Genomic DNA, 114,974 nt, shown 5'->3' on the forward strand with positions numbered 1-114,974 from the left:
AAAGGTCGCCCTTGTCGCCTGCATGCGCAAACTGCTCATCACGCTTAACGCAATGGTTCGCTCCAACACTCCCTGGCAGTCGGACTTCCATGACGCGTGACATTGCTCGTCTCAAGATAGTTGCTGTTCTTATGGGCAACGGGTGCGGCGCTAGCGACGCTCGCCATTCAGGAACGCGTGCATGCCTTCCTTCGCGTCGTCGCCGCTTTGCATGAGCGCTGCGGTGACCGATTCGGTAAACAAGCCGTCGCTCATCGACATATCGTGAATGCGCGGTACCGCGTTGATCGCTGCCCAGTTCGACAGCGGCGCGTTCTGCGCGACGCGTGCTGCGAGTTCGGCAGCCATCCTGCGGCCCTCATCGGGTTCGGCGAGATAGTGCGCAAGGCCAAGACGATGTCCGTCCTGTGCGTCGTAACGACGGCCGGTCAGCATCATTTCAGTCATCCGGTCCGGACCGATCACCCGTGCGACCCGCACCGATGCACCTCCGCCGACGAAGATGCCACGCTGCGCTTCCGGCAACTGAAAGAACGTGTCGTTTGCGGCAATGCGCACATGCGCGGCGAGCGCGAGTTCGAGCCCCCCGCCGATCACTGCACCCTGCAGCACCGCGACGACCGGCCGGCTCGAAAACTGGATGCGATGAAAGACCTGATGCCAGCGCTGCGACGTGCGCAACACATCGACCGGCGCGCGCCGACTGTTTTCCGCGAGATCGAGGCCCGCGCAGAAGTGCGGGCCAGCCGCGCACAGCACGACTGCACGAATCTCGTCGCCCAGGCTTGCGAACGCAGTGTCGAGCGAATCGATCAGCGCGTCGTTGAGGGCGTTGCGTTTCGCGGAACGCATCAGTTCGAGATGCGCAACGGCGCCGTCAAGGCGTACATCGAGTAATGCGTCAGTCATGCCTTCATCCAGGTGGTCGATGAACATATCTTATAAGATATCTTTGATTGCGCAAGACAAATGCACGAATCTAGTGAAAACCCTGGAAATTCGCGTGACCTCAGATGAAAACTCTGCGGCATCTCGCTAGATCATCGCAAGGAAGATATTTTTTAGTATATTTACATGAATGCCCCAGCCCGACGCTCGCGTAAGATGCGGCTTTCCCGTCAAGAACTGAAATGGCGACCGATTCCCCCAACCGAATGTCATCACGCACCGCAAAGTCTGCGCAGGACACTCTGCTCACTAGCCTTGCGCGCCGCGTGCGCACGTTGCGTGCGCAGCGCGGCATGACGCGCAAGCAGCTCGCCATGCAGTCGGGTGTCTCCGTGCCGTATCTGGCCCGCGTCGAAGGCGGTGAAGGCAATGTATCGATTGCGCTGCTGCACAAGCTGTCCGTCGCACTCAATGTGCCGATGCAGGAGTTCCTGTCCGATGGCGCATCGCAGAACGCGGACCTCACGATGCTCGTGCAGTTCCTCAAGCAGCAGCCGCCCGCAGTGCTTGCACAACTGCGCCAGCAGTTGATTTCGACGCCGGGCGTTGCCGATGCACTCCACGGTCAGCGCGTGGCGCTGATCGGGCTGCGCGGCGCCGGCAAATCGACGCTCGGCGCATTGCTTGCCGCAGAACTCGATGCACCGTTCATCGAACTCGACAAGATGATTGAGCAGGAAGCCGGCATTGCCATTGGCGAAGTCATTACGCTGTACGGTCAGACGGGAATGCGCAGGCTCGAGAGGCGCTGCGTCGAACAGATCGTCGATACCTACCCGCGCGTTGTGCTCGCACCAGGTGGTGGTATCGTCGCGGAGGCGGCAACCTACGAACTGCTGCTGCGCACGTTCTACACCGTGTGGCTGAAAGCCCGGCCCGACGTACACTTTGCACGTGTGATGGCGCAGAACGATGCGCGCATCGCGACGGCGGCGCTACGGCGCGAAGCGCTCGAACACATTCACCGGATGCTCGATGCGCGCGAGAACCTTTATCAGCTCACGAATACAACGCTCGACACTTCCGATCTAAGTATTGACGTAGCGATACAACAATTGGTCGGGCAGATTCAGCACAGCGTTGCGTTTCACACCGCATCATGATGCCGGGCGATTTGATAGACGACCGGAATATTGGCCGACGAGCTATACAGATACCCGGTGATCGGGATGGCAAGCGCTTTCACGTCGCCGACATCTAGTCCATCCCCCTGAACGGCCACATCTGCTTGAGTCGCACCCCACTGCCATAGAGCGGCAGGATCCTCGACTCGAGCATCGCGAGTGACTGGATCGCGAGCTGCGACAGCGTGTGCTTGGTGCTGGTCGCAATCGCAAGGCGGCTGACGAGCGTAGGCTCCGTCATGCGGATCAAACGGAAGCGCCGCTTGAGCGCATCGCCGGCAGTCGCGTTCAGCGAGAGCACTGCATAGCCGATCCCCTCGCTGACGAGATCGAGAATCGACGCGACCGCGTCGACTTCCAGTTCGATGCGCAGTCTCACCCCCTGCTCCGCCGCAGCCGCCTCCACCATTCTTCTGATCGCGTGCATACGGCCGGGAATCACGAGCGGATAGCGCGCGATTTCCCGCAGTGGGATCGTCGTCACAGGCGCGTCGTCCGGTGGTTCGTCCGCACTCCCCTGGCCGATCAAAAACAGTTCTTCGGTGAAGACGGTTCGCTTGTCGATCAACGGCGTATCGAACGTGTCGTAGATCACGGCCGCATCCACGCGTCCCATCATCAGCCATTCGATCAGGTAAGTGGACAGGCCCTCGGCAACCGAAATGGTGGCGCCGGGAAACGAAGTCCGGAAGCTGCGCACGAGATCGTGAGTGGCGACCTTCGCAAAGCTCGGCGTGATGCCGATGCTGAAATGGCCGCCTACGCGACCATGCAACTCGTCGAGATCCTGCGACGCTCGTTGCACCTGCGAAAGAATGCCCTTCGCGTGTGCGAGCATCCGCTGCCCGGCCGGCGTGAGCGTGACGCCCCGGCCGTTGCGCTCGAGCAGCGTATGGCGCAGCTCGACCTCCAGATGCCGTACGAGCCGGCTTAACGCGGGCTGATTGGTGTCCAGTGTGATGGCAGCGCGCGTGAAGCTGCCGAGTTCGGCGACATGAACGAACGCCTCGAGTTGTTTCAGGTCCATCGGGCTATGTGAGATTTGTATATCAGCTAGTCAGGTATGGCAATTGTAGCCATGAGCATCGGCGACCACAATTCGTCCATCTACAGGGACCGCATACGGCGCGGCCCACCACCCAGAGACGACGTTCGATGACATCCAGCCTGAAATCCTGCCTGCCTCCCGATCCCCATCCCGTTCGACCCACGCATACACTGCCCGCCGATGCGTGCGATGCGCACTGTCACGTGTTCGGTCCTGCCGACCGTTTCCCGTATGCACCTGATCGCAGCTATACCCCGCCCGATGCGCCCTTCGAACGACTGACCGCGCTGCACGACTTTCTCGGCCTGAGCCGCGGCGTGATCGTTCAGGCCAGTTGCCACGGAACGGACAACACCGCGATGCTCGACGCGATCGCGCACGGCAACGGGCGCTATCGCGGCGTCGCGATCGTTGACGGCGACGTCACCGATGAACAGCTCGCCGACCTCGATGCGAACGGCGTGCGCGGCGTGCGCTTTAATTTCGTCGCGCATCTGGGCGGCGCGCCTGATCTCGACGTGTTCGACCGCGTGCTCGGGCGGATCGAGCAACTCGGCTGGCACGTGGTGCTGCATCTCGACGCGCAGGACATCCTGCAGTACGCGGACCGGATCGCACGCATCAAGGTGCCCTTCGTCATCGATCACATGGGCCGCGTGCGTGCCGAGGCGGGACTGGATCAGCAGCCGTTCACGCAACTACTCGAACTGATGCGCAATCCGCTCGCGTGGGTCAAGGTGTGCGGCGCGGAACGCGTGTCCGTAGGTCGCCGACCGTTCGACGACGCGATTCCGTTCGCGCGCACGCTGATCGAGGCCGCGCCCGATCGCGTGCTGTGGGGTACGGACTGGCCGCATCCGAACATCAGCAAGGACATGCCGAACGACGGCGAACTGGTCGATCTGCTCTATCGCTTCTGCCCGGACGCGGCGTTGCGCGAACAGTTGCTGGTCACGAACCCGGCGCGTCTCTACGGTTTCTGATCGACATCCACCGACGCAACGACGTCGACAAACTGCCGCATCAAGATGGCAGACATGCGAAAAGACGGTATAGACAGTCTTTTCGCTCACCACCCGAAGTCAGGAGACAACGATGATTCACGCGCACGTTGCGCCGCCCGTACAGGAGTGGCGTCATGAATGACAGTGCAGTCATGACGCCGCAGTCACGCCCCGCGAAGAAGCCCTTCTATCGCACGCTCTATTTTCATGTGCTCGTCGCGATCGTGCTCGGCGTAATGCTCGGGCATTTCGCGCCGTCGCTCGCCGTGAAGATGAAGCCGCTCGGCGACGCGTTCATCAAGCTGATCAAGATGGTGATCGGGCCGATCATCTTCTGCACCGTCGTCACCGGCATTGCCGGGATGGGCGACATGAAGAAGGTCGGGCGCGTCGGCGGCAAGGCACTGCTGTATTTCGAAGTGGTGTCGACGCTGTCGCTCGTGATCGGGCTCGTCGCTGGACATCTGTTCCGGCCAGGTGCCGGCTTCAACCTGAACGCCGCCACGATCGATGCCAGCGCGCTGACCGGCTACACGACGGCCGCACATCAGCAGAACACGGTCGAGTTCCTGATGCACATCATTCCGGACACGGTCACGAGCGCGTTCGCGACCGGCAACGTGCTGCAGATCCTGCTGATCTCGGTGCTGTTCGGTGCCGCGCTGGCGGCAACCGGCGAGCGAGGCCGTCAGCTCACGGCGATCATCGATCACTTCGCCCACACGTTTTTCGGCATCGTCCACATCATCATGAAGGTTGCGGCGATCGGCGCGTTCGGTTCGATCGCGTTCACGATCGGCACCTACGGCATCGGTGCAGTGCTGCCGCTGCTGAAGTTGATCGGCGCGTTCTACCTGACGCTCGTGGTCTTCGTGCTGGTGGTGCTGGGCGCGATTTCGCGGCTGCTCGGTTTCAGCATCCTGCGTTTCATGAGCTATATCCGCGAGGAAATCCTGATCGTGCTCGGCACGAGTTCGTCCGAGGCCGCGCTGCCGCAGATGCTCGAAAAACTCGAACGTCTCGGTTGCTCGAAATCGGTGGTCGGGCTCGTGATTCCGGCTGGGTATTCGTTCAATCTCGACGGCACCAACATCTATCTGACGATGGCCGTGCTGTTCATCGCGCAGGCGTTCAACATCGAACTCAGCCTGACGCAGCAGCTGACGCTGGTCGGTGTCGCGATGCTGACGTCGAAGGGGGCGAGCGGCGTAGCCGGCGCGGCGTTCGTGATGCTCACGTCGACGCTGCTGGTGTTTCCGCTGATTCCGGTGTCCGGCATGGTGCTGATCCTCGGCATTCATCGCTTCATGGGAACCGGGCTCGCGATCGTCAACACGATCGGCAACGGCGTCGCGACGCTGGTGGTCTCCGCGTGGGAACACGAACTCGACCGATCGAAACTGAACGCCGAAATGTCGCGACGCCGTTCCGGTTGATTTGTGCCGACTGACTAACCCGTCAGTCGAAAAAAAAGCCAAAGCGTCTCGAGGTCTGCGCGTGCGTGTGTGCGAAACACATGTACGCACGCGCGGCGGGGAACGCTCGCGCCAAAAAAATAACCTGTTTGGAGACGCACTTGAAACTCACACGACAAAACGGTTCACGACGCGGTTTCGGTTTTCACCGCGTCTGCCTCGCCACGACATGCCTGCTGACCGCAGGCGGGGCCGCGCACGCGGAAGACGCTGCGCAATCGTCCGCCAATGCCGCGATTGCATCGTCGTCGGTGCAGATGTATGGCCTGATCGGCATGTACGTCGACAGCTCGAAGCTCAGTACGACCCGTGCGAGCACCGTGCAGGAAGGCGGCGGCGGACTCACGACCTCGTACTGGGGCATGCGCGGTCGGGAAGACCTTGGCGGTGGCAATGCGGTGATCTTTGGGCTCGAAAGTTTTTTCCGGCCCAACACGGGGCAGCTCGGACGCAACACGACGGACGGTCTGTTTTCGCGCAATGCGTATGTCGGCCTCACCGGCCGCTACGGGACGTTCAAGTTCGGCGAGCAGACCAACCCGACCTATATCAACCAGCAGCTCGTGAATCCGTTTGGTTCGTCAGTGGTGTTTTCGCCGCTGATCGTGCAGTCGTACACGGCCACCTACAACAACACGGTGATCGGCGACACGGTATGGCAAAACGCAGTCGAGTACGTGACGCCGAACACGGGCGGCCTGACGGGCACGGTGATCTACAGCGTGAGCAGTACGACCGGTCATCAGGGCCGCGACAATCTCGGCCTGCATCTGACCTACAGGAACGGCCCGCTGACCGCAGTGTTTTCGGCGCAGCGCGACCGCACCGCAGCAGTCGCGCCTTCGACCGGACAGTACCTGTATCTGGCCGGCTTCGCGTACGACGCGAAATTCGCCAAGGTCTACGCCGCCGCGCAGATGACCAGCAACAACGACGTGGAGACGGGTTCGCATACCTACGAACTGGGCTTGTCCGTGCCGCTCACAGCGTCGACCGCGATTCTCGCGGAATGGGCGCGCACGAAACACAGCGCGCCGCTCGACCGGAGCAACGTGCGCAATACCGGCACCGTCGCGTACGACTACATCCTGTCGAAGCGCACGCAGGTGTACGTCGTCTACTCGTACGACAAGCTGACGGATAACCCGTCGGGCAGCACCTACGGGGTCGGCATACAGCACACGTTCTAGCTCTGGCGTCGTGCAGGACGGGGATGCAAAACGGGGATGCAAATCACGGGCCTCAGTCCGTGTTCGCCACCTGCGCCAGCACGGCCGGGATCCACGCCATGTCGCTGCCCGCGAGCGCATCCGGCCCATACAACGCGACCGACTGCCCCAGTATCTTGATGTCGATCGCGTCGCCCTGCATCGCACGCGCGGTCTTGAAGTCCGGATGATGCTGGGTCGCCGACCAGACGATGTAGCGCCCCAACTCGGTCACGCGCGCCGGCAGCGCGACGATCAGCATCGTGATGAAAGCGCCGCCGATAAACCACAGCAGCGTGTCCCGCTCATCCGCCGACAACGCGAGCCCGGTCGTTGCGCCAAGCGCTGTAAAGATCAACACCGCAAACGGCAGCATATTGATCAGATAGCTCGCCCACCAGCGCCGCGACCCGAACGCGCGCATATAGCCGATCGCGATCAGTTCGTCCCTGAAACCTCGGATCAAGCCGGCGCGCTTGAGGGCAGACCCCAGCCGGACCATCAGGTCCCTGAACACCGCGGGCTGCCGCGCGGTCGCCAGCACTTCTTTCTCGACCGCATCGAGCTCGTCGTGGGATGTGCCGTTTTCCATCAACACCCCGGCGACGCCCGGCACGAGAATCTTGCGCCCAAGCAGTCGCACAACGCCGGTTAGCGCGACCCGCGACACGCCGCCGCTCAGCAGCGCCATCTGGTACGCGGAGATTTTCGTGATCTGCATCGTCGAGCCTGCGCGCCAGATCCGCCGCGCTTTCCATAGGCGCCACACCAGCGTCATGTAGAGCGCCGCGGCAAACGCGAGGCCGACTGCGACGGTCACGACGATCGAATCGGGCATACGTGTGTCCATGACCTGCGTGCGTGTGCGGTGACGATGTGGAGCCACAGGCGCGCAAGTGATCGATGAGCGAACGGATGCGGTGACGACGATGCGATCCGGTCCGGACGGCGAGTTCGGTGAACATCGCTCGACGCATGATAGGCGATCGAAGGGCCGGGTTGAAACGGGAGCGTATTTTTTCTTCAACGGTTCGATTCACGCTCTGGATCGGAGAGCGTTACCGAACGCCGGCCCCAGGCTGGCGAGACAGGCGACGCCCGCTGGCCTCTCAATGGCTGATCATCCAGGGCCGGCCGCCGCTTGCCCCCTTCAGTTCGTTCGCCGTTGCGCCCGGGGTTTTCATCCCCGTTCCGCACCCACACGCGGGCCCGTGACGATGAGGGGATTCGCCCGAACGCCGTGGCGCATGCGCCGCCCGTTCGTTGATGATATGGCTCGCGCGCGCGTTGCCCGGCATCAGCGCCAGCGCGGGCAAGCTCAGCGTGCGCCGCGCGGCCAGGCCGCAGGTGGGGCACCCGCAGGCGGTGTCGCGTTCGGCGATCGGGCGAGTCGCGATGAAATCGCCGCAGCGGTCGCAGTGGTAGTCGTAGGTCGGCATCGGAAAGTCCTCGATGGATCAGGGCCGCCACACCCGGTCTATCGCAAGGTCGGGTGCAGCGACCGACGGGTTCGAACGGCCGTCGCTCAGACCAGGTCGGGAGAAAGCGGTAAATCGACACCGCCCTGGATATGCACGACGGGGCCCGCGGACGTCGGCCGGATGTCGAATTCGAAGATCTGGGTGGGCAACCAGAGCGTCGCGCATGCATTGGGTACATCGACTACACCACTGATGTGCCCTTGCACTGGCGCGGTACCGAGAATCGAGTAGGCCTGCGCGCGCGAATAACCGAACTTCGTCAGGTACTCGATTGCGTTCAGGCACGCCTGGCGGTACGCGATGTGCACGTCCAGATAATGCTGACGGCCCTGCTCGTCCACCGAGATGCCTTCGAAGATCAGGTAGTCGTTGTAGTTCGGCGTGATCGGGCTGGGTTTGAAAACCGGATTCTTGATCCCGTACTTCGCCATACCGCCCTTGATCAGTTCGACCTTCATATGCACCCAGCCGGCCATTTCGATCGCGCCGCAGAAGGTGATCTCGCCGTCGCCCTGGCTGAAGTGCAGATCGCCGACCGACAGGCCCGCGCCGTCGACATATACCGGGAAGTACACCTTCGAGCCGCGCGACAGGTCCTTGATGTCGCAGTTGCCGCCGTGCTCGCGCGGCGGCACCGTGCGTGCGCCTTCAGCCGCGGCCTTCGCATGCGCATCGCCCGCGAGCCGGCCCATATGGGCGGTCGCGGCGAACGGCGGATTGGCGAGCCCCGGTACGCGTTGCGGATCGGTCGCAATCAGCGCGGCCTCGCGCGTGTTCCAGGTCGCGAGCATGGCCGGGTCCGGCAGACAGCCAATCAAACCGGGATGGATCAGCCCTGCGAAATTCACGCCCGGAATGTGCCGCGAACTCGTATAAAGCCCGTGAAAATCCCAGATCGACTTCTGCGCCTGCGGAAAATGATCCGTGAGAAAACCACCCCCGTTCTGTTTCGAAAAGAAGCCGTTGAAGCCCCACTGACTCTCCTGCTTCGCGCCGATGTCGAGCAGGTCGACCACCAGCAGATCGCCCGGCTCCGCACCCTTGACGCCCACCGGCCCGGACAGGAAGTGCACGATCGACAGATCGATGTCGCGCACGTCGTCCGCGCTGTCGTTGTTCTTGATGAAGCCGCCGGTCCAGTCGTAGGTCTCGAGAATAAAATCGTCACCGGGGCTGACCCAGCACGCCATCGGGATGTCCGGATGCCAGCGGTTGTGGATGTTCTCGTTCTCGTACGCCGACTGGTTCAGGTCGACCTTGATCAGTGTTTCAGCCATGGCACATCCTCCTTGGGGAATTGGCAGGCAGTCGGCTCATACCGACAGGTACTCGCGGATCGTCGCCGCATCGGCCGCGCTACGCGTGCTCTCGTGCACGAAGCGTCCGCCTTCGATGACGAGCAGCCGGTCCGCGACGTCGAGCGCGAAACTCAGCACCTGTTCGGACACGACGATGGTGATCTCCCGCAACTTGCGGATTTCGTTCAGCGCACGCGCGATGTCCTTGATGATCGACGGCTGGATACCTTCGGTCGGCTCATCCAGAAGCAGCACTTTCGGCTGCGAGACGAGCGCCCGGGCGATCGCCAGCTGTTGCTGCTGGCCGCCGGACAGATTGCCGCCCTTGCGTGCACGCATCTCGTAGAGCACCGGAAAGAGCGCATAGATTTCGTCGGGAACGGTCTTGCCGCGGACGTTCTCGAGGCCGGTCCGGATGTTCTCCTCCACGGTCAGCGTCGCGAAGATCTGCCGCCCCTGCGGCACGTACGCAATGCCTTTGGCGACGCGCTGGAAGCTTTCGTCGCGCGACACGTCCGCGCCGTCTACCCGCACCGCGCCGGACTTCAGCGGCAGAATGCCGATCAGCGACTTGAACAGCGTGGTCTTGCCCATGCCGTTGCGCCCCATGACCGCCACGGTTTCGTTGCGGGCCGCCTCGAAACTGATGCCATGCAGCGCTTCGCTCTGGCCGTAACTCACGAATATGTCGTCGACATTCAACATGCTGGGTTCCTCGACAGCCAGATCAGTGGCCGAGATAGACATCGATCACGCGCGGATCGGTCTGCACCTGTTGCATCGGACCTTCGGCGAGGATCTTTCCCTGGTGCATCACGGTGACCTTGTGCGCGATCCGCGCAACGAAGGCCATGTCGTGTTCGATCACGATCATCGAGCGGTTCTGGCAGATACGCTCCAGCAGTTCCGCGGTCGTTTCGCGTTCGCGCACGCTCATTCCCGCGATCGGCTCGTCGAGCATCAGCAGTTCGGGTTCCTGCATCAGCAACATGCCGATTTCGAGCCACTGCTTCTGTCCGTGCGACAGCAGCCCTGCTTCCAGATCGAGCTGGCTCGCGAGGCCGATCTCGCCGGCCACGCTGCGCACGCGGTCGAGCACATCGCCGGTGCGGCGAAACGCGAGCGCGCCGAACACCCCGCGACCGCGCGGAAACGACACTTCGAGGTTTTGCCACACCGACAGGTTTTCGTAGATCGACGGCGTCTGGAACTTGCGTCCGATGCCTTTGCGCACGCGGCGAAATTCCGGCAGCCGTGTCATCTCCTCGTTGCGGAACTTGATGCTCCCCTCGCTCGCTCGCGTTTTGCCACAGATCAGATCGAGCAGCGTGGTCTTGCCGGCGCCATTCGGTCCAATGATCACGCGTAGTTCGCCGCGGTCGACGTACAGATTCAGCGAGTCGATCGCCTTGAAGCCATCGAACGACACGCTCAGGCCTTCGACGGCCAGCACGAAATCGGTATTGCTCATGTCGTGCTCCTTGTTGCGCTCTTTGCCGTACGGCGCAGCAGCCACGGCTTCACATGGCTCTCGTAGAGGCCGGCGAGCCCGTCCGGAAACGCCATCACCACGCCGATGAAGAGTGCCGCCATCAGGAACAGCCACAGGTTCGGAAAGGTCTCCGAGAACCAGCTCTTGCCGAGGTTGACCAGTACCGCACCGTAGACCGCGCCGACGAGCGACATGCGTCCGCCCACCGCCGCATAGATCACCATCTCGATCGACGGGACGATGCCGACGAAGGACGGCGACATGAAGCCGACCTGCAACGTGAACATCGCACCGCCGATCGCGGCGAGCACGGCGGCGATGCAGAATGCGAACACCTTGAACATCGCGACGTCGTAGCCGGAGAAGCGCACCCGGTCCTCCTTGTCGCGCATCGCCAGCAGCAGCGTGCCGAACCTGCTGCGCTGAACGTACCGGCAGCCAAGAATCACCGCGAGCAGCAGCACGGCGTTGACGAAATACAGCACGAGCTTCGCGCCGTCGCCGCGGATGTCCCAGCCGAGCAGCGTGCGCAGATCGGTGATGCCGTTCACGCCGCCGGTGTAGCCCTGCTGGCCGATGATCAGCACCGACAGGATCAGTGCGACCGCCTGCGTGATGATCGCGAAATAGACGCCGCCGACACGCCGCTTGAACATCGCGAAGCCCACGACGAACGCGAGCGCGCCGGGCACCGCCACGACCGCCGCGAGCGCAAACGGCAGCGAGTGAAACGGCTTCCACCAGAACGGCAGCGCGGTCAACTGGTTCCAGTCCATGAAATCCGGAATGCCGGGGGTCGACTGGATCTTCGTGCTGATCGGGTCCGATGCCTCGAGCTTCAGGAACATCGCCATGCAGTAGCCGCCCAGGCCGAAAAAAACACCCTGGCCGAGGCTCAGCACGCCGCCGTAGCCCCATGCCATGACGAGCCCGACGGCCACGAACGCATACGTCAGGTACTTGCCCATCAGATTCAGACGGAACGCATCGAGTGCGAGCGGAAACACGACGAGGAGCACCAGCGCGAGCACCGCGATGCTGCTGTAACCGTCGCCCGCCAGCCAGCGCCCGAGCGGCAGAAGGCCGCGAGCGGGCTGCGGCGAAGGCGCGTCCGGCTCACCTGCGGAAGGGTTCAACGGGTCCATACGGGTTTCTCCAGCCTGCATCGATTGAAGGGACGACGGGACAACACGCCGGGCCGCGCGCGGTGCAGATCAGGCACGACGTACCCGCGCGGCGAACAGCCCCTGAGGCCGCAGCATCAGCACGACGACGATCGTCAGCAGCGTGACCACGCGCGCCGACGATCCGGTCATGAAGAACTCGCTGATCGACTGCATCTGCGCGATGCCGAAGGCGGACGCGACGGTGCCGAGCAGGCTCGCCGCGCCACCGAACGTCACGACCAGAAACGAATCGACGATGTAGAGCGATCCGCTCGTCGGGCCGGTCGAGCCGATCGCCGTAAAAGCCGCGCCCGCGACGCCGGCTATCCCGCAGCCGATCGCGAAGGTCAGCCGGTCGGTACGGCGCGTGTCGATGCCGGTCGCGTTCGCCATCTGCCGGTTGGCGACCGTGGCCCGCACCCGCAGTCCCCAGCGCGAGCGGTACAGCGCCAGCAGCAACCCGCCCGTCATCAGCATGGCGAGGCTCATCACGAACAGCCCGTTGACCGGAATGTCGAGCCCCTGTGCCGGCGACCACGATCCCATCAGCCAGTCGGGCAACGCGGGACTCACCTCCTTCGGACCGAACACCGAGCGGAACACTTGCTGCATGCCAAGGCTCAGCCCCCACGTGGCGAGCAGCGTGTCTAGCGGACGCCGGTATAGATGGCGGATCAGCGCCCACTCCGCGAGCCAGCCCGCCGCGAACGCTAGCGCGAACGCCGCGCAGATCGCGAGCGGAAAGTAGACAGGCGTGAGCCCGTGCCAGGTGTTGTCGGCGATCTGCGAAAACATGTAGATCGTGTACGCACCGATCGTCATGAATTCGCCGTGCGCCATATTGATCACGCCCATCTGGCCGAAGATCACCGCCAGCCCGAGCCCCATCAGCAGCAGCACGCTGAACAGACTGAGGCCCGCGAATCCCTGCATCAGCGTGATGTTAAGAATGTCCGAAGCCGACATATGTCTCTCCTCGCGTAGCGTCGTGCCTACTTGTCATGCTTACTTGTCATGCTTACTCGCCGTGTTTACTGATAGCCCTTGGGGAACGGATTCGGCTCGATCAGATCGGGCGATTCGGCTACCACCTTGAACTGACCGTCGGCCTGCGCCTGGCCGATGCGTGTGCGGCTCCACAGGTGATGATTCGCGTGGATCTTCACGTAGCCTTCCGGCGCGGTTTTCATTTCGATGCCGGGCGAAGCGGCTACGACCTTGTCCACGTCGAAGCTGCCCGCTTTCTCGACGGCCGCCTTCCACAGCCATGGTCCGAGGTACGCCGCCTGGGTCACGTCGCCTATCACCGACTTCGGTCCGTACTTCGCCTTGAAGGCAGCGACGAATTTCCGGTTGTTGTCGTTGTCGAGCGATTCGAAGTACTTCATCGCCGAATAAAAGCCCGCGACGTTTTCGCCGCCGATGCCGAGCACTTCGTCCTCGGTCACCGAGATGGTCAGCAGGAACTGCTTGTCAGCCGTGATACCCGCGGCCTTCAACTGCTTGTAGAAGGCGACGTTCGAGCCGCCGACGATGATCGCGTAGATGCAGTCCGGCTTCGCGATCTTGATCTTGTTGATCAGCGAGTTGAAGTTGGTGGTGCCGAGCGGGTAATACTCTTCGCCCACGACCTTCGCGCCGACGAGATGTTGCTCGATGTGCTTGCGCGCGATCTTGTTCGACGTGCGCGGCCAGATGTAATCGGAACCGATCAGGAAGAAGCTCTTCGCCTTCTTCGTCTGCTGCGCCCAGTTGAGGCCCCAGAGAATCTGCTGGGTGGCTTCCTGCCCGGTGTAGAACACGTTCTTCGATTGCTCGAGGCCTTCGTAGAACGTCGGGTAGTACAGGAGGCCGTTGTCGCGCTCGAAGATCGGCAACACCGCCTTGCGCGACGCCGACGTCCAGCAACCGAACACCGCCGCGACGTGATCGTTTTCAAGCAGCTTCTTCGATTTTTCCGCGAACGTCGGCCAGTCGGATGCGCCGTCTTCCTGAATGATCTTGATCTTGCGGCCGAGGATGCCGCCCGCCGCGTTGATCTGTTCGATCGCGAGCCGCTCCGCCTGAATCGAACCGGTCTCCGAGATCGCCATCGTGCCGGTCGCCGAATGCAGCTGGCCGACCGTCACGTCGGTATCGGTCACGGCGAGATGGGTCGTATTGATTTTGGCGGTCGGATACTGGTCTGCCCGCGCGATGCCCGACAGCGCCAGCGCGGGCGCCGCTGCAAGGCCCATCAGCAGTTTGCGCCGCAGCGCCGAAGGCATGCCCTGCTCGTTCTGATCGTCGTGTGACATCGAATTCTCCTTGTGGTCGGGTCGGTCGAGCGCGGCGCAAACCGGCCGGCGGCATCGACGGAACGAAAGGTAGGTAGCCAATTTGTCCGGCTGAATACGTCAGTTGACGTAGGGCAACGCGAATTTGCGCTTCCTATAATCGCGTCGGCCCGTCGCGCAGGCGCATGCCGGCGGTTCATGCCGCGCTGCCACGCTGCCGCCCGCCACACGACCATCGCGAATGGAATGCAATTTGCATGGACGAGCCGGCCCACCCGGAACCCGCCGACTGAACGCATCGATGCACCAAACGGAACCACCCTCGCCGCCCGCCGCCCCCCAAGCTGGGGCATCGCGGCCGCCGTCGGGCGGCACGCAGCGCATCGTCAAGATCCGCCGCGACTACAACGCGTGGGTGGGCGACGAAACGCTGGAGGACTACGCGTTGCGCTTCACGCCGCGCACGTTCCGGCGCTGGTCCGAATTCCGCGTCGCGAACACGGCGATGGGCGCAGTCTCGTTTCTCGCGCTGGAAGCGATCGGCGGCTCGCTGGTGGTGAACTACGGGTTCACGAACGCGGTGTGCGCGATCCTCGCGGTCGCGCTGCTGATCTTCCTGACCGGCATGCCGATCAGCTACTACGCGGCCCGCTTCGGGGTCGACATGGATCTGCTCACGCGCGGCGCAGGCTTCGGCTATATCGGCTCGACGCTGACGTCGCTGATCTATGCGATCTTCACGTTCGTGTTCTTCGCACTCGAGGCGGCGATCATGTCGCTCGCGCTCGAGCTCTATCTGAAGGTCCCACTGTCGCTCGCGTACGTGATCAGCGCGCTGGTGATCATCCCGGTGGTCACGTTCGGCATCACGTTCATCAACCGGCTGCAGGGCTGGACCCAGCCGCTATGGATCGTGCTGTTGATCGCGCCGTATGCGGCGGTGCTGTGGCGCGAGCCGCACGCACTCGCCGAATGGGTAACGTTCCGTGGTCTGTCGGGCGGCGGCGGCGAGTTCAACCTGTTCGCCTTCGGCGCGGGCAGCACGGTGGCGTTCTCGCTGATCGTGCAGATTGGCGAGCAGGTCGACTATCTGCGTTTTCTGCCGCCGCGCACGCGCGCCAACCGCGTACGCTGGTGGGTCGCGCTGATCGCCGCCGGTCCTGGCTGGATCGTGCCGGGCGCACTGAAAATGCTCGGCGGCGCCTTTCTCGCGTTCCTCGCGATCCAGCACGAAATCGATCCGGTGCACGCGGTCGAGCCGACCCAGATGTACCTGACCGCCTATCGCTATCTGTTCCACTCGCCCGAGGGTGCACTCGCCGCGATGACGCTGTTCGTGATCGTGTCGCAGTTGAAGATCAACGTCACCAACGCCTATGCCGGCTCGCTCGCGTGGTCGAATTTCTTCGCGCGGCTCACGCACAGTCATCCGGGGCGGGTCGTATGGCTCGTGTTCAACGTGCTGATCGCGCTGCTGCTCGTCGAGATGGGTGTGTTCGAGGCGATCAGCAAGGTGCTCGCGCTGTACGCGAACGTGGCGATTGCGTGGATCGGCGCGCTCGTCGGCGACCTCGTGATCAACAAGCCGCTCGGGTATAGCCCGTCGCACGTCGAGTTCAAGCGAGCGCATCTGTACGATGTGAATCCGGTCGGCGTAGGCGCGATGCTGATCGCCTCCGCGGTCGCCGCGCTGTCGCATGCCGGTGTATTCGGCGAAACCGCCGAGGCACTGTCGTCGTTCATCGCGCTGCTGGTCGCATTCGTGTGCGCGCCGCTGCTGGCGATCGCCACGCGGGGGCGCTATTACCTCGCGCGCGACGACCGCGATCTGGAACAGGGCGCGGTGTTGCGCTGTGTGATCTGCGAGAACAGCTTCGAGCGCGAAGACATGGCGCACTGCCCTGCGTATGCCGGTTCGATCTGCTCGTTGTGCTGCTCGCTCGATTCGCGCTGCAACGACTCCTGCAAACCGCATGCGCGTTTGCCCGCGCAGTTCGGGCAAACGGTGCGCAAGGTGTTTCCGCGAATCCAGCTCGGGCCCGCGGGTCTGCGGCTCGCGCAATACGCGTGCGTGCTGGTCGTCGTGCTCGCGCTGTTTGGCGGCGTACTGTCGGTCCAGTGGTATCAGAGCATGCGCAGCCTTCCGCTGCTCGACGCCATCACGCACAAGGTACTGCTGCACGGCTATCTGGGGGCCTTTTTTGCGCTCGCGCTGGTCGGCTGCATCGCCGCCTGGTGGCTTGTGCTCGCCAACGAGAACCGCAAGGTCACGCAGGAGGAATCGCAGCGCCAGGCCGAGTTGCTGATGCAGGAAATCGAGGCGCACCGCAAGACAGACGCCGCGCTACAGCAGGCCAGCGCGGCGGCGGAATCGGCGAACCGCGCGAAGAGCCGCTATGTGACCGGTTTGAGCCACGAATTGCGCACGCCGCTGAACAGCATTCTCGGTTACGCGCAATTGCTGCTGCAGACCGCCGACGAGCTCACGCCGTCCCGGCGCGACGCGGCCGCCACCATTTACCGCAGTGGCGAGCACCTGCTCGCCCTGGTGGACGGCCTGCTCGACGTCGCACGTATCGAAGCGGGCAAACTGCAACTGGACGTCACCGAAGTCTCGCTGCCGGAATTCGTCGCCGAGCTGTCGGCGATGCTCGAACCGCAGGCGACCGACAAGGGTCTGCGCTTCGAGATGACGACCAGCACACGCATTCCGGACGTGGTGCGGATCGACGGAAAACGGGTCCGGCAGATTCTGATCAACCTGATCGGCAATGCGATCCGCTTCACGTCGAGCGGGTCGGTGACAGTGCGTGCCGGTTACGCATGGGAAACCCTCACGTTCGAGATCGTCGATACCGGTCCTGGCATGCCGGCTGCCGAACTGGAGCGTCTGTTCCTGCCGTTCGAACGTGGCGCCGCGGCGCGCGAGCACGATCACGGCGCGGGTCTCGGCCTGACGATCTGCCGCCTGCTGACCGAACTGATGGGCGGCAGTCTGCAGGTGGACAGCGAAGTCGGCAAGGGCACACGCTTCATCGTCAAGCTCTTCGCATCCGAGGTGCGCGCGCCGCAACGGCTCACGGGCGGCCCGCTCAAGTTGAAGGGCTATGACGGACCGCGCCGCACGGTGCTGGTGGTCGACGACCTCGCCGAGCAGCGGCGCATCGTTACGCAGACGCTCGTGCCGCTTGGCTTCGCCGTCGTCGAGGCCGCGAGCGGGCCCGAAGCGCTGCAGTGGCTCGGCGGCGCATCGGCCGACGTGATCGTGATGGACGTGGCCATGCCGGCCATGGACGGCTTCGAGGCGAGCCGGCTGATTCGCGACAATCATCTGTCCGCCGCGCCGATCCTGATCCTGTCCGCCAATGCATTTGCTGACGATCGCGAGAAAGGCACTGCGGCCGGCTGCGACGACTATCTTGCCAAGCCGCTGCATCTGCCGCTGCTGCTCGACAAGCTGGCCGCGCTGCTGCGACTGCAATGGATCGCCGATGCGACAAGCGCCACGGCGCCCGTCACCACGCCTGCGCCTGTGCCCGACGATGCACCGGCGCTGCTGCCCGCCGCGTTGCGCGACGAACTGCACGCGCTGCTTGAAGTGGGCTACGTGCAGGGCATCATCGAACATCTCGACGCGGCGCAGCGGAGCGCGCCGGAACTCGCTGCGCAGCTGGAACAGCTGCGCTCGCTCGCCCGCCGCTTCCGGCTCGCCGAACTCGCGCGACGGCTCGCGCCTCTCCCGCAGGCTTATCCCGATGCATGACGAGACCCTCCTTCTGCCGCCTCTCACCCAGCCGGAATTGCCCGACGGCAAACCGACGGTACTGATCGTCGACGATGTGCCGGACAATCTCGCGCTGCTGTCCGATACGCTGCAGGCGTCCGGCTACGCGGTTCTCGTCGCGCTCGACGGACAAGCCGCGCTGCAATGTCTGGCGCGAATCACACCCGATGTCGTGCTGCTCGATGCGCTGATGCCCGGCATGGATGGTTTCGAGACCTGCCGCCACATCAAGGCCGATCCACGCAACCGCCATTTGCCGGTGATTTTCATGACGGCACTGACCGACAGCGAACACGTCGTGCAGGGCTTCCGGGTGGGCGGTATCGATTACGTGACGAAACCCGTGAAGCCGAGTGAAGTCACGGCACGCATCGCCGCGCATGTCCGGCGCTCGCAGCAGCACCGCCAGGCGGACATGGTGCTGCAGATCGGCATGCGCGCCGCGCTGGTCGCGGCCGCCGACGGCGAAATCCGCTGGCAGAGCGACCTCGCGCGACGCCGGATCGCGCGTTATGCGCTCGATGCGCAGAGCGGCGAAATCCCTGCTGACATCGACGATCCCGTCGCGGTGGCCGCAGGAAGCGGGTATCTGCCGCCGATGCTCGCGCAGTGGCTCGCGCGCTGGATTGCCGCGGGCGCCGATCCGCAGGCCGCGTTCGAGACAACCGTGGCAGGCGTGCGCCGGGTCGCGCGCGTGCTCGGCCCGGCGACACAGGACGACTGGCTGATCGTTCTCGAGGAGTTCGACGACGTCGAACAAAGCGCCGCGCTGGCGGCGCAATTCGGTCTGACCGCACGCGAAGCCGAAGTGCTGCTGTGGCTATCGCGCGGCAAGACCAATCGCGATATCGGCGAGATCGTCGGGATGGCGCCGCGCACCGTGAACAAGCACCTCGAACATCTGTTCGTGAAGCTGCACGTCGAAACGCGCGCAGCCGCGGCGGCCATCGCGGCAAGAGCGAGCGCGCGCAACGGTTGACGCAGCGGTTGACACATCGTCACGCGCCCGGATGCGGCACGTTCTGCACCATCAGCATCTGCGGATTCGACAGCGAAATGTTCGCGGCGCGCAACCGCTTCAGGATCTCGAACAGCAACTCACTCTTGACCGAGCCCGAGATACGCGGACTGCTCACATAGCCGGTCACGCTCAACGTGATGCCGTCCGGTGTCAACTGGCTGAAGGTGACCGAAGGCGCGGGCTTGTCGAGAATCGCCGCATGCTCGTCAAACGCGCCGAGCAGGATGTCGCGGATCTGTTCGGGGTCGGTGTTCAGCGGGAACGTGAGCATCAGCGTCGCGACGCCCTGCGTGCTGTTGCCCATCGTCACATTGCGCAGGTTCTGCGAAATCAGCTGCGAGTTCGGCACGATCACGGTGGACCGGTCGCTTAGCTGGATTTCGGTCGCGCGCACGTTGATGCGGCGGATGTCGCCTTCCACGCCGCTGATGCTGATCATGTCGCCGACCTTCACCGGCCGCTCGGTCAGCAGGATCAGGCCCGACACGAAATTCTTGACGATCTCCTGCAGCCCGAAGCCGATCCCCACCGACAGCGCGCTGACGATCCACGCGAGGTTGTTCCATTTGACACCCAGCAGCGACAGCACGAGCAGCACGAGCAGCACGTAGCCCAGATTGCTGAACAGCGTGACGAGCGACATCCGCATGCCGGGGTCCATACCGCTTTTCGGAAACAACTCCGCATCGAGCCAGCGGCGCACGGCCCGCAGCAGATACGCGCCGACCCCCAGTGCGATCGCGGCGTTCAGGATGTGCGCCGGCACGATGTTCAGGCGCTGCAGCCGCTCCGTGCCGAACGCGCCGAGCAGGCTCGTTAGCAGATCGCCGGGCGTCGTGCCGAAGCCACCGGTGAACAGCGCGAACACGGCGATCAGCATCAGCAGGCTCGTGCCTACGCCGGACAGGATCGTCGACACCTGGTCGAGATGCATGTCGGTCAGGCCGAACAGATGCTTGATCGCGCGGCCGCTCGAGTGCTGGGTGGAAAAGAAGCTTTCGCACGCGTCCTTGATCAGCTGCGTCAGCAGGTACACGCTGCACAGCACGATGTCGAACCACACCAGTTCGTACGTGAGGAAGCGCGCGATCGAGATGTAGCCGATCAGCAGCGCGCCCAGCGACACCACGATGGTTAGCGTGACGCCCGCATGAATCAGGCCGGCGAGTGTCGAGCGCGCCTCGGGCGCTTCGCCTGCGGCGGCAAGCGCCGAGCGGACGCGGTTCGAGCGCACCAGCGACAGGCCGATCGTCAGCACCACGACGAGCGATACGATGCCGCGCCCGAACAGCGTGACCTGCAGGCTGGTGTCGACCGTGCGGTTCAGTTGCTCGATCGTGCCGGACAACATCAGCAGCCCCGCGAGCCACGCGACGAAGGGTCTCATCGCGCGCGCGACTGGATCGGCGATCGCGGGCAGGCGCCATGACGGATGTCGCGTGCACAATAGCGCACGGCCGAGGCCGGCGATCAGCGCACAGGTCATCGCGAGTTTCGCGACTGAGTCGGCAAGCTCGTCGAGCGACGGCGACAGGTCCGCGTGGCGCGTCAGCATGTAGTACACGAGCTGCACCGCGACGGCGGTCGTGAGCACGGTCGCGAGCGACGTCGACAGCGCGAGCGCACTGCGCCGCAGACGTCCCTCCGGCAAGCGACGCAGGCACAGGTACGCCATCCCCCGCTCGATCAGTTGACGCCCTGCTGTCCACACCGCGAGCGCGATCAGCAGAAGCAGCACGGTCACGAACTTCTGTCCCGGTTGCCACACCGATTTCAGCACCGGCGCGACTTCGGCGCCGAACGCGCTCATACGTTCCTGATCGTCCGGATTCGGCCGGAACAGCGGCGACCAGAACTGTGGCGCGAGAATGCTGCCCGAACGGAACGCGAGCTGGTTCTTCAACAGCCCGTGCCCGAGCCGCCCAATCTGCGCGGTCAGGTTCGCGAGGTTGGTCTTGCCGTCGGCGGCCTGCTTGACCTCAGCGTCGAGCTGCGTCTTGCGCGTGTCGAGATCGGTGCGCTGCTTCGCGACCGACGCCGTTTCCGGCGTCGCGCCGGCGGCCGGCGGAGGACCGAGCACGTCCAGTTGTGCCTGCAGTTGCGCGCGTTGTGGCAGCAGCGCGGCGGTCAGTTTGTCGGTGTCGTCGGCGAGCTGCTTCGTGGCATCGTCGAGGCCCGAAAGCTGTTTGAAGCTGATTGCGGTGGAGGCCTGCTGCTTGATGCTGTCCTGCCCGCGTTGCAGCCGTTTCAGTTCGGCTTGCGCGTCGTCGTGCGACAGGATGACGGGTACGGGTATCGCAACGGTCGAGGCGGCGGGCGTATCGCCGACGGGCGCGGTGCTCTTTGCGGGACTGGCGAATGCGACGTCTGCGACGTCAGGCAGTAGCGCGGGAATCAGGGTGAGCGCCGCGACCAGCGCGACGCGAAATGCGAACTTTAGCGACATATCCAGAATGGCTCACGATGCATGGCGTAAGCCGGACGACAGCATCCGGCAACGCTATAGCTTGCCATACTCGGTTGCCGAGCTTCAGCGTCGACCGTTCCTGACGGCCTCGCGCCCCGCGTTTGCTGAAGTCATGTGCGCAATAAAAAAAGGGGCGTTGGACGCCCCTTCTTCACTCTTTCACCCATGCATCGCGCCGCCTGCGCGTCACGTCAGGCCTCGACGAGCACCTCATCAGGCTGGCTTTCTTCGACCGAACTGCGGATCAGATGATCGAACGCGCCGAGCGAGGCCTTCGCGCCCTCGCCCACCGCGATCACGATCTGCTTGAACGGCACAGTCGTGACGTCGCCCGCCGCGAACACGCCGGGCACCGACGTCGCGCCCTTCGCATCGACGACGATCTCGCCGTGCTTCGACAGCGCGACCGTGCCCTTCAGCCATTCGGTGTTCGGCACGAGGCCGATCTGCACGAACACGCCTTCGAGTTCGATGCGCTTCGCGTGGCCCGACACGCGGTCTTCGAACATCAGACCGTTCACCTTCTTGCCGTCGCCGGTGATCTCGACGGTCTGCGACTGCGTGACGACCGTCACGTTCGACAGGCTACGCAGCTTGCGTTGCAGCACCTCGTCGGCGCGCAGTTGCGCGTTGTACTCGAACAGCGTCACGTGGCTCACGATGCCGGCCAGATCGATCGCCGCCTCGACACCCGAATTGCCGCCACCGATCACCGCGACGCGTTTGCCCTTGAACAGCGGGCCGTCGCAGTGCGGGCAGTACGCGACCCCGCGATTGCGGTACTCGCGTTCGCCCGGCACGCCGATTTCGCGCCAGCGCGCGCCGGTCGCGAGCACGATTGTTTTTGCCTTCAGTACCGCGCCGCTCGCAAGCCGCACTTCGTGCACGCGACCAGGGATCAGCGCTTCGGCACGCTGCACGTCCATGATGTCGACTTCGTAGCGCTTCACGTGCTGCTCGAGCGCAGTCGCGAACTTCGGTCCCTCGGTTTCCTGCACCGACACGAAGTTTTCGATCGCGAGCGTGTCGAGTACCTGACCGCCGAAGCGTTCGGCAACGACGCCCGTCGCGATGCCCTTGCGCGCCGAGTAAATCGCCGCGGCTGCACCCGCCGGGCCGCCGCCGACGATCAGCATGTCGAACACCGGCTTGTCCTGCAGCGCCTTTGCCGCGCGGGCTTCCGCGCCGCTGTCGAGTTTCGCGAGAATTTCCTTCACGCCGCTGCGGCCCTGGCCAAACACTTCGCCGTTCATGTAGACGGTCGGCACCGCCATGATCTGGCGCGTCTCGACCTCGTCCTGGAACAGCGCGCCGTCGATCGTCACCTGACGGATCCGCGGATTGATCAGCGCCATCACGTTCAGCGCCTGCACGACTTCCGGGCAGTTCTGGCACGACAGCGAGATATAGGTTTCAAAACGATAGTCGCCGTCGAGCGCGCGGATCTGTTCGATCACCGCGTCATCGAGCTTCACTGGATGGCCGCCGACCTGCAGCAGCGCCAGCACGAGCGACGTGAATTCATGTCCCATCGGAATGCCGGCGAAACGGATGCCGGTGTCCTTGCCAGGCTCGCCGATCGTGAACGACGGCTTGCGCTCGGCGTCGTCGCGGCGCTCGGTCACCGTCACGCGCGCCGACAGCGTCGCGATGTCGTGCAGCAGGGCGAGCAGTTCCTTCGATTTCGCGCTGTCGTCGACCGAAGCCACCAGCTCGATCGGCCGGGTGACTTTTTCCAGGTACGTTTTCAACTGAGTCTTGAGATTGGCGTCGAGCATGGCGATTCCGGTTTCGTGGCGTGAGTGTCCCCATGGCGGCGGGATAAGCGCAGTCTCGGGTCAACAGGCGGATGTCGGGGAGACCGGCGGGCACCGCTGCGAAAACGTGCGGGCCGCCGGTATCGGGTTACAGCGGGGGCGTTGCTATGACAGCTTAGATCTTGCCGACGAGGTCCAGCGACGGCGTCAGCGTGTCGGCGCCCGGCGTCCACTTCGCGGGGCAGACTTCACCCGGATGCGCGGCGATGTATTGGGCAGCCTGCACCTTGCGCAGCAGTTCGCCTGCATCACGGCCGATGCCGTTGTCGTGGATCTCGCACAGCTTGATCTCGCCATGCGGGTCGATCACGAACGTACCGCGCAGTGCCATGCCTTCTTCTTCGATCAGCACGTCGAAGTTGCGCGACAGCGTCAGCGTGGGATCGCCGATCATCGGGTAACGGATCTTGCCGATCGTGTCCGACGTGTCGTGCCAGGCCTTGTGCGTGAAGTGCGTATCGGTCGACACACCGTAGATTTCGACGCCGAGCTTCTGGAATTCGGCGTAACGGTCAGCCAGGTCGCCAAGCTCGGTCGGGCACACGAAGGTGAAGTCGGCCGGGTAGAACACGACGACAGACCACTTGCCTTTCAGGTTTTCTTCGGTAACCGGCACGAATTCGCCGTGGTGATAAGCGGTTGCCTTGAAGGGCTTGATCTGGCTGTTGATGATCGGCATTACGAGGTCCTTGCTGGAAGTGGTTGGAACGTGGACGAAGTATGCCGATGCCTATTAATTTAGAAAAATTGATTGATCCGATTCATGTCATTGGGAAAATCTATTCAGGCATGGAGGTTGCGGTCTGCGGGCCTCACGCGTCGGTCCACAGCGCCGACGGCACGAGCACCTGACCTTCCATCAGACGCCGCGCGCTGCGGCTCATCACCGCTCTCGTGACGATCCAGTCGCCGTCGCGCTGCTCGGCTTCCGCTCCCACCGTCATCGCGCCCGAGGGGTGTCCGAAGCGCACGCGCCCGTTCGTTGCGTTCGTGGAGTTTGCTACGAGCTGGTTGACGATCGTCCCCGGGATGGCTGCCGCAACGGCGATTGCGACCGCGCCGGTACCGGTCATCGCGTGATGCAGCTTGCCCATCGACAGGATGCGCACGTTCAGATCGACGTCGGTGGCCTCGATCCGCTTGCCGCTCGACGCGACGTAGCCCGCCGGTTCCGACACGAACGCGAGTTTCGGTGTGGCCGGTCGCGACGCGCTCACTTCGTCCGCACTGTTGCCGAGGCCCATGCGGACGGCCGCGTGCGCGCGGATCGCCTCGCACTTCTTCAGCAGCGCGGCGTTTTCGTTGACGTCGGGCTGCAGTTCGTTGCCGCGCAGCCCGAGGTCACGCGCATGCATGAAGATCGTCGGGTTGCCCGCATTGATCAGCGTGACCGCGAACGCGCCATAGCCTGGCACGTCGAGCGTGTCGACCGGTTGTCCGGTCGGGAACATCGCGCCCGCCGCGGCGTCGCCGTCTTCGGCACCGCCTGGATCGAGGAATTCAAGGCGGATTTCGGCGGCCGGGAACGTCACGCCGTCGAGTTCGAAGTCGCCGTCCTCGACCACTTCGCCGTCCTGCACCGGCACGTGCGCGACGATTTTCGCGCCGAGGTTCGCCTGCCAGATACGCACGGTCGCGAGGCCGTCGCGCGGCGCATCGACCAGGCCCTGCGCAATCGCGAACGGCCCGACCGCGGACGTCAGGTTGCCGCAGTTACCCGACCAGTCGATGACCGGCGTATCGATCGATACCGCGCCGAACAGATAGTCGACGTCGCAGTCGGGTCGCGCCGACGGACCGATCAGCACGACCTTGCTGGTACTCGACGTACCGCCGCCCATGCCGTCGATCTGCTTGCCGTACGGGTCCGGGCTGCCGATCACGCGCAACAGGATCCGGTCGCGCAACGCCGGATCGGCGGGCAGGCTGTCCGCGCGAAAGAACACGCCCTTGCTGGTGCCGCCGCGCATGTAGATGGCTGGGATTCGGGTCTGGTTCACTGCTGCTCCTGAAAGCGCGCCGGACGCGCGAGATGCGCCCGGCCGAGGTCATCATCACGATCGTACCGTCTCGCGGAGAGCCTTGTCTTCCTGCAGCGAAGCGATCAACGGACATGAGACGCTCCCTTTACGTGCGTGGCATGCACGCACGAGCTGGCACAGCACGGCTTCCATGCGGGCGAGGTCCGCGAGCTTCTCCCGTATGTCGATCAGCTTGTGCTCGGCCAGTCTGCTGGCTTCGTTGCAGTGGGTTCCATCTTCGAGTCTGAGCAGTTCGGCGACCTCATCCAGACTAAAACCCAACCGCTGGGCTGATTTCACGAACTGCACGCGAGCCACGTCCGCGTCGCCGTAACGGCGTATGCCGCCGTAAGGCTTGTCCGGCTCGAGCAGCAGGCCCTTGCGCTGATAAAACCGGATCGTCTCCACATTGACGCCGGCCGCCCTGGCCAGTGCGCCAATCGTCAAATTTCCAGGATCGTTCTGCATGTCGCTTGACTCCGTACTTGAGTACGGAAGTAACGTTACGCTACTCACCCAGCTTTTGAACGGACATTCGTATGGCTGAACCGCAAACCGGGCGTGGCGCGCTCTTCGCCGGCGGACTGGCCGCGATCCTCGCATCGACCTGCTGCCTCGGGCCGCTGTTGCTCGTCGCACTGGGTGTCAGCGGAGCCTGGATCGGCAACCTGACCGTGCTGGAGCCGTATCGCCCGATCTTCATTGGCGCGGCACTGGTGGCGCTCTTCTTTGCCGGGCGACGCATTTTCCGGCCAGCGCAGATGTGCCAGCCAGGTGAAGTGTGCGCGATTGCGCAGGTGCGTACGGCCTATAAGCTGATCTTCTGGATCGTGGCTTTGCTGGTGTTGATTGCGGTTGGTTTTCCTTATGTCCTGCCCTTGTTCTACTGATCCCTATTGATCGGAAAGTCCTCATGAAAAAGCTGTTCGTCACGCTTGCGCTCGTCGCCGTCACGTCCCCCGTCTCGTCCGTCTGGGCCGCGTCCCGGACGGTCACGCTGTCTGTTCCCGGCATGACGTGCGCTGCCTGTCCGATCACAGTCAGGCATGCGCTTTCCAGCGTTCCCGGCGTCGAGAAAACGGATGTCCGTTTCGAGCAGCGGGAAGCCATCGTGACCTTCGACGACACCCGGACCAACGTGCCGGCGCTGACCAGGGCCACGGCGGACGCGGGCTATCCATCGTCGATCGGCCGGTGAACGGTCGAGAGGGCCGGTCATGACTGGAAATATTCATGAAAGAACGGAGCATGCCCATGATGACCCTGAAGATCGACGGGATGACGTGCGTGTCGTGCGCGGGGCATGTCAGGCAGGCGTTGGAGAACGTGCCCGGCCCGGCGAGGACGGGTGCGCAGCGTAGCGGCGTCGACGGCGCGCTGCGGATTGCCGTGATCGGCAGTGGCGGCGCTGCGATGGCGGCTGCCTTGAAGGTTGCCGAAACCGGCGCACAGGTCACGCTGATCGAGCGCGGCACGATCGGCGGGACCTGCGTCAACGTCGGCTGCGTGCCGTCCAAGATCATGATTCGTGCGGCACACGTCGCGCATATGCGGCAGACGAGCCCTTTTGACGCGGGCATCACCGCGACCGCGCCTGTGATCGACCGTTCACGTCTGCTCGCGCAGCAGCAGGGCCGCGTGGATGAACTGCGCCACGCCAAGTACGAAAGCATCCTGGCATCGAACCCGAACATTGCCGTGCTACATGGCACAGCGCGCTTCAAGGATGGCCATACGCTCGCAGTCGCACTGACTGGCGGCGGCGAACACGACGTGTCGTTCGACCGGTGCCTGATTGCCACGGGCGCGAGCGCAGCAGTGCCACCGATTGCCGGCCTGAAAGACACGCCGTACTGGACGTCGACGGAGGCGCTGGCCAGCGACACGATCCCTACTCGACTGGCCGTGATCGGCTCATCAGTGGTCGCGGTCGAGCTGGCGCAAGCCTTCGCCCGCCTGGGAAGCCGGGTCACGATTCTGGCGCGCAACGCCCTGTTCTTTCGCGACGATCCGGCGATCGGCACAGCGATAACGGCAGCGTTTCACGACGAAGACATCGACGTGCTGGAGCAGACCCAGGCCAGCCAGGTGTCGCATGCTGGGGGTGAATTCATGCTCGCCACGAACCGCGGCACGTTGCGGGCCGATCAGTTGCTGGTCGCGACGGGTCGCTCGCCCAACACCCGCGGTTTGAATCTGGAGCAGGCAGGCGTAAAACTCGACGAGCGCGGCGCGATTGCGATCGACGCCGGCATGCGGACCAGCGCACCTGACATCTACGCAGCAGGCGACTGTACCGATCAACCGCAGTTCGTCTACGTCGCGGCGGCGGCGGGCACCCGCGCCGCGATCAACATGACCGGTGGCAACGCGAGCCTGAATCTCGACATCATGCCCGCAGTGGTCTTCACCGATCCGCAGGTGGCCACTGTCGGCTACACCGAGGCGCAGGCCCGCCAGGCCGGAATCGAAACCGACAGTCGCATGCTGACGCTGGACAATGTGCCCCGCGCGCGGGTCAATTTCGATACGCGTGGGTTCATCCAGCTGATCGCCGAGGTGGGCAGCGGCCGGCTCGTCGGTGTGCAGGCGGTGGCACCGGAAGCAGGCGAGCTTATCCAGACCGCCGCGCTGGCGATTCGCGCACGCATGACGGTGCAGGAACTCGCCGATCAGCTGTTCCCCTACCTGACGATGGTCGAAGGATTGAAGCTCGCGGCGCAGACTTTCTTCAAGGATGTGACGCAGTTGTCGTGCTGCGCCGGATAAGCGGAGAGGTCCACGATGAATCTTGTTCGCTATACAGATGAGCTCGTGACGCGCCTGACGACGGCCAACCGGTCCGAGGGCTTTGCGAATCTCTTTGTCGTGCTGCTGCGCGAACTCGCGAAAGGTACGCCGGCTGCTCCCGCAACGCTCGCCCGGAGCCTTGGCTGGCCAGCCAGGCGCGTCGTGGCTGCGCTCGAACAGGCGGTGAGCACCGAGTGGGATGACGACGGCAATGTCGTCGGCTACGGACTGACGCTACGCGAGACGGCGCATGTTTTCGAAGTCGAGGGTCGACGCCTGTACACGTGGTGCGCGTTCGACACGTTGTTTTTCCCGGCTCTGATAGATCGGACTGCCCATGTGGTCTCGCGCTGTGCCGCGACCGGCATGCCGGTTTCGCTCACAGTCGCACCTGGCGCGATACGGGATGTCGAACCGGCCGGCGCAGCCATATCGCTGATCCTGCCGCAGGACACCGCCGACATCCGCCATGCATTCTGTTGTCACGTGCACTTTTTCGCTTCCGGCGTCGTGGCCCACGATTGGGCCGCGGAGCACGCCGGACTCGAGATCGTGACCGTCCAGGATGCCTTCGACGTGGGCCGCGAGCGTGCCCGTCAGTTGTTGCGAGCCATTTGATCAAGCGTGCCGCGACGGTCGTCAGCCGCGCGCGAGTTGCTCGCGCAGATTGAACACCTCGTCCATCGGCTGCCAGAGACCGTCGCCGGTTGCATCCGCAAGTCGCTGCTGCAGCGTCGCCATCAGCCGTTCCCATTCCTGCACGCGCGGCGGGCTGTCGGGTCCGACCGCAAGCCGCGCGAGATCGAACGAAGGCGCGGTGTCGATCAACATCGTCAGGCGATTGCCACGACGCCAGATCGTCATGTCGTCGATGCCGGATTGCCGCAGATGCGCGAGCACCTCAGGCCACACGTCGCGATGGTAGCGGTCGTATGCGGCGATCGCGGCGGGATCGTTACGCAGATCCAGCGTTAAGCAGTGGCGTGTCATCGCTATGCCGCAGCCTTTACATAGATCGACAGATGCACGTGTTGCGCGGCGTTAATCGCGTCCCAGTCCCAGTCGATCCCGAGCCCCGGCTCACGCGGCGCGACCGCGAAACCGTCTTCGATCCGCACGCGTCGCCCGGTCAGCGAATCGAGTTGCGGAATGTACTCGACCCACGTCGCGTTCGGTACGGCCGCACACAGGCTCACGTGAAGTTCCATCAGGAAGTGCGGACAGATCTCGACGTTCAGCGCTTCCGCGACGTGCGCGATCTTCAGCCACGGCGTGATGCCGCCGACCCGCGCGACGTCGGCCTGCACGATCGCGCACGCGTCGGCCTTCAGGTATTCGCCGAACTGGCCCGGGTGATACAGCGATTCGCCGACCGCGACCGGCACCGATGTCGACAGGCACAGCCGCCGGTGCGCGTCGACGCTTTCCGCCGGCATCGGCTCCTCGAGCCACGCAAGGCGAAACGGTTCGAACGCGCGTGCGCGCCGCAGCGCCTCGGCGAACGTGAAGCCCTGATTCGCATCGGTCATCAACTCGAAGCCATCGCCGACCGCCGCACGCACCGCATCGAGCCTGCGTACGTCCTCGGACAGATGCGGGCGCCCCACTTTCAGCTTCGCGCCGCGAAACCCGTCGGCCTGCGCCTGCAGCGTCTGGTCGACGAGTTCGCGTTCCGACAGATGCAGCCAGCCGCCCTCGGTCGTATAGGTGCGGATGCGCTCTTTCGCGCCGCCCGCCGCGATCCACAGCGGCAGCCCCGCAACGCGCGTATTGCGGTCCCACAGCGCGGTATCGATCGCGGCGAGCGCGAGGCTCGTGATCGCACCGACCGCGGTCGCGTGCGTGTGAAAGAACAGGTCGCGCCAGATTGCCTCGTATTCCGCCGGATGGCGGCCGATCAGTCGAGGCGCGAGATGGTCGCGCAGCAGCGCGACGATGGACGAGCCGCCCGTGCCGATCGTGTACGTATAGCCGGTACCGCTGCTGCCGTCGCTGCAGCGAAGCGTCAGCAGCACGGTTTCCTGCACGACGAACGACTGGATCGCGTCGGTGCGCTTGACCTTCGGCTGGAGATCGACCTGGCGGATCTCGACCGCATCGATTGTCGTCATGAATGCTCCCTGTTGCGTTGTGCTCGCGTTGTTCTACGTTCAGCCCTTCACACCGCCGAGCGTCAGGCCGGCGATCAGATGCTTCTGCACGATGAATGTGAGGATGATGGCCGGCACGATGATCACGACGGCCATCGCGCACATGCCGGCCCAGTCGACCGAGAACTGCGCGGTGAAATCCATCAGACCGACGGGCAAGGTCTTCGTATCGGGGCTGCGGCATAGCTGCGTCGCGAGCGCGAACTCGTTCCAGCTGGTGAGGAACGCGAAAATGCCGGCCGATGCGATGCCCGAGCGCGCGAGCGGCAACTCGATGCGCCAGAACGCCTGCCAGCGGTTGCAGCCGTCGATCTGCGCGGCCTGCGACAGTTCGATCGGCACTTCGCGAAAGAAGCCGTCGATCAGCCACACGGTGAACGGCACGTTCATCGCGAGGTACACGATGATCACGCCGAGCCGCGTGTCGAGCAGGCCGGTCCAGGCCCACAGCATGAAGATCGGCAGCGACAGCGCGATGCCGGGAATCGCGCGCGTCAGCATCAGCAGCACGAAGAACACGTTCTTGCGACGGAACTCGAAACGCGCGAACGCATAGCCGCCGAGCACGCCGACGACGAGCGCAGCGGCGGTGCTCACGCACGAGATGATCACCGAGTTGACGAAGTACTGGCGGATCGGCAGCGATGCCATCTGGCCGAAACCGAACATGCTGCGGAAGTTGTCGAGCGTATAGCTACTCGCCGCGAACGGCGACTGGTTCGACAGGATCGCGACATTCGAACGGAACGCGTTCAGCACGACCCACAGCCCCGGCAGGCAGATCACCGCCATCACGACGAAGACGCCGAACCACAGGCCGAAGGTTTTTAGCCACTGTGCAGGGGTGCGGCCCGGTGCATCGTCCGCTGCGAAGGAAAGTTCGCTCATGATGTCAGGCCGGTCCCATGTGCCGGCGCGCGGCGTTCAGTTTGCGGAAGAAGTACAACGTGAAGAGGATCGACACGAGCACCGACACGTACGCGATCGCGTTCGCGTAGCCCATGCGCGAATCGTCGTACGCGATGCGTCCGACCATCGTCCACAGCAGCTCGGTGCGCCCGCCTGGACCGCCGTTCGTCATGATCCGCACGATGTCGTACGCACGGCCGACGTCGAGCGAGCGGATCGTCATCGCGATGTAGATGAACGGCATCAGGTACGGCAGCGTCACATAGCGGAACGTCTGCCACGGCGTGCAGCCGTCGACTTTCGACGCTTCGATCGGGTCTTTCGGCAGCGCCATCAGACCGGCCAGCAGGATCACCGCAAACACCGGCGTCGAATTCCACACCTCGGCCGCAATCAGCGACGCAAGCGCTGTCTTCGCATCGACGAGAAACGGAATCGCGGTCTTCACGCCGAACAGCGTCTGCAGCAGGCTGTTGATCACACCGGTGCTGTCGTTCAGCATGAACTTGAACTGGAAACCGACCAGCACCGGCGAGAACATCATCGGGAACATCATCACGGTACGTAGTGCGCGCTGCCCGGTGGTCACGCGGTTCAGCAACAGCGCGATGCCGAGCCCAAACAGCAACTCGAGGTCCAGCGCGATCGTCAGGAACAGCACGGTGCGTCCGAACGCCGCCCAGAAGTCCCCGTTCGAGAACGCGCGCAGATAGTTGCGCCAGCCGATCACGTGCGACAGCGTCTCGGGATCGGTGAGCCGGTACGACGTGAAGCTCGTGTATAGCGAAAACAGCAGCGGTAGCACGACCACGATCGCCACCGACAGAAACGCGGGCAACAGCAGCCGCGCGGGCAGCGACACGCGTGCGGCCAATGCGCCGAATACGCGCGTCGCGCCTGCGTTGCGCGACACGTCGTGAGAAGAAGCCGGCACCGGTTCGCCGCGACGGGGTTCGACGTTCATCATCACTCGTTGTCGGCTGCGTCCTGCATGATGTCGGAGACCTTCTTCGCGGCGTCGTTCAGTGCCTGCGTCGAGGTCTTGTCGCCGATGATCGCCTTCTGCAGTTCCGGCCACAGCGCATTCGAGATCTCGTTCCATTGCGCAATGCGCGGCGGCGTGAACGAATCTTCCTTCGCGGCCGTGCTGAACACGCCGATCGCGTTCGCCATGAACGTCTCATGCTTCGCGTCGAATTCCTTCACTGCATCGCGCTGCGCATCGAGCCGCGACGGAATCGTGCCGAGGCGCGCTTCGACCATCTGCGAATCGTGGCTCGTCAGGAACTCGATGAAGCTCGCGGCGACTTCGGGGCGATCGCAGGTCTTCGTGATCGAGAAGCTGTGCGAACCCGACCATCCCGGCCGGCGGTTGCCCGCACCGAGCGGCGCGCGCACCACGCCGACGTTGCCGGCCAGCTTCGACGTCTTCGGATCGTTATAGAACGACGCGAAGCCGGGCCAGTCCATGTCGAGCGCGACCTTGCCGGATGCGAAGTTATTGCCGAGATCGTCCCACACGTAACTCGGCACACCCTTCGGCACGGCGCCGGTCTTGTACAGATCGACGAACCAGTCGAGCGTTTTCACGCCGATCGGCGAATTGAACGTGGGCCGCATCTTCGCATCGAGCAACTGGCCGCCGTTTGCGACGAGCAGCGAATAGAACGTGCCCGTGATCGCCTCGTCCTTGCCCGGGAACTGCGTACCGTAAAAGTTCGGCGCTTTCGTGAAGAACTTCGCCTGCTGCGTGAATTCAGCGTACGTCGCGGGCGGCGCAAGCGGCTTGCCGAACTGCTTGCGATACGCGGCCTGGTTCGCGGGATCGTCGAATGCGGTCTTGTTGTAGTACAGCGCCTCGACGTCGGTCGAGCGCGGAATCTGCACGAGATGCCCCTTCACTTCCGACTGCTTCAACAGGTTTGGCGCGAACTGCGCGAGATAGTCGGCGGGGAAAAGGCTCTTCAGATCGCGGAAAATCGGGTACTGCGCGGCGAAATTCGTATGGTTCGACGACACGCAGTAGTCGATGTGATTCGACGCGATGTCCTGCTTCAGTTCGCGGTCGAGTTCGAAGTGACTCTTGCGCGACACGATCTCGACCTTCGCACCGGTCTGTTTTTCCCACAGCGGAATGCGCGTATAGAGCGCTTCATACTGCACGCCGCCGATCAGCTTCACGCGCAGCGTGTAGCCCTTGTATTCGTTGTCCGCGCGCGCGGTGCCCGCTGCGACGATGCCGGCCAGCGCCAGTACCGATACCGCGGCGCACACGAGCGTGCCCTTCCTCTTTGTCTGCTTCCCGTTGCCGTCCTGCATCGCGCGTCTCCTGATGTCGTTCGTTGAACGCCCGCCGTCGATGCGGCGTGCGCTGTGATGCGAGCGTTAGCGCAGCCGGCGCCCGCTGTCCGGATCGAACAGATAGATGTGTTCGGGCTTCGCGCGCAGCCGCACCTGCGCACCGGGCCGCAGATCGGAACGGCCGTTCACGGTCACGCAGCACGACGCGCCCGCGACCGTGCCGAACAGTTCGGTCGCAGCACCCGTCGGCTCGACGACGTTCACCGTGAACGCGAAGCCGTCGGTCTCGGACGCCGCGCACAGTACGAGATGTTCGGGGCGCATGCCGATCGTGACCGGTTGCCCGTCGGCTGCATGCACACGCGGCGCGGGCAGCATCGTGTCGCCGATGCGCACTCGTGCGGCATCGGCGGTCTGCGCGTAGTGCCCAGTGAACAGATTCATCGACGGCGAGCCGATGAAACTCGCGACGAACAGGTTGTCCGGATCGTCGTACAGATCGAGCGGCGCGCCGATCTGCTCGATCGTGCCGCCATTCAGCACGACGATGCGGTCGGCCATCGTCATCGCTTCGATCTGGTCGTGCGTGACGTAGACGGTAGTCGCTTTCAGCCGCTGATGCAGTGCGCGGATTTCCGCGCGCATCTGCACGCGCAGCTTCGCGTCGAGATTCGACAGCGGCTCGTCGAACAGAAACACCTTCGGGTCACGGACGATCGCGCGACCCATCGCGACGCGCTGTCGCTGCCCGCCCGACAGATGCCGCGGATAGCGATCGAGCAACCCGTTCAGGCCAAGGATCGATGCAGCCTCGCGGGCGCGTGCGTCGATCTCGGCGGGCTTCAATTCGCGCAGCTTTAGCGCGAACGTGAGGTTTTCCAGCACGCTCATGTGCGGATACAGCGCGTAGTTCTGAAACACCATCGCGATGTCGCGGTCTTTGGGCGGCAGGCTGTTCACCACGCGGCCATCGATCAGGATGCGCCCACGCGTCACGCCTTCGAGCCCGGCGAGCGCGCGCAGCAGCGTCGACTTGCCGCAGCCGCTCGGCCCGACCAGCACGAGGAATTCGCCGTCGCGCACGGTCAGGTCGATCTGCTTCAGCACCTGCACGGCGCCGAACGACTTCTGCACCTGCTCGAATGCAACCTCGGCCATCCGGTGTCTCCTGCGTTTTGCGTGACCTGACATGACGTCTTCGCGTGACTTTCACCACGCATCGATCGATGCCAATTATTTTATACATAAAAACATTTTTCATATCTGAAATAAGATCGGTGTTTTCCCCACTGGTCCGAACGGCTCGCCGGAGCCGCGCCGGGCTCTACAATCCCGGCATCGCTGCGATATTTGCAGCCACCGTCAAGGGAGTCACGTTGGACACCACGCGCTATTCGGCACCCGCGCTCGAAAAAGGGCTCGACATCATCGAACTGCTGGCCGGCCATCCGGAAGGTCTGTCGCTCGTCGAGCTCGCGCGTGCGCTCGGCCGCACGACCGCCGAAATCTTCCGGATGGTCGTCACGCTGCAGACGCGCGGCTATCTGGTCGCGCTCGGCGAGCGCTATGCACTGTCGCTGCTGCTGTTCCAGCTCGCACATCGGCATCAGCCGGTGCGCTCGCTCGTATCGACCGCGCTGCCGTTGATGACGCAGCTCGCGAACGACGTGAAGCAGTCGTTCCATCTATGCGTCTATCAGGCGGGTCGTGTGCTGATCGTCGCGGGCGTCGAGAGCCCGGAGCGTTGGGGGTTTTCGCTGAAGGTCGGCACGCTGATCGGCATGACCGATACCGCGTCGGGTCAGGTGCTGATGGCGTTCCAGGAGGACGCGGAGCGCCTGCGGATGCTCGCGCTGCACGTACCCGTCGACGGCGAGGAAGCCATCGACGAAACCTCGCTCGCGCATGATCTCGCGCAGATCCGCCAGCGCGGTTTCGCGCGGATGCAGAGCCGTCAGGTGAAGGGTGTGCGCAATCTCGCGTACCCGGTGTTCGGTCGCGACGGCCACGCGATTGCGACGCTGACCACGCCGTACATCGAGCGCATCGACAATGCGCCGGTGCCGTCGATCGCGGAAGTCGGCGTGCGGATGAAGGAAGCGGCTGGCACGCTCACGTCGCTGATGGGGCTTAATGTGTACTGGGAAAATAACAGCGGCAGCGACGCGGACTGATCACCTGGACGCACCGCCGGCAAGATCCGCGCGGACATGTCAAACTGGCCAGGCCTCTGTCGCGATCCGGCCTCACCGACTCACCGACCGCGCCGGATCTCCCAGTCAATCGCTCTTCGAGCGGCCCGCAGGTAAAGGAACCCAGACATGAACGGCAAACCAGTCAAGCAGCCCGGCCCCGATCATCCGATCACGATCGAGCGAAATCCCGCGCGCATCGTCGTGTCGGTCGACGGACGCGTCGTCGCCGATACGACGCACGCGCTGACACTGCGCGAATCGACTTACCCCGCGGTGCAGTACATCCCGCGCGAGGACGTCGACATGGCGCAGCTCGTGCACACCGATCATTCGACGTATTGTCCATACAAGGGCGACTGCTCGTACTACAGCATCGCGGCGGCTGGCGAGCGCGGCGTCAACGCGGTGTGGACGTATGAAACGCCGTACGAAGCCGTGGCCGGGATCGCGGGTCACGTCGCGTTCTATTCGAACCGCGTGGACATGAGCGAAGAACGGACCTGACGCGGGTAGCGTTGTCGTTCAGATAGTCTCTGCGACGGGTTTTGCAGGTCCGTGCATCGGTTATGCTCGTGCCTCATTCGCCCATTATCTTGTTCGTCGCCGGGGACCCGCCATGCCGCTTCGCCTGCCGCCTCTTTCGTCGCTGCGTTTTTTCGAAGCTGCGGGAAGGCACGGGAGTTTCAAGCTCGCCGCGGCCGAGCTGAACGTCACACCGAGTGCGGTCAGCCATGGCATCGTCGGACTCGAACAGGCGCTCGGCGTCGAACTGTTCGTGCGTGAGACGCGCGGACTGTCGCTGACGCCGGCCGGGGCCGACTATCTGCTGTACGTGTCGGAAGCGTTTTCGCTGATCGCGACGGGCACGCAACGTCTGCCGACTCACCACACGCGCAGCGCAATTGCGCTCAGTTGCGCACCGACGCTCGCATCGCGCTGGCTGCTGCCGCGCCTGCCGCGTTTTCGCAGCCGCTGGCCCGACGTCGACGTAACGATCGACACGTCGCGCCGTCAGGTCGGTTTCCCCGTCGACGGTTTTGACTTCGCAATCCGCTTGAGCCGCGTGCCGGTCGCCGGCAATGCATGGACGCGGCTGTTCGGCGAACGGCTCGTGCCGGTGTGCAGTCCCGCGTACCGCGACGCACTCGCCGACGACACCGGTGCCGTCGACCTGCGACGCGCGACGCTGATTCACGTGAACACCGCGAGCGAAGACTGGCAGGCATGGCTCGACGAACCAGTACAGCGGGGATCAACGTCGAGGGCGGACTGCGCTTCGACACGATCCAGCTCGCGCTCGAAGCCGCGGTAATGGGCCTCGGCGTCGCGCTTGGCAGGCGACCGCTCGTCGATCGCGATCTCGCGACCAACGCGCTTATTGAAGCGAGCCCGCACACGATCACCGCCGCGACCGTCTACTGGCTCGTCAGTGCGGACCATACGACGCAGCGCCCGGACCTGCTCGGCTTCCGTCAATGGCTGCTGGAAGAAGCCGAGCATTTCGAGGACGATCCTGCGACACACACCGCTCAGGACCAGACGGAACCAGACGACAGGTGAGCCACGCTCATCTGTCCGCGAAAACTTTTCCTTTGTCGTGCCATCGGGTCGCTGCCAGTATCGATCGCGGAGGATCGAACGATGGCGACAACGACAGGCGGACACACGATGTCCGCACACTACCGGACCGCACTCTGCGTCGCGGCCGCGGCCCTTATCCTGAGCGCCGCGATGGGCATCCGGCAAACCTTCGGACTCTTCGTCGGGCCGTTCTCGTATGACCGCGGCATTCCCGTTACGCTGATCGCGTTCGCGATCGCGATACACAACCTCGTATGGGGCTTCGCGCAGCCGTTCGCCGGCGCGGCCGCGGACCGCTACGGCTGCGCACGCGTGGTCGCGTTTGGTGCCGTCGCGGTCGCGGGCGGCCTCGCGCTCGCGGCGCTTGCACCGTCGGGCGCGATGCTGGTCGTGGGGCTCGGGTTGCTGGTCGGCGTCGGCATCAGCTGTACGAGCTTCGGGGTCGTGCTGACAGCGGTCGGGCGCGCCGCTTCGGCGGAAAAACGCAGCATGGCGATGGGCATCGCGAGCGCGGGTGGCTCGCTCGGTCAGGTGCTGATGATCCCGCTGTCGCAGAGTATCCGGCTCACGTGGGGGATCTCGGCGTCGCTGCTGGCGCTGGCAGTGCTGATGCTCGCGGCCGCGCCGTTCGGCGTCGCACTCGAGCGTCGCGGGGCGAATCATGCGACCGCGGCCGAAGCGCCGGCCGTCCCTTTGCGCCGCACGCTCGCGCTCGCGTTTCAGCATCGCGGCTATCGGCTCATCACGATCGGCTTCTTCGCGTGCGGCTTCCAGCTCGCGTTCATCGCGACCTACCTGCCCGGCTATCTGTACTTGTGCCACATGCCGTCCGGTCTCGGCGCAACCGCGCTGATGCTGATCGGTCTGTTCAACATGGCGGGTAGCTGGGCGTGCGGCTGGCTCGGTGGACGCTTCCGTCAGCAGCATGTGCTCGGCTGGCTGTATCTGATTCGCGGCGTGACGATCGGCGCGTTCTTCCTGCTGCCGAAAACGTCCTCGTCGGTTGTCGTGTTCGCGGCCGTGATGGGACTGACGTGGCTTGGCACCGTGCCGCTCACGAGTGGATTCGTCGCGAAGGTGTTCGGCACGCGTCACCTCGGCACGCTGTTCGGGGTGTGCTTCCTGAGTCATCAGGCCGGTTCGTTTCTCGGCGCGTGGCTGGGCGGCTTCGTGTTCGATACGACCGGTTCGTATTCGCTGCTGTGGGGCGCGACGGCCGCGGCCGGGCTACTCGCGGCGCTGCTGCATTTTCCGATCGACGACACGTCGGCGGGTACGCCTGCGTTGCTTGACGCAACCGCACGCGCCTGATGACGGGAGCGTGACCTGCACAGCGTGGAAGTCGCAACATTGCGACCCGTCGGTCAGATGGCACCACTCGGCCGATACCCATCCGTATCCACACAGCACACCAACACCTCCGCATCGTCCTGACCGAGGCTCAAGTAAACATGCCCAACCGAACTATCGAAATACAAACTATCGCCGGGCATCAATTTAAACGACTTGCCGTTTTCAAACCGCAATCCGAGTTTGCCACCCAGCACGAAGACGAACTCCTCGCCTGAATGCCGGATGTACTCCGGGAAGTCCGACACGGCGCGTGCATGAATGTGTGCGCGCATCGGCACCATCCGCTTGCCGGTCAGGTTGTTGGCGAGCATGCCGTACTCGTAGTTCGGGGTGTCGTAGATATCCTGTTTGCCGTTGGCCGTAAAGGACGGTTTAAGCGCGCCCGCTGCCCGCTTGCGACGTCGTCCGAAGATCGCGTCGAACTCCAGTTCAAGCGAGTGCGCCAGTGCTGCAAACTTGTCATAGGTCAGCGCAATATCGCCGCGCTCGGCCTTCGAGATCGTCGATACGGCAATGCCCGAACGCTCGGACAACTCTGCCAGCGTTAGTCCACGTGCCTTGCGCGCCTGCCGCAAATGGCTGCCCACCCGTGTGTGGTCGAGCGCGGGCGGTGCCTCGTGCGCATCGTGCGTATTGTGCATATCTGCGATCCGATCTTTCATCACCGCTTTGGCCATCTCGCTCACTTCAAGGGTAATTTTTCTCATATACGAGAATTTATTTTTTCTCGTATATGATAACTCACGCCGATTCCACCTTTCCTGTGGGAACCCTATCGTGTCTGCTCTTGCACTCAATCAGTCCGGTCTGACGAAAACCAACGTCATCACCGCCACGACGATCGGTACGGCGCTCGAATTCTACGACTTCACGATCTACAGTTTCTTCGCGATCCAGATCGGACAGTTATTCTTTCCAGCCGCTTCGCCGGTGAATCAGTTCCTGCTGTCGATCGGCGTATTCGGCGTGGGTTTCGTGGTGCGGCCGCTCGGCGGCATCGTGATCGGCGCGTACGCGGACCGCGTCGGGCGCAAGAAGGCGATGGTTCTCACCATCATGCTGATGGCGCTAAGCTGCGCGATGATCGCCTGCGCGCCGACCTATGCCGTTGCCGGACTCGCTGCGCCGTTGATCGTACTGGCCGCGCGCCTGATCCAGGGTTTCGCGGCGGGTGGCGAATTCGGCCCCGGCACCACCCTGCTGGTCGAATACGCGACCGACAACACACGCGCCTTCTTCGCCAGCTGGAACTTCGCGGCCACGGCAGCCGGCCTCGTGCTTGGCGCGCTCGTCGCCACGTTGATCAACGTCACGCTATCCAGGCAAGCGATACTCGAATGGGGCTGGCGTATTCCGTTCCTGCTCGGCATCGTTGCCGCGCCGGCCGGCATGCTGATCCGCAGGCGGCTCGAAGAAACGCTCACCGAACGCAAGCCCGGCGAAGCGCCACCGCGCGGCGCATTGAAAGAAGCGCTGACCACGCATCTGAATCTGACCATTCTCGGCACCTTTGCCGAACTGGGCGGCTCGGTGTCCGTCTACATTACGGCGTTTTTTCTGCCGAGCCATGCGGTGCGCGTACTGCATCTCTCGTCCACGGCAGCCGTCACGTCCGGCATTGTCAGCTCGCTCATGCTGTTCGTCGCGGCGCCGCTGGCAGGCATGCTCGCGGATCGCTTCAGCCGCAAGCGTGTGCTGGTCATTTCGCGTGTCGTCATGCTACTGCTTGTCTATCCCGCATTCGCATTTCTCAGCGCACATCCGTCGACGACCGCGCTGTGCATCGTCTCCGCCGTACTCGCCGTGTTCGTCGCCGGGCAGGTCGTTCCGGTACTCGTGATGATCCCGGAACTCTTTCCGAAACATGTCCGAGCGACCGGTATCGCGCTGACCTACGTGGTGAGCGCATCGTTCTTCGGTGGCTTCTCACCGTTTATCGCGAGCTGGCTGGTCGCGCAAACCGGCAACCCGCTCGCGCCGGCCTGGTATGTGGCCGCCGCGTGTACGATCTCGCTGGTGCCGGTACTCTGGCTAAAAGACCGTACCGGCGAAACGCTCGCCTGATGAATCGAGGATGCAATGAGTCACGAACATGAACTGGTCGGCCGCAGCGCCGTTGAACTGCGTCGGATGATCGGCGGGAAAGAGATTTCGCCTGTCGAATTGCTCGACGCCTGCATAGCGCGCATCGAAGCGATCAACCCTGCGGTGAACGCGCTGTCCGCGACGGATTTTCCGGCCGCCAGAGCCGCCGCGAAGCGCGCCGAAAAGCAGGTGCTCGACGGCGAAGCGCTCGGGCTGCTGCACGGCTTGCCGCTCGGCGTCAAGGACCTCGAAGATACCGCCGGTCTTCTGACGACCTACGGCACGCCGATGTCGCGCGGCAACGTGCCCACGCATGACTCGGTGCTGGTGGAACGCCTGCGTGCCGCCGGTGCGATCGTTACCGCGAAGACCAACGTGCCGGAACTCGGCGCGGGCGCGAACACGCGCAATCCGGTGTGGGGCGCAACGGGCAATCCGTTCAATACGGCGTTGAATGCGGGCGGCTCGTCGGGCGGCTCGGCGGTTGCGCTCGCGTGCGACATGCTGCCGGTCTGCACCGGCTCCGACACCGGCGGATCGCTGCGCATTCCCGCGTCGAAATGCGGCGTGGTGGGCTTTCGTCCGACGCCGGGCCTCGTGCCGAACTCGCGCAAGCTGCTCGGCTGGGCGCCGATCTCCGTGGTCGGACCGATGGGCCGCACGGTTGCCGAGGCCTGCCTGCAGCTGGCCGCCACTGCGGGAATCTCCGCGGGCGATCCGCTTGGCTTTCGCGTCGATCCGCTGAGCTTCGCGCGGCCCGACGAGATCGACCTCGGTTCGCTGCGAGTCGGCTGGACCGAGGACTTCGGCAGTTGCGACGTCGACGACGACATCCGCAAGGTGTTCCGCGAACGCATTGCACTGATCGCGCCGTCGTTCCGCTCGTGTGAGCAGGTGAACTTCGATCTTGGCGACGTGCACCGATGCTTCGACGTCATCCGTGCCGAGAGCTTCGTCGCCGGTCTGCATGATGCCTATGCGCGCGACCCGAACCAGCTCGGACCGAACACGCGCGCGAACTACGAACTGGGCGCAAGCATGAGCCTTGTCGACAGCGCCTGGGCGCACGCCGAGCAAACCCGCATCTTCAAGCGCTTTCAGCGCGCGTTCGAGCAGTACGACGTGATTCTCTCGCCAACCACGCCGGTTTCGCCGTTTCCCTGGCAACAACTGTACGCGGCGCAAATCAACGGACGCGAGCAGGACAACTACTATCGATGGCTCGCGCTGACCTACGTCATCACCCTGACGACGCATCCAGCCTTGTCGTTGCCCTGCGGTGTCGATCATGCGGGCATGCCATTCGGCTTGCAGATCGTCGGTCCGTTTCATGGCGACCGCAAGACGCTCGCGGTCGCGCATGCGATGGAACAGGTGTTCGACCAATCGCCGGTATTGAGCCGCCCGCGGCCCGATCTGTCGAAGCTCACGCAGGCGGACCCGTCGCTGAAGTCGATCGTGACTGCGCCGCCTCTTTTCAACCAGTCTGGCCCGAATGGCACCAGCATTTCAATGGTCTAACACCATGTCAAACCCGATCGAACGTCTGCAAACGAATGCGCGCATGAGCCAGGTAGTTATCGCCAACGGTGTCGTGTATCTCGCCGGCCAGGTGCCCGACACGGCGAACGCGTCCGTGACCGAACAGGCAAACGAAATCCTCGCGCGTATCGACACGCTGCTCGAAGCGGCAGGCGTCGACCGTACGCGCCTGCTGTCGGCGAATATCTGGTTGAGCGATCCGAAGCACTTCGCGGAATTTAATGCTGTCTGGGACGCATGGGTGCCTGCGGGTCATGCGCCGACCCGCGCCTGCGTACAGGCACTGCTCATGAAGCCGGGTTGCGATGTCGAAGTCGCGGTGACGGCGCTCCTGGTGTAATCGACGGTCTGCGAGTTCATGAGCATGATGAAATTCGATACCGTTGTACTGGGTGCGGGCATCGTCGGGGTGTGCGTCGCCGTCCATCTGCAGAAACGCGGCTACCAGGTCGCGCTGGTCGATCGCAAGCTGCCCGGAAACGAGACGTCGTTTGGCAACGCGGGGTTGATCCAGCGCGAGGGGGTGTACCCGTATGCGTTTCCGCGCGAACTCGGCAGGTTGATGCGATACGCGCGTAACCAGTCGCTGGACATTCGATATCACGCCAATGCGATGCTCGAGGCCGCGCCGTTTCTGTGGCAATACTGGCGCAACTCTCATCCGCTGAAACATGCGGCAATCGCGAGGTCCTACTCGACGCTGATCGAACATTGCGTGAGCGAGCACCGTGCGCTAGCCGCCGATGCCGGCGCGAGCGCGTTATTGCGCCCGACCGGCTGGATGAGGGTGTTCCGCACTGAAGCCGTTCGTGACCGGGAAACGCAACTGGCTGAGCGGTGGCGTCGGGAATACGGCGTCGAATTCGAATCGCTCGACGCGGCGCGTCTGCAACAGAGCGAGCCTGATCTCGACCGCGGTCTGATCGGCGCGTTGCACTACACGGCAGCCGATTCCGTCAACGATCCGAACGCGCTTGTCATGGCCTACGCAAAATACTTCGAGCAGCTGGGCGGGCGTTTTTTCATCGGCGATGCGAATACGTTGCGCGATCATTGGCAGGTGGATACGTCGGCGGGCACGATCGAGGCTGCGTCGGCGGTGGTCGCGTTGGGTCCATGGTCGGATGAGGCGAGTGCGCGGCTGGGCTATCGCCTGCGGCTCGGTGCCAAGCGCGGGTATCACATGCACTATGGCTCGCGGCTGGGAGCGCGTCTGAATCATCCGGTTCTCGATGTCGAAAACGGTTACTTGCTGGCGCCGATGGCCAAAGGTATCCGTCTAACGACAGGCGCTGAAATCGCGCGGCGCGACGCGCCGAAGACGCCCAACCAGCTCGCCGCCGTCGAACCGGTTGCTCGCACGCTGTTCCCGTTGACCGATCGCCTGGACGCCGAACCGTGGATGGGCCGCCGCCCGTGTACGTCCGACATGATGCCGATCATCGGACCGGCGGGAAAGCATAAGGATCTGTGGTTCGCGTTTGGTCATGCGCATCACGGGCTGACGTTGGGCCCCGTCACTGGACGGCTGATCGCAGAGATGATGACCGGCGAGGAGACTTTGGTGGACGCCGGACCCTTCAGAGTGGATCGGTTTAAACGGTGATCGGGATGCATCCCTGTCGCCAGGTCTTACAACCGTCTCGACGCGAACATGGTCGTGCTCTACAGCCTCGCCGAAGCCGCTCGTGAAGCCGGCATCGCGTCGCCGCTGTTCGACGTCTGCTACGCGCTCTACGGCAAGACGCTTGCGCTCGGTCACGGCGACGAGGACATGGCCGCGGTACTGACCGCGATCGAGGCACGCACGGCCGCGTTGTCGTCGCGCGGAGAGACACACTAGAGCGTGTGACCGCGGGTTGCGCTCACAACCCCGACGGCGCCCCGCGTGGACCGGTCACGCACTGGAAGCTGCTCGCGGATCGACGATCTCCGGTGCCGTTGTACTGCGGGTAGGCGGGATAAACGCACACGGGCCGTTCGAAGGCCACGCCGGAAGCCGGAGTATCGTTGACATACTTCGTCGACACGAAAGATTGCGGCGCGACGCCCTGCTCCACCCACGACTGCAACGCGCTCACGACATCCCGGCTACTGTCGATCTGCACCGGCGGCACTGAACCGCCGATCGAATTCGCACCCGGCCCGCCGCCGCAGTGATCCATTCCCGGCACCATCACGAGCCGGTAGAAATTCTGCGTCTGCGCGAGCCCGCCCTGCTGCTGCACGACGTTTTCGAAGTACTCGATCGGCAGTGTCTGCGCGTTGAGCGAATCCGACCAGCCCTGCGTCATGATCAATTTCCCGCCCCGCTTCTGGAACGAAGACAGATCGGGACTCGTCGCGTTGATCGACGGCGTCAGTTTTGCGTCGACCAGATCGGCGTCCGCGCCGAAGTCGAATGACGTCCAGTCCCAGTTGGGGTTGTCGAAGACGGCATTGGCCAACAGCGGTTGCGCGTAATTCGGCACGAGCGCGCCCTGGATCGACGTCCATTGACGTTCGCTTCCGTAGGCGAAGCCGGGGTATAGCTGCTTCCCATTGCGCGAATCGAGCACCGCTGAATAGAGGCGCTGCGCCTGACTGATCTGCGCCGAACTCAGGCACGTGCCGGGATCCTGGCCGCTTTTGCATTGCAGCGGCGTGATATCGACGCTGCACGTCAGCGGGTTAGCCAGAAATCCGTCCTGCGTGGCCGTCGTGCCGCCGCAGCTTGCCAGTACGGTGTCGTTCAGCAGCGCGAGTGCCGCTGGCGTCAACAGCGATGCCGGCTGCTTTGCCGGCAGCAATGCCCCCCACAGAAAACTTTCCATCAAATGGCTATAGGCCATACCCGGCGACCCGGCGTGCACGCCATCGTAGTCGTTGGGGTAATACTCGACCTCCTCCATCGCCTCGGCACCGCCCGTCGAGCACCCTTCGTAATACGAGTGCCCGACGTCATGCCCGTAGTACGTGCGAATGATGTCTTTGGCTGCAAGCGTCATCCAATGAATCGACGTATGCCCCCAGTCGCTCAATTGCACCGGATCGCTCGCCCACGCGAGACGCTGACCGATCGCGCCGGAAGTGCCGCCGACGTGCCCCGTGTCGGTGGCCGCCGCTACGAAACCTCGCGCCACCGCCGGCGTGAGTTCTTGATAGAAAATCGAGCCGCCGAAGCCTCCCGAGCCGACGCCTAGCAAGCGGCCATTCCAGCCGGTTTGCGGCAGCCAGACTTCGATGCCGATGTGCTCGCCCGGTTGGGTGCTGACCGTGGCGACGACGCGGCAGGTGGGCGCGGCGAGCGTGCCGGACGTGCCCGTGATCGCCTTGAGATCGGTGCCGGCGGGAATGATCGTTGCGGCGGTCACCGTGGTATTGGCTATCGATGCCTGCAACAACGCGGCGCAGTCCGGCGTCCCGGCGTTGATCGTAGTGCCGCCGCCGGAACACCCCAGCAGCGCTGCGGATAGCATCGCCATCACGACCCACACTACAGCGCGGAAAAGCGGTGAAGCAACGATGCGCGGTAGAGCGAACGAACGACGGCGCGACGATCGATTCGCAAACGGAATCGCGTGCAGAAGTGACGACATGGTTGTCTCCGGCTTGTTGTACTTTGTGCGGAGTAAGCGTAGGAGCGCGATGTCGATCCAACAATTGAAATGATTTGATCGCAGCCATTACGGATGCTGATAGATCGGCGGCACGCGATCTCTCCACACCCCCAACGTTTGCGCCACTGCGCGCCACCGCACAGTCCAGTCCCTGCTGCCACCGTAGAGTGCAATCCGGCGCCCGCTTGCGCCGCTTAACGCGGGAATGCCCCGCGACGACCGGGATTTTCGTCATGGAGATGCATTCGTCCTCCGCACACATCAAGGGCTTCAACGGACTCCGCGCACTGGCCGTGACGCTGGTGTTCCTCGACCACAAGGCGCGCATTCACGCGTTCAACCTTTCCGATCTCGGCGTGTGGATGTTCTTCGTGCTGAGCGGCTATCTGATCATCGGCGAGCTGCACCGGCAACGCTGCAGGATCGAAGCGTCCAGTGGGGACAGCAGCGTGCGTGCGCAGATGCGCGTGTTCTTCACGAAACGCGCATTGCGGATCTTTCCGGTCTACTACGCGGTGCTCTGCGTGCTGCTCGTGCTGCAGCACTTCTATCGTCACGCGGGCCCCGATCTCGGTTTCGCGTACCACTTCACGTATCTGTCGAACGTTTGGATCGGGCTCGTCACCGGGCATTGGGTCGGACCGTTCGGCGTATTCTGGTCGCTCGCGGTCGAGCAACAGTTCTATCTCGTCGCGCCGTTCGTGTTTCTGCTGACGCCGTCGCGACTGCATCCGCTCGTCTGCATCGCGGCGATCGTCGCGGGCGGCATCGCGCACGTCGCGATGTACGCGACGCACGTCGACGACATCACGATCTACGTGCTGTCGCCGTGGAATTTCTCGATCCTCGCGATTGGCGGCCTGGGCTATATGCTGTCGACGATGCCGGGGCTGAGGCGTGTTGTTGAGCGTGTGCTAAAGGGTCCACCGATGCTGGCGGTCGGCGTCGCGGGCATCGTGTTCTTCGCGGCGAGCGCGCAATGGCTCGGCGCACACGATCCCGGCCGTAACGCATGGTTCGATTTCGCGCTGACGTTCTCGGTCGCGCTCGTCGTGCTGTGGATCGTGCACAACCAGTCGAGTCTCGTCGCGGCCGCGCTGGAGCTACGACTGCTCGCGTACTTCGGCACGATCAGCTACGGCTTCTATCTGATGCACAACTTCATCCCGAATCCGCTCGGCCCCGCGCTCGCGATCTACGGCGGGCTGCACGTGTCACCGACACTTGTCGAAACGCTCGGCGTGCTGCTCGACTTCGCGTTTTCCGTGCTCGCGGCGGGACTGTCGTGGCGATTTCTCGAGTCGCCGGTCATGGCGCTGCGCAAGCGCATCACGAGTCGACGTGAGAGTTGGCCGGATCCGGCAAAAATCCGTCAGATCTCGACCTGAATCGCACGCCTCAGGGCGCCTCGCTCAACGCCTCTTTCAGTTTCACGAGAAACCGCTCGACGATGGTCGGCAGGCGGCGATCCTTCATCGTCGTCACCTGCACCTGGCGCTGCTGCAACAACGGCTCGTCGATCTCCTTCGCGACCAGCGAAGCCTCGTTCTGCATGCCCTTCAACGCGATGCGGCTCCCCAGCGTGATCGCACCGGTGAGCGCGACGAAGTGATGCATCGCGCTGGAGTTGTTGCCGGTCAACAAGGGTTCGAGATGGCGGCCGCGCACCGAGCAGCACCAGTCGATCAACTGGCGCACCGTCGTCCCGCGTTCGAGCACGGCAACCGGGTAGGCGAGCAGATCGTCGAGCGTCAGCCGCTCTTTGCCCGCGAGCGGATGATTGGGACGCAGCAGTGCGCAGACCGGCGCGCTGTCGGTGAATTCGACGCTGACGGCCGTCGACGTCGCAGTGGAGAACGAGACACCGAGATCGACATCGCCGATCTCTACCCAATGCTCGACCTGGGCCGGTATGCCCGAGCGCAGCACGAAGCGGGTCAGCGGCTGTTCGGCATGGAAGGCGGCGAGCAAAGCCGGCAGAAAATAACGCGTGAATCCCTCCGTGCAGCCGATCCGCACGACGCCGCCGCCCAGCGCATGCGCCGCCGAAATATCGGCGAGCACGCTGTCCGCCTCCATCAGCGCGCGCCGCGCATGCTGGGCGAGCAACTCGCCGGATTCGGTCAGCACCATGCCGCGCGGCAGGCGCTCGAAGAGCGGTGTGCCGACCTCCTGTTCGAGCTTGACGATCTGCCGGCTCAGCGCCGACACCGCGACGTGCAGATTCTCCGACGCCGCAGCAAGTGAGCCCGTCCGGGCGACTTCGACGAAATAGCGCAACGCGATGCCGTGCAACATGAATTGCCCCGTCGATACGTTGACGCGTTGCCATTTCGGCAACGCGATCCGCAAAGATTGAAATTGTCGCGAATTATTGGCCTTTCTAGACTGGTCCGCAACCCTACAGCAACCCTGCCACCAGGCTGGAGAGACCACCGTGACCGCAAGCCAGAACACCCGCGCAGCAGCAATCGATGCGGCGTTTCGCGTCTTCGACTCGGGCACGCTGCTCGAGCAGCTAACGCGCCGCGTCGCGTGCCGGACCGAGAGTCAGAATCCCTCCCGCGCGGATGCGCTGCATGCGTATCTGACCGACGAGATCGCTCCGGCGCTTCGGCCGCTCGGTTTCACGACGCGGCTCGTCGCGAACCCCGACCCGACAGGCGGCCCGCTGTTGATCGCCGAACGCCACGAAGGCGCGGAACTGCCGACGGTCCTCACCTACGGCCACGGCGACGTCGTGCGCGGCTACGACGACCATTGGCGCGCCGGGCTCAAGCCGTGGGACATCGTCGTGGAAGGCGACCGCTGGTACGGCCGTGGCACCGCCGACAACAAGGGCCAGCACTCGATCAACTTCGCCGCCCTGGCAGCCGTGCTGGATGCGCGCGGTGGCCGGCTCGGCTACAACGTGAAAGTGCTCTTCGAAACCGGCGAGGAAGTCAGCTCGCCGGGTCTGCATGCGGTCTGCAAAGCGGACAAGCAGGCGCTCGCCGCCGACCTGTTTCTCGCGAGCGACGGCCCGCGCGTATCCGCCGAACGACCGACGCTGTTTCTCGGTTCGCGCGGCGCCGTGCTGTTCGAACTGTCCGTCGATCTGCGCGACGGTGGCCATCATTCGGGCAACTGGGGCGGCGTGCTGCGCAATCCGGCCGTGGTGCTGGCACACGCGATCGCGAGTCTCGTCGATCGCAACGGGCGCATCGTCGTCGATGGGTTGCGGCCCCCTCCCGTTTCCGCCGCGGTTCGTCGCGCGCTGGCCGATATCGAACTCGGCCGCGACGAGCAATCGCCCGCGATCGATCCTGCCTGGGGCGAACCGGGCCTGACGCCGACCGAACGCGTGATCGCGTGGAACGCGCTCGAGGTGCTGGCGTTCAAGTCGGGCAATGCGGACGCGCCGGTCAATGCGATTCCGCCATCGGCGAAAGCGGCGTGCCAGTTGCGTTTTGTCGTCGGTACCGATTGGGAGAAGACTGCGAATCATCTCGAAGCGCACTTCGCGCGGCTCGGATTCGACGAGGTGCGCGTCACGGTGTCGGCGGGCAGTGCCGCGACGCGGCTCGATCTCGACGACCCGTGGGTGGACTGGGCGCTCGCTTCGATGCGCGCGACCACCGGCAAGGAGCCGGCGCTGCTGCCGAATCTCGGCGGAACCGTGCCGAACGACGCCTTTGCAGGCACGCTGAACCTGCCCACGCTGTGGGTGCCGCACTCGTACCCCGCGTGCTCGCAGCATGCGCCGAACGAGCATCTGCTCGGCTCGGTCGCACGCGAGGCGCTCGGCGTGATGGCGGGCCTGTGGTGGGACCTCGGCGACTCGGCTGCGGGCATCGTGGCGGCGCGTTCAGCACGTGCGGCACGCGCGGTTAGTGCGGTTAGTGCGGTTAGTGCGGTTAGTGCGGTTAGTGCGGTTAGTGCGGTTAGTGCGGTTAGTGCCGCGGCATCGAACGACTAGGCGACATCATGCAAAAGCGACCCCTCAGCCTCACCCGGATCGTCCTCGCAACCTCGGTCGGCAACGCGCTCGAATGGTTCGATATCGTGATCTACGGTTTCTTCGCGATCTATATCGCGAAGAACTTCTTCCCGACCGCCGACGACACTGCGTCGTTGCTGCTTACGTTCGGTTCATTCGGCGCGTCGTATCTGGTGCGGCCGCTCGGCGGCATGGTGCTCGGCGCCTATGCGGACAAGCACGGCCGCAAGGCTGCGCTCGTGCTGAGCGTCGCGCTGATGATGGTCGGCACCGCGATCATCGCCGTGATTCCGACCTACGCGACGATCGGTCTCGCGGCACCGCTCGGCGTGTTTGCCGCGCGGCTGATCCAGGGGTTCTCGGCGGGCGGCGAGTTCGGCGCATCGACGGCGATGCTGATCGAGCATGCGCCGCATCGGCGCGGTTTTATCGCCAGTTGGCAGTTCACGACTCAAGGCTTCGCGACGCTGCTCGCGTCCGGGTCGGGCTATGTGCTGGCGAGGCTGTTGTCGCCGCACGATCTGGCCGCGTGGGGCTGGCGCATCCCGTTCTTCTTCGGCCTGCTGATCGGCCCCGCCGGCCTGTATCTGCGCCGCTTCCTCGAGGACGCGGCGGATTTCAGCGAGGCGACCCACACCGCAACGCCGATACGCGACGTGTTCGCGACGCAGAAATGGATGCTCGCCGCAGCGATCGGCTCGCTGACCGTATCGACGTCCATGAGCTATCTGCTGCAGTATGTGCCAACCTGGTCGATCCGCGAACTGCATCTCGATGCCTCGACCGGCTTCGCAGCAAGTACCTTCGCCGGTCTCGTGCTGACGCTCGTGACACCGCTCGCCGGTCATCTGTCCGATCGTATCGGCCGGCTGAAGCAGATGTCGATTACCGCAGTGCTGTGTCTTGCCACGGCCTACCCGGCGTTTTCGTATGTGGTCGGCCATGTGTCGGTCGTCGGGCTGTTCGTGCTGGTCGGCTGGCTTGCGCTGCTGAAGTCGATTTACTTCGGCGCATTGCCTGCGCTGATGGCCGAACTCTTTCCGGTCGCGACGCGCGCGACGGGCATGTCGATCGGCTACAACATCGGCGTGACCGTGTTCGGTGGATTCACGCCCGCGATTACCGTATGGCTGCTGAGCGTAACCGGCAATCGCAGTGCACCAGGCCTCTACCTGATGTTCACGGCATCGGTGAGCCTCGTCACGCTCGCGGGCGTCGCACGAAGCTACGCTCGACGTCGCCGTGGCGTCTCTGCTTCGCTGCACAAAGACCAGGTCGAAGCGACCAGTATGGTTAGGTGATTTACTTCAAACACGCCAAAAATCCCCCCAAACAGATGTAACAGTCTGATGGCTGTGCTTTAATGATTGCGCCGGATGCGTCGCGCTACATGCATTTCGGATAGTCAATAAATAGGATGGCGAATTGTTAAAATAAAATCGCCGCGCCATCCTTTTTATATTCAAACAGCAGCCTATGCAACGGGTCGATCGGACACACCTGGTGAAACCCGGTTGCCTCCGTTCGCCCGAATCGGTCATTGCGTGTCAGCGTATCTGCGTCCAGACCGCCGGCGTCCGGAATGCATGGGAACCAACATAAAAAATCGACAATGCCAATTCAGAGGAACTTAACATGGGTATGAAACTACGTTTACTTGTGGCTGCTGCGATAGCAATGACGACTTCGCTTGCAATCGCTGCCCCGGCATCCAGTGCGGCTGCCACCACCTCGTCCGATCCGTTCTATATCTACACAGGGAGTACACCGCTGTCGTCGATTCCACTGGGCACGGTGCTCAAGACCCGGAACGTGACTTATCACCTCGCTGGGATTCCGACACCGGTCATCGCCCAGCAACTGCTTTACCGCACGAATAATGCGCAGAATCAGCCCGTCGTCAATGTGACCTCGGTCATCCAGAGTCCAGCCAGCAACGGCCAGGCCATCTCGTACCAGTCGGCTTACGATTCTCTGAACCCTTTCGATGAGCCGTCACGTGTGATTGCCGGGGACCGGGACATCACAAAGATCATCAATCTGGGTACGTTTATCTACAGCGCTGAATCGGTTCCGCTCGCCCTGCTGGTCTCGCTGGGATACAACATTATCGTGCCCGATACCGAAGGCCAGACTGCCGACTTTCCGGTCGGTCCGGAAGAAGGCATGACCACTCTCGACTCGATTCGCGCCGTGCTCAATACCCCGGGCACCGGTCTGAATCCTTCAAGCAAGGTGGCATTGATTGGCTACTCCGGTGGAGCGATTGGCACGGACTGGGCCGCACAGCTCGCTCCGACCTACGCACCCGATGTCAACAAACAGCTCGTGGGCGCCGCCGAGGGGGGCGTACTCGTCGATCCGATTCACAACCTGAGCTACGTCAATGGCAGTCTTGTCTGGGGCGGCGTTGCGCCGGCGGCGATCTCCGGTTTGACGAAGGCCTACGGTATCGACCCGACACCGTATCTCACCAGCCAGGGCGTGTCGGTGTTCAACGATATTCAGGATCAGTCGCTGGCCTATATCCTGCCGAAGTACCTTGGGTTGCAGTGGGGTACGCTGTTCAAGCCGCAGTATGCGAGCGATCTCAATAGCGTCCCGGCGCTGGTGGACGCCATGAACAAGGTCGATGCCGGACTGGTCGGGTCGCCGACGATCCCGATGTATATCAGTCAGGGTACCCTGGGCATCCTGAATGGCACCGTTAGCCCGCAAACGGGCGATGGCGTGATGCTTGCCGGCGATGTGCGCGCCCTGGCGCAAAAATTCTGCGCTAGCGGCATACCTGTCCAGTACAACGAAACCCCCACCGAACATGCCGCTACCGCTGCAGTATGGGCAGTCGGGATGTTGCCGTGGCTGTACGATCGCTTCGCAGGGAAAGACGCGCCAAGCAACTGCTGGTTGACTAACCTCCTGCCGAGCAACTCGCTCGCAGCCCAGACGGTTCACTAGTTTCCGCCTGCGTTCTGCACTCCCTCTGGAGATCTGCCGCCTATACACGGCAGGTCTCTGTCATTGCTGCTATGCAGGGTGATCAGGACAAGGTCGGCGCGCCTGAAAACCGGCGAGGCCTGCGTTTGCCTCAACCCACCGGCCAACCCGCCGGTCACCCCGCCTGCGGCACGAACGCGCTCTGCCGGATGTCCTCGCCGCGCGCGACGATCGCCGTCGCTTCCGGCACTTCCTCCCACACACCGGGCAGATCGACGAGCGGCTCGGACAGCACGAGGTACGCGTCGTCGCCAACCGCCTTGATGCGCGGATCGTCCGGATAAAGTTCGTGCAGATGGCGAAACGACGTGCTGTGGAACAGCGAGCGCGAGTCGCGTTCGCTCGAATAGCGAACCGCGACGATCTGCTCGCCGTCCATCGCGCACACGGTCATGTTCAGCGGATGCTCGATGCCGTAGCGCCGCCCGGTTTCCTCGACGAATCCAACCATCCGTTCGAGCGCGGCGACCGGATCGTGTTCGAGCCCGAACGTCAGCGCGAGGAAGAACATCAGTTCCGAATCGGTCGACCCTTCCATGCCCATGAACAGATCCGGTGCGACCGCCATCATCAGGTCGCGCCGTACCGCCGGGAAATTGCGGATCGAGCCGTTGTGCACGAACAGCCAGTGACCGTGACGGAACGGATGGCAGTTGGTTTCCTGTACCGGGGTGTCGGTGGCCGCGCGAATGTGCGCGACGAAGCGCCCGGCGCGCACCGCGCGTGCCGCCTCGCGCAGATTACGGTCGCTCCATGCGGGCTGCACGCAGCGGTAGCGGAATGGAGGATCGGTCGGATGACCGTACCAGCCGACACCGAAGCCGTCGCCGTTGGTCGTCGTCGCACCGAGACGCGCGTGCAGACTCTGGTCGATCAGCGAATGCTGCGCGCGGAACAGCACGGTTTCGAGCTGGATCGGGTTACCCGTGTAGGCAAGCCAGCGGCACATGGTGGGGTCTCCGTTCGGTTGTGTGGCGTTTGATCAACGCTCAATTGGCGGCATGCGCGCCCGCGAGCGGCGCGAGAAATTCCGACACGCCGGTCAGGATGATCTGCACGCCGATGCACAGCAGCAGGAACGCCGACACGCGCAACGCGACCTTGGTCCCTTCGGCGCCGAGGTAGCGCGCGAAGACTTCCGCGCGGCTGTACGTCAGGTAGATCGCGATCACGACGAGCACGCTGATCGTCAGCGACGCGATCGCCGACATCAGGAACTCGGACAGCTTGTGCGTGCGGTTCGCGTTCAGTGCGATCGCAGTCGCGATCGTGCCGGGGCCCGTGGTGAGCGGAATGGTCAGCGGAAAGAACGCTCGCGATTTCGCTTCGTCGGGGCTGACCGGCTTGACCGCTTCCTCGTTAGGCCGGCGATCCGGCGCGTTGAGCATCGTCCAGCCGCTGACCGCGACTGCAAGCCCGCCGCCGATGCGCAGCGCCTCCATCGAAATCCCGAAGAAATGCAGGATCGGCGTGCCGACGAAGAACGCGACCAGCAGCACGAAAAACGCGTTGATCGACACGCGTTTCGCGAGCGCAGTGCGCTCCGCGCTGTCGAGCGATTCAGTGCGGTCGAGAAAGACGAACGCGACGCCCACCGGATTGATGATGCTGATGAGCCCGGTGAAGCCGAACAGGATGTCGGAAACGAGACTGTCGATCATGGCGGTGTCGGGTTCGTATTGTTCGTATCGTTTGTATCGGCTGGCTGTCGCGTGGTCGGAGCCGGCCGGTTTTTTTCTTGCGTCGCAGCACGATGCGCAGCGCGATCGGCGACCAGTGTAACCGCAACGCCCCGCGAAAATCACGTACGCGAGCGGTGCGGCGCTTGCCGCACGCGCACATCGCAGCACCGTCTTTCAACCGCCCTGCGTATTTTTGACAACCTTTACGGCGTTGAGTTATCCGGCATACAGTCGGGACCGAAGCTCCACTGTTCCACCACGCGTTCAACCGCTTCGAGGAGTCGTCCCATGTTCCTTCGTGTGCTCGCCGTGCTGCCGTTCATCGGCATCCTGCTCGGCGTTCCGTTCGTCAACCGTGTCGAGCCGCTGGTGCTCGGCATGCCGCTCGTGCTTGCGTGGATCGTGTTGTGGGTCGTGCTGAGCGCGGCGATCATGGCGCTCGTCCACCGGCTCGATCCGGTGAACCGCGCGTCCGTCGACGACACCCCGGAGGTTCGTTCATGAGCAGCGCACTCGTCCTGATCGCCGCCGTCACGCTGTTCGCGCTGTATCTCGGCGTGCGGGCGCGCCGCGGCCACGACATGAACCTCGAGCAGTGGGCGGTCGGCGGCCGCAGTTTCGGCACCGCGTTCGTGTTCCTGCTGATGGCGGGCGAAATCTATACGACCTTCACGTTCCTCGGCGGCAGCGGTTTCGCGTATGGCAAGGGGGCACCGGTCTACTACATCCTCGCGTATGGGACGCTCGCGTACATTCTGTCGTACTGGATGCTGCCGCCCATATGGCGCTACGCGAAAGCGCAGCGGCTCGTGTCGCAGTCGCACTTCTTCATGCGCAAGTACGACAGCCCCGCGCTCGGCGTACTGGTCGCGGTGGTCGGCGTCGCCGCCCTGATCCCCTACCTCGTGCTGCAGCTGAAGGGCCTTGGCATCATCGTCGCGACCGCGTCGTATGGCGTGATCTCGTCGAGCGCGGCGGTGTGGATCGGTGCCGCCGTCGTCACGACCTACGTGATCGTATCGGGCGTGCGCGGCTCCGCGTGGAACTCCGTCGTGAAAGACACGCTGATTCTCGGGATCGTGCTGTTCCTCGGCATCTATCTGCCGATCCACTATTACGGCGGCCTGTCCGACATGTTCCGCGCGATCGACGTCGCGCGGCCCGGCTTCCTGACCTTCCCCGCGAAGGGCTCGAGTGTGGTCTGGTTCCAGTCGACGGTGCTGCTCACCGCGCTCGGCTTCTTCATGTGGCCGCATACGTTCGGCTCGATCTTCACCGCGAAGAGCGAGAGCGTATTCCGGCGCAACGCGGCAATCCTGCCGCTCTACCAGTTGATCCTGCTGTTCGTATTTTTCGTCGGCTTCGCGGCGACGCTGAAGGTGCCCGGCCTGAAAGGCGGTGACATCGACCTGTCGCTGTTCCGTCTGTCGATCCAGACTTTCGACCCGTGGTTCGTCGGCGTGATCGGCGCGGCCGGCATACTGACCGCGCTCGTGCCCGGCTCGATGATTCTCACGTCGGCATCGACGCTGCTCGCCAACGACGTCTATCGCGGCGGGCTGCAACGGCAGGCCTCCGATGCGGCGGTGACCCGGCTCGCACGCCTGCTGGTGCCGGTGGTTGCGCTGGTCGCGGTCGCGTTCACGCTGCACGGCGGCGAGACCATCGTGGCGCTGCTGCTGATGGGCTACAGCTTCGTCACGCAGCTGTTCCCCGCGCTGATCTGCAGCCTCGCGCCCCGCAACCGCGCGACAAAGCAAGGGGCGTTCTGCGGAATCGTCGCCGGTGTGGCGGTGGTCTCGGTAACGACGCTGATGCACCTGAGCGTCGCCCAGTTGCTGCCGTTCCTGCCCGACACGCTGAAGGACGTGAACATCGGCTTCCTCGCGCTCGCGGTGAACGTGATCGTGTTCGCGGTCGTCAGCGCGATGACGCAGCCGCATGCGCAGCCTGGCGAAACGTCTGCGCAGACACCGGTGCGCTAGTCAAGCACACATCACGCGCACATGACGGAAGCGGCAGGACGCCGCTTCCGCGTCCTTTCCGGCTAACGGTCGGTGTGCCCGCTGCGCGTGCCCTTCTTCGCATACAGCGTCGACTCGCCGAAGGTCTCGGCACCCAGCACACGTCCCACCAGAATCAGTGCGGTCCGTTCGATATCGGTCGCGCGCACCTTCACGACGATGTCCGCGAGCGTGCCCGTCACGCGTTCCTCGTCGGGCCAGCTCGCGCGATAGACGATCGCCACCGGGCACGTGGCACCGTAGTGCGGCATCAGTTCGTCGACGATCGTCGCGAGATGGCGCACGCCGAGATGGATCGCCATCGTCGCCCGATGCCGTGCGAGATCGCCGAGCTGTTCGCCCGGCGGCATTGTCGTCTTGCTCGCGAAGCGCGTGAGGATCACCGTCTGCGAAACGTCCGGCAGTGTCAGCTCGCGGCCCAGCGCGGCAGCGCTCGCCGCGGTCGCCGTGACGCCCGGCACGATCTCGTACGCGATGCCGAGTTCGGCTAGCCGCCGCATCTGTTCGCCGATTGCACCGTACAGTGACGGGTCACCCGAATGCACGCGAGCGACGTCGTGTCCATCGTGGTGCGCCTGCGCGAGCAGCGCGACGATCTCGTCGAGATCGAGGTCGGCGGTGTTCACGATGCGTTGAGCCGAATTGCCTTCGAGTACCGCAGCCGGCACCAGCGACCCTGCGTAGAGAATCACCGGACAACTGCGCACCAGGCGCTGCCCCTTCACCGTGATCAGTTCGGGGTCGCCCGGCCCCGCGCCGACAAAAAACACCGTCATGCCATGCTCCGTTATGAGAAAGGATGAATGGGCACGCGTGCAGCCGGTGGCGCGCCGCGAACGCGCGTCAGCCGGAATCGTGCAGTGCGTGCAGCAGCGCGGCGTCGCTGTCGAATGCGCAGTCCGCCTCGGGCAGCACGGGACGATTCAACATCAGCACCGGCAAGCCCCGCTCGCGCGCGACATCGAGCTTCGCGACCGTCGCGCTGCCGCCGCTATTCTTGCTGATAACGACATCGACTGCATGCACATCGAACAATGCACGCTCACCTTCGTGCGTGAACGGACCACGCGCGTCGAGTACACGCGCACGTGGTGCACCCGGATGTGCATCCAGGCAACGGATCAGCCATTGCTGATGCGACGGAATATCGTCGAGATGCGCGAGCGGTTCGCGCCCGAGCGTGAAGAGCGGCCGCGAGAACGGCGCGAGCAGCGTCGTGAGGCCGTGCCAGTCGTCGGCGAGGCGCCAGTCGTCGCCGGGCTGTGGCCGCCATGCCGCACGGCGCAGTGCCCAGTACGGCACGCCGGCGATGCGGCTCGCCACCGCTGCGTTCGCACTGATCCGCGCGGCGTACGGATGCGTCGCGTCGACCAGCAGGCCGATCCGCTCGTCGATCAGGTAGCGCGCAAGACCGTCGATGCCGCCGAAGCCACCGACGCGCACCGAGCACGCGAGATCGCCGGGCACCTTGCCGAGTCCGGCGAGGCTGTACACATGCGGCGCGTCGAGCGTGCGGGCGATACGTAGCGCGTCGCCGGTGCCGCCGAGCAGCAGGATGCGCATCATCGATCGGCGGGCTTGCGGCAATCGAGCAGCGTGACCGGCAGCGCCGGACGCCATGCGTCGAAGCCGCCGAGCGGCTGTGCGGCCGAGAGCGCGATGCGCGTCAGCGTGCCGCCGCAGCGTTCGCGCCACGCGACCAGCGTCGCTTCGCCCTGCACCGTCACCGCATTCGCGACGAGCCGGCCGCCCGGACGCAGCGCGGCCCAGCACGCGTCGAGCACGCCGGGCGCAGTCATGCCGCCGCCGATGAAGATCGCGTCCGGCATGGGGAGCGACGCGAGCGCGTCGGGCGCGGTGCCCGCGATCAACTGCAGGCCCGGCACGCCGAGTGCGTCGCGGTTGTGCGCGATAAACGCCTGACGCTGCGGATGCGCTTCGATCGCGATCGCGCGGCACGTGCGATGCGCGCGCATCCATTCGATGCCGATCGAGCCCGCGCCCGCGCCGACGTCCCACAGCAGCTCGCCGGGAAGCGGCGCGAGATGCGCGAGCGCGATCGCCCGGATGTCGCGCCTGGTCAGCTGGCCGTCGTTGAGGTAGGCGTCGTCGGGGAGTCCGGGTGTGAGTGGCAGCGACTGCGCGTCGACGCCCGCGCGGCAGTCGAGTGCGACGAGGTTCAGTGCGGCTACGGGTTGTGCTTGCTGCGTATCCACGTGCCATGCGTCGGCGCGCGTATCGATGCGGCGTTCGCGTGGTCCGCCCAGGTGTTCGAAGACGATCATCCGCGTCGCACCGAAGCCGCGTTCGGCGAGCATCGCGGCGAGCGCTGACGGCGCCGCGTCGTCACCGCCCAGCACCAGCAGACGCGCGCCGTCATGCAGATGCGCATGCAGCGCGGCGATTGGCCGGCCCACCAGCGACAGCATCGTCACATCCTGCAGCGGCCAGCCGGTACGCGCAGCCGCGAGCGACAGCGACGACGGCGCGGGCAGCACGCGGAGTTCGTCGGCGGGCAGCGCACGCGCGAGCGTCGCGCCGACGCCGAACAGCATCGGGTCGCCGCTCGCGAGCACGCACACCGGTTCGGGGCGTCGCGCGAGCAGCGGCGCGAGATCGAACGGTTGCGGCCAGGGCTCGCGTTGTGCACGCAGTCGCGCGGGCAGCATCGCAAGATGTCGCTCGCCGCCGATCACCACCGACGCATCGAGCAGTGCGCGCCGTGCCGCACGGCCCAGTCCCGCGAAGCCGTCCTCGCCGATGCCCACCACGGTCAGCCACGCAGGCATCGCACCATCCTCGTCATGTGTGTTTTCCGGTTACGCGCCCGCGTCGAGACGCCGGAGAAAGAAGGCATAATACAGCCTCGCCGGTGCCCTTCGGGGCTGAAAAGGGAACACAGCAACACTGTGGCTGCCCCCGCAACTGTATGCAGCGAGTCCGCGCTCCACACGCCACTGAATCATTCGGGAAGGCACGCGCGGACCACGACCTGCAAGCCAGGAAACCTGCCGGCAACACTGTTCGTGCCAGCCATCGTCGGGCGGGGTGTACCGACGCCGCGTTGCTTCCTGTCGAAGCCACGCCGGGCCGCCGCGCGACGCTAAACCGGTGATCGCTTGAACCACGTCTCATCCTCCGCTGCTGTCGATGCATCGCCTGCGCTTCGTGCGTCGGCATGCCCGTCGCTCGCGCGCATCGTCGCCGCGCGCGACGGCGGCCTGTGCCGGATCAGGCTGCCGGGCGGCGAGCTGCATGCGCGCGACGCGGTCGCGATCGCGCAGGCTGCGGACCTTCACGCGGCGGGCATCGTCGAGCTGACCAGTCGCGCGAACCTGCAGTTACGTGGCGTGCGGGCCGGTCACGAAGCGGCGTTGACTGCAGCGTTGACGCAGACCGGGCCTGGAACACACGATCACGCCGACGAACGCCGCAACCTGATGACGAGCCCGCTCGCGGGCCGCGATCCGCACGCGCTCGACGACACAGGGCCACTTGCCGCCGCGTTGCTCGCACGGCTGCAACGCGAACCGCGCTTCGCGGCGCTGTCGCCGAAATTCGCGCTGCTGCTCGACGGCGGCGAACGGCTGATGGCCGTCGATCATCCGCATGATGTGTGGCTCTCGGCGATGTCTTCTTCACGACACGACGCAGGTAGTGTGCGTTACGTGATCGGTCTCGCCGGCTGCCCTCTGCCTGTGCCGGGCAGCGCACTCGCTGCAGTTGCCGCTACCGATATCCCTGCATTCGTCGATGCGCTGCTGCATACGTTCCTCGACGTCGCCAGCCCTGACGACATGCGCATGCGCGACGTGCTCGTCAAGCACGACGCTACCGTGTTCCTGCAACGCGCGGCCCAGCGAGCAGGCATCGCGTTGCAAACCAGTCCCGCCATCGCCGCGTGGACCCGTGCACCCGCGATGCCCGAACCGCGCATCGGTGCACATCGGCAACGCGATGCACGGCTGTCGCACGTCGGCGGCCAGCCGGCGCTCGGGCGGCTCGATACGCGCACGCTCGTCGCACTGGCCGCGCTCGCATCGGCTCACGGCAACGCGACGCTGCGCATCACGCCGTGGCAAAGCGTGCTCGTCCCCGACATCGCCGACGATTCGATACCCACGGTGCTCGACGGCCTGCGTGCACTCGGCCTCGCGTGCGAGCCGTCGCATCCTTATGTGCGACTGATTGCGTGTGCCGGTTCGACTGGTTGCTCCAAAAGCGCGACCGATACGAAGGCCGACGCACGGCGCCTGGCCACACTCCTCCCCGACGCGATGCCCGACGCCGTCGTGCACCTGAGCGGCTGCGAGCGCTCGTGTGCCGCCGCGCACTGCGCGCCGCACACATTGCTCGCCGTGGCACCCGATCACTACGACCTGTACCAACGCGCCGACGAAGCCAGCACCAACGCGAACCGCTTCGGCATTCGCATCGCACACCACCTGACCATCGAACAGGCCGCCGCGCTGCTCGCGCCGTCGGCCCGGAGCCACCCCGATGCATGACTACCTTCGCGACGGCCCGCAGATTTATCGCCGGTCGTTTGCGACGATCCGCGCGGAAGCCGACCTGTCGCGCATCCCGCCTGATCTCGAGAAGCTCGCCGTCCGCGTGATCCACGCGTGCGGGATGACCGACGTCGTCGACGATCTGCAATTTTCCGCGGACGCCGGTCGCGCGGGCCGCGCGGCGCTCGCTGCCGGCGCACCGATTCTCTGCGATGCGCGGATGGTCGCCGAAGGGATCACGCGTGCGCGGCTGCCCGCAGACAACCCCGTGCTGTGCACGCTCGGCAACGACGCCGTGCCCGATCTCGCCAGGCAGCTTGGCAACACGCGCTCCGCCGCTGCGGTCGAGTTGTGGCGACCGCATCTCGAAGGCAGCGTCGTCGCAATCGGCAACGCGCCGACCGCGCTGTTCCATCTGCTCGACCTGCTCGATGCGGGCGCGCCGCGTCCCGCGCTGATCCTCGGCTTCGCCGTTGGCTTCGTCGGTGCGGCCGAATCGAAGGCGTTGCTCGCGTCGGGGCGCTATGACGTGCCGTGGGTGATCGTCGCGGGACGTCGTGGCGGCAGCGCGATGGCGGCGGCGGCGGTAAACGCGCTTGCGTCGGAGGTGGAATGACTGCGCATACCGAACGTGCCACAGGACGTCTGTTCGGCATCGGCGTCGGTCCCGGCGATCCCGAACTGCTGACGCTGAAAGCGGTACGACTGCTGAGGGCAGCGCCGGTCGTCGCGTACTTCGTCGCGAAGGGCAAGAAAGGCAACGCGTTCGGCATCGTCGAAGCGCATCTCGACGACGCGCAGGTGCCGCAGGAGCCGCGGGTACTTTTACCGCTCGTCTACCCGGTGACGACCGAAGCGCTCGAACCGCCGCTGTCGTACGAGGCGATCATCGCCGACTTCTACGATACCGCCGCCGCGATCATCGCCGCGCATCTCGACGCGGGCCGCGACGTCGCGGTGATCTGCGAAGGCGACCCGTTCTTCTATGGTTCGTACATGTATCTGCACGACCGGCTCGCCGTGCGTTTCGATACCGAGGTCGTGCCCGGCGTCTGCTCGATGCTCGGCGGGGCCGCGGTGCTCGGTGCACCACTCGTCTACCGCAACCAGTCGCTCGCGGTGTTGTCGGGTGTGCTGCCCGAGGATGAACTGCGGCGTCGTCTCGCGGATGCGGACGCCGCCGTCGTGATGAAGCTCGGCCGCAATTTCGACAAGGTGCGGCGCGTACTCGACGACCTCGGACTCGCTGAGCGCGCGCTGTACGTCGAGCGCGCGACGATGGCGAACCAGCGCATCGTGCCGCTCGCGGACGTCGATCCGATGGCATCGCCGTATTTTTCGCTGCTCGTCGTGCCGGGGCAAAAATGGCAGGGATGATGCCGCCCGCGATCGTGATTCTCGGCGCCGGCGCACTCGACGTCGCGCGTCGCGTGCAGGCGTGCTGCCCCGGCGCACAGGTGCACGGACTGGCGGGCCGCGTCGATGCGGATGTCGGCTATACCGAACTCGGTGCGCATCTGCGTACGCTGTACGCACGCGGCACGCCGATCGTCGCGCTATGCGCAGCGGGGATCGTGATTCGCTGCGTCGCGCCGTTGCTCGCGAACAAGGGAGCGGAGCCGCCCGTGCTTGCGGTTGCGGAGGACGGCAGCGCGGTCGTGCCGCTGCTCGGCGGGCTTGCGGGCGTCAACGTGCTCGCGCGCTCGATTGCGGCGGCGCTCGACGTCGCGCCCGCGATCACGACGAGCGGCGAACTGCGTTTCGGCACCTGTGTTTTGAATCCGCCCGAAGGCTATGCGCTCGCGGATCTCGCGCACGGCAAGCGCTTCGTCTCCGATCTGCTGGCGGGCGAGACGACGCGTATCGAAGGCGACGCGCCGTGGCTCGACGACGCGGCGCTGCCACGCGATGCGTCAGCACAGCGCACGATTCGCGTGACGCCGTTTGTTGATGCTTCGCCGGATGCGTTAGTGATTCATCCGCGCAGTGTGGTTGCGGCGATTGTCGGTGGCGGCGATGACGGTGCGCTCGTTGAGCAGCAGGTGCTCGACGCATTGGATGCACACGGTGTTGCGCGCCCTGCTCTCGCGGCGTTGCTTGCGCCGGCTACGCGCTGCGCCGATGTCGCGCTTGCCGATGCGGCACAGGCGCTGGGTGTGCCGCTGCGTTTCATCGATATCGATGCGGACGCTGGAGATGAACGCCGATTGCTCGCCGCCGCGCTTACTGCTCCGCACGACGTGCTGCAAGACGAAGCATCGACGGTCGCGCTCGCGATCGCCGCCGCGCCGCTCGATGTCGCCACGATCGGCCGCCTGCGTGGCCGCGTCACGGTGATCGGCCTCGGTCCAGGTTCCGCGGACCTTCTGGTACCCGCCGCACGCGACGCGCTCGCGGACGCGACCGACATCCTCGGCTACGCGACCTACGTGAACATGGCCGGCCCATTCCGCGAAAACCAGTGCGTGCACGCAACCGACAACCGCGAGGAATTGCAACGCGCGCGCCACGCGTTCGAACTCGCGGCAGAAGGACGTGCGGCAGTTGTTGTGTCATCCGGTGACCCCGGCGTGTTCGCGATGGCGGCAGCGGTGCTCGAAGCGCTCGATACGTCGGACGATCCTCGGTGGGGAACAGTCGATCTGCGCATCGTACCGGGCGTATCGGCCGCGATGGCGACCGCCGCGCAGGCCGGCGCGCCGCTCGGTCACGACTTCTGCGTGCTGTCGCTGTCGGACAACCTGAAGCCCTGGTCGATCATCGAACAGCGGCTGCGGCATGCAGCACAGGCCGATCTGGTGATGGCGTTCTACAACCCGATATCGCGTGCGCGTCCGCGGCAACTGGACACCGCGCTCGACATCGTGCGCGAATACCGGGCGCCCGCGACGCGCGTCGTGCTCGGCCGCGATATCGGCCGACCGGGTGGCACGCTCAAAACAACGACACTCGGCGACCTGCGTAGTAGCGATGTCGATATGCGGACGATGGTGATTGTTGGCTCGTCGACGACTCGTGGATTTGCGCGCAGCGACGGTGGTGAGTGGATTTATACGCCGCGGTGGTATCCGTAAGGCCGGACGCAGCTAAGCCCGAATCAAATCCTCCGGCACGCAATACACCGCGTCCCACTCGCGCGCCAGTTGCGCGCACCGCCCTAGCCGCACCGCGGCCCGCTCGAAATCGACGAACACGACGCGATCCGCGCCGGCCGGTCGCTGCGGCCGGTCGCGGCTGCGCCCATCCGACAGCACCCACAACCAGCGCTGCTGCGCAGGCTTGCGACGCGCCGCGCGCTCGAGCAGTTGCGCCGCGCGACGCACACCCAGCGCGAGCGGCGTGCCGCCCGCGCCGCCGACCGGGCGCAACCAGCGCTCGTTCCACCAGCGCGGCGCAGCCGGCCCGAACCGGACATCGGCGCCCATCCCGCCGAAACACACGAGCGCGGCTTCGCCCCGCTCGCGCGCGACGCGGTCGAACAGTGCGACGAGCAGCCCCTTCGCGAGCGCAAGCTGTTCGCCGGCCAGCATCGATGCGGAGCAGTCGAGCGCAAAGCAATGCAGTTCGCCACCTTGCGATGCGGTCGGCACGAAGCGCAGATGTTCGGCGCGCAACGGGGTCTGACGTTTCGCGGCGAGTGTCGCGGGCCACGCGATGCGCGTGCCCGGTGCGCCGCCGCGTGCGTTAGAGCGTGCGCCTCTCAGCCATCGGAAGCCGCTGGGTCCATCAGCGGCGGCGCCATCCCGATGGCTCAGGTTTTTTTTACGGTAAGCGGAACGACGCTTTTGACGTGCGCGAGACCAGTCGGCTCGGCTTGCAGATAGCCCCAGTCGCTGTCGTTTTGCGGAGGCGTGGCATTGGAGGATCGAGGCGTATTGTCCTGCGGCTCATTGTCGCGAGACGAAGTTCCCGAAGCGGACGGCGCGTGTTCATCGTCTGCATGCCGTCGATGCAGCAACACCGCTTCTGCGACACGCTCGACGTGCTCGAGCGTCACCGCATCCGCCGCTTCGAGCGCTGCAAGCGCACGTGCGGCACGCAGCATCACGAGGTCCGCGCGCAAGCCGTCGACGACCGCCTCGATGCAACGCGCGCTGACCTGCTCGTGCACCGCGTCGTCGAACGTAAGCGAAGGCAACGCGTCGCGTGCTGCGCGGATGCGCTGCGCGAGCGCCGCCTGCTGCGTCGCGTGGTCGCGGCGAAACGCATCCGGGTTCGCGTCGAACGCAAGCCGCGCCTTGACGATCCGCTGCCGCAGCGTCGCGTCGAAGCAGTTCTCCAAAGCGACCATCAAGCCAAAGCGGTCGAGCAATTGCGGCCGCAATTCACCCTCTTCCGGATTCATCGTGCCGATCAGCACGAAGCGCGCCTCGTGACTGTGCGACACGCCGTCGCGCTCGACCGTGTTCGTGCCGCTCGCGGCCGCGTCGAGCAGCGCATCGACGAGCGTGTCCGGCAGCAGATTGATCTCATCGACGTACAGCACGCCGCGATGCGCGAGCGCGAGCAGCCCCGGCGAAAACTTCACCGCGCCGTCGCGCAGCACGCTCTCCAGATCGAGCGTGCCGATCAGCCGATCCTCGCTCGCGCCGAGCGGCAGCGTGACGAGTCTACCCTCGGGCAGCAGCTCGGCGAGTGCACGCGCGGCGGTGGTTTTCGCGGTACCGCGCGGACCGCTGACCAGCACGCCGCCGATGCCCGGATCGACTGCCGCGATCAGCAGTGCCTGTTGCAGCGCCTCCTGACCGATCAGCGCGGTAAACGGAAAAGCCGAAGAGGATGCGTTCATGACCGGGTCGTTCCTTCGATGTGCTGTTCGCTCGCGAGCAGGTGCGTTTCAATCTGCTCGCGATAGTCGCCCGGCGTCTGCCACAGTCCGCGTTGCATTGCCTCGAGCAGCCGTTCGCAGATTGCGTGCAGCGCGTGCGAGTTGTGCTGCTGCAGGAACGCACGGGTGTCGGCGTCGTTCACGTACGCGTCGGCGACCAGTGCGTACTGATGGTCCGCGACGACCCGCGCGGTCGCGTCATAGCCGTACAGATAGTCGACGGTCGCCGCGATTTCCGCCGCGCCCTTGTAGCCGTGCCGCTTTACGCCATCGAGCCATTTCGGGTTGACGACGCGCGAACGGATCACGCGCGCGATCTCTTCGTGTAGCGTGCGGACGCGCGGCGCAGCGGGGTTGCTGTGATCCGCATGATAGATGTGCGGCTGGCTACCCGATAGATGCCGGACCGCAGCGGCCATGCCGCCCTGGAACTGGTAGTAGTCGTTCGAATCGAGCACGTCGTGCTCGCGGTTGTCCTGGTTCTGCAGCACGACGTCGAGCGCGGCGAGCCGCGTACCGAACACGTCGCGTGCTTCGTCGCCGGCGCTTTTCTGCGCATACGCGTAACCGCCCCATGCCTGATACGCGCCGGCGAGGTCCGCGTCGGTCTGCCACTGACGCGAATCGATCATCTGCTGCAGGCCCGCTCCGTATGCGCCGGGTCTCGCGCTGAACACGCGCCAGCCTGCGCGGCGGCGCGCTTCATCGGGCGCAAGGCCGAGTGCGATCCCTGCATCGCGGTCCGCGAGTATGCGCGCACGGATCGGGTTCAGCTCGGGCGGTTCGTCGAGTTCGGCGATCGCCTGCACCGCCGCGTCGAACAGATGCATCACGTTCGCGAACGCGTCGCGGAAGAAGCCCGACACACGCAACGTCACGTCGATGCGCGGCCGGTCGAATGCTTCGATCGGCATGATCTCGAAGTCGGTCACGCGATGGCTGCCCGGCGCCCATTTCGGCCGCACGCCGATCAACGCGAGCGCCTGCGCGATGTCGTCGCCACCGGTACGCATCGTCGCGGTGCCCCATACGGACAGGCCGATCGCGCGCGGATAGTCGCCGTGCTCCTGCAGATGCCGCTCGATCAGCTGCTGCGCGGACTTCAGGCCGAGCGACCATGCAGCCTGTGTCGGGACCGCGCGGGTATCGACCGAATAGAAGTTGCGACCGGTCGGCAGCACGTCGGGCCGGCCGCGCGATGGCGAACCACTCGGGCCCGGCGGCACGAAGCGTCCTTCGAGTCCACGGCGCAGCTGGCGCATTTCTTCGTGACCGCAGGCGTCGAGAGCGGGCAGCACCTGGTCGCGTAGACGCGCGAGCACGCGTTCGGCGTGCGGCAGCGCGAACCCCTCAATGGATGACGTTGAGCCATCCGCACATAGCGGCTCGACAAGCTTCGCCGCGAGCATTTCAAGGCGCTCGCGCGCATCGCCGTAATGACGCCACGGCGCGGCATCGATCCGATCGAGCAGCGCCGGACGCGCACCCTCCCACGGCGCGGACCAGTCCACGGTCAAAGGATCGAACAGATGATCGATGCCGAGATCCTTCGCGAGCGCGTCGATCAGTCCTGCGTTTGCACCCTGCCCGTCGCCGACTGGAAAGCGCCCCAACGCGAGCAGCGTGTCGCGACGCTGCACGCCCTCTGGAGAGCGGCCGAACGTATGCAGGCCGTCGCGGATCTGCGCTTCCTTCAGCTCGCACAGCCAGGCGTCGACACGCGTGAGCACCGTGTCTTCCGCGTCCTGACCGACCGGCTCCGCGAGACTCAGTTCTTCGTGCAGCCGATGCTCGACGATGGTCGCGAGGATGGTCTTGCGCAACAGCTTCGCGCGGCGTGGATCGACCATCAGCGCGTCGTAGTATTCATCGACCTGTCGTTCGAGGTCCTGCAACGGCCCGTAGTTTTCGGCGCGCGTCAGCGGCGGCATCAGATGATCGATGATCACTGCCTGCGCACGCCGCTTCGCCTGGCTGCCCTCGCCCGGATCGTTGACGATGAACGGATAGAGATGCGGCAGCGGTCCAAGCACGAGGTCGGGCCAGCACGTGTCGCTCAGCGCGACGCTCTTGCCCGGCAGCCATTCGAGATTGCCGTGCTTGCCGACGTGCACGACCGCATCGATGCCGAAGCGCTCGCGCAGCCACAGATAGAACGCAAGGTACGCGTGCGGCGGGACAAGGTCGGCGTCGTGGTAACTCGCGTAATTGTTGTCGTCGCGCGAACGCGACGGCTGGATGCCGACGAACACGTTGCCGCAGCGCCAGCCCGCGATCATGAAGCGGCCACGACGCAGCGTCGGGTCCTGTTCCGGCGGTCCCCAGCGCGCGTTCAGTGCGGTGCGAACGGGTTCGGGTAAACGCGCGAAATGAACAAGGTAGTCGGCGAGCGCGAGACTTTGCAACGCAGGCCGCAAGTCGCGCACTGCGGGATCGTTGGTGACGCCCTGCACGAGGCGTTGCATCAGCGCTGCGCCGTCTTCGGGCACCTCGTCGACGCGATACCCCTCGTCGCGCAGCATCGCGAGAATGCCCGCAACCGACGCCGGCGTGTCGAGTCCGACACCATTGCCGATGCGCCCTTCGCTTTGTGGATAGTTCGCGAGAATCAGCGCGAGCCGCTTGTCCGCGTTCGGCAACTGACGCAGCCGGCACCAGCGGCGGCTCAGTTCCGCGACGAACGCGACACGCTCCATATCGGGCTGATAGCGGACCACGTCGACTTCCGTATGCGGACAACGGTACGCGAGCCCCTTGAAGCTGATCGCGCGCGTGATGATGCGGCCGTCCACCTCGGGCAGCGCAACGTGCATCGCGATGTCGCGTGAATGCAGACCCTGGTTGTCCTTCACCCAGTCTTCGCGATTACCGCCGCTCAGGATCACCTGTAGCACGGGCGCATCGCCGGCGAGCGCGAACGGCTCGGGATCGTCGATTGCGCTCGCGGCGAACGCGGTCGTGTTCAGCACCAGCGATGCATTGTGCTGCTCACATAGCCGCTGCACGACGTCGCGGCTCACCGCGTCTTTCAGCGACGTGATCGCGATCGGTAATGGGTTCAGTCCGCGTGCTTCGAGCGCATCGATCAGCGCATCGAATACGGCTGTGTTGGCCGCCTGCAGATGCGCACGGTAAAACAGGATCGCTGTGACAGGTGCGTTCGCACGCCAGCGTGCGTGCCAGTCGTCGAGCGTCGGGGTGTCGTGCTGCGGGTGATACAGCGCGGCAGCCGGCAACGGTTGCGGTGGCGCCGGTTCGCGACCCCAGCCGAACGCCTGCCACGCGATGCGGCGCAGGAACGATTCCGCATTGACCGGACCGCCTTCGCGCAGGTAGCGCCACAGGTCCTCGCACAGCGCGGCGTCGGCGGTACTCTTTGCGAGCAGGTTCGGGTCTTCCTGCAAGTCCCCGGAGAACATCACGAGCAACTGCCCGCGGCGCGCAGCGAGCGCGACGACCTGTTCGATCCCGTACGGCCAGTACGCTTCGCCGCCGAGGTGATCGACGACGACGACGCGCGCATGCTGCAGCACGTCGTCGACATAGAAATCGACCGATGCCGGCTGCCGCAGCCACGTCACGTTCGCGAGTCGTACGCTTGGGAAACCCGGTTCGAGGCGTGTGACGACGCTCGCAAGCAAAGACAGCGTAGTGTCGGCGGAACTGAGCACGACGATGTCAGCGGGCTTCTGGTCGATACGGACGACGCCGGCGGTATCGTCGACAAAACCGCCCGGCGTGGTGCGCAGCAGATGCATCGCTTAAACCTCGTGCGTGTCGGCGCGCGCTGTAGCGGTGTCGCTCAGTGCGCTGTCGAATGCACGTTGCAGCGTCGGCTGGTCGAGGTCTTCGCCGATCAGCACGAAGCGGCTCGTGGCGTTCGTGTTTTCTTCCGGACGCCAGCGCCGATCGAAGTAGCTGTCAAAGCGACATCCGACGCCCTGCACGACCAGACGCATCGCTGCACCCGGCAGCGCCGCGAAGCCCTTCACGCGATAGATCGTGTTCGACTCGACGAGACTTTGCAGCGCGCCGATCGTCGCTTCGCGCGACGGCGCCATGCATTCGACGACAACCGAATCGAATTCGTCGTGGTGATGATCGGCGTCGTCCGCCGAGCCGTGATGATCGTGCCGCAGATGAATCGTCGTTTCCGATGCGGCTTCGAGCCCGAGCAGCGCGTGCAGGTCGAGCTGGCCGTTCTGCGCGCGCACCACCTTGACCTGCGGCGGAATCTCTTCGCGCACCAGCGCTTCGACGGCTGCTTGCTGCGCGTCGTCGAGCAGATCGGTCTTGTTCAGGATCACGAGATCGGCAGAAGACAACTGGTCTTCGAACAGTTCATGCAGCGGCGATTCGTGGTCGAGGTTCGGATCGGTGCGACGTTGTTCGTCGACGGCAGCCGGATTGTCGGCGAACTGGCCGCTCGCCGCGGCGGGACCGTCGACCACCGTGACGACCGCGTCGACGGTGAAGCTGTTCTTGATCGCGGGCCAGTTGAACGCCTGCACGAGTGGCTTCGGCAGCGCGAGGCCGGAGGTTTCGATCAGCACGTGATCGATCTGGTCGCGCCGCTCGACGAGCCGCTCCATCACCGGAAAAAACTCTTCCTGCACGGTGCAGCAGAGGCAGCCGTTCGCGAGTTCGTAGAGCTGGCCTTCCGTCTCGCGGCCATCTTCATCGCAGCCGATGCCGCAGCCTTTGAAAATTTCGCCGTCGATGCCGAGTTCGCCGAACTCGTTAACGATCACCGCGATGCGCAGACCGCCCGCATGCTGAAGAATGTGCCGCAAGAGCGTGGTCTTGCCGCTGCCGAGAAAGCCCGTGACGATCGTGACGGGGATCTTGCGCATCTGTGTCTGCATCGCTGCTCCGTTCGTGCAAGTGAGGTTCGCCGACAACCTGCGCGTTCGCGTGGTCCTGCTGCATCGCAATCGCATGTGTCGCATGTGCGATGTCGCACCCGGTCGCGAACGGACAGCGACGCGACGAGGACATCGAACACAGCGGACGGGGACGATACGGCGTAGCGGCGGTTCGCGAAAAGCGCGTTGCAGGCGTGGCGCACACCGCATCCCCGCGGCGCGAACCCATGATGTCTGGCCGGTATCCGGGCTGACGAAAACGCCGCTTCACCTTCCCGCACGAATGAATTCCGTTCGCGCAGTGGTCGACTGCAGGCGCGCGATGCGCGTGCAGCGAAGCCGGCTTTGCATCGCTTGCGCGATGCCTTCGCTTACCGTTGCGGGGGCAGCACAGGTTGGCCCAGCCTGGTCGGCAGAGCCCCCTGTTTCCCGTTTAACTGCGTGCGCGGGAGGCGCGCACGCGAGCACCAGAGTGCGTGCGAGTGTAGGCGTGCAGCCCGGTGGCGTCAAGGAAGGCGGGGGGCAGTTCCGTTGATTCCGCAGCCCCGAGCAGGCTCATCAGGGCGCGAGGATCGGGCGCGGCGAAGCGTACGTGAATGCAGGTCTCGTATGGCGTGGTCCTGACACCGGTTCGGGCGTGGCAGATGCATCGTCGCACGAGACGTCGCGATCGCTCGACTGGCTGCTCGAAGCGTCGATTGAGTAAACAGACAAACCTGAACGTAGCCAGCGACGTGTTCACGTCGTGCGTGATGCGCCGGGGACGGGGCATCGTTTCCGTGTGCTATCGTACGCGCGTCTGGTGCCCGCACACGCATTCGCGCGTGCAGTTAAACGGGAAACAGGAAGCGCATCGCGCCAGCCTGTGCTGTCCCCGCAACGGTAAGCAGCCTGCGGCCTTCGAGCCGCGCACGTCGTTCGACGCCACTGCGGCAAGATCCGCGGGAAGGCAGCGGCGTGAGGCTGTCAGCCCGGATACCGGCCAGACCAAGGGGCACGCGCAAGCGTTGCCGACCGCCCGATCCGCGGGGGACGGACACACGGCGCCCGCGCGCGAAATGCGCGTCATCCGTATTGCAGCCGGCTGGCATGGCCTGTTTCCTTCTGTCGAATTCCTTTGTGCGTCCGACTGCGCGGCATGCGTCTGAGCCGGGTGACATCGCGATGCCTGTCGCTATCATGGCCACGCGCATTGGAGGCACGGCGTGAACGCACACCTGATCGCAGGCATTGGATGCCGCAGCGGCGTGTCGGCTGAGCAGATCGACGCGGCGTTGCACGTGGCGCTTGGGGGCCGTCTTCTTACCGACGTGCGCGCGATCGCCACCATCGATGCAAAAGCGCAGGAGCCCGGCCTGCTCGCATTCTGCGAGCGTCACGCGTTGCCGCTACAGGTGTTCACGCGCGAGCAGATTGCGGCGTTCACGTCTGCCCTCTCAAGTACTTCCATTATTTCCGCGCCATCGTCTATCGTGCGTGCACGGTTCGGCATCGACGGCGTGTGCGAACCCTGCGCATTGCTCGCCTCGCACGATGGCCAACTGATCGCCGGCAAGATCGCATGCGACGGTGTCACCGTCGCGCTCGCATCCGACAACCGCGATGTCTACTTCGGCAAGCGAACAGCCGCGCCGCTTGCGGCAGCCCTCCCCGACTCTCCCGACCAGAATCAAAACCAGGACCCAACCGATGAAAACCGATCCCGAATCGCATCAGCGCATGACGCAGCGACGTCGCGAAGGACACGAAAAGAAACAAGCCTCAGCGACGATCGAGAAAGGCCTGCTGATCGTCAACACCGGCAACGGCAAGGGTAAGAGCACGGCGGCGTTCGGCATGGCCGTGCGCGTGCTCGGCCACGGCATGCGCCTCGGCGTCGTGCAGTTCATCAAGGGCGCGCTGCATACGTCGGAGCGCGACTTCCTCGGCGCGATCGCGCATTGCGACTTCGTCACGATGGGCGACGGCTATACGTGGAACACGCAGGACCGCGACGCCGACATCGCGACCGCGCGCAAGGGCTGGGCCGAAGCGTGCCGGATGATCGAAAGCGGCGACTACCGGATGGTGATCCTCGACGAGCTGAACACCGTGCTGAAGTACGACTACCTGCCGCTCGACGAAGTGCTCGCGGTGCTGACCGCTCGACCCGAGTCGGTACACGTCGTCGTAACCGGCCGTCATGCACCCGACGAATTGATCGAAGCCGCCGATCTCGTCACCGAGATGCGCCTCGTCAAGCATCCGTATCGCGAGCAGCACGTGAAGGCACAACCCGGCGTGGAGTTCTGAGCGATGCCTGCGTGTCCCGCGCTTTTTATTAGCGCACCCGCATCGGGCCAGGGCAAGACGACCGTCACGGCCGGTCTCGCGCGTCATCACGCGCGGCTCGGCCGGCGTGTACGCGTATTCAAGACCGGTCCGGACTTTCTCGATCCGATGATTCTCGCGCGCGCAAGCGGCGCGCCGGTGCGCTCGCTCGATCTGTGGATGGTCGGCGAAGATGCGTGCCGCGGCCTGCTCGCCGAAGCGGCCGCGAACGCGGATCTGATCCTGATCGAAGGTGTGATGGGACTGTTCGATGGGACGCCGAGCAGCGCCGATCTGGCCGAAGCGTTCGGCGTGCCGGTCGCCGCGGTGATCTCCGCGAACGCGATGGCGCAGACATTCGGTGCGCTCGCGTTCGGGCTCGCGCGGTTTCGTCCGCAGGTGCCGTTTCATGGCGTGTTCGCGAATCGCGTTGGGTCGGCGCGGCATGCACAGATGCTGAGGGACGCGCTGCCGTCCGACATCGCGTGGCTCGGACACACCGCGAAAAACACGGCGGTCGAACTGCCCGACCGGCATCTCGGCTTGCTGCAGGCCGACGAGATCGGCGACCTCGACGCACGGCTCGACCATGCCGCCGATGCGCTCGCCGACACCGCGCTCGCCGCGTTGCCGCCCGCGATCGAATTCGAACCGCCCCGGAACACGACCGACACGAGCAACGCGCATGCGGCGCTGCCGGGTTTGCTCGACGGCAAGCACATCGCAATCGCGCGCGATGCAGCGTTCTCGTTCATCTATCCGGCCAACCTCGATCTGCTCGCCGCACTCGGCGCACAGCTGAGCTTCTTCTCGCCGCTCGCCGACGAACCCGTGCCATCCGCCGCCGACGCGCTGTACCTGCCCGGTGGCTATCCGGAACTGCACGCGGCGACGCTTGCCGCCGCCGCGCGCACGGCCGCGTCGGTGCGTGCGCATGCCACAGCAAAAAAAACCATCGTCGCCGAATGTGGCGGTATGCTGTATCTGCTCGATAGCCTGACCGGCAAGGACAGTACATCGCAGCCGATGCTCGGCCTGCTGCCCGGCCACGCGACGATCGGCACGCGCCTCGCCGCGCTCGGCATGCAGCAGTTGGACGGCTCCCACGGCACGCTGAAGGGCCACACGTTCCACTATTCACAGATGACAACGACGCTCGAACCCGTGCTCACCGCGACCCGCGCGCAAGACCAGTCTGCGGCAGGCGAACCGGTGTACCGTGCCGGCCCGATCGTCGCGACCTACATGCACGGCTACTGGCCATCCAACCCGGCTTTTGCGGCCGCGCTCTTCAATGGCGAAGCCTTTTAGCGACCCCGAACGCGCGGCCGTCTACCGCGCGATCTACGAACGGCGCGACATGCGCCACTTCACGCGCGAGCCGGTCGACCCCGCGTTGCTGCAACGGCTCCTCGATGCCGCGCATCATGGACCGAGCGTCGGCTATATGCAGCCGTGGCGTATCGCCCGCATCACCGATCCCGTGCTGCGCGGCGCGTTGCATGCCGCAGTCGAACGCGAACGGCTGCATACCGCCGATGCGCTCGGCAAGCGGCGCGACGAGTTCATGAAGCTGAAAGTCGAAGGGATGCTCGAGTGCGGCGAGCTGCTGGTCGTCGCGCTGATGGACGGTCGCGAGAAGCACGTGTTCGGGCGGCGTACGTTGCCGGAGATGGACCTCGCGTCGGTTGCGTGCGCGATCCAGAACATGTGGCTCGCTGCGCGCGCCGAAGGGATCGGGCTCGGCTGGGTGTCGCTGTTCGACGCCGGCGAGGTCGCCGCGCTGCTGCGGATGCCAACCGGTGCGAAGCCGGTGGCGATCCTGTGCGTCGGCCACGTCGCGGAGTTTTACGACGAGCCGATGCTGGAGACCGAACGATGGGCGACCCGTCTGCCGCTCGTTGACTGCATATTCGAGAACCACTGGCCCGACGCAAATGCCGCCGCAGATTCCGGAAGCGCGGACGACTGAAACGCGCCTCAACCAGTGCTGGTCCTAGCGTTCGACCGGTTTGACCGACACGACTTCCGGTGCACTGGACGCATCCTGCGTGCGCAGTTTCACCTGCCAGTCGGGATGATCCGCATACGGAAATTTCGCGAGCGCACTCTTCACCAGATACGGAACAGCATGCTGCGCGTCGGCCTCGCGATCGCGGGTCGTCGACGTGACCTTGTAGGCTTCGCGGCCGGTCGTCCGTTCGAGGAAACGCAGCGTCAGCGTGTGGCGGTACGTCGTGCCGCCGAACAGCGAGAACGACGATTCGCCCGGCGTGCGGCAATCGGCGTTCGCGTCGACCGCCGCGCTCTCCGACGCAGCGGCCCCGTCGCTATCCGCACACTCACCGGCTGCGATGCCGATCGCGGCCGGCCGCGTATCGTACGCAATCGACAGCAGATAGCGTGTGTGTGCCATATCGGTTGCGTTGAAGCCGTACTTCGCAAGCTCCGCCTCGACGAGCGCGGCGTATTGCGGGTACGCGGGGCTCGTCTGCTGCGATGGCAGCCGCGTCAGTGCGTAGGTCTTGTCACCCTGCAGCGACGTGGCTGACGTCGACGCATGCACGTCGGTCTTCACGCCGGCGCAACCCGCCAGTGCGGCCGCGCAGCCTGCCACCAGCAGTGCGGTGCGGATCGGCCCGAGATTCATCATAGTGTTCGCTCCGTAAGAGTGGGGCCTGTGTCAGCCGATATCGGACGGCACACCTGTCTCGTCGAGCGCCGGCAACACCAGCGTGAACGCCGTGCCGTTGCCCGGCGCGCTGTCGACGTACACGTCGCCGCCATGCCGCGTCACGACGGTCTTCACGAACGCCATGCCGAGCCCCGCGCCACCGATGTCGGGACGCTCTGCTTCGTGAAAGCGGTGAAAACGCTCGAACAGCTTTGCCTGCTGTTCGAGCGGAATGCCGTAGCCCTGATCGCGAATCGTACATTGAACGTGCGGTCGACGTCCCGCGCCGGGCTCGACGCGCTCGACCGTGCAGAGAATCTGCGTATCGGGCGGACTGTACTTGACTGCATTGTTCAGGATGTTGACGAGCGCGCGCGTGATCAGCGAACGGTCGGCGCTGATCCAGCATGCGTCGGCGCCGACGTCGTCGTTTTCGTTGTCGGCGTGGTCTTCGTCGGGGAATCGGGTTTCGAGGCGGATGTGTTTCGCGTGCGCTTGCGGCCACACTTCGTCGCTTGCGTCGATCAGCAACTCGCCGAAGTTGACCGGTTCGAGCACGTAGTTCTGCGACTCCGCGCGCGCGAGTTGCACGAAGTCGTCAGCGAGCGTCAACGCGCGCTGCGCGTAACGCTCGATGCGCTCGAGCAGTTCCCGCATCCGGTCCGACTCGATGCGCGCGCGTTCGATCTCGACCAGCGCGAGAATCGACGCCTGCGGCGAACGCATGTCGTGCGACAGCAGCCGCAACGCATCCTCGCGATGACGCTCGGCCGCGTGCAACGCGGTAACGTCGACGAGCCCCGCGATCCAGCCGGTCGCCTCGCCCTGCGCATTCGTGCATTTCGCGTAGCGCAGCAGATGGTCGCGACCGTTGCGGTCGGCCACCTCGATGCCTTTTTCCATCAGCGTTTCGAACTCGGACCGAGCGGGATCGAGCAGCGCGGGCCAGTGCGTGCGCGCGAAGCCGCCGACATCCGCGCTTTCGTCGATCGACTTCACGTAGGTCAGATCGCCAAACACTTCGCGGATCAACCGGCCTTCGGGCAGCGGTGCTGCAAGCCGCGCGAAATGCGCTTTCGCCGCCTGGTTCGCGATCAGCACGACGCCCGCCACGTCGCTGACGAGGATTGGCTCCGGCACGCTGTCGAGGCTGTCCCATACGAAGCGCTTCATGTCCTGCACGCGCTGCGCAGCCTGCGCCATCAGCGACATGTGCTTTTCGAGCGCATCGCCGCCGAAGTCCGCGCTGCGGCGCGGTGTACCGGGCAAGAGGTAGGGTTCGTCGGCGAGGCGCTGCAGTTCCTTGCGCAGATACGACATCGTCATTTCGAGCCGTCGCCAGTTCCAGATCGGATACACGGCGATCAGGCCGACGATGGCCGGCATCGGCGACGCCCATACGCGCGCGCCGTACAGCAGTGCCGCGCTGCCTGCTACTGTGATTGCGCACAGGCCAGCCAGCAGCAGCAGCGAACGCAACGGGGACAGCACGAGGAAGCCGGCAAGCAGCACGCCGAGCGGCACCAGCGACACGATGAACACCAGCCAGCCGCGTGTCGGCTCGATCGTTCGGCCGGTTAGCAGCGCGTCGAGCACGTTCGCGTGAATGTAGACACCGGGCATCAGACCAAGCTTGCCGGACACCGGCGTCGCGAAGCGATCGTAGAGACCGGACGCCGTCGCACCGATCAGCACGATCCGGCCGCGCAGTACGTCGGGCGAGACCTCGCCGTTCAGCAGGCTCGCAAACGACACCTTGCGATAGCTTTCTGCGCGTGGACTGAACGGAATCAGGAAACGCTGTTCGCTGCTGTCGTTGATACGGGCGCCCGGCACATGCCATGCGCGGCCCGGCGGCGGCGCAAGCGGCACGGTACCGTCCGCGATCGCGCGCCATAGCGGCAATGTGAGTTGCGGCCAGTGAGAATGCGCGTCGCCTTCGAACAGCGCGACGCTCCGCACGATACCGTCGCTGTCGACTTCGAGATTGATGTGGCCGACTCCGGCTGCTGCCTGCTCGAGCGGCGCGACGGGGCGCACGACGTCGCGGGTGCCATTGGCGCTTTCGGGGCTCAGCAGGATCGGCAGATAGGTGTGGTTTGCGGCAATGGAGCGGGCAAAGCGCGCGTCGTCCGGCGAGGACTCGGTGAACAGTACGTCGTAGACGATCGCGGCCGGCCGTGCCGCGGCGATCCGCTCGAGTACTTCCGCGTGCACGGCGCGCGGCCACGGCCAGCGGCCGATCCGCGCGATGCTCGCGTTGTCGATCTCGACGACGACCACGTTGTCGAGCACCGGCGTCGCACGGAACGCGAGGAAACGATCGTAGACGAGGTGATCGACCGCATTGGTCAGATGCCACACGGCGCCAAATAGCACGACGATCACGCCGAGGCAACCGACGCCGAGCCATTCGAAAAGAAAACGGCGCCCCACAGGGCGCCCGAGACGGGACCGCGGGTCGAGCGTCATGCGCGACCCGTCGGCGCCGGCATCAGCGCGCGAGGGTGAACGAGCGGACAGAGCTGCCCTTTTCATAGAACTTGTCGTTCTCGAACTGCTCGGCGATCACGGTCCAGTAATAGACGCCCTTCGGCAGTTCGCTGATGACGAGCCGCCCGGACGACAGATCGGTGCGATCGACAACCGGGTCGTGCAGATCGGCGGACTTCGCGAGCACGAAGCGGAACTTCGTCGGTACGCCGCTGCGGCTGACGAACCAGCGGAATTCGAAATCGCGCGTACCGGCGCGCTGCGCAGCCGTTGCGGTGAGGCCGAGCTGACGGCGCTCGAACGCGTAGACCTGCGGGAGACCTTGCAGTCCGTTCGGATCGATCGCCGATAGACGCACGAAATACGTACCGTCGGGCAGCGTGTCGAACGATGCCTTCGGCCCGGTGGCACGCTGATCACGGATCATGTCGAGCAGATCGGCGTCGCGCGCGATCTGCACGCGATAGCCGAGCGCATCTTTCGAAGGAGCGATGTCGAACGAAATGTCCTTCGCATCCTGGATTTTGCCGGGATCGACAAGTGCCGGTGCGGGTAACAGTTCGACCGGCTGGCCGACGCCGCCGCTCGCATGTGTGACGCTGCCGAAGTGCGCGTTGACGAGTTGCGACGACGCCTGCAATGGTGTGCCGGGCGCACGCGGCGGTGTCGCCGCGCTGTCGACGCCAACCGCGCCGTCGAGCACCTCGACGGCAGTCGATTGAACATCGCGATCGTAGTTGACCCGGAAACTCGTGCCGCGCACCCCCGCCACCACCGACGGCGAACGGATCTGGAAGCGGTCGTCTTTCTTCGTCGCGTGGGTGACTTCGCTGTCGACTTCGCCGTGCTTCAGGTCGATCACGCGGTCGTTCGCACCGGTCAACACGGTCTGCCGCAGCGAGCCGATGTCGATCTGACTGTTTTGCGGTACCGACAGATGCGAGCCGTCGGCAAGTTCCAGCGTGACGAAACCGTTTGGACCGGTGCGGACGCGATCGCCTTCGCCGAGCGCCATGTCGGTCGTGACCGGCGTGAACGGGCTGTTGCCGAACGCATGCTCGACCGGCCCGCTGGTGGCGATGACTCGCGCGGAGAGCCGCTCCTGCTTTAGAAGCGCGACCGGGAGACGTATTTGCAGTCCCGCCGGCAGACGACGCGGCGGCGGCAGATGGTTCAGTCGGCTCAGCACGGTCCAGTCGCCCGGATCGCGCAGATAGCGCGCGGCGATTTCATAGAGGGTGTCGCCGGCCCTGGTCACGTAGGGTGTAGTGGCCTGCGCGACGCGCGGCACGTGCTTCTGTGCGACAGCCGGCACGGAAAGCCAGCTGAGTGTCGCGACGATACACGACAGCGCGAACGGCAATGCCCGGCGGCGCCGTCGTGCCCGCTCGACGGATCCGGTCGCAATCACGGCTCGCCCACTAATCACGCATCCCCCTTCTCTATCCGCTCAAGGCGGTAACCATACCCGTAAATCGGCGTGAGCCGGTAGCCATTTTCAGGCCGCAAGCCGAGTTTAGCTCGCAGCATCGAGACGTGGGTATCCATGGTGCGCGACGGAATTTCAGTGGCCTGCTTCCAGATGACGTCGAGAATGTGCGCACGCGATAGCGGCCGGCTCAGGTGCTGGAACAGCAGCAAGGCCAGTTCGAATTCCTTCTGCGTCAACGCAACCGACTTGCCTTTGACCTGCACCTGCTTCGCGCCGATGTCGAACTCGAATTCGCCGAACACCTCTTTGGCCGCGGCTGGATTGAGCTGGTACGCACGCCTCAGCAGCGAGCCGACGCGCGCGAGCAGCACGCTCCCCGGTACCGGCTTCACGACGTAGTCGTCGGCGCCGCTGTTGAGCATCGAGGTGATGTCGGTCTCGCGGCTGCGGCTCGTCATGAACAGCACGGGTAGCCGCTCCGACAGGCTCTGCCTGACCCAGCGCAGCACTTCGTCGCCGGACATGTCGGGCACGTTCCAGTCGAGCACCAGCAGGTCGAACGTCTGACGCCGCAACTGCTTCACGAGCGCTTTGCCCTCACCGAACGCGTGGCAGATGTGTCCCGCCGTGGACAGCGTTTCGCATACGAAATCGGCCTGAGCCGGATCGTCATCCAGAACTGCAATTCTCATAACACCCCGCATCGCACATCGTTCATCGATCTGGACAGCGTCGCGGCCGGCCGATGCTGGATGCACCGCCGGCCACGCAGTTGATCGATCATCGACGAAGCGCCCGCGCGCCTGTTCCGTTTCTGCACGGCAAGGCAAGGCAAACAACACAGCTTGAACGCTGGGCGACATGCCATGCATGCCGCCCGTGTTCGTGTTTGCGATCGGGGCGATCATCTTGGTCGAAAAACAGCTGTCCCCTTCCGGTGGCGACATATCGCTATCCGGTTGCGGCTCGCGGGCGAGCCTCACTTCCATTTCTCTCAGGTTCCGGCCCGGACTGTCGCCGTGCTCGTTCGGACCGCGCTGTGCGGACCGGATGTTTCTTGTGTTGCGCCTAGTCGCGCGACGTCGATGGATCTGCCGGTCTCTCCGGATCGGTGTCCGCTACTAGCGGTTGCGCTTCGCTATCGGCGCCCGCCGGTGCGATGACCTCACCGGCGTCAATCTCGTCGACACCGGCATCCATATCGGCCTGCAGTCTTGCGCGCAGCGCCGCATCGAGGTGTGTACGAACGTGCTCCCATGCCGCATGCGCGTAGTCAGGCTGCCCGGCGGCCCATTCCTGCGCCAGCACGAACACACGCATCGTCGTTGCTGCGCAATGCGTGATCTCGCCGTGCTCGCGCGCGGCCGATGCACGCAACAGTTCGGCAAGCCACGGCATCTCGAGCGCGCATGAATCCGCGTAGGCCTCGATCGCAGCGCGCGCGTGCGCGTCCGTGGCCGGATCCAGTTCGATCCGCTGCAGGCGTCGGCCAGTCTTGCGTGCCCGATCGTTCGTTCGGAACGGAAGGCGGGTCGTGCCAGGTCTGAAAAACATCCGTTGCTCTCTGCGTAGTGGCAACGTCCTCTACGGTCGTGCTGCTCGTCCCGACGAGGTTCTCGTATGTTGCCGTCCAGTCTCTTTGCGTCGAATCTTCAAAGACTTCACATTCGGTAGCCCAGTATAAGAAGGGCCGTCCATTAAATCGTTTAAGGATTGTCAGTCGGGTAGCCTCGGCCAGTGCCACACCGCTTTCGCTCCGCCATCCTGCTGGTTGGTCCCGTCGCGATCCCGTTGGTTAATCGTGCGCCCGCTCTCGCGGGCGCCCCTTCCCTTGCTTTGTTGTCGCCGGTCTGATCGCCGGATGGCCCCGCCGCCCCGTCCCTGAATGATGCCGTGCCCGTCGTCGTTGCTTTGTTGTTGCTTCGTTGTTCTGTCGTTACCGGTTGCTGTGCGACTTCTGCGTCGTCATGAGGCCCAACGCTACGTAGCGAGGCGTCGGGTTGATCGCCCCAAGTGCATAACCGCCGCACTCCTTCCTGACGAACTTCCACGCGACGCCCGTGCCTGCGGCGACCGTGTCGCCGGACAGACCCGCTGGTCGAAAAACCAGTCTGATCCGCGAGCGGCGCAATGACTGCGCTGTGCCGCGATCCGCATCCGTAGTCGCTGCGCCGTGGTTCTACGGCGGTCGTGCAGCGACGTTGAGTCAGAGCGGCGATTCGCGGTCTGCCGGTAGTGCACCCTGCGTTCGAACAGACCGCAGGTTCCTGCTTCGCTTCGGGTCGAGGCGAAAAAGCGGCGGCGACAGTGTGAAAGGCACTTTTGATTTGTCCGGCATTGCATTCGGATTCTCCCTATCGAGCCATACCTGAACTCATGCCGGCAGATCACCATCGTTGCCGAGCCTGACGGTCACCTCGGCTGCTCCGCCCTCGAAGAGCGCCCGTGTTCCGTCGATCGTCACGCCCGCCAGGGCGCCGCTCATGCCCAACGACATCACAATCGCCGCTGTCGCCGCCATCAGGATCTTTCGCACCGCTTCTTCACTTCCCGAAGTACCCGGCGGACTGAAATCCGCTCTTGCTTTTCCTCTCGACCGTCGACGCCCTCGGCGGCGCCGGCAACCGCCCCGTAGCGATTGACCGTCCCGGCAGATTCGAATCGATCGCCGGCATATCTGTGTTGGTCGTTGCCGTGCCGTTCATCACGGTCTGGCGTCTGAGTGCATTTTCGAGATATCGGAGGGAGGCCACTGTCAGCAATGGTTAAATTCGGTCGATTCAAATGTTAAGAAATGTCAGCGGTGGCGCCCACACGAGCTCCGACGATCACGACGAACGTCGACGTCGTCCGTGCACAAGCAAGCTGGGCGGGACTTTGCGAGGAATGCGCCTGGGCGGAAAACGGCTGGCGCAGCGATCACGCGATGCGTCGAAGCCGACGTTGCGTGCGTGCGAAACGTGAAGAAAGCAGCCGGGGATGCCCGGCAAGCAACCGCATGCGAGGAGCAACGCCGCCCCTGCGGCGAGCGCTCATGCGATCGAGACACCCTCACCCGGCGCAGCGGACGGACGCCCCGCACGCACCTCCAGCCCCGCCTCGGTAAACGCGCGGGCAATCGCAGGAGGCGGCGCTTCGTCGGTGACGAGCAGATCGATGTCGGTCGGGCCGAATGCATGCACGAGCGCGCTATGTCCGAACTTTGCATGATCTGCGGCGACGACGCGTCGCTCCGCCTGCGCGAACGCGGCGAGCGAATATGCAACATCCGACGGTTGCGCATCCATGAAGCGCCCGTCGGAATCGATCGCGGTCACCGACACCACCGCGAAGCGCACGTGAAAGCGCCGGATGAACGTGAGCACGTCGTCGCCGATCGCGGACAGATCGTCGGCGCGCAGTTCGCCGCCCGCGACGAATACCCGGTTGCCGTTGCGTGGCGCGAGCGTACGCGCGATCTCCACGGAATTGGTCACCACCGTCAGTCGCGAGCGTGTGCACAGTGCGTCGGCGATATGCACGCAGGTCGTGCCGCTGTCGAGAATCAGCGAGTCGCCGTCCCGCACGAGTTCGCCTACGCGCGCAGCGACGATCTGCTTCGCGTCGCGCTGCTCGAGCAGCCGGCGCTGGAACGGCGGCTCGTCGAGTCGGTCGGGCAGCATTACGCCGCCGTGCACCTTCACCAGCAGACCGTCGGCGATCAACGGCTTGACGGTACGGCGCACCGTCTCGTCGGACACCGCGAACAACTGCGCGAGTTCGGCGACCGTGCAGGTCTGTTTCGCGCGCACGATGCGCATGATTTCGGTCTGGCGGGGCGTCGTGAACATCGCGATGACTCGTGGCTGGATGGCGCGGAGTCTATCAAAGACCATCCCCATCCACCAGTTAACTCCCACACATATCCAACAAAAGCCAAACAATATCCAATTATTATGTTGTTTTTTGTGGCTTTATGTTGCATTCTACGGCTTGTCCTCCCCCCCTGTTCGCCCTCCCTCCTGCGAGACTTTCATGCCAACGACTCTTCCACAGCACACCCGCGTAGCGATCGTCGGCGGAGGCATCGTCGGGTGCTCGGTCGCCTATCACCTGACGAAGCTGGGCTGGACCGACGTCGTGCTGATCGAACAAGGTCAACTGTCGTGCGGGACTACGTGGCATGCAGCGGGTCTCGTTGGACAGTTGCGCGCACAGGAGAGCATGACGAAGCTGATCCGCTACTCGACGTCGCTATATGCCCAGCTCGAAGCGGAAACCGGCCTCGGCACGGGCTGGAAGCAATGCGGTTCGCTGTCGGTTGCACGCACGGCCGAGCGGATGACGCAGCTCAAACGCACGGCCGCCGTCGCACGCGCGTACGGCGTCGACTGCGACGTGATCGGCCCACAGGCAGCCGGCGATCTGTGGCCCGCGATGCGCACCGACGATCTGCTCGGCGCGGTATGGCTGCCTGGTGACGGCAAGGCGAATCCGACCGATCTCACACAGGCGCTCGCACGCGGCGCACGCACCGGCGGAGCACGGATTGTCGAGAACACGCGGGTCACGGCAATCCACACACGTGCAGGCGCGCACGGCCGCGAAGCATGCGGGCTCGCGTGGCGCAACAAGGACGGCGACGAAGGCACGCTCGACGCGGAGATCGTCGTCAATTGCGCGGGCCAGTGGGCGAAAGCGCTGGGCCGTCTGTGCGGCGTCACGGTGCCGCTGCATTCGGCCGAGCACTACTACATCGTCACCGGACGCATCGCCGGCGTGCATCGCGATCTGCCCGTGATGCGCGACCCCGACGGCTATATCTACTTCAAGGAAGAAGTGGGTGGCCTCGTAATGGGCGGCTTCGAACCCGATGCAAAACCATGGGGCATGCAAGGCATTCCGGAAAACTTCGAGTTCCAGCTGCTGCCCGACGACTGGGACCAGTTCGAAATCCTGATGCAGAACGCGCTGCAGCGCGTGCCCGCACTCGAAACCGCGGAGATCCGGCAGTTCTACAACGGCCCGGAATCGTTCACGCCGGACAACAATTTCATCCTCGGCGAAGCGCCCGAATTACGGCACTTCTTCGTCGGTGCGGGCTTCAACTCGATGGGCATCGCGTCCGCCGGCGGCGCGGGCATGGCACTCGCCGAGTGGATCGTTGCGGGCGAACCGACGATGGATCTGTGGCCCGTCGACATTCGTCGTTTCGCGCGTTTCAACGGCAACGACACGTGGTTGCACGATCGCGTGAAAGAAACACTCGGCCTGCACTACGCGATGCCGTGGCCGAACCGCGAACTCGATTCCGCGCGTCCGTTCCGTCGCTCGCCGCTCTACGCGCTGCTGCGCGACGAGGGCGCCTGTTTCGGCAGCAAGATGGGCTGGGAGCGCGCGAACTTTTTTGCGCCGGACCCTGCCCAGGCGCACATCGATTACGCATTCGGCGAGCAGAACTGGCTGCCGTGGAGTGGCGCCGAGCATCGCGCGTGCCGCGAAGGCGTCGCGCTGTTCGACATGACGTCGTTCTCCAAGCTGCTCGTGAAAGGCCGCGATGCCGAGAGCGTGCTGCAGTCGATCGTCGCGAACGACGTCGCCGTGCCACCAGGCACGACGGTCTACTCGGGTCTGCTGAACGAGCGCGGCACCTATGAATCCGACTTCACGCTGACCCGTCTCGCCGACGACCAGTACCTGATCGTCACCGGCTCAGCACAGACCACACGCGATCTCGACACGCTCGAGAAGCTGATCCCTCCAGATAGTCGTTGCACGATCGTCGACGTGACCGGACAGTACGCCGTACTCGCCGTGATGGGCCCGCATTCGCGCGCGCTACTACAGAGCGTATCGAAAGCCGACTGGAGCAATGAAGCGTTCGCATTCGGCCAGAGCCGCGAAGTCGACATCGGTTACGCGACCGTGCGCGCAACGCGTCTCACGTATGTCGGCGAACTCGGCTGGGAGCTGTATGTGCCGGTCGAATTCGCGGTGGGCGTGTACGAGACGCTGCACGCAGCAGGCAAACCGTTCGGGCTCGTCGACGGCGGCTACTATGCGATCGATTCGCTGCGTATCGAGAAGGGTTATCGCGCGTGGGGCCGCGAACTCACACCGGACACGAACCCGTTCGAAGCGGGCCTCGCGTTCGCGTGCAAGCTCGACAAGGCGATTCCGTTTCGCGGTCGCGACGCGCTTCTCAAGCTACGCGACGAACCGCTGCGCCGCCGGATGGTTGTACTGACAGCCGATGGCGCAACCGACCGCATGTTGTGGGGCAGCGAAGCGATCCTGCGCAACGGCGCACCGGTCGGCTTCGTGAGTTCGGCGGCATACGGGCACTCGCTGGGCTGCCCGGTCGCGATGGGTTACGTCGGACGCACGGACGGCGCCGTCGACGCCGCATGGCTCACCGCCGGTCGCTATACGATCGACGTCGCGGGCGAACAGTTGCCGGCGTCGATTCATCTGAAGGCACCCTACGATCCGCGTTCGCTACGTGTGAAAAACTAGGCCGGCCACACTCAGTTCGTCGCCCCGCGATCCAGCGACTGTGCACGCAACGCGTCCGCGGGGTTCGTAATTTTCGTCGCTCGTTTCGTTTCAGGCATCCGACGGTCTCCGGTGCAAAGTTCGCGTATTCAGCACTGAAAACAGTGGCAGCGGCAATACCGCGCGGACTCCAGACGCATGCACTGCGCCTCACACGCAAACTGCTTAACGCGTGTGCGGCAAACGCCGCTTCAACTCGTCGCCACTGTCGTTCACGGGCTCTGCAATGAGCATCGCATGTGCCGATGAACGGGCGAGTTCGCGCGGTGTCACACCGAGCAACCGGTTCATCCAGTGCGCCATGTGACTCTGATGCGCGAAGCCTGTTTCGAGCGCGACCTGGCTCGCACTCAACCGGCCCTGCAATAGCAGCAGACGCGCACGTTCGACGCGCCGTTCGATCACATAGCGATGCACCGGCATGCCGAGCGTCTCGCGAAACAGCACCTTGAAATGCGGCACGCTCAGTTCCGCGAGCGCGGCCAGTTCGGTCAGCGTGAGACGTTGATCGAGGTGACTCTCGACATAATCGATCACGCGTGCCGCCATGCGCGGCGCGAGCGTGCGACGTTTGTCGACGAGCGCCGATGCGCCCTGCGTCAAGCGTACGATCATCGCCGTGCACAAGCTCTCCGCATACAGCGGATCGGATTTTTCGTCTGCCTCGAGCTCGGCGCGCAGTGCCCATGCGAGATGCTGAAAACGCGGATCGCGAAGTTGAAAGTGCGGTTCGATCCGCGCATGCGACGGCTTCACGCCGAGTTGTTCGAACGTGGTCTTCGCGAACTCGCCGCCGATCCAGATGCGCAGGATCGTGCAGTCCGCCTCGTCGGTCCATTCACCGTCGTGACCGGCCGGAATCACGTCCGCGTCGCCGTGCGCCTGAATTCGCACGAAACGCTGGCCACTGCACGAACAACGTGCCTTGATGGGCGTGCCGACGTGTACGCCCACGCGATGATGCAGGCTCGCGGGAACGCGATGAACGCCCGCGGGAATCGCGAGCAGTTCGGCACCGAAGCCCTTCCATCCACGACCCGCGCTGGAACGGAGGCTCGCGCGGGGGCCCGCATAGGAGAATGCATCGGGTGCGGGTGAGGTTGTTGAAGTCATCGCGTGTCCCTGGTCAGGAAGTCGAATCTGCAAGCATTGTGCGTTGTTTCGATTCGCTCTGCATGACGCCGCTGCGGCGCTGCGTCTGAGTCCTGCAAAAATTGTCATCCGGATCTGCGCAACGCGATCCTCGGCTGCGCGCGATCCCTTCCGGCTGCGCCTACGATCGCCGTATCGCCGGCCATACGGGACCCGGCAAGGAGCGACTGTGTACGTGATCTTCGGAGCGAATGGACCGGTGGGACGCGCCAGCATTGCCGCGCTGCGCCACGCCGGGCAGGCGGTACGCGCGGTCATGCGTGACGGGCGTGATGTTCGGCAACGCGAATCGTTCGAACAGGATGGCTGCGACGTCGCGTTCGCGGACCTGCGCGACGCGCACGCGATCGGAGCAGCGCTGCAAGGCGCGACCGCGGTACAGATGCTGTGCCCAGTGCCGCACGACGATCCGCATCCCGCACGCACGATGCGCGAAACCCTCGCGGCTGCCGCGGAAGCGTTGAGCCGGCACCCGCCTAAGATCCTGCTCGCGCTATCGGACTATGGGGCGGAACTGGAGCACGGCAGCGGCATCACGTTGCTGTTTCATGAACTCGAAGCGAGTCTGAAACCGCTCGCGGGCCTGCACACACATCTGATCCTGCTGCGTGCCGCCGAGCACATGCATAACTGGGCGCGCATCATGCCCGCCGCTATTGCGATGAATCGTCTGCCGAGCCTGCATCATCCGTTGACCAAACGCTTTCCGACCGTCGCCGCGCAGGACGTCGGCGGGTTGGCAGCCGAACTGATGATGGCGCCGCGCGATGCATGCTCGCTGCGGATCGTCAGCGTCGAAGGACCGCGGCGCGTCGACGCTCACGACGTCGCGCATGCATTGGGCGCAGCACTGGGCCGCTCCATCCATGCCCTCGAACTGCCGCGCGACACATGGACCGCGACGCTGCGGCAAGCCGGCCTCAGCGACGAGCACACGCAACTGATCGTCGATCTGTACGACGCGCACAACGCGGGGCGAATCGACATCGAGCACGGTGCGACCGAGCGGTACTTCGGCACGACAGATCTGGCCGATGTGTTCGCTGCGCTCGTGCCGCACGTTGCACACGATGCGCCAGCACAACCCACCCGCTAACGGAGACATCGATGCCCACCTGTCCGCTGCTGCGCATCGCGTCAACTTCGCAGCCGATGCGTCGTCCAACCGACCGTTCTCGCTGGTGCACGCTGTTCGCAATCTTGTTGAGCATGGCCGGTATCGTCGGCTGGTATGGGTTGCGCGACATGCTGAACGCAATTCCCGACAGCAACGACGACTTCACGTACCACTAACGCTTGCCGGCCGCGCTCAATAGAACGGCGTGATAGGCCCAGGAGCTATTCGAAGCAATCAAGGCGACGACGACATAGCACCTATATTTCGACAGCCTGCAGGGTCTCCTGCGTGAGATCCACTCGAAGTGGCTGGATGCGCTGAGAGGCGTTGCGGGAGTTTTCGGCCTCGTCGGCCATTACGTTGGTCTGAATGGACTTTGCTACCTGAATGCCTTGTGCAAATGAGGTAGTGACGCAAGGATGCCAATAGTTCGTCACTTCGCCTGCCGCATAGATGCGTGGCAATGACGATACTGCGCCTTGCTGGTCGACAACGATGCAGCCTTTTCGCAGAGGGATGTCGAGGCCTCCGGGAATGCAGGCGTCGAAGCCAAACTGAACGCCCAGCACATCGTAGGAGATCCCGTTGACTGTCATGCGAGCCTGATCGGCATCGAACGGTCCGACATGGACGTGTCGCGCATCGATCAGGCGCTGCAGAAGCGGTTGCGCCTGCGGCGGGCGGCGACAGTAGATGTCCACGCAGGCCGCCCCACGGCGCATCGCAGAGTCCGCCTGATCGTATGCATTGTCACCGCCCCCGAGGATCGCCACCCGGCGACCTTTAACCGGGATTCTCTCCATCGACATACCGGGCCCAATTCCGACGCATTCCGATTCCACGAACCCCGCTCGACGCGGTTTCGAGCCGGTCGCAATGACAACATGGCGCGCGCGGTACATCCTGGAGCCGTTTGAAACTTCCCAGGAGGTGAAGGCGTCTGCACGACGAATCGAAGTGACCTTGAAACCGACGGTGTGCGGAACCGATGCGGCGCACAACTGTTCCTGCAAAAGCCCGGCGACCTGTTGCCCGGACTGCCCGAGCACGCCGGGAATCCATCTGTTCATATAGGGACTGCGTAACTGCAGCCCGCCGACAGTCGGGCCAGCCTCGAGCAACATGACCCGTAACCCGAGTTGATGCAGCCATAGCGCACATGCCACTCCGGCGGGGCCGCCACCAACGATCACCGCGTCTTCCATCATTTGATCCCTCACCAGGAACGGTCGCCCTGCATCGGGCACCGGATAACCCATCGTAGGGACAGCGGGGGTGGGATGTTGGTCTACACGCGAACGATGGAGCGGTTACACGAACGCAGGTACCTGTTCGAACGGCGCGGTGAGATCGTTGAGTGTCCGGCAAAGCGCTGGCGGAAACGCGCGTCTTCAATGCAAGGAACGCCGCACCGGGACGCGTTATTCGTTTTCGTCGAAGTAGTGGCCGAACTTGGCCTGCTTGGTGCGGACGTAGCGCTCGTTTTCGTCGCGCATCGGGATCGCGAGCGCGACCCGTTCGCACACCGGAATGCCGTGCTTCACGAGCGAATCGAATTTCTTCGGATTATTGCTCATCAGCCGCACCGACGTGACCTTCAGCAGCCGCAGGATGCCCGCGGCCGAATCGTATTCGCGTGCATCGTCGGGCAGACCGAGATCGAGATTCGCCTCGACCGTGTCGCGCCCCTGCTCCTGCAGCGCATACGCGCGGATCTTGTTACTGAGGCCAATACCGCGCCCCTCGTGTCCACGCAGATAGAGCAGCACGCCGCAGCCTTCGGCCGCGATGTGGCGCAGCGCGAGATCGAGCTGTTCGCCGCATTCGCAGCGATACGAGCCGAACACGTCGCCGGTCAGGCATTCGGAATGCAGACGCGTCAATACCGACTGCTGGTTCTCGATGTCGCCCATCACGAGCGCGAGATGTTCGGCGCCGCCGTCCGTGACGCGAAACACGTACGACTTGAAGGTGCCGTAGCGTGTGGGGAGTGTGGCGGTCGCATCGAGAACGACGCATTCGCCGGTGGAGCAGTCCGGGGACGACGGATCGTGAGACGTGGGCATGGCGTTGAATGGCGAAGCGGACATAAACCGGCGCACGGCCGATCAACCTGGTGACCCTGGTAACCGGATGACGTCGCGGGGTAACGTTGGGAACTGGAGTGTACCGCTAATCGATCGCCCGCATCGCCGGCACGCGCGGCCCATGCCTCAAGGTACGCGACGCGCGCGCCGCTGCCGCCTATACTTGAGCCGTCTGTCCTCACAACGGCGCGTCACACGCTGGCGTGCTGCACTGCGAAAACGGAGCCGCTCCATGACTAGCGTTGCCCAGGTACTCAAGTCGAAGCAGGACCATAGTGTCTTTACGATTGCCGCATCGGACTCGGTGTACAACGCGATCAGCCAGATGGCCGAGCGGCAGATCGGCGCGCTGATCGTCACCGACGGCGACGCGATCGTCGGCATCGTCACCGAGCGCGACTACGCGCGCAAGGTCGTGCTGATGGAGCGGTCGTCGAAGGAAACGCCAGTGCGGGACATCATGAGCAAGGCCGTGCGCTTCGTGCGGCTCGACCAGACCACCGACGAATGCATGGCGCTGATGACCGACCACCGGATGCGTCATCTGCCGGTCATCGATCAGGAGAAACTGGTGGGGATGGTATCGATCGGCGATCTGGTGAAGAACATCATCGCCGAGCAGCGATTCACGATCCAGCAGCTCGAGCAGTACATCAACGGCGAACACACCTGAGCGGCGCTGCTACAACGACCAATCGACCGATTTTCCGCTGCCACTGCATGCCAGATGCAGCAAAAAAAGCCCAAGCCATGACGGTTGGGCGAAGCCACCTTGCGGCGGCGGAGGTTCCTGGAACTTGTATCGGTTGCGGGCGGCTCGCCGGGAAACCGGAGGAGCGTCCGCGTACCGTGCATGAGAGGTTGGCGCGCATGCATCGCGCGAGATCCTGCGGGTCGCGAAGAGTCCCACGACACCCGCAAGAAACCTGTTTTCAACAGACTGCTTCGCGTACCGGCGTGCTGCGTGCACGACGGCCGGTACGTCAGCCGTCGTGCAGCTGCATCAATTAGTTACCGAAGTAGATCGAGCGTTGCGGGCTCGTCGGTTGTACGGCACCCGACTGCGACGAACCGCTCGTCGACGGACCGTAGCCGCTCGTGTCCGCAACCGGCAGTTGCGCTTGCGCGGTGCCGTTTTGTGCGTCGACACGGCGTTCGGCGGCCTGGATGTTTGCGGGGTATTGCGCGTCCGACGACTGTGCCGGGTTGTAGCCAGCCTGTTCAACCTGGATCAGATCCTGGCGAACCTGGGCGCGCGTCAGACCTTGATCGGCGGATTGAGCGAACGATGCAACCGGAGCGGCGAGAACCGCGGCGACGAGTGCTGCCTTGATGAACGTCTTCATGATAATTACCTCCAGATGTTTTTTCTCTGCTCTGCTTCGCACACCATGTGGAAGCGAGTGAGTTCAGTGTAGGAGGCGACGCATCAAGGGAAAACCCTTAATCAGGAGAAACATATTTGCGAGATCGGCAACAATTTTTGAAAAGCCAATATGTCCACCGCGCAAACGCATAACGGGTCCGCAATAATTGCAGAGATGTCAGACGACGGAAAATACTGCCGAACTGCGAACTTAGGTGGCACTCAGGTGCCGTTCATGCGCGGCGCTCATCCCTCGATCGATGTACCCGCAGCTGACGGCACGAGTAGCTTGCGCGGCCCGCTGACATACGAACTCCCCACCTCATAGAAGCGCAACAGCCGATGCATTTCACGCGACAGCCCGATCCGTTTCGTCGCGCCAACCTGAAGCTCGTCTGCGGATTTCACCGCGAGCCTGCCGATCCACAGGCCGTGCCCCGCGCATAGATCCGCCCCGTCGAACGACGGACCGATACTGAACGCCATCGTCAGACGGCCGGGGCCGCGTGCGAGATCGAGACGTTTTGCACCAGGACGGCGCGCCTCCATCGCTGCGATGCCTTCGAGCGGTTCGACCGCACGGATCAGAATCCCCGCGCCGACGTCCTCGATCTCGCTCGACATGTTGAGCATGTACGACAGCCCGTACGTCAGTCGCACGTAGGCATGGCCGCGTTCGAGAAACATCGAGCCGTTGTGTGGGCGTCTCCCCTGAAATGCATGGCTCGTGGAATCGCCAAGCGGGTAAGCCTCGGTCTCGACGATGCGGCCGCTCAACCGTCCTTCAGGCAGATCGTGAACGAGATACTGGCCGACCATGAAACGCGCCAGCTCGACGGTATCGACGGGGAGATCGTCGCGGGTCAGCGGGACGACAGGAAGCGCTGCGCTGGGACGCAATGAGGCATTCATGCGGATCGGGTCGATGAGGGATTAAACGAGGCCGGCCCGCACACATCAACGCGCACCGGCGCACACCAACGCACACAATACCCGAGCGCAACACTCGAACCAGAGACAGTTGCGCCCCAATTGGAGTATCGTTACTCCCGGCCCGCACCGGCAGACGACGTTAGCCTTTCTCGTCGCACGCGGTGCGCGAACATTTCGCGCACACCGGCAAGCAGCAGCATGCCGGCGGTTCAGCCGCAGTTTTCCAGTGGTGTAGTGCACCGGCCCACTGAAGGGTCTTCGCGACGCATGACAAAAGGAGAAAACAGATGAAGGCAATCCACGTAGTCAAGATCGTCGGCAGCGCACTCGTCGTACTGGCTTCGCTCAACGCCTATGCGCAAGCGAGCGGCACTGAAGGCGACGCCTCAGCGTCGATGGCCCCCGCCGCTTCGACGAAGGCTCAGAAGAAAGCGGTCCGCACCGAAAACCGCGCACTGCAACGCAAAGTGCGCGCCGCGCTGACCAAGGCCGGTGGCATCAGCACCGCGAACATCACGGTCCGTGCACGCGGCGGCAACGTGATCCTGCAAGGCTCGGTGCCCGAGCAAGGGCAAAGCGACAAGGCCACCGAAACCGCACAAGGCGTGGCCGGCGTGACGGCGGTGAAGAACGATCTCGCGATTCGCCCGCAAGGCCAGTAACCTCTCCCCCGCATCGCACCGCCGCCGTTCGTTACGAAGGGCGGCGGCTTCCTGGTCGGCCTCGCAGTCAGTCATTCACCCGCCGAACCCGCGCAGCAACTCCCGCGCGATCACGATCTGCTGGATCTGCGTCGTCCCTTCGTAGATGCGGAACAGCCGCACGTCGCGATAGAACCGCTCGATCCCGTACTCGCTCATATAGCCCGCGCCGCCGAAGATCTGTACCGCACGGTCGGCAACCCGGCCGCACATTTCCGTCGCGAACATCTTCGCGCACGACGCTTCGCTCGTGACCCGCTCGCCCGCATCGCGACGCCGTGCCGCATCGACGATCATGCAGCGCGAAGCGTAGATTTCCGCCTGACTGTCGGCGAGCATCGCCTGGATCAGCTGGAATTCGGCGATCGGCTTGCCGAACTGCTTGCGCTCCAGCGCGTAGCGCACCGCGTCGGACAGCATCCGCTGCGCGGCGCCGGTCGCCACCGCCGCGATATGCAGGCGCCCCTTGTCGAGCGTCTTCATCGCGGTCTTGAAGCCGACACCCTCCCGCTCGCCGATCAGGTTCGCCGCCGGTACGCGACAGTTGTCGAAAATCACGTCGCACGTATGCGCACCCTTCTGGCCCATCTTGCGATCGGTCTTGCCGAGCGACAGCCCCGCCGTGCCCGCCTCGACGATGAACGCGGAGATCGCGTCGGCGCCCTTGCCCGTCGGATCGGTGCGCGCCATCACGGTGAACACGCCGGCCTCCGGCGCGTTCGTGATGAAACGCTTCGTGCCGTTGAGCACGTAGTGATCGCCGTCGCGCACGGCGGTCGTGCGCAGCGACGCGGCGTCCGAGCCCGCTTCCGGCTCGGTCAGACAGAACGAGCCGATCAGTTCGCCGGACGCGAGCCGCGGCAGGTACTTTTCCTTCTGCTCGGCCGTGCCATCGAGCACGATGCCGGTCGAGCCGATGCCGTTGTTGCTGCCGATCGCCGAACGAAACGCCGGCGACGTCATCCCGAGTTCGATCGCGGCGAGCACTTCTTCTTCCATCGTCAGGCCGAGTCCGCCGTATTCTTCGGGCAGGCACAATCCGAACAGACCGAGTTCGCGCATTTCGTCGAGGAGCGCGGCGGGGATCTGGTCGGTCTCGGCGACGAGTTCCTCATTCGGCACGAGACGCTCCCTGACGAATCGCGAAATGCTGTCCAGCAACAGGTTCAAAGTTTCCTGGCTACGAATCACAATGGCTCCTCCGGCGTCCGCTTCAGCAGACTGAATAACAAGAAATATTCCTTTTATTTTAATACATTAGCGTCGATTCTTGAGATAATGGATCAACTCTGTTTCGCCGCTCCTGTTTCTTCATCCGATTCACCCCATTCACCCGCACACAGGATCTGCCGATGACAACGACCTCGACCGCGCTGCCCCGCTGGACGATCGCCGTGCCGATCGCCGCATGGATCATCCTCGGCGCGTCGCTGGCCGCGCCCGGCAGCGGCTGGCTGCTCGCGCTCATCGGCGTCGCGCTGGCCGGCTCGGTGTTTGCGGCGGTCCACCATGCCGAAGTGGTCGCGCATCGCGTCGGCGAGCCGTTCGGCACGCTGGTACTCGCGATCGCGGTCACCGTGATCGAGGTCGCGTTGATCGTGTCGGTGATGCTCGGCGCGGGTCCGGAAAAAGCCGGTCTCGCGCGCGACACGGTCTTCGCCGCGGTGATGATCGTCTGTAACGGCATCGTCGGGTTGTGCCTGCTGGCCGGCGGCCTGCGGCACCGCGAGCAGGACTTCCAGATCCGCGGCGCGAGTGCGGCGCTCTCCGTTCTCGCGGTGCTGTCCGTGCTCACGCTCGTCATGCCGAACTATACGAGCACCGAGCTCGGCCCGGTGCTCACCCGGTCGCAGCTGGCGTTCGCGGGCATCTCGTCGCTGGTGCTGTACGGCGTGTTCGTGTTCGTGCAGACCGTGCGGCATCGCGACTACTTCCTCGCGGACAGCGTCCGTCCCGGCGACGAAAACGCGCACGCCGCGCCGCCTGGCAACGGCGTCACGACGCTGAGCGCCGTGCTGCTGCTGGTATGCCTCGTCGCCGTGGTGTTGCTCGCGAAGCTGCTGTCGCCGGCAGTGGAGCGCGCGGTGCTCGGCGCCGGGTTGCCCGAAGCCGTGGTCGGCGTCGTGATCGCCGCGCTCGTGCTGCTGCCGGAAGGGCTCGCCGCGTTGCGCGCGGCGCGCGCCGACCGCCTGCAGACAAGTCTGAATCTCGCGCTCGGTTCGGCGCTCGCGAGCATCGGGCTCACGATCCCGACCGTCGCCGTCGTGTTCCTGTGGACCGGCCAGCCGCTCGCACTCGGACTCGGCGGCAAGGAAACAGTGCTGCTGTTCCTGACGCTGCTAGTCGGCACGTTCACGTTGAGCACCGGACGTACCAACATCCTGCAGGGCGTCGTGCATCTGTCGCTGTTCGCGGCGTACCTGTTCCTGTCGATCGCGCCGTAGCGCCCTATTCGGCCCAGTGCGCGGCGATCCAGTCATGGAACAGCCGCACCTTCTGCTGATGCGCGACCGCGTCCGGATAAACGAAGTAGTAGCGCGCGCCGGTCGTCAGCACCGCATCGAACGGACGCACCAGGCGCTTCGCGGCAACGTCCTCGTCGATCAGCGCGAGATCGCTGATCGCGACGCCGAACCCCTGTAGCGCCGCGTTCGTCGCGAGGTCGAGCGTATCGAAGCTCGGGCCGAGCGACGCATCGATATCGCTTGCGTCGACGTAGTCGAGCCAGTTTTTCCAGTCGCGATGATCGCGCGTCGGATGCAGCAACGTGTGGCGCGCGAGGTCCGCAACCGATGCGAGCGGCTTGCCGTGCAACAGCTCGGGTGCGCAGACGGGCGTCAGCCGTTCCTCGAAGAGCGGCACCGCCTGCACGTCCACACCCGGCGACGTCCCGTAGATGATCGCCGCATCGAACGGCTCGCTCTGGAAATCGACGTCGTGCTGCCACGCCGTCGTGATCTGCACGTGCAGGTCGGGATAGCCCGTCTGGAAGCGCATGATCTTCGGCAGCATCCAGCGCATCACGCAGGTCGGCACCTTCAGCGCGAGATCGGTCCGCTGCCGCGTCAGGCGCAGCGAGATTTCCTCGATGCGCGCGAAGCTCTCCTTGACGGCCGGCAACAACAGCTCGCCCTCGGCGGTCAGCGTCAGCCCCTTCGCGTGCCGCTTGAACAGCGGGAAACGGTAGTACTCCTCGAGCGCGAGAATCTGCCGGCTGACCGCGCCTTGCGTCAGACAGAGGTGATCCGCCGCGCGGGTAAAGCTGCGATGGCGCGCGACCGTTTCGAAGATCTGCAGCGCGTTCAGCGGAGGGAGTCGGCGCATGGCGAACGAGGCATCGGGTATCAGAAAAATTCATCGCGCCGGCGGGCGGGCCCGGATTTCAGGCACCTGCAGACGCACGCGCCGCAGCGGCTGAGGGCCAGTCCGTACGCGGCTGGATCACGCTGAAGCATACGCGAAGCAGCTTGCCGCCGCGACCGGCACTTCCCCGAAGCGCCATGCGCAGCGCTCATGCCCGGCAACGATCGCCAAAACCGGATGCCAATCCGCGGCGCATGAGCGCACGTCATGCCCCCCATGCGCAGATTTCGTTTGTTCGCCGATTTTGGCAAACCTAGAGTGCATGCACGCGTCGCCGAAGCACGCTGCTGTCGACGCCGACGAACCATCCTCCCATCAAGCCCAGGACCGACCGATGCGCTCTCCCTCCCTCATCCGCCACGCCTGGCGGTTCGTCCCGGCCGCCGCCTTCGCCGCAGCGCTGCTCACGTCGTTCGCGCCGACCGCCCACGCCGACGCGCTCGATACGATCGCGAAGTCCGGCGTCGTGCGCATCGGCGTATTCGAGGACTACCCGCCGTTCGGCTCGATCGGCCCTGACATGAAACCACAGGGCTACGACATCGATGTCGCCGAACTGATCGGCAAGGCGCTTGGCGCGAAGGTCGAACTGGTGCAGGTGACCGGCGACAACCGGATGGCCTATCTCGCCGACCACAAGGCCGACCTGCTGCTGTCGGTCGGGCAGACGCCCGAGCGTGCGAAGGTGATCGATTTCTCGCAGCCATACGCGCCGTACTACCTGGCCGTGTTCGGTCCGAAAACACTCACCGTGAAAAACGCGAACGACCTCGCCGGCAAGACGGTTTCAGTCGCGCGAGGCACGCTCGAAGACCTGAGCGTCAGCAAGATCGCGCCGGCCAGCGCGACGATCAAGCGCTTCGACGATCCGAACGGCGCTATTTCTGCATTTATTTCTGGTCAGGTACAGTTGCTCGTGGTCGGCAACGACGTCGGCGCGACGATTCTCGCGCGTCATCCCGCCAACGATCCCGAGCAGAAGTTCTCGCTGTTCAGTTCGCCGGATCACGTCGGCCTGAACAAGAACGAGCCGCGCCTCCTGCACAAGGTCGACGACACCATCGCCCGCGCCCGCAAGGACGGCACGATGAACGCGATCTCGCAGAAGTGGCTGCGCGCGCCGCTGCCGGCTGACCTGTAATCCCGCGCGCAGCCCGGCCTCTTAGACCGGCCTCGCGCATCGACCGGCCCCCTGTGATGATTCCTCCGACATGACGTACGCGTTCGACTTCAGCGGCTTCGGCCTGTATGCCGGCATGCTCGTGCGCGGCGCGGGCGTGACGCTCGGCCTGACCGCGGTATCGACGGTACTCGGCGGGGTTGTCGGCGTGGCCGGTGCGAGCGTCGCGGTCGCCGGGCCGAAATGGGCGCGCGCGCTGGTCGCGACGTACGTCGAGGTGATCCGCAACACGCCGTTCCTCGTGCAACTGTTCTTCGTGTTCTTCGGGCTGCCGAGTCTCGGCATCCACATCGACGAAATCGAGGCCGCCGTGCTCGCGATGACCGTCAATCTCGGTGCGTACGCGATCGAGATCGTCCGCGCCGGCATCGATTCGATTCCGCGCGGCCAGGTGCAGGCCGCGCATGCGCTCGGGCTGCAGGGGCGTCAGGTGTTCCGCTACGTGGTGCTGCCGCAGGCGCTCGCCAATGTGTTCCCAGCGTTGCTGAGCCAGGTGCTCATCGTGATGCTCGGCTCGGCGGTCGTATCGCAGATCTCGGTGCCCGACCTGACCTATGCGGCGAACTTCATCCAGTCGCGCAATTTCCGCTCGTTCGAGAGCTACGTGATCATCACGGTCGTCTACCTCGTGTTGTCGATCGTGCTGCGGCAGGTGCTGAGACGACTCGGCCGCGGGCTGTTTGCTGGTCGCACGGCGCGTGCTTCGTCAGTTGCTCCGGCCTCGTCCAGAAACCTGTTTACGCGGCTCGTGTCCCGCAATAGCGCGCGAGCGCTGCCCACGACGGAGCGTACGCGATGATCGAATTCACGCTGTGGGACATCGCCCGCAACCTGCTGCTCGCGGCCCGCTGGACATTGCTGCTGTCGCTGATCGCATTCGTGGGCGGCGGGGCGGTCGGTCTCGTGCTGCTGGCCGCGCGCGTCGCACCGGCCGCCTGGCTGCGCCGCGCCGTGATGCTGTACGTCGAGCTGTTTCAGGGCACGCCGCTGCTGATGCAGCTATTCATCGCGTTCTTCGGACTGCCGCTCGTCGGCATCGACGTGTCGCCGTGGCTCGCGGCGACCGTCACGCTGACGCTCTACACCAGCGCGTATCTCGTCGACATCTGGCGCGGCTGCGTCGAGGCGGTGCCGCGCGGACAGTGGGCCGCGGGCGCGAGTCTCGGGATGACGTTCGGTCAGCAGTTGCGCTACATCGTGTGGCCGCAGGCGCTGAAGATCGGCGTGGCGCCGACGGTCGGTTTTCTGGTGCAGGTGGTAAAGAGCACAGCGCTCACGTCGATCATCGGCTTCACCGAACTGACGAAGACCGGCACGATGATCACCAATGCCGCGTTCCGGCCGTTCCCGATCTACGGGATGGTCGCGCTGCTGTACTTCGCGATGTGTTTCCCGCTGACGTGGTACGCACGCGTCCTCGAAAAACGCCAGAAGGTCGGGCAGCACCGCTAACGCTGCCCGACCTTCCTCTACAAACAACCCCTACCGCGCCGCCTGCGTCGACTTGCGCAGCTTCGCGACATCCGTCGCCGACACCGCCGGCGCATGGTTGTTCCACCCCGCGCGGACGAAGGTCAGCACGTCGGCGATCTGCTGGTCGTTCAGCACCGGTGCGTACTTCGGCATCGGGTACGGCGCGGGGATCCCCTGAATCACCAGATCGCCGGTGCCGTTCAGCGTCACGTTGACGAGCGACGACGGGTCGGTCTCGAGCACGTTCGGATTGCCCGCTAGCGGCGCGAGCATCGGCGCGAAGCCGCGTCCGTCGACGCCATGACAATGCATGCAGTACGCGGTGTACACGCGGGCGCCCGCATCGTTCGCCGGCCGCGAGAGCGATACCTTCGTTGCCTGCGCGTCGTACGTGTATGGCGTGGCGCCGTTGCCGCCCGACGGTGGCAATGACTTCAGATACTGTGCCATCGCCGTGACGTCGGTGTCGTTCATTGCCTGCGTGCTGTTGTTGATCACGCTCGTCATCGAACCGAACGCCGACGCATGCTGGTTCGCGCCGGTTTTCAGGAACAGCGCGACATCCTGTTCGGACCAGCGTCCGAGCCCCGCGTTGTGCGCGCCGGTGAGGTTCGCCGCGAACCAGCCGTCGAGCAGCCCGCCGGTCAGGTAGCGGCTGCCGGTTTCGTCGAGCGCCTTCTCCTGGAACGCGATGCCGCGCGGCGTATGACACGAGCCGCAGTGGCCAAGCCCCTGGATCAGGTACGCGCCGCGATTCCACGCAACGTCCTTGCCGGTCTTGTCCTGGTACACGCCCTTTTCAAGGAACACCACGTTCCACAGCGCCAGCGGCCAGCGCATGTTGAGCGGCCATGGGATGTCCGCTTCGCGGTTCGCCTGCTTCACCGGCGCGACGCCATGCATGAAGTACGCGTAGAGCGCGCGCGTGTCGTCGTCGTTGACCTTCGCGTACGACGGATAGGGCATCGCCGGATAGAGGTTGTGACCGTCCTTCGCGACGCCTGCACGCAGCGCGCGCGAGAAGTCTTCCTCCGTGTAGCGGCCGATACCCGTTTCCGGGTCGGGCGTGATATTGGTCGTGTAGATCGCGCCCATCGGCGTCGTCATCGGCAGGCCGCCGGCAAACGGCTTGCCCCGCGGCGCCGAGTGACACGCGACGCAATCGCCGACCTTCGCGAGATAGGCGCCACGCTGCACGAGCGCGTCGTCGGCCGCACTGGCACCCGTGCCGTTCTGCGCGAAAGCGGGCCACGCGGCGCATGCGACGAGAGCAGCGAAGACAGCCGAGCCCGCAAGCTTGAATGTGCGATTCATGTCTGTCTCCTTCACGCGGTTTTCAGCTGCGCACCGACCGGCAGCTGATGCAGCCGCTTGCCCGTCGCCGCGTAGATCGCGTTCGCGAGTGCCGGCGCGAGCGCCGAGGTGCCGGGTTCGCCGATACCTCCCGGCGCCTCGGCGCTCTTCACGATGTGCACCTCGATGGGTGGCGTCTGGTCGATCCGCAGCATCCGGTAGTCGGTGAAGTTGTTCTGCTGAACCCGGCCGTCGGCAATGGTGATCTCGCTGTACAGCGCGGCCGTAATGCCGAAGATGATGCCGCCCTGCACCTGCGCCTCGATCGTGTTCGGGTTGACGATCATCCCGCAGTCGACCGCGCAGACGATACGGTTCACCGTCACCTCGCCCTGATCGACCGTCACGTCCGCGACCATCGAGAAGAAGCTGCCGAATGCATGCATCACCGACACACCGCGCCCCTGCCCCTTCGGCAACGCAGCGCCGCCCCAGCCGGCGGCTTTCGTCGCGACGTCGAGCACGTTGAGCGCGCGCGGCGACTTGCCGAGCAGATCGCGCCGGTACTTCACCGGATCGACTTTCGCCTGCGCGGCCAGTTCGTCGACGAAGCTCTCGACGACGAATGTCCCGCGCGTCGGCCCGACACCGCGCCAGAATGCGGTCGGTACGGTCGACGGTTCCTGGCGCACGTAATCGACCAGCTGGTTCGGCAGGTCGTACGGCAGATCGGCCGAGACCTCCACTGCGTCCGGATCGAGCCCGTTCTTGAAGGCAGGCGGCGCGAAGCGCGCCATGATCGACGACCCGACGATGCGGTGCTGCCACGCGATCGGTTTGCCGTTCGCGTCGAGCCCCGCCGAAATCACGTCGTAGTAGTACGGGCGGTACATGTCGTGCTGGATATCTTCCTCGCGCGTCCATACGACCTTGACCGGCACGCCGGCCGCCTTGCCGATCTTCAGCGCCTGGGTGATCGCGTCAACCTCGAGCCGTCGGCCGAAACCGCCGCCGAGCAGATAGTTGTGCACGATGATCTTGTCCGCGGGCAACCCGGTGATCTTCACGCCCGCATCGACCGCGCGCGTCGGCACCTGCGTGCCGACCCAGATGTCGCACTGGTCCGGCTGCACGTGCACCGTGCAGTTGATCGGCTCCATCGTCGCGTGCGCGAGGAACGGCTGCTGGTACACCGCGTCGACGCGCGTCTTCGCGTCCGAGAACGCCTTGCCGACGTCGCCTTCCTTGCGCGCGACCGCGCCATTGCGCTTCGAGGCCTCCGCGAGTTCCGCGACGATCTGCTTCATCGACAGGTTCGCGGCCGCGCCCTCGTTCCATTTGATGTCGAGCGCCGCGGCGCCGCGCTTCGCGGCCCACGTGTGATCGCCGATCACCGCAACCGCGTTGTCGACCTTCACGACCTGACGCACGCCGGGGATCTTCTTCGCATTCGTATCGTCGACGCTCTCGAGCGTGCCGCCGAACACCGGGCAATTGACGATCGCCGCGTAGACCATGTCGGGCAGCCGCACGTCGAGCCCGAACAGCGCCGTGCCGTCGACCTTCTCCGGCGAATCGAGCCGCTTCGCGGCCGTGCCGATCAGCTTGAAGTCCTGCGGTTTTTTCAGCGGTACGTTCTGCGGCGCCGGCAGCTTCGCGGCAGCATCGACGAGCTGACCGTAGCCGATGCTGCGGTTGCTCGCCGAATGGATCACCTGGCCGTTTTCCGCGTGGCACGACGCGGGGTCGACCTGCCACTGCTGCGCGGCCGCGCTGACGAGCAGCACGCGCGCGGTCGCCCCGGCGCGGCGCATCGGCTCCCACGCATAGCGGATCGACGTCGAGCCGCCAGTGAGTTGACCGCCGAGCAGCGGATCCATGAACAGTTTTTCGTTGGGTGGCGCGTGGTCGACCGTCACGCTGTCGAGCGGCACTTCGAGCTCTTCGGCGATCAGCATCGGGATCGACGTGTACACGCCCTGGCCCATCTCGACCTTCGGGATCACCATCGTGACCTTGCCCGTCGTGTCGATCTGGATGAATGCGTTCGGCGCGAATACGCCGCTTTGCGGTGCCTCGTTGCCGTCGCCGCCGATCACGGTCTTGCGGGCGGCACCTTGACCGCCCTGGCTCAGCGCCGGCAGGCTAAAGCCGAGCAGCAGACCGCCGCCCGTCGCAACGCCTACGGTGATGCCGAATTTGAGGAAGGTGCGCCGCGTGATGCGCGAGCCGTCGGCCGCGCGCGAGTCGCCGTTCTGTGAGTCGAGCAGTCCCTGGGACATGTCACGCCTCCTTCGCGGCTTGCTTGATCGCCGCGCGGATGCGGTTGTACGTGCCACAGCGGCAGATGTTGCCCGCCATCGCCGCATCGATGTCCGCATCGGAAGGGTTCGCGTTCTGCGTGAGCAGCGAGGCCGCCGACATCACCTGCCCCGACTGACAGTACCCGCACTGCACGACGTCGAGTTGCCGCCACGCGACCTGGACCTTCTTGCCGGCAGGCGTGTCGCCGACCGCTTCGATCGTCGTGATCTTGCGCTCGCCGACCGCGGCAACCGGCAGCACGCACGATCGCACCGCGACCCCGCCGAGATGCACCGTGCACGCGCCGCATTGCGCGATGCCGCAACCGAACTTCGTGCCCGTCAGACCGACGATGTCGCGCAGCACCCACAGCAGGGGCATGTCGGGAGGCGCGTCGACGGTGTGGGTCTGACCGTTGATGGTGAGCGTTGTCATGGGCTGCTCCGATTGTGGGTTGTTGTCGATCGAATGCCGGGGCCCGGTGAAGCCGGATGCATTCGATGCCAGCTTTGTACGCCGGATTAAACTAAAACTGGGCGGCCCGCGTTTTTATTCCGCAGGAAACGCCAATGGGCGCGCACCATCGAAATGCAACCAGAACGGGGCGCAGCCGATAACACGGAGAGGCGCGATGATTGTAGCGCTGTGGGAAACAAGACGTCGACCGCTTAAATCGTACGCTTCCCACGTCGTGCCGATCCGGCACACGCGACCCACACGCGGCCGTGTACCTGCACAGATGAAGGAACGGAATTGAAATCAATGCGTTACCATCGGCGGACGATGTCGTATGCATCAGCGTCGCGCGAGCGCGCGGCCATTGATGAATAGTTTTTGATTCGCTGCTGAACCGTTTCGCCCAATCGCACGGAGCCGGTCCATGAACGCATCCCACGCAACGCAGTTTCTCTCGGACGTCCGCAGGCCGCTGCTGACGCTGCACAAGGCAATCCTCGATCACGAGCGCGCGGCCTACGAAAAAGAGTTCGGCCCGGTCACGCCGGCCGCGTTCCTGCAGGTGTTGATCAATGGATCGGGGTTTCGGTGGATCGCACCGCTGTCGACAGTGATCGCCAACGTCGACGAAATACTCGACGACCGCGAAGCGACCGACGACGACCGTATCGCCGCCGCGCAGGGTGTGGCCGCGCTGTTCGATGCGAACACGCCGCAGAATGCGTTTATCGAACGCTACCTGCCACTACTGCAGGCGAGCCCTGCCGTGCTGCACGAGCACGGGGTGGTCACGCAGGTGTTGCGCGGGCTCGAATAGCTTGAATAACGCGGTCGCTGGCGGTCATAGCAGGCGATACGCGAGCCGTGCCGCCGCACGTGCGGTGCGTCGGTCCTGATCGAGCAACGGGTTGTATTCGGCGATGTCGGCCGCGCGTACCTTGCCCGACGCTTTCAGGCGCCGCACCATCGCTTCGACCACTGACAGCGGCACGCCCAGTGCCGCCGGTGCCGACACACCCGGCGCGACTCCGCCGGGCAGCACGTCGAGATCGATCGTCAGATAGATATCGTCGGTTGCTTCGATCAAGCGGTCGAGCTGATCGAGGCGCTGCGGCAACTGCGACTCCTGCATGTCGGTGTCGAGCACGTACTGCGCGCCGAGTTGCTGCGCACGCGCGAATAGCGACGCGGTGTTCGCGAGATCGCTGATACCTAAGCAGACGTAGTTAAACGGCACACCACGCGATGCGCAGTCGCACGCGATCTGATCGAACGGCGTGCCCGAATTCGCGGGACGCTTCTGGCGCAGATCGAAGTGCGCGTCGAAGTTGACGATCAGCAGTCGTCGCGCGCGCGCCGTTGCCGTGTCGTCAAGATGCATCCGCAAGCCGCGATACGTGCCCCACGCCACCTCGTGGCCGCCGCCCAGCACCAGCGGCATCGCGCCGCTCGCGAGGACCTCGTCGACGACGTTCGCCAGCTCAGCCTGCGCGAGCTCGAGGTCGCCATCGTCGCAGACGATGTCCCCCGCATCGGCTATTTGTAGCGCTTCTTTGGCCGGCAAACCCGCCAGCGCCCGGCGCAACTCTTTAGGCGCATGCGCGGCGCCGACACGCCCCTGGTTGCGGCGCACGCCTTCATCGGAACCGAAGCCGACAATCACCGGCCCATCGCTTCGTCGCGACGCCGCAGAGAAGCGCGTGACCTGATTGAACACGCGCCGCGTATCGCCGGGTTCGCCGTCGTCGGAACGGCCACTCCAGATCTTTTCATCGAACGGAACTCTCATGCGCGCGACAGCACCGCCTGCAAGAAAGCTCGTGTTCGCGGTTGCGACGGTGCCGAAAATATCTCCGACGGCGGCCCCGCTTCGACGATCGCGCCGCCGTCCATCACGACGACCACGTCAGCGACCTCTTTCGCGAAGTTCATTTCATGCGTGACGACGAGCATCGTCATCCCTTCGCTCGCGAGCAGTTTCATCACCTGCAACACCTCACCGACGAGCTCGGGATCGAGTGCGGAAGTGGGTTCATCGAACAGCATCACGCGCGGCTGCATCGCGAGCGCTCGCGCAATCGCCACGCGCTGCTTCTGTCCGCCCGACAGGCTCGCCGGCATCGCGTGCGCCTTGTGCGAGAGGCCTACTTTTTCCAGCAGCGCGAGCGCCGCCGCTTCGGCATCGGCCTTGCTCGCGCCACGCAGCATCCGCGGCCCGACCGTGATGTTGTGCAGCACGGACAGATGCGGAAACAGGTTGAACGACTGAAAAACCATTCCGACTTCGGTGCGCAGCGCATTCAGCGAACGCTCATTGAGCATGACGCCGTCGTCCACGAGCCGGTGCCCGCAGATGTCGACGGTGCCGCCCTCCGGCTGTTCGAGACCGTTGCAGCAGCGCAGGAACGTGCTCTTGCCGGAACCGCTCGGCCCGATCACGACCACCACCTGCTGCGGCTCGATGTCGAAGTCGATACCGTTCAGGACGACGTGCTCGCCGAACGATTTGGTCAGCCCGCGAATCCTGACGATGGGTTCGGACACGGCATTCATTGCACCATTCCTCCTGCGCGCAGCCGGCGTTCGACCCGGTGCAGCGCGTAATTGGTCGCCTGCGTCAACACCAGGTACACGAGCGCGATCGCCAGATACACCTCGAGCGAGCGGTACGACACGCTGATGATTTTCTGCCCTTCGTGCATCAGATCGTCGATTGTCAGCAGCGACACGAGCGCCGAGTTCTTGATCAATGCGATGAACTCGTTGCCGAGCGGCGGGATCATCCGTACGATCGCCTGCGGCAGGATGATCGTGCGCATCGCCTGCCCCGAAGACATGCCGATCGAGCGCGCGGCTTCCATCTGTCCGCGATCCACCGATTGAATCGCGCCGCGCACGATCTCCGACACATACGCGGCCGAATACAGTCCCAGCCCCAGCATCCCGCACACGAAAGCGGGCAACAGGATGTTGAATTGCGGCAGCCCGAAGAACAGCAGAAACAGCTGCACCAGCAGTGGCGTGCCGCGAAAGAACGTCAGGTAGGCGGTGCAGAGCCCATAGACGATGCGCCGCTTCGGCGCGAGCCGGCCGATGCCGATCAGCAGCCCGAGCGCGCAGCTCAGCGCGAGCGCCGCGGCGGTGACTTCGACCGTCACCGCCGTGCCGTGCATGATGTCGGGCCAGCCGGCGATGACCGGCGAGAAATCGAGTTCCATGTGCTTGTCCCAGCCCGTTAGCCGTTAGCGTTGGCTGCTAGCGTTGGTCATCATTGCGCGCTCGCGCCGAACCACTTGTGCACGATCGCCGCATAGGTGCCGTCGGCCTTGAGCTTCGCGAGTGCCGCGTCGAGCGAAGTCTTCAGTTGCGGATCGTCCTTGCGCACGGCGATCCCGTAGGCCTCAGTGCTGAGCGGTTTATCGAGCACGCGGAAACCGCCGCGCGTCTTTACCAGTTGATACGCCGCCGGCTTGCCGGTCACCGCGGCATCGGCCCGGCCGATGCCGACCAGATCGAACATCTCCTGATTCTTCTCGACCTCGACTCGGGTGATCTGCGGAAAATTGTCGCGCAGGAAGTTGACCGACTTCGTGCCCACCTGCACCGACACCTTCTTGCCGTTCAGGTCCACGATCGACTTGACGGGCGAATCGGCCTTGACCAGCACGACGAGCCCGCCCGCGAAGTACGGATCGGTGAAATCGACTACCTTCGCGCGCTCGGGCGTGATGTAGATCGCGGAGATCGCCGCGTCGAAGCGATGTGCGATCAGCCCCGGAATCAGGCCTTTGAAATCGATGTCGGTCCATTCGACGCTCTGACCCATCGTCTTCGCGAGCGCGTTCATCATGTCGATATCGAAACCGGTGCGCGCGCCGTTTTCCGTGTATTCCATCGGCGCAAACGTCGCGTCGGTGGCGACGCGCAACACGCCTGCCGATTGCGCAGAAGCGCTGCCGGAAAAACCGGCGAACGCAGCGGCGAATGTGGCCGCAAGCACAATGCACGAGACAGACAACAATCGTTTCAGCTTCATGGGAGAACTCCTTGTGAATCCGTTCGAGGTGAAGATCGAAACCGGCAGCGCCGCATCAATCGGCTTGCATGTACTCGGAAATGGCGCGGGCCGTACGTAACGTCCCGTCGATGAACTGTTTTTCGCGACCGGTCGCGCGCGTGGAAGGCGCCATCAACGTGATCGACGCGCTGCTCGCGACGCCGCGTCCGCTGCGATGAAAGATCGGCGCGCTGACACCCCACACGCCCGGATCGACTTCGCTATCGCTGACTGCGTAGCCTTGCGTGCGGATCCGTTCGAGTTCGTCTTCGATCTCGATGCGGCCGGCGGGGTCGTGCCCGAACGCGCTGTCCAGCGCTTCGGCGCGCGCTTTGTCCGCCATGAATGCGAGCAGCGATTTCGCCGATGCGCCTGCCTTCAACGGCACCGCGCGGCCTTTCTCGAACGAACAGCGCAACGAATGCTGGCTGTCGACCATTTCGAGGCACATCACCTGATGCTTCACGGCGACGACAAGACCGATGCTTTCCTGCGATGCGTCTGCAAGCTGCCGCATCTCGTTGCGGCTGGCTTCGACGAGCAGCGAATTCACATCGAAGCCGAGCGCGAGCTGCAGACTGATCGGACCGGGCGCATAGTGCCCCGCGTTTTCCGCGACGAAACCCCAGCGCTTGAGCAAAGCAATCTGCCGATAAAGCGTGCTTTGCGCGAGACCGGTGACGGTCAGCAGATCCCTGACCGACATCGCCTTGCCGTGACTGGCGAGCGCCGCGAGGACGAGCAGCACGCGCTCTGCGCCATTAACCGTGGGTTCCGCGTTCACGTTGAGTCCATGCACAATGAATAACCGGAGCAAGAATGCCAGAACGTTCCCGATTTTCAAAAATCGATTTCCCGTTGAATGGGAATCGCGCGCGAGGGTTTTCCCGGGGCGTGGGCTTTTTTGCGGGTGGCTGCGATTGCAGGCTCCTGCTAACGTAGGCCGATCGTTTTCTTGCCGGAGCCGTTTTCAATGTTTCCAATGAAAGACTGGCCGCTCGACCAGCACTACACGTTTCGCAACCAGACCATCCGATATCGCGTCGAGGGCAGCGGTCCGCCGCTCGTGATGGTGCACGGCACGCCGTTCTCGTCGTATGTGTGGCATCGCATTGCACCGCATCTCGCGCGCGGGCGCACGGTCTATCTGTACGACCTGCTCGGCTATGGGCAATCGGAAAAGCGCGTGGGCGAGGACGTGTCGCTCGGGGTGCAGAACGCGCTGCTGGCCGAACTGCTCGCGCACTGGAAGCTCGACGGCAACGAACCGCCCGATGTCGTCGCGCACGATTTCGGCGGCGCCACTGTATTGCGCGCGCATCTGCTCAATGGTTGCGACTACCGTTCACTGACGCTGATCGATCCGGTCGCGGTCGCGCCGTGGGGCTCGCCGTTCGTGCGCCACGTGCGCGATCACAGTGCTGCGTTCGAAGGGCTGCCGCCGTACATTCACGAGGCGGTCGTGCGCGCCTATGTGCGTGGCGCAGTCGCGCGAACGCTTCCCGACGATGAACTCACGCCCTACGTCACACCGTGGCTCGGCGAGACCGGGCAGCCCGCGTTCTACCGGCAGATCGCGCAGATGGACATGCGCTACACCGACGAGATCGAACCGCTCTATCCACAGTTGCGGTGCCGCACGCAGATCCTGTGGGGCGAAGACGATACCTGGATTCCGCTCGAACGTGGCCGCCATCTGGCGAGCGTCGTGCCCGGCGCGCGCTTTCTGCCGGTGCCGAACGCGGGCCATCTGATGCAGGAAGATGCGCCAGAAGCAATCGTCGCCGCGGTACTCGATTTCCTGCGCTGAAACGCGCAGTCGGCACGCTTCAACCCGTCGCGCGGACCGCGTTCAGCTTGCGCCACAACGTCGTCTTGCTGATGCCGAGCGCGCGGCATGCGGCGTCGCGATCGCCGCCGCAGGCATCGAGTGCCGCGCGAATCTGGTCGGCCTCGACGTGGCGGCTGCGCTGACGCAGCGTCTGTTCGGCGTGCGTGTTTGAGTGCACGTGGGTCGACGTTTCGAACACTTCGGGTGCGATTGCGCGCAGCGTGTCGCGCGTCAACGCGGGAAGCGCCGAGGTGGCGGACAGTTCCACATCAGCAAGCTCGACCGCGATGCGTTCGATCACGTTCTGCAGTTCGCGCACATTGCCCGGCCAGCGATAGCGGCGTAGCGGCTCGCTCACCGCGTCGAGCACGTGCGAAGCATCGTCGCGCGTGCGCAGACGTGCGGCGAGCCGCGGTTCGCGTCGCGCCGCCTGGTGCAGCAATTCGGCGGCAAGCGGCGCGATGTCCGGCAGACGTTCCCGCAACGGCGGCAGCACGAGGTTCAGGATGTTGAGCCGGTAGTACAGATCGGCCCGAAACGTGCCGGCTTCGACGGCTGCGGTCAACGCGCGATGCGTCGCCGCAATCACGCGGATGTCGACGCGCATCGGTTCCGTCGAGCCAAGCCGCACCACCTCGCGCTCCTGCAATACACGCAGCAGCCGGCTCTGCAACGGCATCGGCATCTCGCCGATCTCATCGAGAAACAGCGTGCCGCGATGCGCCGCTTCGATCAGCCCTGCTTTGCCACCGCGTCGCGCACCGGTGAACGCACCCTCTTCGTAGCCGAACAGTTCGCTCTCGAGCAGCGCTTCTGGAAACGCACCGCAGTTGATCGCGACGAACGGAAAGTCGTGTCGCGCGCTCAATCGATGGATGCCCTGCGCGACCATCTCCTTGCCCGTGCCGCTTTCGCCGCGCACCAGCACGGTCGCATCGGATTTCGCGTAGCACTGCGCGAGCTGCCGTACGCGCGCGATCGCCTCGCATTCGCCGATCAGGTCGTCGAGCCGGTAGCGTGCTGCGAACTGCTGCAGACGCGGTCGCGAACGCAACGTGCGATCGAGCCGTTCGACCGCGCGTGTTTCGTGAAACGTCAGCACGCTGCCCGTGGCCGCATCGGGTCCCGCACCGACGAGCGGTCCGCGATGGACGACGTAACCGGTGCCGCGTACCGTCGCGAGCGTTTCGCCGTCGGCATCGGGCATTGCCGCCGCGAGATCGGGCGCGACTGCGGCGAGCGGCCGGCCGGCGGCCGCCCCCGCGTCGATGCCGAACGCAATCGCGAGCGGCTGGCTGATCGCTTCAATGCGGCCTTGCGCATCGAGCGCGACGACGCCGTCGCGCAGATGCTGCAGCACGTTGTCGAGCCGTTCGCGACGCAACGCTTCGCCGCGCGTGGCCTGCACAACTTCGAGCGCGGTGTCGAACGCGCCGCGTACCGACGCGCGCGAGTAGAGAAACACCGCCTCCATACCAGCCCGCGTCGCGAGATCGGTGACGAGGCCGGAGCCGACGATCGTTCCGATGCCGCGGTCGCGCAGATCGAGCACGCACGCCTCGGCGTCCTGCGCGGACCGGTACGACGCGAACACCACGTCGATGCCATACGCGGCGACGAAGCGGCGCACTTCGGCGGGTGTCTCTCCGTGCGTGACGAGTGCAACCGGCGACGCGTCGCGGCGCGCTCGCGCGAGCGCATGCATCACGTCGAAGCCGGTCGAATGCACGAGCACGACCGGCACATCGACGCGCCCTTTCAGGAAGGTGCCGTTCAATCCGGCCGCGACCACGACGTCCGGTCGCTGCACGCCGGCTGCAGCGATCTCGGCGACGGCATCTTCGAAGCCGCGCGACACGATCTGCAGATCGGCGCGGCCGTCGTATTCACCGGCGATGTCGCGAAACAGGTCGCGCAACCGGCTGATGCCGATCGCCCAGATGCGCGGGCGCGGCGCGGCGTCGAGAGGTCGGTTCATGGGATTACGCGGGTGAAAGGGAGAAGTCGCGATTATGAACCATCTTCCACAAACGAAATCTGTGGTTTCATTTATGAAACCAACTGCGGCTACCGCTCAGCGTAGTTATCGCGGTAAATCAGACACTTGCAAGCGGCACGCCCACTGGTCCGGTCCTTGCACTAACAGCCGGGTCATTACTTGGAGGCGTCATGAACACAGCACATCGATCTCCGGCAAGCGCCGGCGCGCAGTTCCGCACCGCCGTCGCCGAAGGACAACCGCTGCAGGTCGTCGGCACGATCACCGCGTACGCGGCGAAGATGGCCGAAGCGGTCGGTTTCAAGGCGGTCTATCTGTCGGGCGGCGGTGTCGCGGCGAATTCGCTCGGCGTGCCGGACCTCGGCATCAGCACGATGGACGACGTACTGACCGACGCGCGTCGCATCACCGACGCGACCGGCCTGCCCCTTCTCGTCGACATCGATACGGGCTGGGGCGGTGCGTTCAACATCGCGCGCACGGTCCGCTCGTTCATCAAGGCCGGCGTCGCGGCGGTTCATCTCGAAGACCAGGTCGGACAGAAACGCTGTGGGCATCGTCCGGGCAAGGAATGCGTGCCGACCGAAGAAATGGTCGACCGCGTGAAGGCAGCCGTCGATGCGCGCACCGACGATCACTTCGTCATCATGGCGCGCACCGATGCCGCCGCGGCCGAAGGTATCGATTCGGCGATCGAGCGCGCGGTCGCATACGTCGAGGCCGGCGCGGACATGATCTTCCCCGAGGCGATGCGCACGCTCGACGACTACCGCCGCTTCAAGGCCGCCGTGAAGGTGCCGATCCTCGCGAACCTGACCGAGTTCGGTTCGACGCCGTTCTTCACGACGACCGAACTGCGCGAAGCGAACGTTGACATCGCGTTGTACTGCTGCGGCGCGTATCGCGCGATGAACGCGGCGGCGCTCAACTTCTACGAAACCGTGATGCGCGACGGCACGCAGAAAGCGACGGTCGAAACGATGCAGACACGCGAAGACCTCTATCGCTATCTCGGCTATCACGAATACGAGCAGAAACTCGATGCGCTGTTCGCCGCGCAGAAGTAAATCCCCTGTAACGATCGCTGCTGGAGACACACACGATGAGCGAAGCAGATAACAGCACGCCGAATGCCGGTGCGTTCAAACCGAAAAAATCCGTCGCGCTGTCGGGCGTGACGGCGGGTAACACCGCGCTGTGCACGGTCGGCCGCACCGGCAACGACCTGCACTACCGCGGCTACGACATCCTCGATATCGCCAGCGCGTGCGAATTCGAGGAGATCGCCTACCTGCTCGTGCACGACAAGCTGCCCAATGCCGCCGAACTCGCCGCGTACAAGACGAAGCTGCACGCGTTGCGCGGCCTGCCCGCGAACCTGAAGGCCGCACTCGAATGGCTGCCCGCGTCCGCGCATCCGATGGACGTGATGCGCACCGGCGTCTCGGTGCTCGGCACCGTGCTGCCCGAGAAGGACGATCACAACCTGCCGGGCGCTCGCGACATCGCCGATCGCCTGATGGCCTCGCTCGGCTCGATGCTGCTCTACTGGTATCACTACTCGCACAACGGCCGGCGTATCGAGGTCGAAACCGACGACGAATCAATCGGCGGGCACTTCCTGCATCTGCTGCATGGACATGCTCCGTCGAAGTCGTGGGTCGACGCGATGCATGTGTCGCTGAACCTGTACGCGGAGCACGAATTCAACGCATCGACCTTCACCGGCCGCGTGATTGCAGGTACGGGTTCGGACCTGTACTCGGCGATCACCGGCGCAATCGGCGCGCTGCGCGGGCCGAAGCACGGCGGCGCAAATGAAGTCGCGTTCGAGATCCAGTCGCGCTATGCGAGCCCCGACGAAGCGGAAGCCGACATCCGCCGGCGTGTGGAAAACAAGGAAGTGGTGATCGGCTTCGGGCATCCGGTGTACACGATCTCCGATCCGCGCAACAAGGTGATCAAGGAAATCGCGAGGAAGCTGTCGAAGGAAGCGTCGGACACGGAGCTGTTCGATATCGCCGAGCGGCTCGAAAAGGTCATGTGGGACGCGAAGAAGATGTTCCCGAACCTGGACTGGTTCAGCGCGGTGTCGTACCACCAGATGGGCGTGCCGACGGCGATGTTCACGCCGCTGTTCGTGATCGCGCGCACGGCGGGCTGGAGCGCGCACATTATCGAGCAGCGCATCGACAACAAGATCATCCGGCCGAGCGCGAATTACACCGGTCCCGAGAATTTGAAGTTCGTGCCGCTGTCGCGGCGCGGGTGAGTTCACGCGGCACGTAGTTGCTGTTTATGCGATGGCGCGGACATGTATGTCCCGCGCCTTGGCTTTTTTCTCTTTCACATCACTTGTTATGAGCCATATCTCCAACGTCCGGCCCGAGCCGGACCAAGTACTCGTCGATATCGTCGATTACGTGCTCGGCTACGCAATCGACAGCACGCTTGCGCTCGAAACCGCGCGCAACTGCCTGATCGACACGCTCGGCTGCGGACTCGAAGCGCTTTCCTACCCCGCCTGCACCAAGCTGATGGGCCCGATCGTGCCCGGCACGATCGTCCCCCACGGTGCCAAGGTCCCCGGCACCCAGTTCCAGCTGGATCCGGTACAGGCCGCCTTCAACATCGGCACGATGATCCGCTGGCTTGATTTCAACGACACGTGGCTCGCCGCCGAGTGGGGTCATCCGTCGGACAACCTGGGCGGCATTCTCGCCACCGCCGACTGGCTCTCGCGCAACGCCGTCGCTACAGGCAAGAAACCGCTCACGATGAAGGACGTGCTCGTCGCGATGGTCAAGGCCCACGAGATCCAGGGCTGCATCGCGCTCGAAAACTCGTTCAACAAGGTCGGCCTCGACCACGTGCTGCTCGTGAAGCTGGCGTCGACCGCGGTGGTCAGCCAGTTGCTGGGCCTCACGCGTGACGAACTGATCAACGCGGTATCGCTGGCGCTGGTCGATGGTCAGTCGCTGCGCACCTACCGTCATGCGCCGAACACCGGCTCGCGCAAGTCGTGGGCGGCCGGCGATGCGACCTCACGCGCGGTGCGCCTCGCGCTGATCGCGAAAACCGGCGAGATGGGTTATCCGTCGGTGCTGACCGCGAAGACCTGGGGCTTCTACGACGTGCTGTTCAAGGGGAACGCGTTCAAATTCCAGCGCCCGTACGGCAGCTACGTGATGGAGAACG

General features: G+C 64.5%; 100 protein-coding genes, 5 pseudogenes and 3 riboswitches (1 of these 108 running past the window's edge). Of the genes and pseudogenes, 48 read left to right on the top strand and 57 right to left on the bottom strand.

Annotated features, from left to right (window positions below; genetic code table 11):
• Window positions 1-100 (top strand): annotated as a pseudogene (locus tag ACREXZ_RS14310) (IS110 family transposase); the annotation flags it as partial.
• A 50-nt stretch (window positions 101-150) separates the two neighbouring features.
• Here ACREXZ_RS14310 and ACREXZ_RS14315 read toward each other — a convergent pair.
• The gene (locus ACREXZ_RS14315; RefSeq protein ID WP_431764751.1) at window positions 151-909 is read right to left on the bottom strand and encodes a crotonase/enoyl-CoA hydratase family protein; all 759 of its coding nucleotides are present in this window, start codon (window positions 907-909) and stop codon (window positions 151-153) included.
• A gap of 221 nt (window positions 910-1,130) precedes the next feature.
• Here ACREXZ_RS14315 and ACREXZ_RS14320 point away from each other — a divergent pair, with 221 nt between their 5' ends.
• A complete protein-coding gene (locus ACREXZ_RS14320) occupies window positions 1,131-2,051 on the top strand; it encodes a helix-turn-helix transcriptional regulator (protein WP_431764752.1) in 921 nt (306 codons plus the stop codon).
• A gap of 94 nt (window positions 2,052-2,145) precedes the next feature.
• On the opposite strand, the gene ACREXZ_RS14325 is transcribed toward ACREXZ_RS14320, so the two are convergent.
• Window positions 2,146-3,099 (bottom strand): LysR family transcriptional regulator, encoded by a 954-nt coding sequence (locus ACREXZ_RS14325; protein ID WP_431764753.1) that lies wholly within the window; start codon window positions 3,097-3,099, stop codon window positions 2,146-2,148.
• Between the two features lie 140 nt (window positions 3,100-3,239).
• Between ACREXZ_RS14325 and ACREXZ_RS14330 the strand changes: the two genes are divergently transcribed.
• The 3 genes from ACREXZ_RS14330 (at window position 3,240) to ACREXZ_RS14340 (ending at window position 6,789) form a co-directional block, all read left to right on the top strand.
• Window positions 3,240-4,103: an amidohydrolase family protein gene (locus ACREXZ_RS14330; protein ID WP_431764963.1), complete on the top strand. Its 864-nt coding sequence runs from the start codon at window positions 3,240-3,242 to the stop codon at window positions 4,101-4,103.
• Between the two features lie 155 nt (window positions 4,104-4,258).
• Window positions 4,259-5,560 carry a dicarboxylate/amino acid:cation symporter gene (locus tag ACREXZ_RS14335; protein ID WP_431764754.1) on the top strand — a complete coding sequence of 434 codons (1,302 nt, stop codon included), beginning with the start codon at window positions 4,259-4,261 and terminating at the stop codon, window positions 5,558-5,560.
• A 140-nt stretch (window positions 5,561-5,700) separates the two neighbouring features.
• Complete coding sequence (locus ACREXZ_RS14340; RefSeq protein ID WP_431764755.1) at window positions 5,701-6,789, top strand: porin; 1,089 nt, start codon at window positions 5,701-5,703, stop codon at window positions 6,787-6,789.
• Between the two features lie 52 nt (window positions 6,790-6,841).
• On the opposite strand, the gene ACREXZ_RS14345 is transcribed toward ACREXZ_RS14340, so the two are convergent.
• The 8 genes from ACREXZ_RS14345 to urtA form a co-directional block, all read right to left on the bottom strand.
• Window positions 6,842-7,645: a TIGR04222 domain-containing membrane protein gene (locus ACREXZ_RS14345; RefSeq protein ID WP_431764756.1), complete on the bottom strand. Its 804-nt coding sequence runs from the start codon at window positions 7,643-7,645 to the stop codon at window positions 6,842-6,844.
• Window positions 7,646-7,916: 271 nt separating this feature from the next.
• Window positions 7,917-8,246 carry an FmdB family zinc ribbon protein gene (locus ACREXZ_RS14350; protein ID WP_431764757.1) on the bottom strand — a complete coding sequence of 110 codons (330 nt, stop codon included), beginning with the start codon at window positions 8,244-8,246 and terminating at the stop codon, window positions 7,917-7,919.
• Window positions 8,247-8,332: 86 nt separating this feature from the next.
• A complete protein-coding gene (gene fmdA, locus ACREXZ_RS14355; RefSeq protein ID WP_431764758.1) occupies window positions 8,333-9,565 on the bottom strand; it encodes a formamidase in 1,233 nt (410 codons plus the stop codon).
• Between the two features lie 36 nt (window positions 9,566-9,601).
• Window positions 9,602-10,291, bottom strand: coding sequence for an urea ABC transporter ATP-binding subunit UrtE (gene urtE, locus ACREXZ_RS14360; protein ID WP_431764759.1), 690 nt, complete (start codon window positions 10,289-10,291; stop codon window positions 9,602-9,604).
• A 22-nt stretch (window positions 10,292-10,313) separates the two neighbouring features.
• On the bottom strand, window positions 10,314-11,057 hold the full coding sequence (gene urtD / locus ACREXZ_RS14365) for an urea ABC transporter ATP-binding protein UrtD (protein WP_431764760.1): 744 nt from the start codon (window positions 11,055-11,057) through the stop codon (window positions 10,314-10,316).
• A complete protein-coding gene (gene urtC / locus ACREXZ_RS14370) occupies window positions 11,054-12,223 on the bottom strand; it encodes an urea ABC transporter permease subunit UrtC (RefSeq protein WP_431764761.1) in 1,170 nt (389 codons plus the stop codon). The genes urtD and urtC overlap by 4 nt, the downstream gene beginning before the upstream one ends.
• Window positions 12,224-12,292: 69 nt before the next feature.
• Window positions 12,293-13,210 (bottom strand): urea ABC transporter permease subunit UrtB, encoded by a 918-nt coding sequence (gene urtB, locus ACREXZ_RS14375; RefSeq protein WP_431764762.1) that lies wholly within the window; start codon window positions 13,208-13,210, stop codon window positions 12,293-12,295.
• Window positions 13,211-13,275: 65 nt separating this feature from the next.
• Complete coding sequence (gene urtA, locus ACREXZ_RS14380; RefSeq protein ID WP_431764763.1) at window positions 13,276-14,541, bottom strand: urea ABC transporter substrate-binding protein; 1,266 nt, start codon at window positions 14,539-14,541, stop codon at window positions 13,276-13,278.
• 280 nt (window positions 14,542-14,821) lie between these two features.
• Between urtA and ACREXZ_RS14385 the strand changes: the two genes are divergently transcribed.
• A complete protein-coding gene (locus tag ACREXZ_RS14385) occupies window positions 14,822-18,283 on the top strand; it encodes a hybrid sensor histidine kinase/response regulator (RefSeq protein WP_431764764.1) in 3,462 nt (1,153 codons plus the stop codon).
• Entirely contained in the window at window positions 18,276-19,283 is a 1,008-nt protein-coding gene (locus ACREXZ_RS14390) for a response regulator (RefSeq protein ID WP_431764765.1), read from the top strand. The genes ACREXZ_RS14385 and ACREXZ_RS14390 overlap by 8 nt, the downstream gene beginning before the upstream one ends.
• A 19-nt stretch (window positions 19,284-19,302) precedes the next feature.
• Here the strand turns inward: ACREXZ_RS14390 and ACREXZ_RS14395 are convergent, their stop codons facing one another.
• From ACREXZ_RS14395 to merR, 5 genes are all read right to left on the bottom strand, one after another.
• The gene (locus ACREXZ_RS14395; protein ID WP_431764766.1) at window positions 19,303-21,771 is read right to left on the bottom strand and encodes a DUF3772 domain-containing protein; all 2,469 of its coding nucleotides are present in this window, start codon (window positions 21,769-21,771) and stop codon (window positions 19,303-19,305) included.
• A 212-nt stretch (window positions 21,772-21,983) separates the two neighbouring features.
• The gene (gene ahpF, locus ACREXZ_RS14400) at window positions 21,984-23,570 is read right to left on the bottom strand and encodes an alkyl hydroperoxide reductase subunit F (RefSeq protein ID WP_431764767.1); all 1,587 of its coding nucleotides are present in this window, start codon (window positions 23,568-23,570) and stop codon (window positions 21,984-21,986) included.
• Between the two features lie 154 nt (window positions 23,571-23,724).
• On the bottom strand, window positions 23,725-24,288 hold the full coding sequence (gene ahpC, locus ACREXZ_RS14405; RefSeq protein ID WP_431764768.1) for an alkyl hydroperoxide reductase subunit C: 564 nt from the start codon (window positions 24,286-24,288) through the stop codon (window positions 23,725-23,727).
• A gap of 133 nt (window positions 24,289-24,421) precedes the next feature.
• Entirely contained in the window at window positions 24,422-25,609 is a 1,188-nt protein-coding gene (gene prpF, locus ACREXZ_RS14410) for a 2-methylaconitate cis-trans isomerase PrpF (RefSeq protein WP_431764769.1), read from the bottom strand.
• A gap of 54 nt (window positions 25,610-25,663) precedes the next feature.
• Window positions 25,664-26,098, bottom strand: coding sequence for an Hg(II)-responsive transcriptional regulator (gene merR, locus ACREXZ_RS14415; RefSeq protein WP_431764770.1), 435 nt, complete (start codon window positions 26,096-26,098; stop codon window positions 25,664-25,666).
• A gap of 71 nt (window positions 26,099-26,169) precedes the next feature.
• Here merR and merT point away from each other — a divergent pair, with 71 nt between their 5' ends.
• The 4 genes from merT to merB are packed head-to-tail and all read left to right on the top strand — an operon-like array spanning window position 26,170 to window position 29,038.
• A complete protein-coding gene (gene merT, locus ACREXZ_RS14420; protein ID WP_431764771.1) occupies window positions 26,170-26,520 on the top strand; it encodes a mercuric ion transporter MerT in 351 nt (116 codons plus the stop codon).
• Window positions 26,521-26,543: 23 nt separating this feature from the next.
• Window positions 26,544-26,828, top strand: a complete 285-nt coding sequence (gene merP / locus ACREXZ_RS14425) for a mercury resistance system periplasmic binding protein MerP (protein ID WP_431764772.1) — start codon at window positions 26,544-26,546, stop codon at window positions 26,826-26,828.
• A 56-nt stretch (window positions 26,829-26,884) separates the two neighbouring features.
• A complete protein-coding gene (merA, locus tag ACREXZ_RS14430; RefSeq protein WP_431764773.1) occupies window positions 26,885-28,399 on the top strand; it encodes a mercury(II) reductase in 1,515 nt (504 codons plus the stop codon).
• Between the two features lie 15 nt (window positions 28,400-28,414).
• Window positions 28,415-29,038, top strand: coding sequence for an organomercurial lyase MerB (gene merB, locus ACREXZ_RS14435; protein ID WP_431764774.1), 624 nt, complete (start codon window positions 28,415-28,417; stop codon window positions 29,036-29,038).
• A 21-nt stretch (window positions 29,039-29,059) separates the two neighbouring features.
• Here merB and ACREXZ_RS14440 read toward each other — a convergent pair whose 3' ends face one another.
• The 6 genes from ACREXZ_RS14440 to ACREXZ_RS14465 all read right to left on the bottom strand — a co-directional run bounded on the left by ACREXZ_RS14440 (window position 29,060) and on the right by ACREXZ_RS14465 (window position 34,938).
• Window positions 29,060-29,410 (bottom strand): L-rhamnose mutarotase, encoded by a 351-nt coding sequence (locus ACREXZ_RS14440; protein WP_431764775.1) that lies wholly within the window; start codon window positions 29,408-29,410, stop codon window positions 29,060-29,062.
• A gap of 2 nt (window positions 29,411-29,412) precedes the next feature.
• Window positions 29,413-30,531, bottom strand: a complete 1,119-nt coding sequence (locus tag ACREXZ_RS14445) for a mandelate racemase/muconate lactonizing enzyme family protein (RefSeq protein ID WP_431764776.1) — start codon at window positions 30,529-30,531, stop codon at window positions 29,413-29,415.
• Between the two features lie 39 nt (window positions 30,532-30,570).
• A complete protein-coding gene (locus tag ACREXZ_RS14450; protein ID WP_431764777.1) occupies window positions 30,571-31,458 on the bottom strand; it encodes a carbohydrate ABC transporter permease in 888 nt (295 codons plus the stop codon).
• Between the two features lie 4 nt (window positions 31,459-31,462).
• Window positions 31,463-32,443 (bottom strand): carbohydrate ABC transporter permease, encoded by a 981-nt coding sequence (locus ACREXZ_RS14455; protein ID WP_431764778.1) that lies wholly within the window; start codon window positions 32,441-32,443, stop codon window positions 31,463-31,465.
• A 2-nt stretch (window positions 32,444-32,445) separates the two neighbouring features.
• Complete coding sequence (locus tag ACREXZ_RS14460) at window positions 32,446-33,798, bottom strand: ABC transporter substrate-binding protein (protein WP_431764779.1); 1,353 nt, start codon at window positions 33,796-33,798, stop codon at window positions 32,446-32,448.
• Between the two features lie 66 nt (window positions 33,799-33,864).
• Window positions 33,865-34,938 (bottom strand): ABC transporter ATP-binding protein, encoded by a 1,074-nt coding sequence (locus ACREXZ_RS14465; RefSeq protein ID WP_431764780.1) that lies wholly within the window; start codon window positions 34,936-34,938, stop codon window positions 33,865-33,867.
• Between the two features lie 218 nt (window positions 34,939-35,156).
• Here ACREXZ_RS14465 and ACREXZ_RS14470 point away from each other — a divergent pair, with 218 nt between their 5' ends.
• The 4 genes and pseudogenes from ACREXZ_RS14470 (at window position 35,157) to ACREXZ_RS14485 (ending at window position 38,867) form a co-directional block, all read left to right on the top strand.
• Entirely contained in the window at window positions 35,157-35,954 is a 798-nt protein-coding gene (locus ACREXZ_RS14470; protein WP_431764781.1) for an IclR family transcriptional regulator, read from the top strand.
• Window positions 35,955-36,101: 147 nt separating this feature from the next.
• Window positions 36,102-36,479 (top strand): DUF427 domain-containing protein, encoded by a 378-nt coding sequence (locus ACREXZ_RS14475; RefSeq protein WP_431764782.1) that lies wholly within the window; start codon window positions 36,102-36,104, stop codon window positions 36,477-36,479.
• Window positions 36,480-36,591: 112 nt separating this feature from the next.
• Window positions 36,592-37,535 (top strand): annotated as a pseudogene (locus tag ACREXZ_RS14480) (LysR substrate-binding domain-containing protein).
• A gap of 108 nt (window positions 37,536-37,643) precedes the next feature.
• Window positions 37,644-38,867 carry an MFS transporter gene (locus ACREXZ_RS14485; RefSeq protein ID WP_431764964.1) on the top strand — a complete coding sequence of 408 codons (1,224 nt, stop codon included), beginning with the start codon at window positions 37,644-37,646 and terminating at the stop codon, window positions 38,865-38,867.
• A gap of 53 nt (window positions 38,868-38,920) precedes the next feature.
• Here ACREXZ_RS14485 and ACREXZ_RS14490 read toward each other — a convergent pair whose 3' ends face one another.
• Window positions 38,921-39,550, bottom strand: a complete 630-nt coding sequence (locus ACREXZ_RS14490) for a helix-turn-helix domain-containing protein (RefSeq protein WP_431764965.1) — start codon at window positions 39,548-39,550, stop codon at window positions 38,921-38,923.
• Window positions 39,551-39,686: 136 nt separating this feature from the next.
• On the opposite strand from ACREXZ_RS14490, the gene ACREXZ_RS14495 reads away from it, so the two are divergent.
• From ACREXZ_RS14495 to ACREXZ_RS14515, 5 genes are read left to right on the top strand one after another with little or no spacing between them, the layout of a single operon-like run.
• On the top strand, window positions 39,687-40,973 hold the full coding sequence (locus tag ACREXZ_RS14495; protein ID WP_431764783.1) for an MFS transporter: 1,287 nt from the start codon (window positions 39,687-39,689) through the stop codon (window positions 40,971-40,973).
• A 15-nt stretch (window positions 40,974-40,988) separates the two neighbouring features.
• A complete protein-coding gene (locus ACREXZ_RS14500; RefSeq protein ID WP_431764784.1) occupies window positions 40,989-42,515 on the top strand; it encodes an amidase in 1,527 nt (508 codons plus the stop codon).
• 4 nt (window positions 42,516-42,519) lie between these two features.
• On the top strand, window positions 42,520-42,876 hold the full coding sequence (locus ACREXZ_RS14505; protein ID WP_431764785.1) for a RidA family protein: 357 nt from the start codon (window positions 42,520-42,522) through the stop codon (window positions 42,874-42,876).
• Window positions 42,877-42,903: 27 nt separating this feature from the next.
• Entirely contained in the window at window positions 42,904-44,142 is a 1,239-nt protein-coding gene (locus ACREXZ_RS14510) for an NAD(P)/FAD-dependent oxidoreductase (protein ID WP_431764966.1), read from the top strand.
• A 48-nt stretch (window positions 44,143-44,190) separates the two neighbouring features.
• On the top strand, window positions 44,191-44,379 hold the full coding sequence (locus tag ACREXZ_RS14515; RefSeq protein ID WP_431764786.1) for a hypothetical protein: 189 nt from the start codon (window positions 44,191-44,193) through the stop codon (window positions 44,377-44,379).
• A gap of 22 nt (window positions 44,380-44,401) precedes the next feature.
• On the opposite strand, the gene ACREXZ_RS14520 is transcribed toward ACREXZ_RS14515, so the two are convergent.
• A complete protein-coding gene (locus ACREXZ_RS14520) occupies window positions 44,402-46,114 on the bottom strand; it encodes a tannase/feruloyl esterase family alpha/beta hydrolase (protein WP_431764787.1) in 1,713 nt (570 codons plus the stop codon).
• A 254-nt stretch (window positions 46,115-46,368) separates the two neighbouring features.
• Here ACREXZ_RS14520 and ACREXZ_RS14525 point away from each other — a divergent pair, with 254 nt between their 5' ends.
• The gene (locus ACREXZ_RS14525; RefSeq protein WP_431764788.1) at window positions 46,369-47,523 is read left to right on the top strand and encodes an acyltransferase family protein; all 1,155 of its coding nucleotides are present in this window, start codon (window positions 46,369-46,371) and stop codon (window positions 47,521-47,523) included.
• Between the two features lie 10 nt (window positions 47,524-47,533).
• Here ACREXZ_RS14525 and ACREXZ_RS14530 read toward each other — a convergent pair whose 3' ends face one another.
• Window positions 47,534-48,433 carry a LysR family transcriptional regulator gene (locus ACREXZ_RS14530; RefSeq protein WP_431764789.1) on the bottom strand — a complete coding sequence of 300 codons (900 nt, stop codon included), beginning with the start codon at window positions 48,431-48,433 and terminating at the stop codon, window positions 47,534-47,536.
• Window positions 48,434-48,572: 139 nt separating this feature from the next.
• On the opposite strand from ACREXZ_RS14530, the pseudogene ACREXZ_RS14535 reads away from it, so the two are divergent.
• From ACREXZ_RS14535 to ACREXZ_RS14545, 3 genes and pseudogenes are all read left to right on the top strand, one after another.
• Window positions 48,573-49,991 (top strand): annotated as a pseudogene (locus tag ACREXZ_RS14535) (M20 family metallopeptidase); the annotation flags it as partial.
• Window positions 49,992-50,098: 107 nt separating this feature from the next.
• Window positions 50,099-51,415, top strand: coding sequence for an MFS transporter (locus ACREXZ_RS14540; RefSeq protein ID WP_431764967.1), 1,317 nt, complete (start codon window positions 50,099-50,101; stop codon window positions 51,413-51,415).
• A gap of 334 nt (window positions 51,416-51,749) precedes the next feature.
• Entirely contained in the window at window positions 51,750-53,072 is a 1,323-nt protein-coding gene (locus ACREXZ_RS14545; protein WP_431764790.1) for a lipase family protein, read from the top strand.
• Between the two features lie 154 nt (window positions 53,073-53,226).
• Here the strand turns inward: ACREXZ_RS14545 and ACREXZ_RS14550 are convergent, their stop codons facing one another.
• Complete coding sequence (locus tag ACREXZ_RS14550) at window positions 53,227-54,060, bottom strand: class II glutamine amidotransferase (RefSeq protein WP_431764791.1); 834 nt, start codon at window positions 54,058-54,060, stop codon at window positions 53,227-53,229.
• A 40-nt stretch (window positions 54,061-54,100) separates the two neighbouring features.
• Window positions 54,101-54,772: a MarC family protein gene (locus ACREXZ_RS14555; RefSeq protein WP_431764792.1), complete on the bottom strand. Its 672-nt coding sequence runs from the start codon at window positions 54,770-54,772 to the stop codon at window positions 54,101-54,103.
• A 309-nt stretch (window positions 54,773-55,081) separates the two neighbouring features.
• Here ACREXZ_RS14555 and ACREXZ_RS14560 point away from each other — a divergent pair, with 309 nt between their 5' ends.
• Window positions 55,082-55,297, top strand: coding sequence for a DUF3311 domain-containing protein (locus ACREXZ_RS14560; protein ID WP_431764793.1), 216 nt, complete (start codon window positions 55,082-55,084; stop codon window positions 55,295-55,297).
• Window positions 55,294-56,778, top strand: coding sequence for a sodium:solute symporter family protein (locus tag ACREXZ_RS14565; RefSeq protein WP_431764794.1), 1,485 nt, complete (start codon window positions 55,294-55,296; stop codon window positions 56,776-56,778). The genes ACREXZ_RS14560 and ACREXZ_RS14565 overlap by 4 nt, the downstream gene beginning before the upstream one ends.
• Before the next feature lie 62 nt (window positions 56,779-56,840).
• On the opposite strand, the gene cobM is transcribed toward ACREXZ_RS14565, so the two are convergent.
• The 3 genes from cobM to cbiE all read right to left on the bottom strand — a co-directional run bounded on the left by cobM (window position 56,841) and on the right by cbiE (window position 59,606).
• Complete coding sequence (cobM, locus tag ACREXZ_RS14570; RefSeq protein ID WP_431764795.1) at window positions 56,841-57,593, bottom strand: precorrin-4 C(11)-methyltransferase; 753 nt, start codon at window positions 57,591-57,593, stop codon at window positions 56,841-56,843.
• A gap of 67 nt (window positions 57,594-57,660) precedes the next feature.
• On the bottom strand, window positions 57,661-58,383 hold the full coding sequence (locus tag ACREXZ_RS14575) for a cobalt-precorrin-6A reductase (RefSeq protein ID WP_431764796.1): 723 nt from the start codon (window positions 58,381-58,383) through the stop codon (window positions 57,661-57,663).
• Entirely contained in the window at window positions 58,380-59,606 is a 1,227-nt protein-coding gene (gene cbiE, locus ACREXZ_RS14580; RefSeq protein WP_431764797.1) for a precorrin-6y C5,15-methyltransferase (decarboxylating) subunit CbiE, read from the bottom strand. The genes ACREXZ_RS14575 and cbiE overlap by 4 nt, the downstream gene beginning before the upstream one ends.
• A gap of 64 nt (window positions 59,607-59,670) precedes the next feature.
• Window positions 59,671-59,847: riboswitch (cobalamin riboswitch) on the top strand.
• 89 nt (window positions 59,848-59,936) lie between these two features.
• On the opposite strand from cbiE, the gene cobG reads away from it, so the two are divergent.
• The 4 genes from cobG to cobJ are packed head-to-tail and all read left to right on the top strand — an operon-like array spanning window position 59,937 to window position 64,402.
• Window positions 59,937-61,325, top strand: a complete 1,389-nt coding sequence (gene cobG, locus ACREXZ_RS14585) for a precorrin-3B synthase (protein ID WP_431764798.1) — start codon at window positions 59,937-59,939, stop codon at window positions 61,323-61,325.
• Window positions 61,318-61,944 (top strand): precorrin-8X methylmutase, encoded by a 627-nt coding sequence (locus ACREXZ_RS14590; RefSeq protein WP_431764799.1) that lies wholly within the window; start codon window positions 61,318-61,320, stop codon window positions 61,942-61,944. The genes cobG and ACREXZ_RS14590 overlap by 8 nt, the downstream gene beginning before the upstream one ends.
• Window positions 61,941-62,705 (top strand): precorrin-2 C(20)-methyltransferase, encoded by a 765-nt coding sequence (locus ACREXZ_RS14595; protein WP_431764800.1) that lies wholly within the window; start codon window positions 61,941-61,943, stop codon window positions 62,703-62,705. Before ACREXZ_RS14590 ends, ACREXZ_RS14595 begins: the two co-directional genes overlap by 4 nt.
• The gene (gene cobJ, locus ACREXZ_RS14600; protein WP_431764968.1) at window positions 62,702-64,402 is read left to right on the top strand and encodes a precorrin-3B C(17)-methyltransferase; all 1,701 of its coding nucleotides are present in this window, start codon (window positions 62,702-62,704) and stop codon (window positions 64,400-64,402) included. Before ACREXZ_RS14595 ends, cobJ begins: the two co-directional genes overlap by 4 nt.
• 12 nt (window positions 64,403-64,414) lie before the next feature.
• Here the strand turns inward: cobJ and ACREXZ_RS14605 are convergent, their stop codons facing one another.
• From ACREXZ_RS14605 to cobW, 4 genes are read right to left on the bottom strand one after another with little or no spacing between them, the layout of a single operon-like run.
• Window positions 64,415-65,032 carry a vWA domain-containing protein gene (locus ACREXZ_RS14605; RefSeq protein ID WP_431764969.1) on the bottom strand — a complete coding sequence of 206 codons (618 nt, stop codon included), beginning with the start codon at window positions 65,030-65,032 and terminating at the stop codon, window positions 64,415-64,417.
• A gap of 47 nt (window positions 65,033-65,079) precedes the next feature.
• Window positions 65,080-66,117 carry an ATP-binding protein gene (locus tag ACREXZ_RS14610; protein ID WP_431764801.1) on the bottom strand — a complete coding sequence of 346 codons (1,038 nt, stop codon included), beginning with the start codon at window positions 66,115-66,117 and terminating at the stop codon, window positions 65,080-65,082.
• A complete protein-coding gene (gene cobN, locus ACREXZ_RS14615) occupies window positions 66,114-69,914 on the bottom strand; it encodes a cobaltochelatase subunit CobN (protein WP_431764802.1) in 3,801 nt (1,266 codons plus the stop codon). Before cobN ends, ACREXZ_RS14610 begins: the two co-directional genes overlap by 4 nt.
• 3 nt (window positions 69,915-69,917) lie before the next feature.
• A complete protein-coding gene (gene cobW, locus ACREXZ_RS14620; protein WP_431764803.1) occupies window positions 69,918-71,021 on the bottom strand; it encodes a cobalamin biosynthesis protein CobW in 1,104 nt (367 codons plus the stop codon).
• A 219-nt stretch (window positions 71,022-71,240) separates the two neighbouring features.
• Window positions 71,241-71,508, bottom strand: a riboswitch (cobalamin riboswitch).
• A gap of 296 nt (window positions 71,509-71,804) precedes the next feature.
• Window positions 71,805-72,022: riboswitch (cobalamin riboswitch) on the top strand.
• Between the two features lie 204 nt (window positions 72,023-72,226).
• On the opposite strand from cobW, the gene ACREXZ_RS14625 reads away from it, so the two are divergent.
• Genes ACREXZ_RS14625 through bluB form a run of 4 tightly spaced genes read left to right on the top strand, consistent with a single transcriptional unit; the run spans window position 72,227 to window position 75,303 of the window.
• Window positions 72,227-72,838, top strand: coding sequence for a cobalamin biosynthesis protein (locus tag ACREXZ_RS14625; protein ID WP_431764804.1), 612 nt, complete (start codon window positions 72,227-72,229; stop codon window positions 72,836-72,838).
• A complete protein-coding gene (gene cobO, locus ACREXZ_RS14630; RefSeq protein ID WP_431764805.1) occupies window positions 72,741-73,313 on the top strand; it encodes a cob(I)yrinic acid a,c-diamide adenosyltransferase in 573 nt (190 codons plus the stop codon). Before ACREXZ_RS14625 ends, cobO begins: the two co-directional genes overlap by 98 nt.
• Before the next feature lie 3 nt (window positions 73,314-73,316).
• Window positions 73,317-74,642 carry a cobyrinate a,c-diamide synthase gene (locus ACREXZ_RS14635; RefSeq protein ID WP_431764806.1) on the top strand — a complete coding sequence of 442 codons (1,326 nt, stop codon included), beginning with the start codon at window positions 73,317-73,319 and terminating at the stop codon, window positions 74,640-74,642.
• On the top strand, window positions 74,626-75,303 hold the full coding sequence (gene bluB, locus ACREXZ_RS14640; RefSeq protein WP_431764807.1) for a 5,6-dimethylbenzimidazole synthase: 678 nt from the start codon (window positions 74,626-74,628) through the stop codon (window positions 75,301-75,303). The genes ACREXZ_RS14635 and bluB overlap by 17 nt, the downstream gene beginning before the upstream one ends.
• Before the next feature lie 24 nt (window positions 75,304-75,327).
• On the opposite strand, the gene ACREXZ_RS14645 is transcribed toward bluB, so the two are convergent.
• From ACREXZ_RS14645 to ACREXZ_RS14680, 8 genes and pseudogenes are all read right to left on the bottom strand, one after another.
• Window positions 75,328-75,984: a DUF4136 domain-containing protein gene (locus ACREXZ_RS14645; protein WP_431764808.1), complete on the bottom strand. Its 657-nt coding sequence runs from the start codon at window positions 75,982-75,984 to the stop codon at window positions 75,328-75,330.
• Between the two features lie 30 nt (window positions 75,985-76,014).
• Complete coding sequence (locus ACREXZ_RS14650; RefSeq protein WP_431764809.1) at window positions 76,015-78,477, bottom strand: CHASE2 domain-containing protein; 2,463 nt, start codon at window positions 78,475-78,477, stop codon at window positions 76,015-76,017.
• A 22-nt stretch (window positions 78,478-78,499) separates the two neighbouring features.
• Window positions 78,500-79,909, bottom strand: coding sequence for a FecR family protein (locus ACREXZ_RS14655; RefSeq protein WP_431764810.1), 1,410 nt, complete (start codon window positions 79,907-79,909; stop codon window positions 78,500-78,502).
• 14 nt (window positions 79,910-79,923) lie between these two features.
• Window positions 79,924-80,622 (bottom strand): response regulator transcription factor, encoded by a 699-nt coding sequence (locus ACREXZ_RS14660; protein WP_431764970.1) that lies wholly within the window; start codon window positions 80,620-80,622, stop codon window positions 79,924-79,926.
• A 526-nt stretch (window positions 80,623-81,148) separates the two neighbouring features.
• Window positions 81,149-81,484: pseudogene (locus ACREXZ_RS14665) on the bottom strand (hypothetical protein); the annotation flags it as partial.
• A 652-nt stretch (window positions 81,485-82,136) separates the two neighbouring features.
• Window positions 82,137-82,292 (bottom strand): annotated as a pseudogene (locus tag ACREXZ_RS14670) (fimbria/pilus periplasmic chaperone); the annotation flags it as partial.
• Window positions 82,293-82,304: 12 nt separating this feature from the next.
• Window positions 82,305-82,466: a hypothetical protein gene (locus ACREXZ_RS14675; protein WP_431764811.1), complete on the bottom strand. Its 162-nt coding sequence runs from the start codon at window positions 82,464-82,466 to the stop codon at window positions 82,305-82,307.
• 496 nt (window positions 82,467-82,962) lie between these two features.
• Window positions 82,963-83,760 (bottom strand): DeoR/GlpR family DNA-binding transcription regulator, encoded by a 798-nt coding sequence (locus ACREXZ_RS14680; protein ID WP_431764812.1) that lies wholly within the window; start codon window positions 83,758-83,760, stop codon window positions 82,963-82,965.
• A gap of 184 nt (window positions 83,761-83,944) precedes the next feature.
• Between ACREXZ_RS14680 and ACREXZ_RS14685 the strand changes: the two genes are divergently transcribed.
• A complete protein-coding gene (locus tag ACREXZ_RS14685) occupies window positions 83,945-86,425 on the top strand; it encodes a GcvT family protein (protein ID WP_431764813.1) in 2,481 nt (826 codons plus the stop codon).
• A 204-nt stretch (window positions 86,426-86,629) separates the two neighbouring features.
• Here ACREXZ_RS14685 and ACREXZ_RS14690 read toward each other — a convergent pair whose 3' ends face one another.
• On the bottom strand, window positions 86,630-87,577 hold the full coding sequence (locus ACREXZ_RS14690; protein WP_431764814.1) for a helix-turn-helix domain-containing protein: 948 nt from the start codon (window positions 87,575-87,577) through the stop codon (window positions 86,630-86,632).
• A gap of 208 nt (window positions 87,578-87,785) precedes the next feature.
• Here ACREXZ_RS14690 and ACREXZ_RS14695 point away from each other — a divergent pair, with 208 nt between their 5' ends.
• The gene (locus tag ACREXZ_RS14695) at window positions 87,786-88,712 is read left to right on the top strand and encodes an NAD(P)H-binding protein (RefSeq protein WP_431764815.1); all 927 of its coding nucleotides are present in this window, start codon (window positions 87,786-87,788) and stop codon (window positions 88,710-88,712) included.
• 11 nt (window positions 88,713-88,723) lie between these two features.
• Window positions 88,724-88,909 (top strand): hypothetical protein, encoded by a 186-nt coding sequence (locus tag ACREXZ_RS14700; RefSeq protein WP_431764816.1) that lies wholly within the window; start codon window positions 88,724-88,726, stop codon window positions 88,907-88,909.
• Window positions 88,910-88,990: 81 nt separating this feature from the next.
• Here the strand turns inward: ACREXZ_RS14700 and ACREXZ_RS14705 are convergent, their stop codons facing one another.
• Entirely contained in the window at window positions 88,991-89,941 is a 951-nt protein-coding gene (locus ACREXZ_RS14705; protein ID WP_431764817.1) for an NAD(P)/FAD-dependent oxidoreductase, read from the bottom strand.
• Window positions 89,942-90,154: 213 nt separating this feature from the next.
• Entirely contained in the window at window positions 90,155-90,799 is a 645-nt protein-coding gene (gene ribA, locus ACREXZ_RS14710; protein ID WP_431764818.1) for a GTP cyclohydrolase II, read from the bottom strand.
• A 253-nt stretch (window positions 90,800-91,052) separates the two neighbouring features.
• Between ribA and ACREXZ_RS14715 the strand changes: the two genes are divergently transcribed.
• Window positions 91,053-91,493, top strand: a complete 441-nt coding sequence (locus ACREXZ_RS14715; protein ID WP_431764819.1) for a CBS domain-containing protein — start codon at window positions 91,053-91,055, stop codon at window positions 91,491-91,493.
• 334 nt (window positions 91,494-91,827) lie between these two features.
• Here the strand turns inward: ACREXZ_RS14715 and ACREXZ_RS14720 are convergent, their stop codons facing one another.
• Window positions 91,828-92,166 carry a DUF4148 domain-containing protein gene (locus ACREXZ_RS14720; RefSeq protein ID WP_431764820.1) on the bottom strand — a complete coding sequence of 113 codons (339 nt, stop codon included), beginning with the start codon at window positions 92,164-92,166 and terminating at the stop codon, window positions 91,828-91,830.
• 266 nt (window positions 92,167-92,432) lie between these two features.
• Entirely contained in the window at window positions 92,433-93,098 is a 666-nt protein-coding gene (locus ACREXZ_RS14725) for a DNA-3-methyladenine glycosylase (RefSeq protein WP_431764821.1), read from the bottom strand.
• 308 nt (window positions 93,099-93,406) lie between these two features.
• On the opposite strand from ACREXZ_RS14725, the gene ACREXZ_RS14730 reads away from it, so the two are divergent.
• Window positions 93,407-93,781, top strand: a complete 375-nt coding sequence (locus ACREXZ_RS14730; protein ID WP_431764822.1) for a BON domain-containing protein — start codon at window positions 93,407-93,409, stop codon at window positions 93,779-93,781.
• A 75-nt stretch (window positions 93,782-93,856) separates the two neighbouring features.
• Here the strand turns inward: ACREXZ_RS14730 and ACREXZ_RS14735 are convergent, their stop codons facing one another.
• On the bottom strand, window positions 93,857-95,011 hold the full coding sequence (locus ACREXZ_RS14735; protein ID WP_431764823.1) for an acyl-CoA dehydrogenase family protein: 1,155 nt from the start codon (window positions 95,009-95,011) through the stop codon (window positions 93,857-93,859).
• Window positions 95,012-95,172: 161 nt separating this feature from the next.
• On the opposite strand from ACREXZ_RS14735, the gene ACREXZ_RS14740 reads away from it, so the two are divergent.
• Entirely contained in the window at window positions 95,173-96,264 is a 1,092-nt protein-coding gene (locus ACREXZ_RS14740) for a calcium:proton antiporter (RefSeq protein WP_431764824.1), read from the top strand.
• A 4-nt stretch (window positions 96,265-96,268) separates the two neighbouring features.
• Here ACREXZ_RS14740 and ACREXZ_RS14745 read toward each other — a convergent pair whose 3' ends face one another.
• Complete coding sequence (locus ACREXZ_RS14745; RefSeq protein ID WP_431764825.1) at window positions 96,269-97,144, bottom strand: LysR substrate-binding domain-containing protein; 876 nt, start codon at window positions 97,142-97,144, stop codon at window positions 96,269-96,271.
• A 373-nt stretch (window positions 97,145-97,517) separates the two neighbouring features.
• Between ACREXZ_RS14745 and ACREXZ_RS14750 the strand changes: the two genes are divergently transcribed.
• The 3 genes from ACREXZ_RS14750 to ACREXZ_RS14760 all read left to right on the top strand — a co-directional run bounded on the left by ACREXZ_RS14750 (window position 97,518) and on the right by ACREXZ_RS14760 (window position 99,815).
• Entirely contained in the window at window positions 97,518-98,324 is an 807-nt protein-coding gene (locus ACREXZ_RS14750) for a transporter substrate-binding domain-containing protein (RefSeq protein ID WP_431764826.1), read from the top strand.
• A 70-nt stretch (window positions 98,325-98,394) separates the two neighbouring features.
• A complete protein-coding gene (locus ACREXZ_RS14755; RefSeq protein WP_431764827.1) occupies window positions 98,395-99,162 on the top strand; it encodes an amino acid ABC transporter permease in 768 nt (255 codons plus the stop codon).
• Window positions 99,159-99,815, top strand: a complete 657-nt coding sequence (locus ACREXZ_RS14760) for an amino acid ABC transporter permease (RefSeq protein WP_431764828.1) — start codon at window positions 99,159-99,161, stop codon at window positions 99,813-99,815. The genes ACREXZ_RS14755 and ACREXZ_RS14760 overlap by 4 nt, the downstream gene beginning before the upstream one ends.
• Before the next feature lie 30 nt (window positions 99,816-99,845).
• Here the strand turns inward: ACREXZ_RS14760 and ACREXZ_RS14765 are convergent, their stop codons facing one another.
• From ACREXZ_RS14765 to ACREXZ_RS14775, 3 genes are read right to left on the bottom strand one after another with little or no spacing between them, the layout of a single operon-like run.
• Complete coding sequence (locus ACREXZ_RS14765; protein ID WP_431764829.1) at window positions 99,846-101,150, bottom strand: c-type cytochrome; 1,305 nt, start codon at window positions 101,148-101,150, stop codon at window positions 99,846-99,848.
• Window positions 101,151-101,161: 11 nt separating this feature from the next.
• On the bottom strand, window positions 101,162-103,411 hold the full coding sequence (locus tag ACREXZ_RS14770) for a molybdopterin cofactor-binding domain-containing protein (protein WP_431764830.1): 2,250 nt from the start codon (window positions 103,409-103,411) through the stop codon (window positions 101,162-101,164).
• Window position 103,412: 1 nt separating this feature from the next.
• The gene (locus ACREXZ_RS14775; RefSeq protein ID WP_431764831.1) at window positions 103,413-103,868 is read right to left on the bottom strand and encodes a (2Fe-2S)-binding protein; all 456 of its coding nucleotides are present in this window, start codon (window positions 103,866-103,868) and stop codon (window positions 103,413-103,415) included.
• Between the two features lie 445 nt (window positions 103,869-104,313).
• Between ACREXZ_RS14775 and ACREXZ_RS14780 the strand changes: the two genes are divergently transcribed.
• Entirely contained in the window at window positions 104,314-104,706 is a 393-nt protein-coding gene (locus ACREXZ_RS14780; protein WP_431764832.1) for a hypothetical protein, read from the top strand.
• A gap of 24 nt (window positions 104,707-104,730) precedes the next feature.
• Here ACREXZ_RS14780 and hutG read toward each other — a convergent pair whose 3' ends face one another.
• Genes hutG through ACREXZ_RS14805 form a run of 5 tightly spaced genes read right to left on the bottom strand, consistent with a single transcriptional unit; the run spans window position 104,731 to window position 108,730 of the window.
• Window positions 104,731-105,678, bottom strand: a complete 948-nt coding sequence (gene hutG, locus ACREXZ_RS14785) for a formimidoylglutamase (protein WP_431764833.1) — start codon at window positions 105,676-105,678, stop codon at window positions 104,731-104,733.
• A complete protein-coding gene (locus ACREXZ_RS14790) occupies window positions 105,675-106,442 on the bottom strand; it encodes an amino acid ABC transporter ATP-binding protein (RefSeq protein WP_431764834.1) in 768 nt (255 codons plus the stop codon). The genes hutG and ACREXZ_RS14790 overlap by 4 nt, the downstream gene beginning before the upstream one ends.
• On the bottom strand, window positions 106,439-107,107 hold the full coding sequence (locus tag ACREXZ_RS14795; RefSeq protein ID WP_431764835.1) for an amino acid ABC transporter permease: 669 nt from the start codon (window positions 107,105-107,107) through the stop codon (window positions 106,439-106,441). The genes ACREXZ_RS14790 and ACREXZ_RS14795 overlap by 4 nt, the downstream gene beginning before the upstream one ends.
• Window positions 107,108-107,157: 50 nt before the next feature.
• Window positions 107,158-107,925, bottom strand: a complete 768-nt coding sequence (locus tag ACREXZ_RS14800) for a transporter substrate-binding domain-containing protein (protein ID WP_431764836.1) — start codon at window positions 107,923-107,925, stop codon at window positions 107,158-107,160.
• A gap of 55 nt (window positions 107,926-107,980) precedes the next feature.
• Window positions 107,981-108,730 (bottom strand): IclR family transcriptional regulator, encoded by a 750-nt coding sequence (locus ACREXZ_RS14805; protein ID WP_431764837.1) that lies wholly within the window; start codon window positions 108,728-108,730, stop codon window positions 107,981-107,983.
• A 198-nt stretch (window positions 108,731-108,928) separates the two neighbouring features.
• Between ACREXZ_RS14805 and ACREXZ_RS14810 the strand changes: the two genes are divergently transcribed.
• Complete coding sequence (locus ACREXZ_RS14810) at window positions 108,929-109,756, top strand: alpha/beta fold hydrolase (RefSeq protein ID WP_431764971.1); 828 nt, start codon at window positions 108,929-108,931, stop codon at window positions 109,754-109,756.
• 19 nt (window positions 109,757-109,775) lie between these two features.
• Here the strand turns inward: ACREXZ_RS14810 and prpR are convergent, their stop codons facing one another.
• Window positions 109,776-111,755, bottom strand: coding sequence for a propionate catabolism operon regulatory protein PrpR (gene prpR / locus ACREXZ_RS14815; RefSeq protein WP_431764838.1), 1,980 nt, complete (start codon window positions 111,753-111,755; stop codon window positions 109,776-109,778).
• A gap of 191 nt (window positions 111,756-111,946) precedes the next feature.
• Here prpR and prpB point away from each other — a divergent pair, with 191 nt between their 5' ends.
• The 3 genes from prpB to ACREXZ_RS14830 form a co-directional block, all read left to right on the top strand.
• Complete coding sequence (gene prpB / locus ACREXZ_RS14820; protein ID WP_431764839.1) at window positions 111,947-112,843, top strand: methylisocitrate lyase; 897 nt, start codon at window positions 111,947-111,949, stop codon at window positions 112,841-112,843.
• Between the two features lie 35 nt (window positions 112,844-112,878).
• Window positions 112,879-114,048 (top strand): bifunctional 2-methylcitrate synthase/citrate synthase, encoded by a 1,170-nt coding sequence (gene prpC / locus ACREXZ_RS14825; RefSeq protein ID WP_431764840.1) that lies wholly within the window; start codon window positions 112,879-112,881, stop codon window positions 114,046-114,048.
• An 88-nt stretch (window positions 114,049-114,136) separates the two neighbouring features.
• Window positions 114,137-114,974 carry the 5' portion of a bifunctional 2-methylcitrate dehydratase/aconitate hydratase gene (locus tag ACREXZ_RS14830; RefSeq protein WP_431764841.1) on the top strand. Its footprint extends 611 nt past the window's final position, so the window shows 838 of its 1,449 coding nt (coding positions 1-838); the start codon lies at window positions 114,137-114,139; the stop codon falls past the right edge of the window.

It is taken from the genome of Paraburkholderia sp., from assembly GCF_050742655.1.
Taxonomy (GTDB): Bacteria; Pseudomonadota; Gammaproteobacteria; order Burkholderiales; family Burkholderiaceae; genus Paraburkholderia.

Coding starts and splice junctions, on each gene's coding strand:
- ACREXZ_RS14315 (WP_431764751.1), bottom strand. CDS start 909: ATGACTGACGCATTACTCGATGTACGCCTTGACGGCGCCGTTGCGCAT.
- ACREXZ_RS14320 (WP_431764752.1), top strand. CDS start 1,131: ATGGCGACCGATTCCCCCAACCGAATGTCATCACGCACCGCAAAGTCT.
- ACREXZ_RS14325 (WP_431764753.1), bottom strand. CDS start 3,099: ATGGACCTGAAACAACTCGAGGCGTTCGTTCATGTCGCCGAACTCGGC.
- ACREXZ_RS14335 (WP_431764754.1), top strand. CDS start 4,259: ATGAATGACAGTGCAGTCATGACGCCGCAGTCACGCCCCGCGAAGAAG.
- ACREXZ_RS14345 (WP_431764756.1), bottom strand. CDS start 7,645: ATGCCCGATTCGATCGTCGTGACCGTCGCAGTCGGCCTCGCGTTTGCC.
- ACREXZ_RS14350 (WP_431764757.1), bottom strand. CDS start 8,246: ATGCCGACCTACGACTACCACTGCGACCGCTGCGGCGATTTCATCGCG.
- fmdA (WP_431764758.1), bottom strand. CDS start 9,565: ATGGCTGAAACACTGATCAAGGTCGACCTGAACCAGTCGGCGTACGAG.
- urtE (WP_431764759.1), bottom strand. CDS start 10,291: ATGTTGAATGTCGACGACATATTCGTGAGTTACGGCCAGAGCGAAGCG.
- urtD (WP_431764760.1), bottom strand. CDS start 11,057: ATGAGCAATACCGATTTCGTGCTGGCCGTCGAAGGCCTGAGCGTGTCG.
- urtC (WP_431764761.1), bottom strand. CDS start 12,223: ATGGACCCGTTGAACCCTTCCGCAGGTGAGCCGGACGCGCCTTCGCCG.
- urtB (WP_431764762.1), bottom strand. CDS start 13,210: ATGTCGGCTTCGGACATTCTTAACATCACGCTGATGCAGGGATTCGCG.
- urtA (WP_431764763.1), bottom strand. CDS start 14,541: ATGTCACACGACGATCAGAACGAGCAGGGCATGCCTTCGGCGCTGCGG.
- ACREXZ_RS14385 (WP_431764764.1), top strand. CDS start 14,822: ATGCACCAAACGGAACCACCCTCGCCGCCCGCCGCCCCCCAAGCTGGG.
- ACREXZ_RS14390 (WP_431764765.1), top strand. CDS start 18,276: ATGCATGACGAGACCCTCCTTCTGCCGCCTCTCACCCAGCCGGAATTG.
- ACREXZ_RS14395 (WP_431764766.1), bottom strand. CDS start 21,771: ATGTCGCTAAAGTTCGCATTTCGCGTCGCGCTGGTCGCGGCGCTCACC.
- ahpF (WP_431764767.1), bottom strand. CDS start 23,570: ATGCTCGACGCCAATCTCAAGACTCAGTTGAAAACGTACCTGGAAAAA.
- ahpC (WP_431764768.1), bottom strand. CDS start 24,288: ATGCCGATCATCAACAGCCAGATCAAGCCCTTCAAGGCAACCGCTTAT.
- merR (WP_431764770.1), bottom strand. CDS start 26,098: ATGCAGAACGATCCTGGAAATTTGACGATTGGCGCACTGGCCAGGGCG.
- merT (WP_431764771.1), top strand. CDS start 26,170: ATGGCTGAACCGCAAACCGGGCGTGGCGCGCTCTTCGCCGGCGGACTG.
- merP (WP_431764772.1), top strand. CDS start 26,544: ATGAAAAAGCTGTTCGTCACGCTTGCGCTCGTCGCCGTCACGTCCCCC.
- merA (WP_431764773.1), top strand. CDS start 26,885: ATGATGACCCTGAAGATCGACGGGATGACGTGCGTGTCGTGCGCGGGG.
- merB (WP_431764774.1), top strand. CDS start 28,415: ATGAATCTTGTTCGCTATACAGATGAGCTCGTGACGCGCCTGACGACG.
- ACREXZ_RS14440 (WP_431764775.1), bottom strand. CDS start 29,410: ATGACACGCCACTGCTTAACGCTGGATCTGCGTAACGATCCCGCCGCG.
- ACREXZ_RS14445 (WP_431764776.1), bottom strand. CDS start 30,531: ATGACGACAATCGATGCGGTCGAGATCCGCCAGGTCGATCTCCAGCCG.
- ACREXZ_RS14450 (WP_431764777.1), bottom strand. CDS start 31,458: ATGAGCGAACTTTCCTTCGCAGCGGACGATGCACCGGGCCGCACCCCT.
- ACREXZ_RS14455 (WP_431764778.1), bottom strand. CDS start 32,443: ATGAACGTCGAACCCCGTCGCGGCGAACCGGTGCCGGCTTCTTCTCAC.
- ACREXZ_RS14460 (WP_431764779.1), bottom strand. CDS start 33,798: ATGCAGGACGGCAACGGGAAGCAGACAAAGAGGAAGGGCACGCTCGTG.
- ACREXZ_RS14465 (WP_431764780.1), bottom strand. CDS start 34,938: ATGGCCGAGGTTGCATTCGAGCAGGTGCAGAAGTCGTTCGGCGCCGTG.
- ACREXZ_RS14475 (WP_431764782.1), top strand. CDS start 36,102: ATGAACGGCAAACCAGTCAAGCAGCCCGGCCCCGATCATCCGATCACG.
- ACREXZ_RS14485 (WP_431764964.1), top strand. CDS start 37,644: ATGTCCGCACACTACCGGACCGCACTCTGCGTCGCGGCCGCGGCCCTT.
- ACREXZ_RS14490 (WP_431764965.1), bottom strand. CDS start 39,550: ATGCACAATACGCACGATGCGCACGAGGCACCGCCCGCGCTCGACCAC.
- ACREXZ_RS14500 (WP_431764784.1), top strand. CDS start 40,989: ATGAGTCACGAACATGAACTGGTCGGCCGCAGCGCCGTTGAACTGCGT.
- ACREXZ_RS14505 (WP_431764785.1), top strand. CDS start 42,520: ATGTCAAACCCGATCGAACGTCTGCAAACGAATGCGCGCATGAGCCAG.
- ACREXZ_RS14510 (WP_431764966.1), top strand. CDS start 42,904: ATGAAATTCGATACCGTTGTACTGGGTGCGGGCATCGTCGGGGTGTGC.
- ACREXZ_RS14515 (WP_431764786.1), top strand. CDS start 44,191: ATGGTCGTGCTCTACAGCCTCGCCGAAGCCGCTCGTGAAGCCGGCATC.
- ACREXZ_RS14520 (WP_431764787.1), bottom strand. CDS start 46,114: ATGTCGTCACTTCTGCACGCGATTCCGTTTGCGAATCGATCGTCGCGC.
- ACREXZ_RS14525 (WP_431764788.1), top strand. CDS start 46,369: ATGGAGATGCATTCGTCCTCCGCACACATCAAGGGCTTCAACGGACTC.
- ACREXZ_RS14530 (WP_431764789.1), bottom strand. CDS start 48,433: ATGTTGCACGGCATCGCGTTGCGCTATTTCGTCGAAGTCGCCCGGACG.
- ACREXZ_RS14545 (WP_431764790.1), top strand. CDS start 51,750: ATGGGTATGAAACTACGTTTACTTGTGGCTGCTGCGATAGCAATGACG.
- ACREXZ_RS14550 (WP_431764791.1), bottom strand. CDS start 54,060: ATGTGCCGCTGGCTTGCCTACACGGGTAACCCGATCCAGCTCGAAACC.
- ACREXZ_RS14555 (WP_431764792.1), bottom strand. CDS start 54,772: ATGATCGACAGTCTCGTTTCCGACATCCTGTTCGGCTTCACCGGGCTC.
- ACREXZ_RS14560 (WP_431764793.1), top strand. CDS start 55,082: ATGTTCCTTCGTGTGCTCGCCGTGCTGCCGTTCATCGGCATCCTGCTC.
- ACREXZ_RS14565 (WP_431764794.1), top strand. CDS start 55,294: ATGAGCAGCGCACTCGTCCTGATCGCCGCCGTCACGCTGTTCGCGCTG.
- cobM (WP_431764795.1), bottom strand. CDS start 57,593: ATGACGGTGTTTTTTGTCGGCGCGGGGCCGGGCGACCCCGAACTGATC.
- ACREXZ_RS14575 (WP_431764796.1), bottom strand. CDS start 58,383: ATGATGCGCATCCTGCTGCTCGGCGGCACCGGCGACGCGCTACGTATC.
- cbiE (WP_431764797.1), bottom strand. CDS start 59,606: ATGCCTGCGTGGCTGACCGTGGTGGGCATCGGCGAGGACGGCTTCGCG.
- ACREXZ_RS14590 (WP_431764799.1), top strand. CDS start 61,318: ATGCATGACTACCTTCGCGACGGCCCGCAGATTTATCGCCGGTCGTTT.
- ACREXZ_RS14595 (WP_431764800.1), top strand. CDS start 61,941: ATGACTGCGCATACCGAACGTGCCACAGGACGTCTGTTCGGCATCGGC.
- cobJ (WP_431764968.1), top strand. CDS start 62,702: ATGATGCCGCCCGCGATCGTGATTCTCGGCGCCGGCGCACTCGACGTC.
- ACREXZ_RS14610 (WP_431764801.1), bottom strand. CDS start 66,117: ATGAACGCATCCTCTTCGGCTTTTCCGTTTACCGCGCTGATCGGTCAG.
- cobN (WP_431764802.1), bottom strand. CDS start 69,914: ATGCATCTGCTGCGCACCACGCCGGGCGGTTTTGTCGACGATACCGCC.
- cobW (WP_431764803.1), bottom strand. CDS start 71,021: ATGCAGACACAGATGCGCAAGATCCCCGTCACGATCGTCACGGGCTTT.
- cobO (WP_431764805.1), top strand. CDS start 72,741: ATGACGCAGCGACGTCGCGAAGGACACGAAAAGAAACAAGCCTCAGCG.
- ACREXZ_RS14635 (WP_431764806.1), top strand. CDS start 73,317: ATGCCTGCGTGTCCCGCGCTTTTTATTAGCGCACCCGCATCGGGCCAG.
- bluB (WP_431764807.1), top strand. CDS start 74,626: ATGGCGAAGCCTTTTAGCGACCCCGAACGCGCGGCCGTCTACCGCGCG.
- ACREXZ_RS14645 (WP_431764808.1), bottom strand. CDS start 75,984: ATGATGAATCTCGGGCCGATCCGCACCGCACTGCTGGTGGCAGGCTGC.
- ACREXZ_RS14650 (WP_431764809.1), bottom strand. CDS start 78,477: ATGACGCTCGACCCGCGGTCCCGTCTCGGGCGCCCTGTGGGGCGCCGT.
- ACREXZ_RS14660 (WP_431764970.1), bottom strand. CDS start 80,622: ATGAGAATTGCAGTTCTGGATGACGATCCGGCTCAGGCCGATTTCGTA.
- ACREXZ_RS14680 (WP_431764812.1), bottom strand. CDS start 83,760: ATGTTCACGACGCCCCGCCAGACCGAAATCATGCGCATCGTGCGCGCG.
- ACREXZ_RS14685 (WP_431764813.1), top strand. CDS start 83,945: ATGCCAACGACTCTTCCACAGCACACCCGCGTAGCGATCGTCGGCGGA.
- ACREXZ_RS14690 (WP_431764814.1), bottom strand. CDS start 87,577: ATGACTTCAACAACCTCACCCGCACCCGATGCATTCTCCTATGCGGGC.
- ACREXZ_RS14700 (WP_431764816.1), top strand. CDS start 88,724: ATGCCCACCTGTCCGCTGCTGCGCATCGCGTCAACTTCGCAGCCGATG.
- ACREXZ_RS14705 (WP_431764817.1), bottom strand. CDS start 89,941: ATGATGGAAGACGCGGTGATCGTTGGTGGCGGCCCCGCCGGAGTGGCA.
- ribA (WP_431764818.1), bottom strand. CDS start 90,799: ATGCCCACGTCTCACGATCCGTCGTCCCCGGACTGCTCCACCGGCGAA.
- ACREXZ_RS14715 (WP_431764819.1), top strand. CDS start 91,053: ATGACTAGCGTTGCCCAGGTACTCAAGTCGAAGCAGGACCATAGTGTC.
- ACREXZ_RS14720 (WP_431764820.1), bottom strand. CDS start 92,166: ATGAAGACGTTCATCAAGGCAGCACTCGTCGCCGCGGTTCTCGCCGCT.
- ACREXZ_RS14725 (WP_431764821.1), bottom strand. CDS start 93,098: ATGAATGCCTCATTGCGTCCCAGCGCAGCGCTTCCTGTCGTCCCGCTG.
- ACREXZ_RS14730 (WP_431764822.1), top strand. CDS start 93,407: ATGAAGGCAATCCACGTAGTCAAGATCGTCGGCAGCGCACTCGTCGTA.
- ACREXZ_RS14740 (WP_431764824.1), top strand. CDS start 95,173: ATGACAACGACCTCGACCGCGCTGCCCCGCTGGACGATCGCCGTGCCG.
- ACREXZ_RS14745 (WP_431764825.1), bottom strand. CDS start 97,144: ATGCGCCGACTCCCTCCGCTGAACGCGCTGCAGATCTTCGAAACGGTC.
- ACREXZ_RS14750 (WP_431764826.1), top strand. CDS start 97,518: ATGCGCTCTCCCTCCCTCATCCGCCACGCCTGGCGGTTCGTCCCGGCC.
- ACREXZ_RS14755 (WP_431764827.1), top strand. CDS start 98,395: ATGACGTACGCGTTCGACTTCAGCGGCTTCGGCCTGTATGCCGGCATG.
- ACREXZ_RS14760 (WP_431764828.1), top strand. CDS start 99,159: ATGATCGAATTCACGCTGTGGGACATCGCCCGCAACCTGCTGCTCGCG.
- ACREXZ_RS14765 (WP_431764829.1), bottom strand. CDS start 101,150: ATGAATCGCACATTCAAGCTTGCGGGCTCGGCTGTCTTCGCTGCTCTC.
- ACREXZ_RS14770 (WP_431764830.1), bottom strand. CDS start 103,411: ATGTCCCAGGGACTGCTCGACTCACAGAACGGCGACTCGCGCGCGGCC.
- ACREXZ_RS14775 (WP_431764831.1), bottom strand. CDS start 103,868: ATGACAACGCTCACCATCAACGGTCAGACCCACACCGTCGACGCGCCT.
- ACREXZ_RS14780 (WP_431764832.1), top strand. CDS start 104,314: ATGAACGCATCCCACGCAACGCAGTTTCTCTCGGACGTCCGCAGGCCG.
- hutG (WP_431764833.1), bottom strand. CDS start 105,678: ATGAGAGTTCCGTTCGATGAAAAGATCTGGAGTGGCCGTTCCGACGAC.
- ACREXZ_RS14790 (WP_431764834.1), bottom strand. CDS start 106,442: ATGAATGCCGTGTCCGAACCCATCGTCAGGATTCGCGGGCTGACCAAA.
- ACREXZ_RS14795 (WP_431764835.1), bottom strand. CDS start 107,107: ATGGAACTCGATTTCTCGCCGGTCATCGCCGGCTGGCCCGACATCATG.
- ACREXZ_RS14800 (WP_431764836.1), bottom strand. CDS start 107,925: ATGAAGCTGAAACGATTGTTGTCTGTCTCGTGCATTGTGCTTGCGGCC.
- ACREXZ_RS14810 (WP_431764971.1), top strand. CDS start 108,929: ATGAAAGACTGGCCGCTCGACCAGCACTACACGTTTCGCAACCAGACC.
- prpR (WP_431764838.1), bottom strand. CDS start 111,755: ATGAACCGACCTCTCGACGCCGCGCCGCGCCCGCGCATCTGGGCGATC.
- prpB (WP_431764839.1), top strand. CDS start 111,947: ATGAACACAGCACATCGATCTCCGGCAAGCGCCGGCGCGCAGTTCCGC.
- prpC (WP_431764840.1), top strand. CDS start 112,879: ATGAGCGAAGCAGATAACAGCACGCCGAATGCCGGTGCGTTCAAACCG.